The sequence below is a fragment of the Hymenobacter cellulosivorans genome (assembly GCF_022919135.1).
Taxonomy (GTDB): Bacteria; Bacteroidota; Bacteroidia; order Cytophagales; family Hymenobacteraceae; genus Hymenobacter; species Hymenobacter cellulosivorans.
The window spans coordinates 5,979,384-6,093,929 of record NZ_CP095049.1 but is presented as its reverse complement, the minus strand read 5'-3'; the positions used below and the strand labels follow the sequence as shown (position 1 = coordinate 6,093,929).

The following is a 114,546-nucleotide window of genomic DNA, read 5'->3' as shown; positions in this document are numbered from 1 at the left end:
TTTCTAACTACTGAACACAGCGGATTTCAATCGGTATCAGGCTGTTTTTCATGCCAAACCAGCCTGCTAAACCAGTTAAGCAGCCAAATCAATTTCCGTCTTGGGTAGACAGGCCTTAGTTCACGCAAAAGGGGCCTTTCCGCGTAAGAAAGGCCCCTTCTGTTAGTTCGAATGATAGGCGCTGCCGTTACTGAGCCGGCTTGAATCGGGCGCTGTTGTCGTGAGCAAACTGGGCGAAGGTGCGGGGCGGGCAGCCCGTGATTTCCTCCACCGTGTTGGTAGTACCAGCCCCGTAGCCCGCCTTCGACAGGCCGTAGAGCTCGAGCATGGCGTCGCGCATCCAGGCCGGGGCCTCGGCCATGCCCTGGCGGACGGCTTCCTCGGGCACATTGACGTACTGCACGGGCCGGCCGGTAGCCTCGCTGATGGCAGCGGCTACTTCGGCCGTGCTCAAAGCGGCCGGGCCGGTCAGCTCGTAGGCCTGGCCCTGGTAGGGAGCCGTGTCGGTGCTGAGGATGTGGGCGGCGGTGGCGGCAATGTCGCGCACGTCGATGTAGCTCACCTGGCCTTCGCCCAGCGGCATGTAGATTTTGCCTTCCTGGCAGATAGTATCGGCGTTGTAGTTGCAGAAGTTCTGCATAAAGCTGCCCGGCCGCAAAATGGTGTAGGCAATACCACTTTGCTCCAAGTACCGCTCAATTTCGCGGTGCCAGCGCCCCAGCTGAATACCGGGCTCAGCATCGGCGCCAGCGGCCGAAAGCCGGATGATGTACTGCACGCCCGCCTGCTTGGCGGCATCAATCGTACGCTTGGCTACTTCTACCTGGTCCTCGCTGAAGGGCGTAATCAGGCACAGGCGCTCCACGCCGGTCAGGGCCACGTGCAGAGTTTCGGGCTTGCTGTAGTCAATTTCGACCAACTGCACTTCGGGGTTCAGGTGCTTGAGCCGGTCCCCCTTAATAATAGAGTGCACGCCGGCGCGCACGGTCAGGCCGCGGTTGGCCAGGGCTTTGATGAGTTCCGAGCCTACGTTGCCCGTGGCGCCGGTAACCAGAATAGTGTGAGGCATGATGCAGGAAATTTAGAAAGAACAGAAGGCCCGGAGTAGGGCGAAATGCCGCCGGCTTACCGGCGGTAGGCAGCGCGGAAAATCTTGCCTTTCTCGTTGCTGAACACAAAGTCGTGGTTGTTGACAAAGACCAGCGCTTCGGCCTGTCCACTCGAAGGAATCGGCAAACAGCTCTTGGCGCCGTCGAAAAGCTTGCGGCCGGCGACTACGTCAATCAGGTATACTTTCCCATAGCCGAGCAAGGCCACCTTGCGGCCATCAGGGCTGATATCGGCGCTGGTTATCCAGGTATTGATCTGGATACTGTCGACGAGGCGGGCGGCGTGGTTGCCGGGGCGAGCCGGAACCACGTATTGTTTGACCCACTTGCCTTCCCCGCGGTTTTTGGTGAACAGATAAAGACTGTCTTGGCGGTAGTAGAAGGCTTCGCAGTCGAAGTTGCGCCGGGGCTTTTTCGGGGGAAACTTGCGCTGATCGGGATAATGGAAGCGGATGGTGTCGATATCCTGCAGCGTGGGGCCGCTGAGACGGTAAATGGCCAGGTTGCGGCGCTTGTTCTGGTTGTTGCCAAAGTCGCCGATGTAGATACGGTCGGCCTCGTCGCGGGCCAGGTCTTCCCAATCGTTGTTGGCCAGCGGGTCCAGGCTTAAGGTCTGGAGCAAGTCGCCCTGCTGGGTGATGCGGTAGAGCTTGGCCGTGTTGCCGCCGTCGCCGTGGGTCCACAGGTCGCCGGTGGCGTTGGCAATTTCCAGGCCCGAGCTTTCCACCACCTCATCCTTGGCCACGCGGCCAATCTGCTTAACATCGTAGGCCTGGCTTACTTTTTCGAAGTTGCCCCGGTCCTGGTCGTTTGCGCAGCCGCACAGTACGGACTGGATAAATACCAAAATTGGGAACAGCTTGTCACGCAGTAAAAACAGCATTTTGAGGAAGGATTAACCAAAAATAAGGCCCCAGCACGGCTGTCAGGGCTTGTGGTCCATACGCAGGCCAGTAGGAAAATGGCCAGCTTAACAGTAAAAAATATCGATCAAGTACAAGTAAATTATTTTTCAAGCCGCAGATTAACAGTATATTGCTACGATAAACACACCCCAATTCAGCTTCCTTAATGGGTTTTCGTTACGTTTTGCTGCTGGTCGGCAGCCTGATCAGCCTACGCTCGGTGGCCCAGGTCCCGGCTCCTTTGTCCTCACCTGATTCCAGTGCAACTATTGTGGCCCCCGCGCCACTGGTGCTGCGGCCCATGGCACCAGCCTCGCCCTTGCGGCGGCTGGTCCGGCCCGCCACGCTACGGGTGGCTGTACCTCTGTCACTGATTGGCGTGGCTTGGCTGAGCAGTAAGGACAACGCGCTAAGGCGGGCTAAAATGGAAATTCAGGAAGAAACCCGCGAAGCTTTTCCCACCTTCGATACCCGCCTCGACGACTACACGCGCCACGTGCCCATCGTGGCGGCCTACGCGCTGCAAGTGGCCGGCGTGAAAGGAGAACGGGGCGTGGTGCCCTTCACCCTGATCTATCTGCTGGCCCACCAGGTCAATATGGGCGTGACCAGTAACCTGAAGCGCCTGTGCCGGGAGCAGCGCCCCGATATCCCCACCGACTACAGCTCATTCCCTTCCTCGCACACCAGTGAGGCCTTCATGACGGCTACGCTGCTGCACGAGCAATACGGGAAAACCAGCCCCTGGATCAGCGTGGGCGGCTATGCCGTAGCTACGGCCACCGGCACGATGCGGGTGCTGCACAACCGGCACTGGGTAACCGATGTGGTAGCCGGAGCCGGTATCGGGTTTTTGTCGGCGGAGGCGGTGTGGCGCCTGTACCCGGCCATGACGCGGCTGCTGCCGGCCAAGCTAGCCCAGAAATGCCTGCTGGTCCCGACGTATGTGCCCGGCGGTGGTATGGGTTTGTCGGTGGCCATCAAGCACTAGCCGGGTTTAAAAGCGCAGGTAAGGCCGGAGCTTATCCAGGGTTTCGGCGTCTAGAATCCGGATCTGGCGCAGGTCGTCGGGCTGCTTAAAGGGCGGATGCTGCTGGCGAAAGGCCACGATGACCCGCGCCAGGCGCTTGCCTACGTACGGGTGGGCCTGCAGCACTTCGAACGGAGCCGAGTTGATTTCCAGCAGTGCCGGCGCAAAGCCGGGCGCGACAAAGGAGTACTTCTGCAGGCTATCCACCAGGTCGGGGGCGTCGCGCAGGCTGTAGATTTCGGTGAGCTGATCTTCGCGCAAAAATCCGCCCAGCTGCTGCCGGTACTCCACCACCCGCCGGGAAAGGCCCCGCCCGATACCTCGAATTTGCATGAGCTGGGTGGTATCGGCCGTGTTCAAATCAAAGGGGGCCAGGTGCGTGGGCTTGCGCGCAAACTTGCCGGCGGGCCGGTCGGCAAAAGCCGACGCCCCATCCTTCGTATAGGAGGTAGCAAATTGCTTCTTTTCGCGCGGTGGCAGCTGGTCGGGCAGCAGGATGTAGGGCGCCAGGCGGGCATACACGGAATCGGGCAGCCCGTAGGTGCGCCGGATTTGCTCCTTGGCTTTGAACCCACCGATGACGTCCCGGAAATGCACTACCCGCTGGGCTAGGTAGTGCGACAGGCCACGGGCTTCCCAGTCGGAGGCCGTCAGGACATTGGGGTCGAAAGGAGCCAGCCGGACCTGGGCCACGGGCTGGTAGCGGGGGTAGTTGCGCCGGGCGTACCGGGGCTTAAAGGTGCGGGGCTGGTGGCGGCTTGCCAGCTCGGCCGCCAACTGGTTGAGTTGCTGCTGGTCGGGAGCCGGATCATAGCGGGGCAAAGCTGGCAACAGCAGCCAGGGCAGCGCCAGAAAAAGCAAAATCAGCAACAGCAGGCCGACAAAGCCCGACGTTTCGCGGCGCGAAAATTTGAAATAGCGGCGAATTCCGCGCAGCCAGCCGGCGGCGGAAGGTGGGGTAGAGGTATGTTTCACAAACAATAGCGGAATAACGACGCATAATAGAAAAATAACCGCAGAGCAGATACGGGTAAAGGTGGCTATTTTTAGGAAGTTACCCTCCGTTTTACGGCTCGTAAACTCGACAACTGACCCAGTGGCAGCAAGCGGCGGGAAAAGCAGTATCTGAAACCCGCTGCCGTGCGTAAGTGCCAATAAATCGGCGTTCGGGCGTAATATTACGTTCCCTTGCCTGCTACCCGTATTTCGACCCCGCCTGCCATGAGTAAGTCTGCCCCGCGTACCACCGAGTTCCTTGACCAACTTGCTGCTGACCTGCAAACGTTACGGGAAACGACCGTTCGGCGCTTTCGGCCCCTGACCGACGACCAGCTCAACCGGCGGCCTGCCCCCGACAAGTGGAGCGTAGGGCAGTGCCTGGAGCACCTCAACATTGTGGGGGGGCATTATCTACCCACCATCAACCGCAAGCTCAAGCAGGCCCAGGAACGTGGCAGCCGCCCCTCCGATGCCGTAAAATCAGGCTTTTTCGGCCGTAAGCTGATTGAAGCCATGCGCCAGCCCGCCAGTGAGAAGCCCCTGAAGTCGCCGCAGCAGTACGCGCCCAGCGGCAGCCGGCTGCCGCGCACAGTGGTGGAAGTATTCGGCCGGCAGCTCGACGAGCTCATCAACATCGTGCAGCAGGCCCGGGGTATCAATGCCAACGCCGTGCGCATTCCCAACCCGATTATCCCGCTGCTCTATCTGCGCCTCACCGACCAGCTGGAGTTTATCGTTACCCATTTGCAGCGCCATGTAGCCCAGGCCGAGCGGGTGCTCGACAACAGTCAGAAGTAGCAAAAGCCAGTACAAGCACAGGCCGCTTTTCAGGGTGAGAACCCCGGAAAGCGGCCTGTTTTATTCACGCCCGATGCTTAATGATGGTGGTCGTGCTCGGGCGGTGGGGGCAGCTCGGCGGCGGCGCGGTAGAGCAGCGCCGTCGGTACGCGTGGGTAGTGATGGTGCAGGTGGTGGAAGGCAAAAGAGGCAACCACCGGCGTCCAGATCTGGGCCAGGGCCGCAGCCGTGCGGGCAGCGGGGTGGCGCGAGGCCATGCGGTGCGGAATGTAAGACGCCCAAATCGGCATGGTCGCACTCATAAAGAAGGCTACGCCCCAGTAGACCAGCCCTACCAAGGAGCCGGTAAGCAGGTACAGGCCCACGAAAACCGCCAGCAGCACCGCCGTTAGGGCCGTTTCCAGCAGTTGAATCCGGCGGGTGTGGGGCGCGATGCGCAGGGATTCGCGCCGCAGCATCAGAATGTGCCAGGGGCCTTGCCAGAGTACCCGCGAAAACGACCAAGTGGCCGGGGCACCTTCCGGGTCATCCTCGGTGAGGCAGCGGCCGTGGTGGCGCAGGTGAGTAACCTGCAGGGCGTGGCCGCTTTTGAGAATCAGCAGGCCGCTCAAAGTCAGAACCCGCTCATTCGTCGGCTTGGACAAACCCAGGGCATTATGCATGGCGTCGTGCATCTGCACGAAGGCGGCCAGGCACACGGCTACCGCCACGGGTACGGCCAGCCACCACCAGCCGGTCAGGGCTAGTCCCCCGTACAACGCGGCCAGCAACCAGGGCCGGGCCAGCTCGATGCGCCGTTGGCCGGCGGTAAGCTGTAGATAAGCCGAGTTCTTTTTCATGAGTACACGCTATACTATAAAGCGGAAATACGTTGCGACTACTCCCGGCCTTCGTGGCGGCGGGGTAGGGCGTAGGCCGGAATCTGGTGCGGGGCAACGTTCTGCCAGCGGGGCTGAAACGAGCCGTGGTAGCCAAAGAGGCGGCCGAAGAGTTTATTGCGGACCTCGACCTGAATCCGGTAGCAGCCGGCCGCGTCGTCGTACCATTCCTCCACGTCGGCCAGGCCCGAAAACAGCATCGGGAACCGGAAGCTCAAGGGGCCTTCGTAGAAGCGCTGCTCGCCCGAGCGCAGCCGCAGCCCGCCCCGCTCGGTGACGGCCAGCTCGATGTCCACGGCCAGGTGCTGGTGAGTGCCCAGGTAATCGACAATGCAGCCGCGCTGCTGGCTGCGAATCATGGTGGCGTCGAAGCAGCGGGTGCGGCGCCCAAACTCGAAGCGCCGAATCCAACTCACCGTTTCGCGGCCTAGTGGGTCGAGGTAGGCGTAGTTTTCGATGCGGAAGGGGATGTTGTGGCCGGCCTCGGGAAACATAATGTTGCGCAGCAACCCCACCCGCAAAAACGGCTGGGTGTAAAGCGGCCCGTGCCACACCCGCTCCATGGTACCCTCCCCAATAAAAGCCCGTTGGTGCTCACTGGCAAAGGCTAGCCGCTCCTGAATGCGGGGGTGAAGCTTCTGAAAATCGGAACCGAGCTGCTGCTGATAGATGGAGGCCATAGAACGACGAATAAAGAGCGAGAACCGGGCTTACTGGGGCGGACGGCGCAGGCAGCGGCTGGCGCTGGGCAGCTCGTCGGTGAGGGTGAGCAGGCCTACGGCGGCCAGCGTCATCATCGTCAGGTTAAGGGTCACTGGGTTGAAGGGCGCCACAAATACGGCCGGCTGACTAACCAGCGCCCCGGTCCCGAGCACCAGCAAACCCACCGTGTTGAGCCAGTAGAGCAGCCGTAGCTGGCGGCGGGGCAAAAGCCAGAACAGCAGCCCAAACAGGATTTCGCCCACCCCTACGGCCGTGGCCACGCGGTGAGCGGCAGCCTCGGAAAAGCCCGCACCCTGCAGAATCCGCAGCTCCCCGGTGTCGGGAAAGAGCAGCTTGGGCACCACGCCCTGGTAAATCCAGCTTAGGCCCAGCACCAGGCGCACCAGCCACTGCGTCAGGGCTAAGCGCAGGGACACGGCCGGCCGGATGCCCTTTTCCAGCCACAGCCGCAAACAATCGAAGCTCCAGGCCGTGGCCCAGCCAATGAGGGGCCGAAACGCCAGCCGGTCGACTACGGCGCCGGGCAGGCCGAAGCGGGTCTGGTAGTCGTAACCGGTCAGAAAGCGCAGGCCGGTGGGCGTCGGAATGTATTTCCAGTAGCCCGCCCCGGTCTGAATCAAGGACAGCCACTCGTCGGACCAAAACTTGAGCACCGAGGTCCGTTCACCGTTTTTCTCCTTGGTGCCCACACTCTCGCCCTTGCCGGCCACGCCCAGTCCGAAACCGATGCGGGTGGCGTAGAGAAACTGTTGGGGCTCGGTTTCGGTGGCCCGGGGCAGGTACTGAATTTCGCTGAAGCGCAAATCCCACTGCTGGTGTAGCTCCGGCTGCTGGGTGTGGGCCCAGAGTTCGTCCATGGGACAGTCGATGCGGGTTTCGACGTAAATAGGGGAATTCTTCAACGGCTAAAACCCTGCAACCCGGGCGGCTAAGTAGATAAGAAAGATACTACAGCGCCGCCGTAAGCCAAGCCAACCCCGGTAGTTTTTGGTGGGTTTGCCAGAGGCTGGCAATATTTTCTGGGCGCGGGCGTGTGGAATAAAGCTCAAGCAGGCATCAAAACTTTGCCAACTTGCCCCTCCTTGTCCTATGTCTATGCGTCGTCCATTCCTGTTAAGCCTCCTGGCCCTGCTAATGTTGTTTTCCACCGGTTCTTCCCGCTCTCTGCCGCCCGGCAGCGGCGGCCCCGACGCCAAAAAGTGGCAGCAGGTAGACCAGCTGCTGAAAAAAGACCAGACGGCTTCGGCCGCCAAGCTCGTGGATGAGCTCTACCGCGCTGCCCGGCAGCGCCAGGATACCCCGAGTACCTGCGGGCCCTGCTCTATAAGCTACGCCTGCTGGAGGCCAAAGAGGAAAATGCCGATGTAAAAGCCATTAGCTTGGTAGAAGCTGATTTGAAAACGGCCAAGTTTCCGGCCCGGCCCATTCTGCACAGCCTGCTGGCTCAGCTCTACGCCCAGTATTACCAGGAGCACCGCTACCAGCTCTACAACCGCACGGCTACGACCCCCAATGCTGCCGACGCCAGCGCCGCTGATATCCAGACCTGGGATGCCGCCCGCCTGGGCAGCGCCGTGGTGCAGCACTACCGCGCCTCGCTCACCGACGAGCCCACGCGCCAGCAGAAACTGCAACTGGCGGCTTTGGGGTACGCCGTGCGGGGCGGTGATGCCGAAAGCCGAGAGCTGCGGCCCACGCTCTACGATTTGCTGGCCCACCGCGCCGTTGAAGGGTTGGGCAACGACGAGTACTACATTACCACTCCCGCCGCCCAGTTTGAGCTCCAGAACCCGGCCTTGTTCGGGCCCGCCGCCGACTTTGCCCGGCTGCCGCTCAGCGCCCCACCGGCCGACTCCCTCAACGGGCAGTTCCACGCCTTGCGGGCATTGCAGCAGCTTACTGCTTTCCGCCTGACCGAGGCTGCCAACCCCGCGGCCCTGGCCGATGTGACGCTCAAGCGGCTGCGCTTCGTGTACCAGCACACTCCGATGGCCGCCAAAGATGACCTGTACCGTGCAGCCTTGGCCCGGGAGGCCGAAGCGCTGCAACAGCTGCCCATTTCCGCCGAGTTCTTGGCCGAGCAGGCCCAAACCCTGGAAGAAACCGATCCGGCCAAAGCCCATGAGCTGGCCCGGTTGGCCGAGCAGCGCTTTCCCAAGTCGGTGGGCGGGCGGCGGGCGGCGGCGCTGCGGCAGCGCCTGGAAGCCGTCGACCTGAGCTTCACTGCCGAAGAAGTGGTGCTGCCCGGCCAGCCTTGGCTGTTGCGGCTCAACGTGCGGAATGTGTCGCGCCTGTACGCCAAGGCCTACCGGGTCAGCACGGCCCAGGCCGTGCGGGTGCGCTTTTCTGACAACAATGGGGAGGAAAATGACTTCCGCAAAACCTACGCCCGGGCCTTGGCCGCCAAGCCGGCGGCCGCCTGGACCCTGGACGTGGCTGGTCCCCAGGATTACCGCCGCCACTCGCTACAGCACGCCGGACCAGCACTGCCAGTTGGCCAGTACGTAGTGGTCATTAGTACCAAAGCCGAAAATGCCACCAAGGAGCAGGCCGGCACTATTACCGCCTACGCTGAGCTTACGGCCAGCTTGCTAAGCCAGGTGCGCCGGGGCGGCGCAGAGGTGGCAGGCCCCGAAGTACTGGTCCTGCACCGGCAAAATGGCCAGCCACAAAGCGCCGTGACGGTAGTGCCCTTCTTCCAGTACTACGACCAGAAAGCCCGTACCCACAAGCAGCGGCGCGGCCCGGCCCAGACCACCACCGCGGAAGGACTGACGCAGATCAAGCCCGCGCCGAGTATCGGCGAATACACGACGCTGCGGGCTCTGCTGCTCACCAAAGGCCCCGACTCGCTGCTGATAGGGGAGGAGAGCAGCTTTAGTCCGCGCACCAGCCGCCAGCGCGGGGAAACGGTCCAGCGCCAGGCTTTTTTGTACACCGACCGCGCCATCTACCGTCCCGGCCAGACCCTGTATTTCAAAGGCATTGCTACCGAAACCCGGGCCGACAAGTCCCGCTTGCTGACGAAGCTGCCCGTGACGGTGCGCCTCCAGGATGTGAATGGGCAAACGGTGCAGACGCTCTCTTTTACCAGCTCCGACTTTGGCTCCTTCCACGGCTCGATGGTGTTGCCCACCGGCTTGCTCAATGGGGTAATGAGTCTGCAAACCGACTTTGGCAGTACCAGCTTTGCCGTGGAAGACTACAAGCGCCCCTCGTTCCAAGTCACGTTTGAACCTGTGGCGGGCACGCCCGTGCTGGGGCAGCCGGTGGTAGTGCGCGGCAAAGCCACCGCCTATGCCGGGCAGGCCGTCGATGGGGCGCAGGTGAGCTACCGCGTGGTGCGCCGCACCCTTTGGCCAATGTTTGGCCGTGGCTTCGGAATTCCCCGCGGACCGGGGCAGGTTGAAATCCTGAACGGTACGACCCAAACCGATTCGGCGGGCGGCTTTACGGTGCAGTTTGTGGCCAAAGGTGAGGCTTTGCCCGCCGGTAAGCGTGGCCCCTGGCAGCCTGGCTACCTCTTCGAAGTGACGGCTGACGTAACCGATGCCGCCGGCGAAACCCGCACCGGTGAGCAGAGCGTGAGCATCGGGGCCGAGGCCCTGAGCCTGCGTCTGGACATGCCGGGACTGATAAACCGCGAAAAGCAGCCAGCCCTGCATTTGTTCAGCACCAACGCGGCCGGTACTCCGTTGCCAGCTCGTGGGCAACTGCGCCTCTACCGTCTTAGGCCACCCGCCAGCGCCTTCCGCCCGCGCGCCTGGGAACGGCCGGAGCGGGAAGTGTTGAGCCGGGAGGAGTTTAAACGCCAGTTTCCGCTCGATGCCTACGAGCTGGAAGACAATGACAGTACCTGGGTTCGTACCCTGGTGCTCACCCAGGAATTTGACACCGGGAAAAGCCCCCTGCTGGCTGAGCTGCCCGCCGCGCTGGCTACCCAGCAGCCCGGCCGCTACGTACTCGAAGCCACGGCCAGCACGAGTAAGGAGCCGGTGAAAGCCGAGCACTATTTCACGCTGTATTCGGCCACCACCGCCACGCTGCCGCTGCCGACGCCCAACTGGTTTGTGGCCCTGCAGGACAGTGTGGCACCGGGCCAAACGGCCCGCTTTCTGGTGGGCAGCTCCGAGGCCGGAGCGCGCGTGTTGCTGGAAGCTGAAGTCCAGGGCGAAACCCTGCGCCGCGAGTGGCTGACCCTGGCCGCCAATGAGCAGCGCGTCGTGGAGGTTCCGGTGGCCACCGCCCTGGAGGGCGAACAGCTCTACGTGCATATTACCCAGGTGCGCGACAATCGTCTCTATCTGTATACGGCTCACGTGCAAGTAGCTACGCCGCCCGCACCTCTGGTGCTGAGCGTGGCCACATTCCGCGACAAATTACAGCCGGGTCAGAAAGAAACCTGGCGCGTAACTATTCACCAAACCGACGGTAAGCCCGCCGCGGCTGAGCTGCTGGCCACGCTCTACGACAAATCGTTGGATGTCTTCCAGCCCCATTCTTTTCCCCCGCTGGATTTTCCGCGCCCGTATTATCCGGCCAGCCTGGCTTGGAATGGACATTTCGGCACGCTGGAGTCTACTTCTCTGCTTAGCGACAATCCGAATTATGATGCCGGGGCCGGACGACGGTACCCGGGTATCAACTGGTGGGGCTACCTGTACGAGCCGGAAAGTGGCGTCAGCGAACTGGCTGATCAGGAAGAGTTAGAGGATAAGGTGATTTCCACCCAGACAGTACGAGGCAATACGGCTGCGCCGGCTATGGTTCGCTCCATGAAGTTTAGGGCACCGGTAGTTAAGAGAGATGAGGAAATGGGGATGGCCGACTCCCAGGCCATGGCCGGTAACAGTGCCCCCGCGCCAGCCTCTCCGCCGCCCGCTGGCGCTGCTACGCCTCAGCCTGACCTCTCGGCCGTGCAGGCCCGTAAGGATTTCCGCGAAACAGCCTTCTGGCTGCCCGACCTGCGCACCAATGCCCAAGGCGAAACCGTGCTGGAATTTCAGATGCCCGAAGCCGTGACGCGCTGGCAACTGCTGGCCCTGGCCCACGATCAGCAGCTGCACAGCGGCCTGCTCCAGCGGGAACTCGTAACCCAAAAGCAGCTGCAGGTGACGCCCAACGCCCCGCGCTTTTTCCGGGAAGGCGACCAGCTGCGGCTGTCGGCCAAGCTCAGCAACCTCACCGACCAGCCGCTGAGCGGCACGGCCCAACTCTTTCTCTTCGATGCCCGCACCCAACAGCCGGTGGAAAACGTGGTGCTGAAAAGCGCCGCCCAGGTGCCTTTCTCGGTTAGTGCCAACCAGAGCGCGGCCGTGAGCTGGGACCTGACTATTCCCAAAACCGCCGAAGGTCAGCTGCCGCTGGAGGCCCTGACCTACCGCGTGGTAGCGCAAGGACAAGCCGACCACAAGCAGCCAACCACCGGCAAGAAGCCCAAGCGGACCAAAAAGGCCCACTCAAAAGCTACAAACGACCAGCCTACTTTCTCCGACGGGGAGGAAAACACCCTGCCGGTGCTGCCCAACCGTCTGCTCATCACCGAAAGCCTGCCCTTGCCCATTGTAGGCCCGGCCACGCGCGAGTTTGAGCTCAAGAAGCTGACCAGCACCACCTCGGCCACCCGCCGCAACTACTCCCTGACGCTGGAAATGACCCATAACCCGGCTTGGTACGCCGTGCAGGCTTTGCCGTACCTGACGGAGTATCCCTACGAATGCTCCGAGCAGGTCTTTAGTCGCCTGTACGCCAACCTGCTGGCAGCAAATATTCTACAGAGTAACCCCCGCATTCGGCCTATGCTGGATGAGTGGAAGCGGGCTGCGCTGAATGGCAACTCCGCCGCCCTGGCCAGTAAGCTGGAGCAGAACCAGGAGCTGAAAGCCTTGCTGCTGCAGGAAACGCCCTGGGTGCGCGACGCGCAGTCGGAAACGGAGCGGATGCGCCGCCTCGCCGAGTTGTTCGACGAAACCCGCCTCAAAGCCGAAACCAGCCGGGCCCTGACCAAGCTGGCCAAAATGCAAAGCCCAACCGGGGCCTTTCCCTGGTTTGAGCGAATGCCTGATGACCGCTATATCACCCAGCTCATCGTGGCCGGCTTTGGCAAACTACAGCGCCTGGGCGCCTTCCCGGTCACGCAAGACGCGCAAGCGGCCCGGATTCTGAGCCAAGCCCTAAACTACCTCGACGGACAGCTGCAGAAGGATTATACCGAGCTACGGCGCCAGAAAGGCGTAGACCTGAAGCAAAATCACCTCCACGACCTGCAGATTCAGGCCCTGTACGCCCGCAGTTTCTGGCCTAGCCCGGCCGTAGCCAAAGCCGACCAGCCTGCCCACGCTTACTACCAGCAGCAGGCTGCCTCGTTCTGGACCAGCCAGACCCGCTACCTGCAAGCCCAGACTGCTCTGGCGTTGCACCGCGGCAAAACCCAGCCCGCCGCCGTGAAAGATATCATGACGGCCCTGACGCAAAATGCCCTGCATTCCGAGGAGCTGGGCATGTACTGGAAGGAAGTGCGCGGCGGCTACTACTGGCGCGAGGCCCCCACCGAAACCCAGGCCACGCTCATCGAGGCTTTCGACGAAGTACAGAACAACCAGCGGGCTGTGGACGAAATGAAGCTCTGGCTGCTCAAGCAAAAGCAGACCCAGAACTGGGCCAGCACCCGCGCCACCGCCGATGCCTGCTACGCCCTGCTGCTGCGCGGCTCCGATTGGCTGCAGCCCGCCCAACCCCTGCAAATCACGCTGGGCGGTGTGGCAGCACCGGCGCCCAAAACGCAGCAAGCCGGCACCGGCTACTTCAAAACTACCTTCGATGCGGCCAGTATCCGGCCCGAGCAAGGCAAAGTCACGGTGCGCAAAACTGATGCAGGCGTGGCTTGGGGGGCATTGTACTGGCAGTATTTCGAGCAAATTGACCAAGTAGCGGCCGCCACTACTGGCCTGCAACTGGAGCGCCAGCTCTACCGGGAGCAGCGCACTGCCGGCGGCCCGGTGCTGGAGCCGCTCACGGCCGCCACGCCCTTGCAGGTAGGCGACGTGCTGGTGGTGCGCTTGGTGCTGCGCGCCGACCGGAACCTGGAATACGTGCACTTGAAGGATCAGCGGGCGGCAGGCCTGGAGCTTATTGGCCAGACTTCGGGCTACCGCTACCAGGGCGGGCTGGGCTACTACGAGAGTCCGCGGGATGCTGCCACCAACTTTTTCATCAGCTATTTTCCCAAGGGCACCCACACATTCGAATACCGGCTGCGGGCCGCCCAAAGCGGCAATTTTTCGGGTGGCCTGAGCCAGCTGCAATGCCTCTACGCCCCGGAGTTTGCGGCCCACTCAGCCGGTACCCGGGTGCGGGTGGAGTCACTTGAGTATAAGTTGAAGAAATAGGATTTTTTGGGATGAAATGCTGCCTCAAGTCTTTGAATAGGCCTTTGGCTGAGTGCAAAAGAAGCTGACGTTTGGTAGTAAAAAATGCCAATAGTAATTTTGCCATTTCCAAGCCCTTTGACCTAATAGCAATGCGGATACTATATGTTGTGGCGGGCCTGCTGTTTTTCAGCGCGCCGGCTTTTGCACAAGGAGGAAAAAAAACGCTTTCGACCGACCATAAGGGCCAGGCAGTACTGCCCGTAACGGCCACGCTGCCCGGTGAGGAAAAGCTTTCGGCCCAGGAGCGCGCCGAGCGGGACTTTCTGATGCCGGTGCGACGCAAGCAGGCCGCCGCCCTCAAAGCAGCGGCCCAGGAAGAAGCCGCCAGCCAGCAGGCCGCTACTGCTGAGGAAATGACGGCCCGCAACTTTATCGGCCCGGAAGAAGCCAAGCCTGAAGAAGCTGCCGCCCCGGCCGCGAAGCCCACTGCCCGGCCTCACACCACGCACCGGCGTCGCTCCTCCCACCACTCATCCAGGTCCTCGTCGCGCCGGCATTCTTCCTCGAAAAAGAAGAGCAGCTCCACCAAGAAAAAGAGCTCTACAAAAAAGAAAAGCTCCAGCAAGAAGAGTAGCAGCTCAAAGAAGCGTCGGCGCTAAGCCTATTTCGCCCCTGTAGGCAACAAAAAAGGAGAACCAAACTGGTTCTCCTTTTTTGTTGGTATCAACATCTGCGGGGCCTAAGTGCCCTGCGGCATCAGACGCACCACGAGGCCGTCGAGACGGTTGGTAATACGAATCTGGCAGGAGAGGCGGCTGCCTTGGGTCATCACGGGCAGGCTTTCGAGCATGGCCAGCTCGTCGTCACTGGGCTCATCAAGGGCGGGGCCGGCCAGCACTTCCACGTGGCAGGTGCCACATAAGGCCATACCGCCGCAGGTAGCCTGAATGTCGTAGCCGCTGGCCTTGAGCACTTCCATCAGGCTCAGGGCCATGTCGGTGGGGGCCACTACTTCGCGCCGCTGGCTGGGCGCTTCTTCTACATATACGCGTACTTCGTCGGTCATCTTGGTTGGGTATTAGTTGTCAGTTGCTGGTTGTTAGTTGCTGGACAAGGCAGTAAAAGCAGTGCCCAACAGCTGACAATCAGCAACTAACAACTAGCAGTTACAGCGTGGGTACTCCGTTTACGGTGGTGTATTTGAGCACGTAGCGCTTATCGGGGAACATATATTTGTAGGCCCCCTGGGCCATGAGGGCCGCTTCGTGGAAGCCGCACAGGATAAGCTTGAGCTTGCCGGGGTAGGTGTTGATGTCACCGATGGCAAAAATGCCGGGCACCGAAGTGGAGTAGTCCAGGGTGTTGACCTTCACCGCGTCGTCTTCGAGCTCCAGGCCCCACTCGCCAATCGGGCCGAGCTTGGGCGTAAGGCCGAACAGCGGGATGAAGGCATCGACGTGCAGGGTTTCGGCCGTACCGTCGTTGGCGGTGATGGTCACAGCTTCCAGGCTGTCCTGTCCGTGTACGTGCGTCACGTTGGACGAGAGTACCAGACGGGCCCGGCCGGCTTCGTGCAGATTCTGCACTTTCTCGGCCGAGTCAGCGGCGCCGCGGAAAGTGGTGCCGCGGTGCACCAGGGTCACCTCCTTGGCCACGTCGGCTAGGAAAATAGTCCAGTCCAGGGCTGAGTCGCCGCCGCCGGCAATGACAATGCGTTTGTCGCGGAAGGTTTCCGGGTCGCGCACCATGTAGTACACGCCGCGGCCGCCTTCGTAGCTTTCCAGGCTTTCGACGGCGGGCTTGCGGGGCTCAAATGAGCCCAGGCCACCGGCAATGGCAATGGCTTTGCAGAAGATTTCGGTGCCGTCGGTGGTGAAAAGCTGGAACGAGCCGTCTTCGAGCTTGGCCAGGCGCTCTACCCGCTCACCCAACGTGAAGGTGGGGTGGAAGGGCTCAATCTGGCGCATCAGGTTCTGAACCAGGTCACCGGCCAGGATGTCGGGGAAGCCGGGAATGTCGTAAATCGGCTTCTTGGGATAGATTTCGGAGAGCTGCCCACCCACCTGGGGCAGGGCATCCACCACGTGGCAGCGCAGCTTCAGCAAGCCCGCTTCGAATACCGCAAATAAGCCCACTGGGCCCGCCCCGATAATGCAGATATCGGTAGAAATGGAATTGGTCATGAACTAAGCAATAAGATGAGCAGCCGGCACGGCCAGAAGCTTAACAACTAAGCCCCCAGAAACGTTGGCTGAAACGTCGATTTGGCGCAGTAAAACCACGCAAAACACCACAACTTGTGGCGACTTTATTCGGTTGGGTAAAAGCCTGACGGGGCGCAAAGATACAAACAAGCGGAGCGTTTTGGTAGCCTGCCCTACGCTTTGCTCAGCCAGGCACTTGCCTCTTCCAGCGTACTGAAATAGCGGAAATCCAACGGCAGGGTAACCGCGTCGCCTACGGCCCGGGCCGCCAACCGGCCCAGCGGCGTCTGGTTTTCCAGAATGGCGCAGTGGCTGTAGCCCACCTCCTGCATGGCCTTCGGAATCCAGTGCTGGGCTATCCACTGCTGGGCCGAGAGCGGCAGGGGCTGGCGCTGGCGGTGGTCGGTGAGCAGCTTGCCGGTACGGTGGTGGCGTAGGGCCTGGAGCGTGTGCTCATAAATGGCGTGCAGCTCCTGTTCCTGGCAAACAACATCGGCCCACACCAGCAGCACGTAGCCCTGGCTGTCGTAGGAAATGGTACAAAGCGCGTTGCGGAAGTAAATCGACGAAACGGAAGATGGCAATGACATGCCACAAAGAAAAGCGCTTTGGTGAACATGCCACGCGGAATGTTACCAAAGCGCTATATAATAGGGACCAACGCGGCGTTTAGGCAAACATTCCCACCGCGTCCTTGCTCGGCAAAGTCGTTTTGCCGGTTAGCAGGGAATCCACCCGGCGGGCTACTTCCCGGCCTTCGGATATAGCCCAGACCACCAAGGACTGGCCCCGGCGCATGTCGCCGGCCACGAAGACTTTGGGCCGGCTGGTAGAAAAGTCACCTTCGGCGGCTTGCACGTTGCCCCGGTCATCCAGGGCTACGCCGAGCTGCTGGAGCAGGCCTTCGTACTGCGGGGCGGCAAAGCCCAGGGCCAGCATGACCATGGTGCAGGGTATTTCGCGGGCTGAGTTCTCAATTTCGGTGAAGTGCAGGCGGCGGCCCAGCACGTCGGTTTCCCAGGTGATATCAGTGACCAGCAAGGCCCGGAGCCGGCCGTTTTCGTCGCTCAGAAACGCCTTGGTATTGACGCCCCAGTAGCGCTGGCAGCCTTCTTCGTGGGAGGTACTGGTCCGGAAAATAGCTGGTTCCTGGGGCCAGGGCGTGTGGGCGGGCCGCTCGGTACCAGGCTGGTGCATGAGGGCAAACTGGGTGATGGAGCGGGCCCGCTGCCGGTTGGCCGTGCCCACGCAGTCGGAGCCCGTGTCGCCGCTGCCGATGACTACTACGTCGTGGCCCTCGGCCCAGATGGCCTCGCCGGTCACCTCCAGGTTGCTCACGCGGCGGTTGTGCTGGGTGAGGTAGTCCATGGCGAAGTGAATGCCCGGCAGCTCCCGGCCCGGAATGGCTAGGTCGCGCGGGACGGTGGCCCCGCCGGCCAGCACCACCGCGTCGAAAGTCCGGGTCAGCTCCTCGGCCCGGAGGTCTTTACCGATTTCAGTGTTGCAGCGGAACACCACGCCGTCATCTTCCAGCAGTTGAATCCGGCGGTCAATTACCCACTTATCGAGCTTGAAATCGGGAATGCCGTAGCGCAGCAAACCACCAGGCCGGTCGTCGCGCTCAAACACGGTGACGGTGTGCCCGGCCTTGGCCAATTGAGCCGCCGCGGCCAGTCCGGCCGGACCCGAGCCTACCACGGCCACCGTTTTGCCTGACTTGAGTACCGGGGCTGTGGGCTGCACATAACCTTTGCTGAAGGCAATTTCGATAATGTGCTTCTCGATTTCCTCAATGGCCACCGGCGCCGAGTGGATGCTCAGCACGCAGGCCGACTCGCAGGGCGCGGGACAGATGCGGCCGGTAAATTCGGGGAAATTGTTAGTCGAGGACAAAATCTGGTAAGCCTCGTGCCAGTCCTGCTGGTGCACCGCATCGTTGAACTCGGGAATGATGTTGCCCAGCGGGCAGCCCGCGTGGCAGAACGGAATGCCGCAGTCCATGCAGCGGGCGGCTTGCTCCTGGAGCTGGGGCTCGGAGTACATGCCCACAAACTCGTTGTTGTGCTGCACGCGCTCCTGCGGTGCGGCCTTAGACGGCAACTGGCGGCTGAATTCCTTGAAACCGGTGACGTGACCCATAATCTATTCGTTGGTAGTCATGTGAGGGCAGGGAAACATTCCTTTTCTGGCCGTTGCAGCGCCCAGAACTTCAGTTTCGCCCGAAAGAGGTTTCCGCTGCCCTCCACATGACGTTCGTTACTATTGAATGCGTAAGGCTAGCCGGCCGTAGCGTAGCGGGCCTGTTGCAGTACTTTCTTGTATTCGGAAGGAAAAACTTTCACAAAGCGCCCGGCTTCCTCGGGCCAGTTGCCCAGCAGGTAGGCCGCCAGCTGGCTGCCCGTGAGCTGCTGGTGCTTGCGCAATAGGCTCTGAATCTGGGCTTCGTCGTCGGCGTCGAGCGGGTCGAGCTCCACCATTTCCTGGTTGCAGTTGTCGGGAAAGGTGCCGTCGGGGTCGTAGACCCAGGCAATGCCCCCGCTCATGCCGGCGGCGAAGTTGCGGCCCGTACGACCCAGAATCAGGGCCCGGCCGCCGGTCATGTACTCGCAGCCATGGTCCCCGACGCCCTCCACGACGGCCGTGGCCCCGGAATTGCGCACCGCAAACCGCTCCCCGGCCTGCCCGCGCACAAACAGCTCCCCGGAAGTAGCGCCGTACAGGGCCACGTTGCCGATAATAATGTTGTGCTCTGGTACAAACTTGCCGTCACTAGCCGGAAAAATAGCCAGCTGAGCCCCCGAAAGGCCTTTGCCCACGTAGTCGTTGGCTTCGCCTTGCAAAGCAAACGACAAGCCTTTCACGCTGAAAGCCCCGAAGCTTTGCCCGGCCGAGCCCTGGAAACGGTAGTTGATGGTGTTCTCGGGCAGGCCGGCGGCGTGGTAGCGCTTGGCAATTTCGTTGGAGAGCAGCGTGCCAATGGTCCGGTCGGTATTGCGCACCGGAAACTCGGCAAACACCGGAATCCGCTCATTCAGGGCCGGTTCGGCATGGGCCAGCAGCTGCCAGTCGAGGATGTTGTCGAGGCCGTGGTCCTGGTTTTCGCTGTGGTAGAGCGTGCCACCAGACGGATTAGCCGCTGGCTGCAACACTCCGGACAGGTCGAGGTGGCGGGCTTTCCAGTGGGTAATTCCCTCGCGCACTTTCAGAAACTGCGCGCGGCCCACCATTTCGTGAATCGTGCGGAAGCCCAGCTCGGCCATGATTTCACGCAGCTCCTCGGCCAAAAAGCGGAACAGATTCACGATATGCTCGGGCTGCCCGCTGAAGAGCTTGCGTAGCTCGGGGTCCTGGGTAGCTACGCCCACGGGGCAGGTGTTGAGGTGGCATTTGCGCATCATCACGCAGCCCCCCGCCACCAGGGCCGCCGTGGCCACACCCCATTCCTCGGCGCCCAGCAGGGCGGCCACGGCCAGGTCGCGGCCGGTTTTGAGTTGCCCGTCGGCCTGCAGCACCACGCGGCTGCGGAGCTGGTTGCGCAAAAGCGTCTGGTGAGCCTCGGCCAAACCCAGCTCCCAGGGCAACCCGGCATGCTTGATAGAACTGATGGGCGAAGCGCCGGTGCCGCCATCGTAGCCGGCAATGAGAATCACGTCGGCATGGGCCTTGGCCACACCCGCCGCTATGGTGCCCACGCCGGCCTTGCTGACCAGCTTCACGTTGATGCGGGCAGCGCGGTTGGCGTTTTTCAGGTCAAAAATGAGCTGAGCCAGGTCCTCAATGGAGTAAATGTCGTGGTGGGGCGGGGGCGAAATCAACCCCACGCCGGGCGTGGCGTGGCGCACCTTGGCAATCCAGCTGTCCACCTTATGGCCTGGTAGCTGCCCGCCTTCGCCTGGCTTGGCGCCCTGGGCCATCTTGATTTGGAGCTCGTCGGCGTTGGTCAGGTAGTGGGCCGTGACGCCGAAGCGGGCCGAGGCAATCTGCTTGATGGCCGAGCGCATGGAGTCGCCGTTGGGCAGGTGCTCGTAGCGCATCGGGTCCTCGCCGCCTTCCCCGGTGTTGCTCTTGCCCCCGATGCGGTTCATGGCAATGGCCAGGGTGCTGTGGGCCTCATGCGAAATCGAGCCGAACGACATGGCGCCGGTGGCAAACCGCTTCATGATGCTCTCGGCCGGTTCTACTTCGTCGATGGAAATGGCCGGCCGGTGGCGGGCAAAATCCAGCAGGCCGCGCAGGGTGAACATCCGCTCGGGCTGCTCGTTCACCAGCTTGGCGTAGCGGCGGTAGGTTTCGTAGTTGCCGGTGCGGGTGGCCAGCTGCAGCAGGTGTACCGTTTCGGGGTTAAACATGTGGGCCTCGCCGCGGCGGCGCCACTGGTACACGCCGCCGTCGGGCAAGAGCTGCTGCTCCTCGGGCGTACTACTCTTAAAGCCCTGAAAGTGCTTGTAGAGGGTTTCGCGGGCAATTTCGTCGAGGCCCAGCCCGCCGATGCGGGTGACGGCCCCGGTGAAATAGTTATCCACCACGTGCTGGTTCAGTCCCAGAATTTCGAACACCTGGGCCCCGTGGTAAGACTGTAGGGTGCTGATGCCCATCTTGGAGAAGATCTTCAGCAGCCCGTCGCACACAGCCTTCACGTAGTTTTTGACCAGCTGCGGATGGTCCTGGCTGGTGTTGAAGTCGCCTCCCTGCTGCATGGTCTGGATAGTAGCCAGAGCCAGATAGGGGTTGATAGCCGTGGCCCCAAAAGACAGCAGACAGGCAAAGTGATGCACTTCCCACACGTCGCCGGCTTCTACTACCAGGCCCACCGAGCCCCGGTACCCCTTGCGGATCAGGTGGTGGTGCACCGCCGACACAGCCAGTAACGACGGAATCGGGGCGTGTTTGGAATCCAGGCCCCGGTCGGAGAGAATCAGTACTTCGAAGCCGTCCTTCACCGCGTCTTCGGCGTAGCGGCACAGGCGTGCGAGGCCGTCCTGCAACGAGCCGGGCTTGCCATCGGCCTTGAAGTAAGACAGCAGCGTCTTGGCGTTAAACAAGCCGGTGTCGATGCTGCGCAGCTTTTCCAGCTCGTGGTTGGTCAAAATGGGCTGACGCAGGGCTACGCAGTGGCAGTGCATCTTGTCTTCGTCGAGGATGTTGCCGTTGTTGCCGATGAAGGTGGCCAGGCTCATCACCAGCCGCTCCCGTATCGGGTCAATCGGCGGGTTAGTGACCTGAGCAAAGAACTGTTTGAAGTAGCTGCTCAGGTGCTGGGGCTGGTCCGACAGCACGGCCAGGGGCACGTCCACGCCCATCGAGCCGATAGGCTCCTTGCCTTCCAGGGCCATGGGCGTAATAATCGTGTCGATATCCTCCCGGGTATAGCCAAACACCTGGTGGTACTTGAAGACCGAGTCGGCGGCTAGGTCGGTAAAGACCTGGCGGGGTTCGGGCAGTTCTTCCAGCCGAATCTGGTAGTCATTCAGCCACTGGCCGTAGGGCTGCTGGGCCGCGGCCTGGGCCTTAATGCCCTGGTCGGTGATAATCTGGCCGGCCACGGTGTCAATTAGCAGCATTTTGCCCGGCTGCAAACGACCCTTTTGAATCACCGTCGACTCGGGAATACCTAGCACCCCGGCTTCGGAAGCTACCATCACGCGGCCATCGTCCGTCACGACGTAGCGCAGAGGGCGCAGGCCGTTGCGGTCCAGCATGGCCCCGATTTGTTGGCCGTCGGTGAAAATAAGCGCGGCCGGGCCGTCCCAGGGGGCCATAAACGTGGCGTGAAACTCGTAGAAAGCCTTTTTCCACGGGTCCATCTGGGTGTTGCCATCCCAGGCCTCGGGCACCAGCATCATCATCACGTGGGGCAAGGAGCGGCCCGAGTGCAGCAGGATTTCTACAATGTTGTCGAGGCAGGCCGAATCCGACTGGCCTTCGTCGATAACGGGCAGCAGCATGTCCATTTCCTCCGCGGAGAAGTAAGGTGACACGTAGCTGCGCATGCCGGCGTAAAACCAGTTCAGATTGCCCCGTAGGGTGTTGATTTCGCCATTATGCGCCAAGAGCCGAAACGGCTGGGCCAGCTTCCACGAGGGAAAGGTGTTGGTGGAGAAGCGCGAGTGCACCATGCCAAAGGCCGACGTAACCCGCTCATCGGACAAGTCGGGGAAGTAGCCCCGCACCTGATAGGTGGTGAGCTGGCCTTTGTAAACAATGGTTTTGCAGGAGAGGGAGGCGAAGTAAAAGTCGCCGCCGGCCTTGAGGTTGGCTTCCAGCACCAGCTTGCTGATGTAGCGGCGCAGCACGTACAGCTTCCGCTCAAAGTCCTCTGGATTTGAAACGCCTTCGGGCCGGCCAATGAAGACCTGCTCCATATCGGGCTCGGCGGCCAAGGCCGTGGGGCCAATACCAGCCGGATTGACGGGTACCGGCCGGAAGCCCAGCACGGGCATGCCCAGCTTGGCGGCCGCCTCGTGCATCAGCTGGCGGCAGGCATCCTTTGTCGAGTGCTTTTTGGGCAGAAACACCATCCCCACACCGTAGCTACCCGGCTCGGGCAAGCGGATGCTCAGGGCGGTACATTCTTCCAGGAAAAACCAGTGGGGCACCTGCAGCAGAATACCGGCCCCGTCGCCGGAGTCGGAGTCGCAGCCACAGGCACCGCGGTGCTCCATGTTTTCGAGCATGGTCAGCGCGTCGGCAATAATCTGGTGCGACTTCTGACCGTTCAGATAGGTAATAAAGCCGGTGCCACAGGCATCGTGCTCAAACTCGGGACGATACAGACCCTGCGCGCTATTTTCGGGATTCATCGTAAATCGGTGTCGTGGGGAGTCCGTCGGCCGAATAGAAGTAGGCCGAAATGGCAAGATATTCCCCTCCGCGAGGCGGGCACGTCAGACTTGGCCTCCGCTACGATTTCCAACCCGGCTTTACGCGTAGTTTAGGTCCTCAAAATAGCCCGGTAACGATGCAAAAAGCGGGTTTTGCTATACTCTTCTCTTACAATAGCCGATGCCCGCTGCCAGTTGGTAGAGGCGGGTATTCGGGCTCAATGGCGGCCATTTCTACCTGCTAAATAGCCCCATGGCCAAGGCGGGCTTGCCGAGTGCCAGTCTGCAAGCCCGCCAAAGCAGCAGCCCGTAGCCCACGCGTTGCGGACGCCGGGTTTGCAGCCCCGGGGTGGGCAACGACGTAGGCTACGGGCTGGAACCCACGGTACAGTTCACTAACTATCGACTCTATAAATGCAAGGTCAGGCGGCGCGGTCTTCGAGAATGTAGCCGATGCCATTGAGCGTATGAATCAGCTTGGGACTGAAGTTCTTGTCAACTTTTTTGCGCAGGTAGTTCACGTACACGTCCACCACGTTGGTGCCGGTATCGAAGGCCAAATCCCAGACTTTTTGCACGATTTCCTGGCGGGTGACGGCCCGGCCCTGGTTGTGCATGAAGTATTCCAGCAACGCCAGCTCCCGGCCCGTCAGGTCGATGCGCTTGTCGCCGCGCTTCACGATGCGGCTGCGGCCGTAGAGCTCCAGGTCGGCTACTTTCAGCACATTTTCGGCCGGGGCTGCCGCGGGGTAGCGCCGGTGCAGGGCCCGCAGCCGGGCCAGTAGTTCCCCGAATTCGAAGGGCTGAACCAGGTAATCATCGGTGCCCGCCTCAAAGCCCTGCAGCTTGTAGTCGGTAGACGTATTGGCTGTAAGCATGAGCACCGAAAGCTTGTCGTAGTGCTGCCGGATAAAGCGGCACAGCTCGAAGCCACTGGAATCGGGCAGGTCGGCCTTGAGCAGCACCGCAGTGTAGGTAGCCGAGGCCAGCATCTGGCGGGCGGAGGGCGCATTAAGCGCCACTGCTACGTTCAGGTCATGTTCTTCCAGGTTGCGCTTCAGCAAAGCAGCAGCCATCAGGTCGTCTTCTACCAGTAAAATATTCATCCGCGCGCAAGTAGGGTTCGGCAAGGCTTCCGGCCGCCGCGGGTGGCAGCCGGAAGCTATGACTGGGTTAGGAAAAGGTACTTCGGGTGGGATGGGAAGGCGGGTGGGGCAAAAAACGGGGCTATGGCACGCCCAGGGCAGCATCGCCGTCGAAAGGCGGAATGGCAATGATGGGACCCGTGCCGGTGCTGACCGAGTAGATGGAAGGGGCCTGGGTCAGGCTGCCAGACAACCGGCGCAGTCCTTCGGGAGCTACCTGGTAGCGGAAAATGGTGTCGTATTCGGCAAAGTCGCGGCGCACGTCCACTTCCAGGTCGCGGATAACGCCGCCGTGGATGTCGTACACCCAGCCGTGCAAGTGCAGTGGCGCCGCGGCATTCTGTACGGTCGAGCTTTGCTGTAGGTTATACACCTGTTCGATGACGTTGAGCTCAACCAGGCGGCGGTAACGCTCATCCTCGGTTTCCAGCTCGCCCAGCTCGTGGTTGTGCTTGTGCATTACCTCGCGCACGGCGCTCAGCCAGCTGTGCACCGCGCCTGCGTCCTCGTTCTGCATGGCCGTTTTCACGCCCCGGCAGCCGTAGTGCCCGCACACGATGATGTGCTGAATCTGCAGCTCGTTGACGGCGTAGTCGAGCACCGAGGCCAGGTTCAAATCGGTGCTGACCACCAGGTTGGCCACGTTGCGGTGCACGAAAACCTCCCCGGGCGCGGTGCCGGTCATCTCGCTCACCGATACGTGGTTGTCGGAGCAGCCGATGAACAGGAATTTGGGCGTCTGCTGGGCCGCGGCCTCGAAGTAGTGGGGGTTGCGGCGCAGCTTTTCGGCTACCCAGTTGCGGTTGTTGTCGAAGAGCTTGTAGTAAGCCTCGAAGTCGGCTTCCTTACTGCTCACGTGGGGCTGGGCGGCTATGTTTTGGGCGTAATCCTCGCCTTTGCGCAGGAAAATGAGCTGAATATTGCGCTGCCGGGCCGTTTCGCGGAAGTTCTCAATGGCGCTGAGCACGTCCCGGTCGATGTAAGCCGAGTTGGTGCCGTCAATTTCTACGGTGGTGTTCACCGGAATATCCTTGAGCACGGTCATGATGCTGGCCTTGTTCAGGAACGAGACATGCTCGCCCAGGCTGATGCGCAGGTGTTCTTCGCCCTGCACGGTGTAGCTCTGGAAGAAATGGGCATTCTTGTAGGTTTCACGCAGCACGAAGAACAGACCCACCGCTGCGCCAATGCCGATACCGATAAGCAAATCGGTTAGCAGAATGGCTACGATGGTCACGATGAAGGGCAGAAACTCGGTGAGGCCGGCCTGGAAATGCTGTTTGAAGATGCTGATGCGGCCCAGCTTGTAGCCCGTCACGAGCAGAATAGCGGCCAGCGCGGCCCAGGGAATTAGGTTCAGCAGGCCCGGAAACAGCACCACGCTTATTACCAGCAGGCTGCCGTGCACCAGAGCGGCTATTTTAGTGCGGCCCCCGGCGTTGATGCTCACCGAGCTGCGCACAATCACCGACGTAAGCGGCAGGCCACCAATCAGACCACTGATGAAATTGCCGACGCCCTGGGCCTTGAGTTCGTGGTTGGTGGGCGTTTTGCGCTTGAGTGGGTCCAGCTCGTCGGTAGCTTCCACGGCCAGCAAGGCCTCCAGGCTGGCTACCAGGGCAATGGAAAAGGCGGCGGAGTAGATTTTGAGATTAGTAATCTGCGAGAAGTCGGGCAGGGTAAACAGGTCGACAAACTCCGCCGCATTCTTGGGCACCGGCAACTGCACCAAGTGGGTGCCGCCCAGCATATAGGCCGGGTTGAGTAGACCAGCCAGGGTATTGAGCGTAATACCGACAATGATGACCACCAGCGCCGCTGGCACCGCCGACAGCACCTTGTTATTCTTAAAGAGCGGCTGTTCCCAGGCAATGAGAATGCACAAACTCACCAGGGCGATAACCAGAGCCGTGGCGTTGAACTCGCGCACGGCGTGCTCCAGCAGACCTTCCAGGTTGCCGCCGTTCCAGGAAAACAAGGCCAGGGATTCTACCGCGTCGGCATCGTAGCCCAGGATGTGGGGTAGCTGCTTCAGAATCAGGATGATGCCGATGGCAGCCAGCATGCCCTTGATAACCGACGACGGAAAAAAGTTGCTGATGATGCCGGCCCGCAGCACGCCCATCAGTAGCTGCAAGCCGCCCGCTACGCACAAGGCTAGCTGCAGAGCCCGAAACGAACCCAGTGCTTCCAAACTGCTCACCACGACCAGAATCAGGCCGGCTTCGGGGCCGGAAATACTAACGGCCGAGCGGCTCAGGGCACCCACTACCAAGCCCCCGACAATACCGGCAATGATGCCCGAAAACAGCGGGGCGCCCGAGGCCAGGGCAATACCCAGGCACAAGGGCACAGCTACCAGAAACGAGACCAAGCCACCTTGCAGGTCGCTCTTGAAGTAGGAAAAATCCCAGGTTTTGGGACTAGCAGATACACTTGACATAGGCGCAGTAAAAGACATGAGAATTCCGGCGCGGCCCGAAAGCCGCGAAATGGAAAGGAATAGCAGGAAGGCAGAAAGCAGAACCGGCTACCTAGAGCCCGATGCAATTGGCCCGGGATTAAAGAGGTTTCTAATCTGGCGGGTCAACAAAAAGAACTTCGTAATCAGAAAGTTAAAATTGGTATTGCAAATGTATAGCCTTAATACGGGGGTAGAATTAAAGGAGTATTATAAGGTTATTAGATTCTTGTTAAAAAGATATTAGAAAACGGTGAAAGAAAATTGTTATAAAAAATTGATAAATACTGGCAAAAAACAACTTTAACCAACCTTTAATTTTAATTAAATAGCGTGTTTAAAGGCATGAATAACAATAATATATATTTTAATATATGTCTTTATGGCTACCTATTTTAAGGTGAAAAATTGTTATTATATTCCAGTATGAAAGCCTTTTAATGCGGCCTTAAATCTTTCTAATTAGTAATTATAAGCTCGTTGCAGGCTTTCTGTAATAAGTAAGACTTAGTATAAACTACTTGCCGGAATCAACCAGGAGGATGCAGTAATTAGCCATAAAAAAGCCCGTCAACCATTCGGAAATGGCTGACGGGGTGAGTGTCAAAATGAGTCGGACGCTTTACTCTTTTTGCCGCCGGCCCTCCAGGATGCGGAAGAAGGAGCGGGTATGGATTTCTTCCAGCGTCAGGCCCGTAGCCAGCACTTCTTCTTCCGTGATGGCGCCGCAGTTCATTGCTTTGAGGAAGAAGTTGAGCAGGCCCTGGCCGGTGGCAGCATCGTCGAAGATGTCGCCGGTGAGGGTGGAAATGGCGGCCCGCTCTACGAAGGTTTTCAGGCGGTGCACCGCGTCGTCGTAGGAGCTCAGGAAGAAGTTATAGGTAGCCGCGTAGCGCATCGGCAGTTGGGCCGGGTTCAGGTCCCAGCCCTGGTAGAGGCCATTGATGAGGGAGTGGGTGGTATGGTGGAAGCCCTGGCGCCAGGCGTTGTGCACCGAGTCGCGGTTTTCCTTGAGCTGCTCGAAGCTCAGGTTGTCGCCGCGGTGGGGACCGATGGGCATCACGTTGGTAGCCCCGTCGGAGAGGAAGATGCCGGTGCCGCCCAAAGCCACCTTGGTCATGTGGTGGGCAAAGTCGCAGACGGGGTGGGCCATGGTCTGGTACTTGGCCGTAATGCCGGCCGAGGCAGTGTAGTCGTAAGTGCCGAAGTGGGCCGCTATGCAGCGGCCCTCACTGGCCCGGATGATGCGCATCAAGGGGTTGCGGCCTTCCTCGTCCATGATGATTTGGGTGGCCTCCACCATGGTTTCCATCTTCAGGGTGCCGGGCGCGAGGTTGTTGGCCTTTTCCAGCAGCTCAAACAGGCGCACCATCGTGGTCATCTGCTCCGGAATGGTCACCTTGGGCAGCATTACCACAAAGTTGTCGGGCAACTGGCCGCCGGTGGCTTCGAGCAGGGTGGTCAGGAAGATGTCGAGCGTACGGACGCCGCGGGTCTTCAAATCCTCGGTAAAGGGCTTAATGCGGATGCCGATGAAGGGCGACAATGTGCCGTTTTGCATGCCCTTAGCCACCTCCTGGGCGGCGCGCACGGCGGTTTCGTCTTCTTCCGCGTCGGGGCGGTTGCCGAAGCCGTCCTCGAAGTCGACCCGGAAGTCTTCCACGGCTTCGCGCTGCAGCTTCTTGATAATCTTGTTATACACCGAGTACGAAAGCCAGGCGTGCTCCTGCTTGCGCTCCTGCTCGCTCATGGCATCAAGGCGCTGGGTCAAAGCCTGAATGTCTTTCTCAAGCGTAGGCAGGTGCTCATAGCCCTTGAGCTGGAGCACGCGGGCCAGCTCGGCGAAGTTGGGTGCGTAGGTACGCAGGTTGTTCAGGGCAATGTCGCCCATGCGCACGCAGGTGTCCGATTTAAACAGGTTGGCCCCACCGTACACAGTGTGCACCGGCTGCCGGTCGGGTTTGTCGCCGGGGTAAGTTTGCTGAAAGTGACGGTTGGCCACGCCCAGCTGGTCGAGCAGCTGGGTTTTGTCGGTGTCTTGTAAGCTGAGTTTCATACGGGAGAAAAAGGCGGGAATTGCAGGTTTGAAAAGGCTTAGAGCGTCATGTCTCGCTCAGGCTCGACATGACTACAATATATTGCCGGGATGCTCAGCTGCCGCGGTAGGTGCTGTAACCAAAAGGATTGAGCAACAGTGGAATGTGGTAGTGCTCGGCGGCCAGCACGTTGAAGACGATTTCGACGAAGGGGTAGAAGATGGTGGTGCCCTGCTGCTCGAAGTATTCCTGGGTGAAAAACTTCATTTTGTAAGTGCCTAGCGGCAACTGCTGGTCTTTGGGCAACAAATCGGGGATGCGGCCATCGGGGTTGGTGCGGCCCCGGGCCAGCTCCTGCCAGGTATCAGTTTCCAGCAGGCCCGATAGGGCGATGGTAACGCCCTGCGCCGGGCGGCCCAGGGTAGTGTCCAGGATGTGGGTGGTAATCTGGCTCATGCGGCTAAGAGTTTTTTGAGGCGGAGGCGGGTGATTTTGTCCTGCTCGGCCATGGCCACGCGGATTTCCTGCTCGGGCGAATTGGGCAGCCGAGCCTGCAGCAAAGCCAGCATTTCCTCAGCCGACTTCCCCGTGGCGCACACAATAAAGATGTAACCGAACTTCTGCTCGTACGCGTTGTTGCCGGCCGCCAAAGCTTCCAGCGTTTCCTGGGAAGCCTGCTTGACAGCACCCTGCTCGCCCTCGGCCCACTGGCTGGTGCTGGCAAATTTCTCCTTGAGCGAGTTGACATCCCCGATTTTGGGGTGGTGGGTAAAAGCCTCGCGCCAGTCGGCTTCGCAGAGGCGGTGCCAGATATCCTGGGCCTGCTGAAACAGCGTGTCGGAGTCGACTATGGGAAAGGCGACGTTTAGTTGCTGCACCCAGGCCGTGGCCCCGCAGCACTTGGCCAGGGCCTCAGCGCGGGCTGGGGCGGGGAGGGAATTGAGTTCGGAAAGAGTCATGGGGTGTAGCTCAATAGCAGAACCGGTTTGCCAAAGTCAGTAGACCGTCCTGTCGACCTGTATAAAATAGCCGAAACTATGACTACAGCACCGTCGGGAAGCGGTTCACGTTCTTGTAGTAGATGTATACTGAAGGTTCCTTGCCCATGGTGGTGGCCCACTGCTGGCAGTAGGGCGCCATCCAGATAGAGTCGCCTTTCTTGACCGGGTACCACTGCTGGTCGAGCACATAGATGGCCTGGCCTTCCAGATACAGCAGCCCGTGCTCCATGATGTGGGTTTCGACCATGGGCAGGTGGCCGCCCATGTCGTAGGTGAAGATGTTGACGGCCATGTCGAAGCCCAGCTCGTTGGGCAGCAGCTCCTGAATCCGCAGGGCCTCGTCGTTCATGTAGATGGGCGCTTTGGCAAGGTCGCGGGCCCCAAACAGCACGCCGGGTGTTTCGTAGCCCGGCAGCGGCTCGTACACTTTGTGGAACGTCAGCACCTGGGTGCCTTCCGAAGGATGCTGAAACAGGTAGGTCTTCTCCACCGGCACGTACACGTACACGCCCTTCGTGAGCGTCTTTTCCTGGCCGTCGACGGTGGCTTGCAGCTGGCCTTCCACTACATAGAAGAAAATCTGGGCGGCCTGGGTTTGGCCTTTCAGCTCCCCGCCTTCGCGCAGGGTAATCAGCGTCTGGGCCAGGCGGGCACCCATCTGCTCATTGATGATGACGTTGACCGTGCAGCCAGTCCAGCCGGGTACGTTGCTGTTGATGTAGCCGTCGGGGGCAATAATGGCGTGGTTGTGCTTGACCACGGAGCGGGTCAGGGCGGAAATTTCCATCGGTTCTATTCGGAGAGGGTGGTTTGGTAATGGGAGAAAAGCAGCTGCAAAAACCGCTCGGACACCTGCACGGCCGCGGCCACGTCAGCTAATTCCACGTTTTCCAGCGGGTTGTGGCTGATGCCCTTAAAGCAGCGGATAAAGAGCATGGTAGCCGGCGACACGGCCGAAATCGGTACCGCGTCGTGCCCGGCGCCGCTGACGAGTTGCACGGTTTCGTAGCCCGAATCGGCAATGGCCTGGCTGAGCAAGGTATTCATTTCCGGCGCGCAGCTCACCGGGGCCGTGTGCTGAATCAGGTTCCAATTAAGCGTCAGGCTGCGTTTTTGGGCAATGGCTTGGGCTTTCTGCTCCAGCTCGGCATAGGCCGAGGCCAGGCGGGCCGCGTCGGCACTGCGCAAATCCAGGCTGCAGACCACCTCGCCGGGAATGACGTTGCTGGCCGCGTAGCGTACGTCGAGCTTGCCCACGGTGGCTACCAGCTCGTGCTTATTCACTACGCCAAACTGCTCGGCGGCCAGCACGAATTCGGCGGCTCCGGCCAGGGCGTCTTGGCGCATGTGCATGGGCACGGTGCCGGCGTGCCCGGCCATGCCCTGCCAGGTCAGCTCCACGCGCTGCTGCCCGGCAATGGCCGTCACCAGGGCCACCGGAATCTTGTTTTCCCAGAGCACCGGGCCCTGCTCAATGTGGGTTTCGAAGTAGCCCAGCCATTGGTCGGCCGGAATGGCTTCGGCCGGCAGCAGCTGGGTCGTGCCGCCCATCGTTTCGATGGCCTGGGCCAGGGAAATGCCGTGGGCGTCGGTTGTGGTCAACAGCTGCGGGTCAAAAGAGCCGGCCACGACTTTGCTGCCCAGATAGGTTGTGTGGTACCGCACGCCTTCCTCGTCGCTGAAGGCAATCAGCTCGACGTGAAACGGCAGCTCGGTCTGGGTCTGCACCAGTTGCTCCAGCAAATCCAGACCCATGAGCACGCCCAGCGGCCCGTCGTACTTGCCGGCATTGACCACGGTATCGATATGGGAGGCCATGACGAAGGTTTTGGCCCCGGCATTGCGGCTCACCAGTCGCCCCCGCACGTTGCCGATACTGTCGACGCGAGTGGCTAGTCCGGCCGCGTCCATCCAGGACTTGACCAAGGCGCTGCCCTGCAAAAAGGCCGGCGTGCCAAAGGTGCGCGTCACGCCCTGCGGGTCTTCGCTGATGGCGGCCAAGGCCTCAATGCGGCGCAGGATTTTCTCGGCCCGGGAAGTGTAGTTGTCGTCCACTCAGTAGTGGGTTAAAGGGTTGTAATTGAAGGTCGAGCCAGCTGTAGCGCGAACTACAAAGTTCGCGCTACAGCTTTACCGGCCCGTCAGCAACTGGCCTTGGTTTAAAGCCAGGAAGTTTGGCCGCTGGTACACCGGCTGCCCAGCCAGCCACGTCTGCTCCACCACGCCCCGCAGCTGCCGTCCCACGTAAGGCGACACTTTGTGCTTGTGCTGAATCAGCTCGGCGGTGACTTCAAACGTCTGCTCGGGGTCCAGAATCAGCAAATCCGCGTCGTAGCCTTTGGCAATTTGTCCTTTCCGCTGGCTTTGCCCAATAAGCTTAGCCGGATTGGTGCTGAGCCAGGTGGCTAGGTCCCGGAGTGAGGCGCCGCGCTGCTGGGCCGCCGTCCAGAGCACCGGCAAGGCTACTTGCAAGGAGGCAATGCCGCCCCAGGCCGTGGTGAAGTCACCAGTTGCAATTTGCTTGAGGTCGGGTGGGGCAGGGGAGTGGTCGGTGGCGACAAAGTCGATGATGCCCTGCTGCAAAGCCTGCCAGAGAAGGTCGTTGTTGGCTTTTTCCCGAATCGGCGGGGCGCACTTAAACTGGGTCTGCCCGTCAGCAATGTCCTCGGCGTTGAAAAAGAGGTAGTGCTGCCCGGTTTCCACCGTCAGCGGCAACCCCTGGGCCTTGGCCGCGGCAAGGGGCCCGATAGAGTTAGCCGACGACAGATGCACGATATGCACGGGGCAGCGAAACTCCGCGCAGAGCCGAATCATCAGGGCTACCGCGTCGTCTTCCCAGTGTTTGGGCCGCGAAGCCAGGTAGTTCTGGTAGGAGCGAGGGTCGTGCTGCTTCCACTCCGCGTCGTCGGTGGTCAGCTCGCAGTGCACCAGCAAAGGCAGGCCGTGCCGGGCCAGAACGGGCATTACCTGCCGCAAGTCATCCTCGGTAGCGTTGGGGAAATCATCGATGCCGGAATGGGTCAGAAAGGCTTTGAAGCCCAGCACGCCCCGCTCAATGAGGCCTGTAACTTCTGCCGCGTTGCCAGGCACGATACCGCCCCAGAAGCCTACGTTGGTGTGCAGCTGGCCCTGGGTAGCGGCCAGCTTAAGCTCAAAGTTGGCTACCGACGTCGTGACCGGGGCCGAGTTCAGGGGCATGTCCACGAGCGTGGTCAGGCCACCGGCCAGTGCGGCGCGGGTGGCCGTGTTGAAGCCTTCCCACTCGGTGCGGCCTGGCTCGTTGATGTGCACGTGCGGGTCGATGACGCCGGGCAGCACGGCGTGGTTGCCTACATCTACCACGGGGCAGCTCACCGGGGCGTCAATGGGCAGAATCTCGGCAATCCGGCCGTTGTCGATGAGCACCACGGCGGGCTGCTCGCCGGCGGGCACTACCACGCGCTGGCTTTTTATGGCTACCTCTGGCATACGGAAGAGACTTTCTCTTTAAATTGAAGGCTTTTCCAAGCCAGTTTTCCACGACTTTTCCCTCGCGGCACGGGTATTCACTCGGTAATCCTGCGACCAAAAACTCCGCCTAGCAGGCTGCTACGGCGGATTCTTTGCCGGAAAGCGGCGTTCTGGACTGAAAAATCCTATTTCTCCCACCCTTTCCAAGGACCCCGCGCCGGGGTCCGGTTTCTACCTGCATGACTCAAGTTTTACTGGTTTCTGCCTTCCTGCTGGGCCTCGTGCTGCTGCTGGGAGCAACGTACGCACTGCAACGCTTCGCCAAAGTCGACAAAAGGGGCGGTAAGCTAGGGGAAAATGGCCTGACTATGCAAGGCTTCTCCTATCTTCTTATTCTACTGACGGTTATTTATGTGCTGGCCGTGTTTTACATTCTCATCAAAGGCTCCCCTTGGGAAGGCCATTTGATGGAATGGCTCAACATTGTGGTGCGCCTAATGCATATCACCTTCGGCATTGCCTGGATTGGGGCCTCGTTCTACTTCGTGTTCCTGGAAAATGCCCTCAACCGCACTGACAACGTGCGCGAGGAGCTGGCCGGCAACCTATGGGCCGTGCACGGCGGAGGCTTCTACTACCTCGAAAAATACAAGCTGGCCCCCAAGGAAATACCCCGCGACCTGCACTGGTTTAAGTACGAGGCCTATTTTACCTGGCTTTCGGGCTTCAGCCTGCTGTTTGTGGTGTACTACTTCAACGCCGGCTCCATGCTCATCGACCCCCAGGTACTTGATGTGGCTCCGCTCACGGGCGTGGCCATTGGCGTGGGTTCCTTTATTGTGGCCTGGCTGATGTACGACGTGCTCTGCAAGTCGCCGCTGGTGAAGCAGGGAATGTGGTTTGCCCTGCTCGGCTTTCTGGTAATTGTTGGGTTTGCCTTTTTCTACTGCCAGGTGTTCAGCGCCCGGGCGGCCTACATTCACTTCGGGGCTATGCTGGGCACACTCATGGTCGGCAACGTGTTCTTTACCATCATTCCGGCCCAAAAGGCTATGGTGAAGGCCGCCACGCTGGGTCAGCCCCTGGACCCCACGCTGGGTAAAAACGCCCTGACCCGCTCGTTGCACAACAACTACTTCACTTTGCCGGTGCTGTTTGTGATGGTCAGCAACCACTTCCCCAGCACCTTCGGCCACAGTCAGCCCTGGCTGATTCTGGCTGCCATTTCCCTGGGCGTGGCGGGTGTCAAGCATTGGCTGAACCTGCGCGAAAAGAAGCAGGCCACCGTCTGGATTCTGCCCGCCTCGGTGGTGTTTCTGTTGGCGGTGGCCTTTGTGTCGGCCCCGCCGAGAGAAGCGGCAGGCGGCGGTGCTGCCGCCTGCACGCCCAACGTGAGCATGGCCCAGGTCAATGCCATTGTGCAAAACCGCTGTGTGCGCTGCCACTCCTCCAACCCCACCGACGAAGTATTCAAATCGGCCCCCAATGGGGTAAAATATGACACGCCTGAAGACATTATCCGTCTGCAAGACAAGATCATGCAGCGCGTGGTGGTGACCAAAACGATGCCCCAGAACAACAAAACCAATATGACCCAGGAAGAGCGGGACCTGATTCGGTGCTGGATTGAGCAGGGCGCGCAGAATAAGTAGGGCCTGGGCCGCGGAGAGCTTTTTCTTACCCCAAATCCAGCAGCCAGCGCGGCGGGTCGGCTTCCAGCGCCAAAGCGGCTAGGTTGAGCCAGACCCCGGCACGGTCGAGTACGGCTGAGTCGGAGGTTACCACGATATCCGTGGTTTCGACCAGGTTTCGGTCGGGGTTCATCACTACTTCGGCCGTCCAGGGGAGACCCAGCTCCGGTCCCAGCTCGCGCAGGCGCGCCGCCAGCCGGCCACTGTTGGACACGGGCTGGTCGAGCAGCCACCGCACCGGGCCGGGCGAAAGACGCAGCAGGGCTGCGGCGGCCAGCCGAATGGCCCGGTCGGTTTCCTGCACCGCCCGATACGTGCCGTGAATGCTGGATAAGTCGCGCAAGGCACTATCGCGGCCCCGCAGTACCACGCCGCCGCTCAGGGCCGTTTCGAGGGTGATAAGCAGGTTGAAACCGTCGATGGACACGGGCCGGCCGCCTAGGTCAGCGGCTGATAGGTGCGTGGCCGCGCGCCCGGCGTACTGCTCTTCGGTACAGGCGGCGCGGCCCACGGCCCAGCGTTGGCGCTCAGTCAGCGCATACCGGTCGCCGACCAGCTTCAGGGTGGCGGCTGGTGGGTAGCCGCGGGTCAGCAGCCAGGATAATTCGTCGACGGCCTTTCGCAGCACTGGTACCCATTCGGGCGCAAAGAGCCGGGTATCGTTGGGGTGGGGGCCACGGTGGCGGGTATCGGCTGGGCGCATGAAGAAACGGAAAGGAGTAGCGGGGCAAGTTGAGCAATAAGCAGCGGGCAACGTCAGCCCACGTTGCTTTATCCCGTCTACTGGATATAAGGCGCCAGCTCCCGCGCCGCCGAATCAGGCCCGTTGGCTAAGTGCGCGGCAATAGCGGTTCGCTCGGCCGCAGATTTGTTCTGACTTAGCTTCTGCTGGCCTTGCAGCGCCGTTACCTCCACTTCGAAAGCCACGATACCGCGCATCATGCTCGTTTTAAAGGTTTCGGGCAGGCTCTCCCACTGCGCCTGGTAGCTCGGCTCATAGGTGGCAATAAGCTGCTCCAGAGCCCGGGCTGTATCGGCTTCGCTGTCGAGGAGACGCACCCGTCCGTAGGCGTGCACGGCAATATAATCCCAGGTGGGCACGCTTTCCCGCTTCTCGTAGAGCGTGGGCGAAATGTAGGCGTGCGGCTCGGTGAAGATGACCAGCACGTCTTGCCCGGCCCAGGATTTCCACTGCGGATTGGCGCGGGCCAGGTGGGAGGTGAGGCGCACACCCGAGTCATCGGCCCTGACGCTGAACGGCAGATGGGAAGCCACGGGCCGCTGCTGGTCGACGCTGACCAGGGTGGCAAAGCTGTAGCGTTGCATAAAGGCTACGGCTTCAGCCTGGTCGGTGAGCTGGAAGTTTGCGGGGATATACATGAGCAGCAGGCAAAGGATGAGGGGATACCCAAGGGGCGTAACGGCCTAGTTAGGGCCATAAGGCGTCGGCACTGATCTGGCAGGTAGCGCCGCCGAAAGATACTGGCTTGCTTTGGCAACCCAGTAAACCAGCCCCCGCACGGGCTTCAAATGGTTCTATCCGAAGCCCTTGTAAAACCAGCGTTGTGAACCGCTTCGCAGATGTAGCTTTGCGCCTGTCGGGCCATCAAGGAAATAATGTAGTTGATAGTACCGGTCCGCAGGTGGAGCGGGCCTCGCGCAAAACAAGGAAGGTATGAACTGGAGCACCGTGGAGGTAGCGCAGGTGCGGGGCCAGAGCCGGCTTATCACCTGCCACAACCTGCAACCCCTGAAGCTACTGAACCCGAAGTCGCCGACGCCGGCCTGCCACGTGGTGCTCAGCAGCTACGGCGGAGGCATGGTCGCCGGCGACGCTATCCGGCTGCGCATCGGGGTGGAAGCCGGGGCCCGGCTCTTCGTCAGCACCCAGGCCAATACCAAGATATTCAAATCCACGAATGGGGCGGTGGCCGAGCAGCACGTGGCCGGCACTGTGGCCGCCGAAGCCCTGGCCGTCGTCTTTCCCGACCCGGTGGTGCTACAGGCCGAGAGCCGCTACCGGCAGGTACAGCACTGGCAGCTGCACCCCACGGCCACCCTGCTGCTCATCGACTGGTTTCACTCGGGCCGCATGGACCAGGGCGAGCAGTTTGCCTTTACCAGCCTGCACTCCGAGCTGCGGGTAAGCCGGGGCTCAAGGCTGGTGCTGCTCGACCGGCTCACCTTCGAGCCCGAGCACCACATTGCCGCCTCGCCCGCCAACTTCGCCGGCTACCAGACCTTTTTTTCGCTCTACCTGGTCGGCCACCCGGAAAGCACGCTTTTCCAGCGCCTCGTCGCGCGGCTGGAGCAGCAAAAGATGCCCGGCAGCACCGGCCCGCACTTCCGGATCAGTAGCCAAAACTATTTGGTGGCCGTGTCCAGGGCCAAGGACGACGTCTACATTCTGCGTGCCGCTGCCCACAGCCGCGCCGCCCTGCAGCCGCTCTGTAAGCAGCTATTGCAGGAGTTGGCTTCGGCCGAAATGCTGGGTTACAATCCGTTGCTGCGCAAATATTAGCTTGGGCGTAGCGACACGTATTCGCTTCTCCCCGTGAGACATCTGCTCGTCTGCTGTTTTCCCGGCCTGCTATAGTAGCGGAGCGCGAAAACAAGTGTTTCTATGCTCCGCTACTGCCCCGGAGCTTAGAAATATTTATTTGTAAGCTCCGCTACTCCCCCGGAGCTCAAAACCATTTGTTTGTAAGCTCCGGGGGAGTAGCGGAGCATGAAACCATTTGTTTGTAAGCTCCGCTACTTCCTCTGTGGTCAAAAACAATTGTTTCCAGGCACAGGGGAGTTACCGCCGGTCTTCGCGCACCGAGGCCAGGGCCCGGACTTTGGCTTCCTTGATGTGGTTGATAATCTCGTCCAGGCCGTGCCCGTCGATGGCGCGGGCAAAGAGAAAGGGACCCTCGCCGCGCATTTTCAGCGAGTCGCGCTCCATCACGCCCAGGTCGGCGCGCACTAGGTCTTTCAGGTCGATTTTGTTGATGACCAGTAAATCCGACTGGGTGATGCCGGGGCCGCCCTTGCGCGGAATTTTGTCGCCGCCCGACACGTCGATGACGTAAATCGAGTAGTCGACCAGTTCCCGGCTGAAGTGGGCGGCCAGGTTGTCGCCGCCGCTTTCCACAAACAGGAAGTCCAGCTTATTCTCGAAGCGGGTCATAAGGCCTTCGAGGGCGTCCATGTTCAGGGAAATATCCTCCCGGATGGCCGCGTGGGGGCAGCCCCCGGTTTCGACGCCCACAATCCGGTCTTCGCTCAGGGCACTGTGGCGGATAAGAAAATCGGCGTCTTCGCGGGTAAAGATGTCGTTGGTGACGACGCCCAGTTCCTGCTCGTGGCGCATTCGTTCGCACAGCGCTTTAAGCAGGGCCGTTTTGCCGGTGCCCACCGGCCCGCCAATGCCCACGGTGAAGGCCCGCTGCCTAAAGTTGCGGTAGGAAGGCAGGCGGCGGGTTTCGCGCTGCGCGAAGTCGCCCGGCGACTCGTAGGCTTCGTGGGTGTGCCCGTGCAGCAGCAGGGCTAGCTTATCGACAAAGGCCATGGGGGGAGGTGGTGAACTAGTGAAATAGTGAGTTGTCGTTCTTTTTCTTTTGTCATCCTGAGCTGATGGATAAGCTTGCAGGCGAAGCTAATTTTGAAACAGCTTGGAGTAAATATCGTCGTGCAGAACCTGGGCGGCGTCGAGGACGAAGGCGGAGCGGGTAGCCTGGGTGTAAGTTTTGCCGGCTTGAGCGGCCAGGATATGCTCGAAGACGGCGTAGAAATCGTGCTGAAGCTGGTGGCCTTCCAGCGGGCCGAGGAAGCCCAGACGAATGGCGGCGCTGAGCTGGTCGCGCAGGAGCATGTGCAGAAACATGGTCTGGACCTGCTCCAGGGCAAAACCCACTTGCTGCAAACCCAGGGCAAATACCAGCGTGAAGTGCAACGGGACTTGCTGCTCAGCAAACCACGCCTGGATTTCCGGCAGGTCGGCGTCGGGATAAAAGGAGATGAGCAGCTTAAGCCAGTTGCGGCCCTGCACCACGCTGGCCTTGTGCAGGGCCGGCACCAGCATCAGGGCCTCATATTCCTGGGCTACGGGCTGCAATTCGGGACCCAAGCCTAACTGAAAGCAGGCCTGCATAAACGGTAATTCCAGGCTGCCAATCTGCTGCAAATGGGAGTAGAGAAAGTTGCGCATCCCACCCTGAGACTGAATCAGCCCGAACGTAATGCTACTTTCGAGCCCGTAGGAATACGCAAAGGACCCCGTCGGAATGGACGAGTCGACCAGGTGAAGCAGGCGGGCAAATTGCATTTGGGTTGGTCGTAGAGACGCATACTTCCGTCTCAATCATTGCTGAGGTTGCTTATAAAGTAATGCCGGCCGTTCAACGACGAGACGCAAGTATGCGTCTCTACATCGTTCTAAAACAGGCTGTAGAGCTGCGCCAGGGGCAATTTCGTGGCTGGCTCGCAGGTCAGGTGCACCCCGTCCACCGTTACGCGGTAGGTTTCAGGGTCCACTTCGATGTTGGGCAGGTAGTCATTCAGGGCCATGTCCTTCTTGCCAATGCTGCGGCAGTTTTTCACCGCCACCACTTGCTTTTGCAGGCCGTAGGTGCTTTGCACTTTTTCTACCGACGCCTGGGACACAAACACCATCGACGCCTTGCCGATGGCCGTGCCCAGGGAGCCAAACATGGGCCGGGAAAACGAGGGCTGGGGCGTGGGAATGGAGGCGTTGGCGTCGCCCATCTGGCTTTGCACGATGATGCCGCCCTTGAGAATCATTTCGGCCCGGGCCCCAAAAAACTGCGGCTTCCAGAGCACCAAATCAGCCAGCTTGCCCTGTTCTACGGAACCAACTTCGTGGGCAATGCCGTGGGCCCGGGCGGGATTGATGGTGTACTTGGCCACGTAGCGCCGGGCCCGGAAGTTGTCGGCAGTACCAGCCGCGTCTTCGGGCAGCAGGCCGCGCTGCTGCTTCATCTTGTGGGCCGTTTGCCAGGTGCGGGTAATGACTTCGCCGACCCGACCCATGGCCTGGGAGTCGGAAGAAATAATGCTCAGTGCGCCCATATCGTGCAGGATGTCCTCGGCAGCAATGGTTTCCTGCCGGATGCGGCTTTCGGCGAAGGCCACGTCCTCGGGAATGTTCTTATCGAGGTGGTGGCACACCATGAGCATGTCCAGGTGCTCGTCGATGGTATTGACCGTGAAGGGCCGCGTGGGGTTGGTGGAGGAGGGAATAACGTTGGGCTCTCCGCAGATTTTGATGATGTCGGGAGCGTGGCCGCCGCCGGCGCCTTCAGTGTGGTAGGAGTGAATGGTGCGGCCCTTAAACGCCGCCGTGGAGGTTTCCACGAAGCCGCTTTCGTTGAGCGTGTCGGTATGAATGCAGACCTGCACGTCGTATTCCTCGGCGATGGTCAGGCACTGGTCGATGGCCGCGGGCGTGGTGCCCCAGTCTTCGTGCAGCTTAAAGCCCAACGCCCCGGCCTCGACTTGTTCCCGCAACCCCTCGGGCTTGGACGTGTTGCCCTTGCCCAGAAAGCCGAAGTTGAGCGGGTAGGCCTCGGTGGCCTTGAGCATTGTTTCCAGGTAAAAGGCGCCGGGCGTGCAGGTGGTGGCCGTGGTGCCAGCCGCCGGACCCGTGCCGCCGCCTATCATCGTGGTCAGGCCCGAGGCCAGGGCTTCAGGAATCTGCTGGGGGCTGATGAAGTGAATGTGGCAGTCGATGCCGCCGGCGGTGAGAATCTGGCCTTCTCCGGCAATGACTTCGGTGGTCACGCCCACGGTCATGCCGGGCGTCACGCCGGGCATAATGTGGGGGTTGCCGGCCTTGCCGATGCCGCTGATTCGCCCGTTCTTGATGCCGATGTCAGCCTTGTAGATGCCGGTGTAGTCGAGCACCAGGGCGTTGGTAATGACCAAATCCAGGGCCTCGTCCTGGCTGATGCCGGCGGCCTGACCCATCCCGTCGCGCAAGACCTTGCCGCCCCCGAACTTGCATTCCTCCCCGTACACGGTGTAGTCTCGTTCGACCTGGATTAGCAGGTCAGTATCGCCCAGGCGGACTTTGTCGCCGGTGGTGGGGCCGTACATATCGGCGTAGGCGCGGCGGGAGATGGGTAATGACATGGTGGTTGATTTAGTCTTGGCCCAGATAGAAGAAGATGCCGGTTTCCTTGCTGATAAGACCGAATACCGTGTTGTTGTAGCCTACGCTGGTTACTTCGTCACCTTTGCGAAATGCAGGGCTCTCATTGTGTTGCGCTTTGCTGAGCGAGAAGTACACGATTTCTGGCCTTTTCACTCGATAAGCTTCCACTTTGGCAGCGGTGTAAGGATCGGTACGCCAGAGCTTCTTTCCGTTTTTATCAATTGCGGTGATAAACACTCTAGATGAGTCCAGTAAGAATCGGGTACCACTTTCTTCATCAACGAGCGTGTAGCTCTTAGGGCGACTTTTTAGTGTGTAATGGCCCACGTATTGGGCCTGCGCTCGGCAAGCACCGACGCTCAAAGCGAAAATGATGAGTATTAGAGCTGATAGGTGCTGCATGAGGTTGCGCTTAAAAAATAGGGAGCAATTGGACCCTAGGTTAGGGCCGAAACCCTGCCGTCTTCTCTATAGCAGCACTTCGCTTACCATCCTCATCCAACCGCCCATCAATCCACCCATTGCCGCCATACACGATTCTCTCGCCGCCCAGGGCTACTAGCGTTACGCGCTTCCGCTCCCCGGGCTCGAAGCGCACCGCCGTGCCGGCCGGAATGTTGAGCCGGAAGCCGTAGGCGGCGGCCCGGTCGAACTGTAGGGCCGCGTTGGTTTCGAAGAAGGGGTAGTGGGAGCCCACCTGCACCGGCCGGTCGCCCAGGTTCACAACGTCGATTTCCACCGTCTCGCGGTTTTCGTTCAGGATCAGCTCACCTTCAGTTAGCTGGTACTCGCCGGGCGTGTCGTTGATCAGGTTGTCGGGCTGGGTTACGGCGGCCGTGCGGGTCAGGCCCGAGCCGTAGAGGGCCAGGGCCGGGTCGCCGGTTTCGCGGCAGATGGGGTGGTGCACCGTCACCAGCTTGGTGCCATCGGGAAAGGTGCCTTCTACCTGCACCTCCTGAATCATTTCGGCCACGCCGGGCATCACGTCCTGCAAGCCGAGTAGCAGCTTGCCCTTGTTCATTAGCGTAGTGACAGCCTCCCCGTCGCGAATAAACTCCAGCAGCTGCGTGGCTAGTAGGGCCAGGGCTTCGGGATAATTTAGCAGCAGGCCGCGGGCGTAGCGCTTCTGGGCCACAAAGCCGGCTTGGTGCAGCACCAGTTTGTCGAGGTCTTTGGGAGTCAGGTGCATTCTTGGTTGTTAGTTGCTCGTTGTCAGTTGTCAGGCCGTTTTGGTGGTTAGCAGAGCAGTGCTGAGCGTTGATTTGCTGAAGCAGCCATCACCAACCTACATTCTGAAAGACCATCCAAGCCCCGTAGCCCACGCACAGCACCGACGAGAGCAGGATGCTGCCGAACTTCAGCACCCGGTTGATGCGCATGCGCCGGGTAAAGGGAATACTGCACAGGCCGGCTACTACGAACATGCCCAGAATCGAGCCCAGCCCGAACACCAGCATATACAGAATACCCGGCAGGGGCCGGCGGATTTCGCTCATCACCAGTAGCACCAGCGCCCCGCTACCGGCCAGGCCGTGCAGCAGCCCCACGGTGTAGGCTAGGCGGTGCTGGTAGCGGGCCGGGCGTACGTTTACCGGCTTGTTCCAGCCTATTAGTCGGCTTACGCCCATGGCGATGAGCAGCACGCCCACGGCCGCTTCAAAGTAGCCCGAGGTCAGAAACGTCACCCGGCTCAGCAGAATAACGGAGCCTACCAGCACCAGCATCGTGGTGTGGCCCAGGCCCCAGTAGATACCGTCGCGCAGGGCCTCAGCCGTTGTTTCCCGCCGCGACACCATGTTGCCCACGGCCAGCAGATGATCCGGCTCGAAGGCATGGCCCAAACCGGCCACCGACGCAAACATAATCGGCACTAAAGCTTCCATTCTCAGCGGCGCATACCAAAGGCTTGAGCGCTCAATATAGAACCTAAGTGAGCTTGGCAGCGCGTGGGCTGAATATTTTCCTGAAAATACCTGCTTCGCTACAGCCCTGAGCAACCCGCTGCCCCCGGGAAAGGGCCCACTGCGTCGACATGGATTTATTCGTTAGGCGGTATGTGTTTAACCAGTCGGGGCTGCCGTTGACATGGTCACAGAACCCATTCGACCAAAAAATTCCTGTGCTTCCCGACTTCTCTATTTCTTGCATAGTTGCTTGTCATCGTAGTGTCCAGTATGTCTGAATTGCCCTCTTCCGCTGCTACTCCTTCCCTTGCTGATTTCGCCCAGGCTCAGGCCCGAATTGAGCAGTTGGAGCAGGCCTTGCAGCTAGCCCATCAAGCTAAAAAAGTAGCCGATGAGCGTATGGCGTACTATGCCAATTACCTCACCGAAGGCGTAGTGCTGTTGAATGCGGAAGGAAAAGTGTTGTTGCTGAACAAGCCTTTCTGCGAGTTTTTCGGCGTTTCGGACTCGGCCGGGCAGTGGCTGCAGCGCCCGGTGGCTGAGCTCAGCGCTGCCATTGGCTTGTGCTGTGACCAGTCCCAGCAGCTGGTCCGCGAGTTTGAGGCTGTGGTGCAGAGCGGGCAACCTTCGTACGGCAAGCAGGTACACCTGACCAACGGCCGGATTCTGGACCGCGACGTAGTGCCACTGCAGGCCCTGGAAGTAGGCTCGACCAACGTGCTGCTGCGTTACCGCGACATCACCAGCCAGCACCAGGCCGCCGCCGAGCTGCAGGCCATGTCGCGCATTCCGGAACAAAACCCCAACCCGGTGCTGCGCTTCCGCAAAAATGGAGAATTGCTGTTCGCCAACGCGGCCCTGCGTGGGCTGCGCGACAGTCTCGATGCCGACTCCCTGGCCCTCGTCTGGCAATCCTTGCTGGACGCGGCAACTCAGGCCCTGGCTACCAATGCGCCCCAAACCCTGGAAATAGCCTTCGGCCCGCGCCTGTTCCGGGTTAAAGTTATGCCCTTTGCGGCCGAAGAGTACACCAACCTGTACCTGCAGGAAATCACGGAGCAGCGCGAAGTGGAGCTGCAAATGGCCAACCAGCGCCAGTTCTACGAAACGATTCTGGATGAGCTGCCGGTGGAAGTCGTGATGCTCGACGCTGAGCAGCGCTACCTCTACGCCAACCCCTACGCCGTGCCCAACGCGGAAGCGCGCACCTGGCTGCTGGGTCATACCATCACTGAGTTTTGCCAGCGTTACCAGTATCCGCTAACCCTGGCCGAGCAGCGCGTCCGGATGTTTGAAGAGGCCCAGCAGGATGAGCAACTGGTAATCTGGGACGATATTACGCCTCACCCCGACGGCGTACGCTGCCACCAGCGCCACTACAAAGCCATTGCGGGCCCCGATGGTGCCCTGCAGTTCATGCTCGGCTACGGCCTCGACATCACCGACCGGGTAAAAGCCCAGCAGCAGCTGCTCGACGAGCAGAAGTTTACCCAGCAGGTGCTTGACACCATTCCCAGCCTGATCTACGTGCGCGACGCGGCCGGCAACCTTGTGTTTCGCAACCACGCTATGCGCCAGCTCCAGGAGTTCCGGCCCTACCGCGCCAAAGCCGCCCAGGACGCCAACAGTATTGTGGCCCGGGAAGAGCGCGAGTACACCGCCGCCGATGCCCACGTGCTGGCCACCGGCGAGGAAATCAAGAAGGAAGATCCTTACACGCTGCCTTCCGGGGAGGTGCTGTGGTTCCAGACCATCAAGCGGCCCCTGCGCCGCCCCGATGGCGCCATGGAAGTGCTGGGCGTCAGCACCGACATTACCGACCTGAAAGCCGCCACCGAAGCGGCTGAAGCGGCCGCTAAAGCCCGGGAAAACTTCCTGGCCAACATGAGCCACGAGATTCGCACCCCGCTCAACGGAGTGCTGGGCATGGCCGGGCAGCTGGCCAAAACCAACCTCAACGAGCGGCAGCAGGAACTACTGAAGGTGATTCGCTCCTCGGGCCAGCACCTGCTGGGCATTCTCAACGACGTGCTCGACATGGCCAAGATTACCTCGGGCAAGCTGGAGTTTGAGCAAACTGCCTTCAACCTCTGCGACTCGATGGGGCAGGCCGTGGAGCCTCTGGCGCTGCTGGCCACCGAGAAAGGCCTAGAGTTCAAAGGTACCCCACTGCGCGAAAGCTGCCCCAACTCCTGGGTTGTGGGTGACCCCTTCCGCCTCAATCAGATCCTGATAAACCTCGTGTCCAACGCCGTGAAGTTTACCGAGCGGGGCACTATCTCGGTGGGCGGCTACTACGTGGGCGAAACCGAAACCCACCTGACCACCGAGTTCCGCGTCACGGATACTGGTATCGGTATTGCCCCCGACAAGATTGACCGTATTTTCGAAGGCTTCACCCAGGCCTACGCCGACACCACCCGCCGGTTTGGCGGTACGGGGCTGGGCCTGAGCATCAGCCGGGTGCTAGTCGAGAAGCTGGGCGGCCTGCTTAAGGTGGAAAGTGAAGTTGGGCGTGGTAGTACCTTCTCCTTTACCCTCACCCTGCCCAAGGCCGAAGCGCCCCGGGCCAAAAAGGAAGACGTAGTGGACAACGGTTCCCTGGCCGGCCGCCGCATTCTGCTGGCCGAAGACAATGAAATCAACCGCGACGTGGCCCGCCTCATGCTGGAAGAATGGCAGGTGCAGGTTGATGAGGCTCCCGACGGCCTGGTAGCCGTAGAAATGCATGCCGCCAACGCCTACGACGTGATTCTGATGGACATTCAGATGCCGAACATGAACGGCCTGGAAGCCACGGCCCGCATCCGCCAGCACCCCAATGCCGTTCGGGCCCAGGTACCCATCCTGGCCCTGACGGCCAATGCCTTCCGGGCCGACAACGAACTGTACCTGGCCGCGGGCATGAACGACTGCCTGGCCAAGCCCTTCGAAGAAGATGCCCTCTACCAGAAGCTGGTCGACCTAGTAGCCTCGGCGGCCCAAACTGCCCGCAGCTACGACCTGACCAGCCTGCGCGAGCTGGCCCGCGGTAAGCAGACCTTTGTCGACAAAATCATTCGTTCCTTCCTGCGCAACATTCCCGAAACCGTGCAGGAGCTGCGTTTGGCGGCCGGCGACAGTAACTGGACCCGGGTAGCCGAGCTGGTGCATCACATCAAGCCCAACTTGGTGCAACTGGGCGTGGAAGGCGTGGATGAAGCCGTAAAACAGCTGGAGCAGGCCCGCCACCCCGGCAGCTCGGAAACTCGTCTGGCCGCCATTGCTCACCTTACTACCCGCCTCGACCGGGTGGTACAGGAGCTGCCCTCCGAGCTTAGCTCCGAAGAGGCCTAAGCCCTAATGGGTAAGGGCTAGAGGCTGCGCAGCTTGCGGAAAAACTCTTCCTGGTAAGATTTGCCCACCGGAATTTCGTGCTCCCCAAGCAGCAGCTGGTTGTCTTCCACGGCCTCAATACGCTTGGTATTTACGATGAAAGAGCGGTGTACCCGCACAAAATGGCTGAACGGCAACCGTTCTTCCAGGGCTTTGAGTGTGATGTACACAATGTGCTTGTGCTTGGGCGTCACGAACACCGAATAGGTCGACATGGCCTCGATGTATAGTACATCATTGAAATCGAGCTTCACGAGCTTGTTGTTGACCTTGACAAACAGTTCGGAGCCTTCGGTGACGGTGGTAGCTGCGGGCAGAGTAGGCGAGGCAGCCGCGCGCAAAGCCAGAACCCGATCCACGGCTTTACTGAAGCGGGCGTAGTCGACAGGCTTCACCAGGTAGTCGGCCACGGCCAGCTCGAAGGCGGCCACGGCAAAATCGGCGTGGGTAGTGACCAGAATTACCTGGGGCTGCGGCTCGGACAGGGCCCGCACCAAATCCAGTCCACTGAGGTGAGGCATTTCAATGTCCAGAAACAGCAGGTCGATGGGCGTGCCGCTGCGCAGCATATTCAGAGCCTGCACGGCGTCGGGCAGGGAAGCTACCAGGTCCAGGGCATCCGTCATTTCCACGAAATGCTCGAGCGTGAGACGGTTGATTTCGTTATCGTCGACAACCAGGCAGCGCAGACGAGCAGGGGAAGTAGGCATGAGGAGCGGGATAGGGGACAACAAGAGGCGGTCAGCATTTTTGCCGTGGGCAGCAGAAGCAATAACCTTTAGAAAGCCAAAAGTACTATTGGGCTAAAAAGGTCAGCTTTGAAACAAAGTCCAATCTACGGTTGCATTGCTCAGTTGCAAAACAACTTCTCGCTAACCTGTTTCTGCTGCCCGATGAAGAACGTACTGCACCTGTTAAGTGGATTTGATTGAATTTACTTTCGCTGCATTTAACCCCGGACCGACCCAGACTACTCCCGGCGCTATGGCTGAGCATAAGTCAGGCCGCGGACGTGAAGCAAGCTACCCGGCAGGAACTGCAGCAGCTCCGTGAAATAAAGGCTAGGCAGGACGCCAAACCGGTAAAGGACGGCGCCTTCACTACCAAACAGATGCTGCAGTCCGACACGGCTACGCTGTGCATCCTGGCTCCTGACTAGTATACTACTTCGCTCTTTTGCAAGAACGGCAAGTGGCTTAGCAGCAGTAATTAACCGCGTGCGTTGCCCAGCAATAAAGCCTTGCAACTGTTGGCCATGGAGTTGGCTGGCTGGTTTGGGCGCGCACTGACCTGATAGGTGCGCGCTTTTTTATGTCGGTGGCGGAAACCAGGGCCCCGGCTTGTGAGTTGAGTAGCAGGGACTAAGAATAGAAAAAGTAGTTTTTATTAATCTTTTTCAGTAATCTTAGGGGCTGTTTTTATCAACCCGAGCCCATGAAATACCTGGCTGCATTCTCGCTCATGCTGGCCCTTGCTGGCCCCGTAGTAGCACAGTCGGGCAAGGCTGGGCACGTTCTGGAACAACGGCGGGCCGCTTTGGGCACCGACGTCCGCAAGTTTCGCCACTTAGTGCCCGAGCGGGTAGAGGCCAGTACCCAAACCGTATACTATACCAGCAAGCGGGAAAACCTGCAAGTGGGGGGCTACACCGTCACCGGGATTAGCTACGGTTTTTACAAGGACAAGCTTTGTTCGATAGAGTTGCGCGTGATGGGTGATGCAAACTGCAAAGGCATTCATAACCTGTTGCTCTCCGAGTACGGGCCCAGCCAGCGCGTAGCGGCCAAAAGTGAAAATTGGACCGACCCCCAGGTAACGCTGCGCTACACCGAAGTGCCGCAGGGCTTCGCCACCATCGTACTGGCCAGCAAAACCCTGATGGAGCAGCGCCTGGCCGAAAGCAAAGTACCAGCTTACCACAGCGCCTAGCGTTTTTCTCGGTTTACTCTCGCCTCCTGACGTCATGTCGGCCTTTCTGCTTCGTCCGCAGAAAGGCCGACATGCTCGTTTTAGGCTCCGCTTGTTTTACTTCAGGTGCCGGAATTTACGCTGCATGATTTCCTGAACCGAAACACCTTCAATCTTGCTTTCCAGCCAGGAAACGATGTCCAGATAGAGGAAGGGGCGGCGCTCGAAGGGCTGGGCCGCAATGCGGATGAGCTGTTCCTTAAGCTGAATAAAGGCATCCTTGAGCTCGTCCGGGGCGACGTCGCCGACGCTGCGCAGGAACTGGAAAATAGCCACCTGCATCTGCTGCTGGTCGTTCATCTTGCCCAAAAAGCGGTACACCGACTTAATCTGGTACTCCAGGGCTTCATCCCGGCCGGCCTCGTAGTGGGCAATCAGGTTGAGAATCCGGGCAAAGCACTGAATGTCCTCGCGCAGGCTGACGTCGCGGAACTGGATGATTTTGGTGAGGTACTCAATGGCCTTATCGTTGTTGCCGCTGCCGAAGTAGAGACTGGCAATCTTGTAGTAGAATACCAAGCGGCGGTGCGAATCGAGCTGCACCTGAAACCGGTCGAGGTTGTCGAGCAGGCCCGGAATAAGCGTCAGGCCCGCTGTGAAGCGCCCTTGCAGGAAGTAGGCGTTGATGCGGTTGGTATAAATGTAGAGGAACAGCAGCATCTCCGTGTTGGGGTTGGTGCGGCGGTCCGGGTCGGCGGCAAAGGCCTCCAGGGTTTCTAGTACTTCGATGAACTTGCTGAAGTATAGCAAGTTATATAGTGAAATCAGCAGGTTGTGCAGGCCTTTGATGTAGAGCATAGTTTGCTGCTCTTTCATCGAGGGGGTGTGTTCAAACAAATCCACCCATTTCTGGGCATAGCGGAAACAGGCCGGGAAATTCTGGGTGATGGTATGGTACCAGACGTGGGCCTGGTAATAGTACAGCCGTTCGTAAAAGCCAGCCTGAGCCAGATCGACGGTTGGCAGGGCTTCGTGGAAGTAGGCCGTGATGTTGTCGTAGTCTTCCTGGTTGCGCACGTGCCCGATCTTGAGGTAGAGCCCATACATGCGCAGCGCTACGTTCGACAGCTCGTGCATCTGGGCTACGTGGCCGGCCGTGTCGGAGGCTTCGGCCGAGAGCACCTCGGCCCGGCCGCGCAGGCTGCGCGTGATATACTGCGACTCGATGAGCTTCTCAAAATCCAGGGCCAGCAGGGCAATATGGGGCATTTCGGCCTGTTGGGCCGTTTGCTTTACTTTTTCCAGCATTTTAAGGCTCTGCTGGTACAGGCCGCGGTTGTAGAGCACCCGGGCATAGTCGAGCTGCTCGTGGAGCTGAATGTCGAGGTTCTGCCCCGAATGATACATGCGCAGACTCGCCAGCAGCTGTTTGTAGAGGTTGGCCTTGAGGTTAGCTACTTGCACTTTTTTAATGGCCGGTACCTGGGTCAGCACCCGTTCTTCGTCGTAGGCAGCCTGCCCGTCGAGGGCATCGAAGAGCTGCAGAAACTTCAGGCCCTCGTTGGAGCCCTGGCGGTTGGTAAACAGGCGGAAGTGCCGCTTCTCCGAGCGGGTCAGCGACTTTATTAACTGAAAAACGGGGTCAATGCTTTCGTTAGGCATTGTAATGGCTTGTTTGGTAAGTGGTTGTATTGTAGATGGTTATGGTTGATAATGGCGTAATTGGAAATAGTGACTATCCTAAATATTGTTTTCCGTGGGCTAGAACGGAATTGCTACTTGCCTGCGGCTTTGGGCATTAGCCGCCTTCTTCCGGGCAAGTTACAACCGCTTCCGACTTTGGCTAACCGCCACTGGAAAGATCTGGAATCGGGACGCTCCTCAAACCGGAAACGACCCGCCGTTATTGCCCCAGGCCAGGAATTGCCGACCGCCAATTTAAACGAAACCAAGTGGATTGTTGGGCTACGCATTGCACGCATCACCTTCACCACCAACCAGCCTCTTGCTATGCTCTTCACCGTGCTGCTCGTCACAAAGGTCATTATTCCGCCGCCGCTGGGCTGAGGGAATTGCTGCTGTTTGCCACAAACGAGCCTTTCTAAGCCCCGCGCTCAGGAAGGCTTTTTACTGCCTGCTACTTCTAACCGCTTCCACTTAACGCCACCGTTTTATGTATTTCAACAGTAACACCGTCGCCTTCCTGGATGGTGAATTCGTGCCGGCCTCGGAGGCCACTTGCGGCGCTTATGCGCAGTCTTTGCACTACGGATACGCCGTTTTCGAAGGCATTCGGGCCTACAACACGCCCCAAGGCTGCCAGATCTTCAAGGCCCGGGAGCATTACGAGCGGTTTCACTACTCCTGCCAGGCTATCGGGCTGCCGCTGAACTACTCAGTGGAGGAACTGACCCAGATCAGCTACCAGTTGCTGGAAAAAAACGGGCTGACCGACGCCTACATCCGGCCGCTGGCCTACGCCGCCACACCCAATATGAGCCTCAAGCACGCCACGACCGGCAACCTGCTGATGGCCGTCTGGGAGTGGGGCAAGTACCTCGGCGACCAAAGCCTGCGCCTTACCATTTCGCCCTACGAGCGGCCCAACCCCAAGGCCGTGCCGATTGAGGCCAAGGTCTCAGGCCACTACGTTAACTCCATCATTGCCAGCTCCGAAGCCAAGAGCCGGGGCTACGACGAAGCCCTACTGCTGGACATGAACGGCTACGTGGCCGAAGGGCCCGGCGCCAACTTCTTTTTCGAGAAAAACGGGGAACTGTACACGGCTCCGGCCGGCAGCATCCTGCGCGGCATCACCCGCAATACCATCATCGACCTGGCCCGTGAAGCCGGTATTACCGTGCACGAGCAGTTCTTCACGCCGGCCGCACTGCAAGAGGCCGAAGGCGCCTTTATGACGGGCACCGCAGCCGAGGTTATCGGCGTCTCGTCGGTTGATGAGGTAGTATTTGCCAAGCCGTACGCCGAAACCATTGGGGCCCAGCTGGCTAGCCGCTACCAGGCTCTGGTAACCGGGCAGGAGGTTGGAGCTGAGAAGTTAGAGCTTAGATCTTAGACAGTCTAAGCCACGGCAGAGTAGCTCCGGCATCCCCCAATACTTCCACTTCTAAGCTCTGAGTTCTTAGCTCTAAGCCCACTTAACACATGGCCCTTAATACCTACAGCCGCATTTACACCCAGGACGACAGCCTCCCGGCCTCCCAAGCCATGCTCATTGGCTCGGGCTTGTCGGAAGCCGATTTGCGCAAGCCCTTCGTGGGTATTTGCTCTACGGGCTTCGATGGCAACACCTGCAACATGCACCTCAACGGCCTAGCCGACCATGTGAAGGAAGGGGTGCTGGCGGCGGGTTTGGTAGGGTTACGGTTTAATACCATCGGGGTGTCGGACGGTATTACCAACGGCACGCCAGGCATGCGCTACTCCCTGGTTTCCAGAGAAATCATTGCCGACTCCATCGAGGCCATGGCCGGGGCGCACAACTACGATGCCCTGGCTTGCGTGGTGGGCTGCGATAAAAACATGCCCGGCTCCCTGATGGCTCTGGCCCGCCTCAACCGGCCCGGGCTGATGGTGTACGGCGGCACGATTAAAGGCGGTTCTTTCAAAGGCCAGCAGCTCAACATTGTTTCGTGCTTCGAGGCTTACGGCAAAAAGCTGCAAAACAACATTTCCGAGGAAGACTACCGCGGTATTATCAACCACGCCTGCCCGGGCCCCGGGGCCTGTGGGGGCATGTACACGGCCAATACTATGGCCTCGGCGGCCGAAGTACTGGGTATGTCGGTGCCGTTTTCGTCCTCAGCTCCGGCCGTGAGTGACCAGAAACGCGAAGAGTGCCTGCGGACCGGCGAATACCTGCTGAATCTGCTGGAAAAGGACCTCAAGCCCCGCGACATTATGGTGCGGGAAGCCTTCGAAAATGCCATGGTGCTCATTACGGTACTGGGTGGCTCTACCAACGCCGTCATTCACCTGATGGCCATTGCCGATGCGGCCGGGGTCAAGCTCACGCTCCAGGACTTCCAGAACGTGAGCAACCGAGTGCCCATGCTGGCCGACCTCAAGCCCAGTGGCAAGTACCTGATGGAGGATTTGTCGGCCCTGGGCGGGGTGCCGGCGGTGATGAAGACGTTGCTTAACGAAGGGTTGCTGACTGGCAATTTACCCACTGTGACGGGCAAGACCCTGGCCGAAAACCTGGCGAATACCGCTGCCCTGGGTGAAGAGCAGGACTTGCTGCGGCCGTTTGCTAACCCAATTAAAGCCGACGGTCACATTCAGATTCTCTACGGCAACCTCGCCCCCGAAGGCGCGGTGGCCAAGATTACCGGCAAGGAAGGTACCCGGTTCGAAGGCCCGGCCAGCGTGTTCGACTCCGAGGAAGAGCTGAACGAAGGCCTGAACCAGGTGCAGCCTGGGCAAGTGGTTATCATCCGCTACGTGGGGCCCAAGGGCGGGCCGGGCATGCCTGAAATGCTCAAGCCCACCTCGGCCATCATCGGGGCCGGGCTCGGCGACAAAGTGGCGCTGGTCACCGACGGGCGCTTTTCGGGCGGTACCCACGGCTTCGTTATCGGTCATGTGAGCCCCGAAGCCTACGACGGCGGGCCCATTGCCATGGTCCGCAACGGCGACCAGGTGGTTCTCGACGCGGCCAACAACACGATGAGCGTGCTGGTGGACGAGGCCGAACTGGCCGCCCGCCGAGCCCAGTGGACGCCGCCCGCCGTGAATGCGCCCCGGGGCGTGCTGCGCAAATACATCCGCACCGTGGGCTCAGCCAGTGAAGGGTGCATCACCGATTCTTGAGGCAAGTCAAACGCAAGCCTATGTTGACCCAGGAAAAAACAACCCAGTTGGCCCCGGAAACGGCACTGCAAACTATGTCGGGGGCGGAAATGACCCTGCGCGCCCTGCTGGCCGAAGGCGTAGACACCGTTTTCGGCTACCCCGGTGGTGCCATTATCCCAATTTACGATGCCCTGTACGACTTCCAGCAGGAACTCAACCACGTGCTGGTGCGCCACGAGCAAGGCGGCATTCACGCGGCCCAGGGCTACGCCCGAGCATCGGGCAAAGTGGGGGTGGTGTTTGCTACCAGCGGCCCGGGCGCTACCAACCTGGTGACTGGCTTGGCCGACGCCCAGATTGACAGCACTCCGTTGGTGTGCATCACGGGGCAGGTTTTCGCTCATTTGCTCGGCACCGATGCCTTCCAGGAAACCGACATCATCAACATCACTACGCCGGTTACCAAGTGGAATTTCCAGGTAACAGAAGCTAGTCAGCTGCCTGAGGCGCTGGCCAAGGCCTTTTATATTGCCCGCAGCGGCCGGCCGGGTCCGGTGTTGATTGACATTACCAAGAATGCCCAGCTGCAGAAGCACGATTTTGCTGAGTACAAACCCTGTAACCACATCCGCAGCTACCGGCCCGCGCCTATCGTGCGGCCCGAGTATGTAGCGCAAGCCGCCGAGCTGATCAACCAGGCCCGGCGCCCTTTTGTGCTCTGGGGGCAGGGCGTAACGCTGGGCAAGGCCGAAGCTGAGTTTCGGGCCTTTGTCGAGAAAAGCGGCATTCCGGCGGCCTGGACCATCCTCGGCGCCGGCGCTTTACCGACCGAGCACCCCCTGAACGTGGGTATGCTGGGCATGCACGGCAACTATGGTCCCAACGTGCTGACCAATGAGTGCGACGTGCTTATTGCCATTGGTATGCGCTTCGACGACCGGGTAACCGGCCGCCTCGATAAGTACGCCAAACAGGCCCAGGTGATTCACCTCGACATTGACCCCACCGAAATCGACAAGAACGTGGCGGCTACCGTGCCGGTGTGGGGCGACTGTAAGGAAACACTGCCCATGCTGACTGAGCTTATTGAGGCGAAAACCCACCCAGAGTGGCGGCAGCGCTTCGAGCAGTATCAGGCCGAGGAAGTAGCTGCCGTTATCCAGGACGAACTGTTTCCGACCTCGGATGAGCTGACCATGGGCGAAGTAATTCAGCAGCTCAACGAGCTAACCCATGGCGAGGCCATTGTGGTAACCGACGTGGGCCAGCACCAGATGGTCGCCTGCCGCTACGCAAAGTTTAACCACGCACGCAGCAACATTACCAGTGGCGGGCTGGGTACCATGGGCTTTGCCTTGCCGGCTGCCATTGGGGCCAAGTTCGGCCGCCCCGACCGGCCCGTGGTGGCCATTATCGGCGACGGGGGCATCCAGATGACGATTCAGGAGCTGGGTACTATCATGCAAACCGGGGTCGAGGTGAAAATCATCATTCTCAACAACCAGTTTCTGGGCATGGTGCGCCAGTGGCAGGAGCTGTTTCACGAGCGGCGCTACTCCTTCGTCAACATCGCCAGCCCCGATTACGTGACCGTAGCCAGCGGCTACAGCATTGCCGGCAAGCGGGTGTCGGAACGCGGAGAACTTAAAAGCAGCCTGCAGGAAATGTTGCAGCATCCAGGCTCTTTCCTGCTCGAAGTCATGGTGACCCGGGAAAATAACATCTTCCCCATGGTGCCCCAGGGCTGCAGTGTGAGCGAAATCCGGCTGCGCTAAGCGGTGAACTAGTGAGATGGTGAAATGGTGAGTTGCCGTGCCAAACGTGCTACCAGAACATCAAACTTACTAGTTCACCACCTCACCATCTCACCCTTTCCCAATGACCCGGCAGGAATACAACATCACGGCCTACACCGAGAACCAGATTGGCTTGCTCAACCGCATTGCCATCATCTTCTCGCGCCGCAAAATCAACATTGAAAGCCTGAATACCTCGCCCTCCGAAATTGAGGGAATTCACCGCTTCAACATCGTGATTCACGAAACCGAGGACGTGGTGCGCAAGATTGCCAAGCAGATCGAAAAGCAGGTGGAAGTGCTCAAGGTCTACTTTAATACCAATCAGGAGGTGATCTGGCAGGAAATGGCGCTTTACAAAGTGCCCACCGACGTCATTGCCGAAAAAGCCTCCGTGGAGCGCCTGCTGCGGGAACATGGGGCCCGGGCCGTGGTCATTCGCAAAGATTATACGGTGTTTGAAACCACGGGCCACCGCGAGGAAACCGATACCCTCATCAAGGTGCTGCAGCCCTACGGCCTCATCGAGTTTGTGCGCTCGGCCCGCATTGCCATCATCAAACACAGCGACGGGTTCAACCGCAAGCTGCGCGAGTTTGAGCGCACCGAGCCCGGCTCGGAAGTCGTGGAAAACGAGTTCCTCAACAACCGCGACGAGGTCTTCTCGATGTAGTACTACAGCAGCGCGTCCTGTCGACCAGCGGGCGGCATCTCGCGTGCAGGGCTAATCAAAAGCTGTCACAACGAAGCGGTAGAGATGCTTCGACTCTGCTCAGCAGGACAGCTCGTTTCCTAACAACGTCAGCACGCGGAATTCTTCGCGGAGCTCGGAACGACGGCCTGCGGAGACCGGCTTCCAAACCCAAAAAGCATTCAACACTCACTATTCACCCTTTACCACTTTCCATCATGGCAACCATCAACTTTGGCGGCGTAGAAGAAACTGTAATTACCCGCGACGAGTATCCGCTGTTTAAGGCCCAGGCCTACCTGAAGGACGAAGTCATTGCCGTGATTGGGTACGGGGTGCAGGGGCCGGGCCAGGCCCTGAATCTGCGCGACAACGGCTTCAACGTCATCATCGGCCAGCGCCAGGATTCGCCCTCCTGGGAAAAAGCCCTGCAGGATGGCTGGGTCGAGGGCGAAACCCTGTTTTCCATTGAGGAAGCCGCTGCCCGGGGCACCATTATTGCCAACCTGCTCTCGGATGCCGGCCAGATTGCCCTGTGGCCCACCTTGAAGCAGCACCTCACGCCGGGCAAAACGCTGTACTTCTCCCACGGCTTCGGCATCACCTTCAACGACCAAACCAACATCATTCCACCCGCCGACGTGGACGTGATTCTGGTGGCGCCCAAGGGCAGCGGCACCAGCCTGCGCCGACTCTATCTGCAGGGCGGCGGGCTGAACTCGTCGTATGCCGTGTTTCAGGATGCTACCGGTGAGGCCCTGGAAAAGGCCATTGCCCTGGGCATCGGGGTAGGCTCGGGCTACCTGTTCGAAACCGACTTTAAGCGCGAAGTATACTCCGACCTGACCGGGGAGCGGGGCGTGCTGATGGGTGCTTTGGCTGGTATCATCGAGGCTCAGTACCAAGTGCTGCGCCAGCGCGGCCACTCGCCTTCCGAGGCCTTCAATGAAACCGTAGAAGAGCTGACCCAGAGCCTGGTACCGCTGGTAGGCGAAAACGGCATGGACTGGATGTTCAGCAACTGCTCCGTAACGGCCCAGCGTGGCGCCCTCGACTGGAAAGGCCGCTTCCGGGAAGCTACGCTGCCCGTGCTCAATGAGCTCTACGACAGCGTGGCCTCGGGCAAGGAAGCCGAGCGTACCATCCAGCGCGGCTCCACGCCGAACTATCGGAAAGAACTGGAAGCCGAACTCAAGGAAGTTCGGGAATCGGAGCTGTGGCAAACCGGCGCAACCGTGCGCCAGCTCCGCTCCCTGAAGAAAACTGCCGAAGCCGATGCATAGCGAAACTATAGCCCTTTCAGCCCCCACAGTACTGCTCGAAAGCGTGGAGCAGGCTGCCCGCAATCTGCAGGGCGTGATTTACGAAACCCTGCTTCAGCAAAACCTGGGCCTCTCGGCCGCTTATGGCGCGTCGATTTACCTGAAACGGGAAGACTTGCAGGTGGTGCGCTCCTACAAAATCAGGGGCGCCTACAACAAGATTTCCCAACTGGCCCGGGAGCAGGACACGCCGGAAGTAGTGTGCGCCAGTGCCGGCAACCACGCCCAAGGCGTGGCCTACGCCTGCCAACTGCTGGGGCTGAAGGGCTATATTTTCATGCCGGCCAACACGCCGGCCCAGAAGGTGAGCAAAGTGCGCCTGTTCGGCAAAGAGCAGGTTGAGGTCGTCCTGACCGGTAACACCTTCGACGACACGTTTCAAGCCGCCAAGCTGTTCTGCGACGAACGAGGCAGCGCCTTTGTGCACCCCTTCGATGACCTGGCCATTGTTGAAGGCCAGGCGACGGTAGGTTTGGAAATCCTCAAAGCCGCGCCCCAGCCCATCGACTACGTTTTTATGCCCATCGGGGGCGGCGGTTTGGCTTCGGGCGTGGGCAGCGTATTCCGGCAGCTTAGCCCGCACACTAAGCTGATAGGAGTGCAGCCCCTGGGCGCGCCTTCCATGCAGCAGGCTATCCAAACCGGCCGGCGGCAGGCCTTGGAGCACATTGAAAGCTTCGTGGACGGTGCGGCCGTGAAGTGCCCCGGCGCCCTGACTTTCGAGCTGTGCCGGGCGCTACTCGACGACGTGGTGTTGGTTCCCGAAGGCCAGGTGTGCGAGGATCTGCTGCGCATGTACAACGAGGAAGGTATCGTGCTGGAGCCGGCCGGCACGCTCAGCATCTCGGCTTTGCGCCAGTTTGCCGACGAAATCCGGGGCAAAACGGTGGTGTGCGTACTTAGCGGTAGCAACAACGACATTACCCGCATGGAGGATATCAAGGAGCGGGCCATGCGTCATAAGGGCCTGAAGCACTACTTCATGGTGACCTTTAACCAGCGGCCCGGGGCTCTGCGCCGCTTCGTGAACAATGTTTTGCACCCCGACGACGACATCATTCACTTCCAGTACATCAAGAAAAACAACAAGGAAAAAGGCCCTGTTTTCGTCGGCATTGAAGTCCGGAAGCCCCACGAAATTGAAGGAATTCAGCAGCGGATGCGGGAGGAAGGCTTTGCCTACGAATACCTGAACGGCAAGCAGGACTTCTTGAGCTTGTTGGTATAGAGACCATACAAGTAGTGGAACCTCATTCCGAGGAGCCTGACGTGTTGAGGATGTTGGGAAAAGAACGTCATGCTGAGCCCCGCGAAGCATGACGTTCTTTTTTCTCCAGTTAGGTGGTAGCACAGTTGCGCCAGGGCTTCATGCACCGGGCTTTATGTTGGCCTAAACACCGCAATTTTCCCGTTGGCCGTTGTAGTTGGCTAAATAATATATTTCTGATAAACAGACACTTGTAAATTGAAAGGCCATTATTGGAAATAGTAGGCGTGCCGAGAGTTTGTTTTCCTGGCCACGTTTTACCGGTGTACTTGCGGGCAGCAATTCGCTGAAAGTACTCCGATAATATGGCTGCTCAGAAAATTCAGATCTTCGATACGACCCTGCGCGACGGGGAACAAGTGCCCGGCTGCAAGCTCAACCAAGACGAAAAACTCGTCATTGCCCGGCAGCTGGAGCTACTCGGTGTCGACGTGATTGAAGCGGGCTTCCCCGTATCGAGTCCGGGCGACTTTGCCGCCGTGGCTGCCATTGCGGCCCAAACCCGGGAGGCTACCGTCTGTGGCCTCTCCCGGGCTGTGGAAAACGATATCCGCGTCGCCGCCGAATCGTTGCGGCACGCCCGCTACCCGCGGATTCATACCGGTATCGGTACTTCTGAGTCTCATATCAAGTTTAAGCTCAACTCCACGCCCGAGCAGGTCATTGAGCGGGCCGTGGCCGCTGTGAAGCTGGCTAAGTCCTTCGTAGAAGACGTGGAGTTCTACGCCGAAGATGCCGGCCGCACCGACAACGAGTACCTGGCCCGCGTCTGTGAGGCTGCCATTCGGGCCGGGGCCACGGTGCTCAACATCCCGGACACAACGGGCTACTGCCTGCCCGAAGAGTACGGAGCTAAAATCAAATACCTGTACGAAAATGTGCGGGGCGTGCAGAACGTGACGCTTTCCACGCATTGCCATAACGATTTAGGATTGGCTACGGCCAACTCCATTGCCGGCGTCATGAACGGGGCCCGGCAGATTGAATGCACCATAAATGGGGTAGGGGAGCGGGCCGGCAACACGGCGTTAGAGGAGGTCGTGATGATTCTGCGCCAGCACCCTTACCTCAATTTGGGTACCAACATCACCACGCAGCTGCTGGCCGAAACCTCGGCCATGGTATCACAGCTGATGTGCATGGTGGTGCAGCCTAACAAAGCTATTGTGGGAGCGAATGCCTTTTCGCATTCGAGTGGGATACACCAGGACGGCGTTATCAAGCACCGCGAGACGTACGAAATCATTGATCCGCGCGAGGTGGGCGTGGCGGATTCGTCGATTGTACTAACCGCTCGTTCGGGGCGCGCCGCCCTGGCGTACCGCCTGCAAAAAATTGGCTACGATTTCGACAAGCACGCCCTGAACAAGGCCTACGCCTCCTTCCTGCAGCTAGCCGACCGTCAGAAGGAAGTAGTCGATACGGATTTGCACATTCTGGTGGAACAGGAAAACCTGGTAGCCGCCTCCTAACACGCTTCCCGCTTATGAACATGCCCCTGCAACACAGCCAGGTCGAGCCCCGCGCTGCAGTTCGTTCGTCCCGCTGCCCCGACTGGATAACCTACGCCGCCGAGCAGGCCCGCCTAAGCAGCCGCCCGGCCGACAGCACCCCTCCCAAGGTTTCAAAGTAAGCATCATGGCCAAGTCCTTATTCGATAAAATCTGGGATGCCCACGTGGTGAAAACCATTCCGGGCGGGCTGGAGGTGTTTTACATCGACCGGCACCTGATTCACGAAGTCACCAGCCCGCAGGCCTTCGATGAGCTGCAGGAACGGGGCCTACCGCTGAGCCGGCCGGAGCAGATTCTGGCCACCGCCGACCACAACGTACCGACCCGCAACCAGCACCTGCCGATTCAGGACCCGCTGAGCCGGTCCCAGGTGGATAAGCTCACCGAAAACTGCGCGAAGTTCGGCGTGGAGCTGTTTGGGCTGGGCCACCAGTACCAGGGCATTGTGCACGTCATCGGACCAGAGCTGGGCGTGACCCAGCCGGGCATGACCATCGTGTGCGGCGACAGCCACACCTCGACCCACGGCGCCTTCGGGGCCATTGCCTTCGGGATTGGCACCAGCCAGGTTGCGCAGGTAATGGCCTCGCAGTGCCTGCTTATCAGCCGGCCCAAGCGCATGCGCATCACCGTGGATGGCGAGCTGCGGCCCGGCGTGACGGCCAAGGACATAATTCTCTACATCATTTCGAAGCTCGGCACGGGCGGGGCCACCGGCTACTTCGTGGAGTACGCCGGCAGCGCCATTCGCAGCCTAAGCATGGAAGGCCGCATGACGGTCTGCAACATGAGCATCGAAATGGGAGCCCGCGGCGGCCTCATTGCCCCCGATGCTACCACATTTGACTACCTCCAAGGCCGGCCCTACGCCCCTCAGGGTGAGCGGTGGGAGCAGGCCGTAGCGTACTGGCAGACGCTGTATTCGGAAGAAGGTGCCGAGTTTGAGTCGGAGCTGAGCTTCGATGCGCAGGCCATTACTCCGATGATAACCTACGGCACCAACCCCGGTATGGGCATAGCGCTCAGCAGCTCGATTCCGGTGCTCGGCACCGATGGGGAAGCTGCCAGTTTCGACAAATCATTGGCTTACATGGGTTTCACGCCGGGAGAATCGTTGCTCGGCAAGGAAATCAATTACGTCTTTATCGGTAGCTGCACCAACTCCCGCATCGAGGACCTTAGGGCCGTGGCAGCCTACGTGAAGGGCAAGCACAAGGCCCGGCACGTGGAGGCCATCATCGTGCCCGGCTCCAAGCTGGTTGAAAAGCAGGCCATTGCCGAAGGCCTCGACCAGGTGCTGGCCGAAGCCGGCTTTGAGCTGCGGGAACCGGGCTGCTCGGCCTGTCTGGCCATGAACGACGACAAGATTCCGGCCGGCGCCTACTGCGTCTCGACCTCTAACCGCAACTTCGAAGGCCGCCAGGGCCCGGGAGCCCGCACCCTGCTGGCCAGCCCGCTCGTGGCCGCCATCACGGCCGTAGAAGGCCGCATCGTCGACATCACCCAGTATTTGAATTAACTGCCACTTTGCCGCGACCCTAACGTCGCAAGGCACGCAAGCGAGAGGAGGAATCGGCTAGGGAGCCAGCCTCGGGCCCGCCGGACCAGCCAGCTACCGGAAACTGGTTTCTCCTTTCACTTGACGCAGGCTTCACAACCTTCTTCCAGCACGTCCCACCACCCATGGAAAAATTCCAAACGCTTCGCTCGGGCGTTGTCCCGCTGCCCATCGAAAACGTCGATACGGACCAGATCATCCCGGCCCGTTTCCTGAAGGCCACGACCCGTGAGGGGTTTGGCCAAAACCTGTTTGCCGACTGGCGTTACCAGGCTGACGGACAGCCTAAGACCGATTTCGTGCTCAACAACCCCCGTTATCAGGGTCAGATTCTGCTGGCGGGCAAGAACTTCGGGTGCGGTTCTAGTCGGGAGCACGCCGCCTGGGCTTTGTATGATGCGGGCTTCAGGGTGGTTATTTCGAGCTATTTCGCCGACATCTTCCGCGGCAACGCGCTAAACACAGGCTTGCTGCCCCTGCAGGTTTCCGAAGAGGTATTACAAGGCTTGTTCCGGCAGGTAGAGCTAGAGCCCGAAACGCAGCTAGTAGTGGATTTACCCAGCCAGACGCTGTCCATTCCGGTCTGGGAAACTAGTGTCGGCTTTGAGCTCGACGCTTACAAGAAGGAGTGCCTGATCAATGGCTACGACGATATCGACTACTTGGTGAGTCAGCGGGACGCCATTAAAACCTACGAACAGCTGCGCAAATGGGTATTTTAAGCAAACGAATCGTGGTGCTATCGGGAGATGGTATCGGGCCGGAAGTGTGTCAGGAAGCGGTGCGGGCCCTAAAGGCCGTGGCCGACAAGTTCGGCCACGAGTTCATCTTCGACTATCAGCTCATGGGCGCCTGTGCCATCGACGCTACCGGTGACCCGCTCCCGGAGGCTACGCTCGATGCCTGCCGCGCGGCCGACGCCGTGCTGCTTGGGGCCATCGGTGACCCGAAATATGACAATAACCCCAGCGCCAAGGTGCGCCCCGAGCAAGGGCTGCTGCGCCTGCGCAAGTCGCTGGGGCTGTACGCCAACATCCGGCCCGTAACGGCTTACGACCGGCTGTTGGAACACTCGCCGCTGAAGAAAGACCGGATTCAGGGTGCCGACATGCTCATCTTCCGCGAGCTGACCGGGGGCATTTACTTCGGCGAAAAAGGCCGCCGCGAGGATGGCTCGGCCTACGACAACTGCACCTACAGCCGCTACGAAATCGAGCGGGTGGCCCACCGCGCTTTCCAGGCCGCCGAGGCCCGTCGCGGCAAGCTGACCCTAGTGGACAAGGCCAACGTGCTGGAAACCTCTCGACTGTGGCGCGAAGTAGTGCAGGACCTGGCTTTGCAATATCCCAAGGTGCTGGTCGACTACCTGTTCGTGGACAACGCGGCCATGCAGATGATTCTGAGCCCGAAGCAGTTCGACGTGATTCTGACCGAGAATATGTTCGGCGACATCATCAGCGACGAAGCCTCGGTTATTGCCGGCTCGTTGGGCTTGCTGCCCTCGGCCTCCGTCGGCGACGAAGCGGCGCTATTCGAGCCTATTCACGGCTCGTATCCGCAAGCCAAGGGTAAGGGCATCGCCAATCCTATTGCTACGATTCTGTCGGCGGCCATGCTGCTGGAGCACTTCGGGTTGCAGGAAGAAGCCAATTCGGTGAAGAAAGCCGTGGACAATGCCCTGGAGCAAGGCGTATTGACGCCGGAGCTCAACGCCAAGTCGCCTTACACCACCGAGCAGGTAGGCAGCTTTGTGGCCTATGGCATCCTGGATATTCTGGACTGCCAGCTCCACAAGAACAATATTGCCTTGGGCTTAAGTACGATTATTTAAGGTTGGTTTTTTACGCAAAAAAGTCCGCTACCAGTCTGGTAGCGGACTTTTTGTGTTTTCTGAGTAGATCATAACACGCCGTCCTGTTGAGCATTCTGCGCCTCAAGCAGAGACGGGGCACCTCGCCAGATCAAGCAGGACATCGTAGTTACTCCATTTCCTTGACGAAGCGGCGTGTTACGCTGCCCTGACCTTCGGCAGAGAGACGCAGCGTGTACACCCCAGCCTTCAGCGTCGAAACATCCAGGTCGGCGGCTGACAGCTGCCCGCTGAGCACGGTGCGCCCGGTTACGTCAAAGACTTGATACTGACTGCCGATCAGACTGGCGTCGGCACGGAAATGCAGGGCGCGGCCGGCCGGGTTGGGATACACTTCTAGGTTCCGGTCGAGGGTGCTGACGGAAGTAGTTAGGGCAGTGCCGGCCGGCCGGGCAGCCCCAGCTTTGGTGATGCGCAGCCAGTTGAAGTTCCAGCCTCCGGCTTGGGCGTACACGCCAAAGCTGTAGGTGCCCGCGTTGATATTTACGGTCTGCGACACGGTGGTCCAGTTCTGCCAGCCGCCGGTAGCCGGAATAGCCACGTTGCCGAGCTGGGTGGAGCCAGCGTTGAGGTCCGATGACAACGTGCTGCCACTGGGGCTGGCTACGCGGTACTCAATGGTGTACGTGCCCGAGGTCGGGAAATTGACGTTGGCGTAGGCCATCCAGTCGGTAGCATCGATGTAGCCCACGTTCTGGCCGCCGCCGGTGTCGGTAGTGGTTTCTACCTGCACGCCCTGCATGCTGGTAAAGGCTTCGGCCTGAATGGTGGTCGAGGACGTTGGGGGCGGCGTGGTGCTGGCAAAGGTTAGCCAGTTCACGTTGCAGCCCGTGGAAGCCGAGGCGTACAGGCGCAGAGTCTGGCGGCCGGCGGGCAGGGTCACGGTGGCGTTGATGGTTTGCCAGTTCTGCCAGCCGCCGGTGTTGCCCACATTGATGCTACCCAGCACGGCGCCGGCGCTGTTACGCAACTGCAGCGTAGCGCCACCGTAGGCCGAGGCCACCCGGAAACCTACCGTGTAGGAGCCGGCCGCAGCCACGTTCACGGAGTAGTCGAGCCAGTCGCCGGTTTCGTACCAGGCCACGTTCAGTCCGCCGCCGGTGTCGGTTGTGGTTTCGGTTTGGGTGCCCGATTGTGCCGAAGAGCTTTCGGCTTCAATTCGCCCCGGGACGGCCTGGGCTGGAGGCGGGTTCGTGCCATTGCGCTGCACGACGACCTGGTTGATAGCCGTAAGCAAAGAGTTGGCACCGGTTACATCCTGCGACAGTTCCCAGATCATGATGCCGCTGCCCTGGTCGAAGGCCAGGTTGGTTTTGCTTTTGATGGTCGGGATGCCGTTGTAGCCCACGCCGTCGAATACGTCGGCGTTGGGGCTGGCGCCGCGGGCCAGCAGCTGGGCATACGATTCCCACGTGGGCCGGCCGTAGAAGGGCACGCCCAGCACGGTTTTATTGGCGGGCAGGCCGCGGCCCTTCCAGTAATTGATGGACTGCACCGCGTAGTCGTAGGTGGAGTGGTCGAAGTTGTTGAAGTCGTAGGCCATCAGGTTCAGAAAGTCTACGGAAGTAAACACGCTGTTGAGGATGCTGGCCCCACCCGTGCCCACCACGGCGGCCGTGAGCAGCTTGCCCCGGCTGTGCATTTCGGTGGAAAGCTGCTGCATCAGCAGGGCATGGTTGTTGGCCGAAGCCCCGGCGTCCGGGTATTCCCAGTCGATGTCCACCCCGTCGAGGTTGTACTGATTGGCGAAGTTGACCAGGTTCGTGACGAAGGTGTTGCGGTACGCAGCATTGGCGCCGATACTTTCGAAGCCACTGTCGTTGCCATCATTCCAGCCACCCACCGAAATCAGCACTTTTACGCCGTTGGCGTGGGCCAACGAAACCAGGCTTTGCAGCTTGCTGGGGTTTTCAATGGGTTGCAGGCCACCCGTGGCCGTGGGCAGCAGGAAGGCGTAGTTGATGTGGGTCAGCTTGCTGTACTGCACGCTGTTCACGTCGCCGGCCCAGGAGGGCACGTAGCCGATTACCCGAAACTGAGCGAAGGTCGACGCGGAGCTCAGCAGCAGCAAGAGCAGCAACAGGACCTGCTTTAGGGAAAAGGTAATTTTCATAGCATTGGTTTTGGAGTGGAAAAATGGTGCGGATAGGTAAGGCGCTCAGCCGTGGCGTAGCGGGCAGAAAAGCTGGGGTGCCTCAGCGCTTCACCAGCCGCTGGGTGAGCTGTTGGGCATCAGTGGTAGTGGCCCGCACGACGTAGAGGCCAGCGGGCAGGGAGGCAATAGTCAGCTCGGCGGCCGGCCCTGCGCTGGTAAGCACGGTTTGGCCTAGGGCATTGGTAATGGTTAGGCTGCGCAGGCGGGCTCCACCGCTGAGCGCCACGTGCAGCTGGGTTTCGGCGGGATTGGGGTAGAGATCCAGAGTCGTGGCAGAATTGGAAGCGGATACCGATGCGGTTCGTAAAGCAGTGGTGGCCGGTCCAAAAACCTCGATTTCATAGAGCGAGTAGCCGTAGGTCGTGGCGCGCCGGGTGCCCAGCAAACGCAGATAGCGGCCCCGGCCGCTGAGCCCGGTCAGGTTGTCCACGCCCCCGTCGCCGTTGACCACTGTTTGAATCGTAGTCCAGTTGACACCATCGGAGGAGGTCTGGAGCTGATAGTCCCGGGCAAAAGCCGCCTCCCAGCTGAGCTGTACGCGGGTAAAAGTCTGAATGCTCCCGAAGTCGAGCTGCAAGGACTGCGGGTCGGCAAAGGCACTGGCCCAGCGCGTGTTGATGTTGTTGTCGGTAGCGTTGGCCGCCCCGGTGGCGTTGCTTTCCTGGGAAGAGGCGCGTGTGGCTACCGGGATAAGTCGGCCTGGCTCCCCGTTCACGGGTAGGCTCACGTACTCCTGTCCCAGGGCCGTCAGTTGACCCGAGGCCCCCAGCAGGTTGATGTTGGGAATCTCATTGTTGCGGCCCGAAAACCAGGCATAGCGGAAAATAGCTGGCTCTTTTTCCAGGTAGTTCACCGCGTCCATGAGGTATTTCTGCTGCACGGCCAACGTAATCTGGCTGGCGGGCATGTCGCCGCAGGCAAACTCGGTCAGCCAGATGGGCTTGTTGTACTTTTTGAGCTCGGCAATCTTGTCGCGCAGCCAGCGTTCCTCGCACACGTAGGTATGCACGGCAATGTAATCGACCTGACACGTCGGGCAGGCGGCAAAAAAGGCGTCCAGGTACTGTGTGGGCGAATAGTAGGTGGTGCCATTTTCCGTTACACAGTCGCCGCAATAATTCACGGCCGGCGACACCAGCTTGAGGTTTTTACGCCGCGCCACTTCCTGCAGAACCGGCCACAGCGCCGCTGCCTGAGTTGGCGTCAAGTTGGCCTGAGACCGGAAATTAGGCTCGTTGAAGCCCAGCAGGTACTTGGCCCCCGCCGGAATATTGGTCGCCAGCCGGTCGGCCGTAACGGCGCTGCCGTCCAGGTCGCGGCCCCACTGCATGGGCACGTAGTCCACGTTGAGGCCGGGGTAGATGGTGGCCGCCCCCGCGTCGGGGCGGGAGTACCAATTGTACCACCAACTGATGCCTGGGGCCAGCGCCTGCATGTCGGCGGCCGAGTGGTAGCCGTAGGCCAGGCCCCGCTTCGGGCTTTTGGTTTGAGCCTGCCCCACTTCCCCCAAGGCCAGCAGAAGCACCAGTGCTCCGACGCAAGTCTGGATGAATTTGCCTGATATGCTGTGGTTCCGTACCATAAGTAGACGAATAAAGGGTGGCTGGGGCCATCGGGTAGAGAGGCCCCAGCCACCGGGGTTATTTCAGGAAACGTTTGGCGGGTTGTACCTGGCCATCAATAACCAGGCGCAGGGTGTAGGAGCCGGGCTGCAAACCCGAAACGTTCAGCCGTCCCGTTGCGGCCGAGCCTTGGGCCACTACCTTGCCCCAGGCATCCAGAATCTGATACTCACTGGAGGCCAAGCTCCGGTCGGAGTGAATCTGCAGCTGGTCGGTAACCGGGTTGGGGTAGAGGTCTAGCACCGCTGCCGCCTGAGCCACGCTGCCCTGGTTGGCTGCCCGTGCGCTACCCACGCGGCTGATACGGACCCAGTTGACGTTCCAGCCACCCGACTGCGCATAGATGCCGAAGTTGTAAGTGCCCGCATTGACGGTCACAGTGCGCGACACAGTGGTCCAGTTCTGCCAGCCGCCGGTACCGGGAATGGGGGTATTGCCGAATTGGATGGTGCCGGCGTTGAGGTCGGAAGAAATGGTGCCACCGCTGCCGCCGCTGGCTACGCGGTACTCAATCAGGTACTGGCCCGTAGTGGGGAAGTTGATGCCATTCCAAACCAGGTAATCACCGGCGTCCACGTAGCCCATGTTCTGCCCGCCGCCTGCGTCGGTGCAGGCCTCTGCTGTCATACCGTTGTTTACGCTGGCCGCCTCAGCCTGCAACGTCACGCTGAATGAGGAAGCTGCCGGCTGCACCCGCAGAGAAGTTGCTTTGTCATTCCAGTTGCCGGTGCCCAGCGGGTTATTGACCAGGCAGCTGTTGCTGGCCGTCAGGGTCAGAGCCGCGCCGCCGAAGTTGTCATTTTCATACACCACCACCTGATAGCCGCTATTCACCGTGAGCGAGGAAATATCGTCGTTCAAGATACCGCGGCTTTGCAAGGCGGCCAGATTGTAGTCGCCAGCGGGCAAGTTTACCGCCGTGCCGGTGTAGTTGCAGTCCTTATACATAGTGGCCACGCCGGCCACTGTGCCGCCGGCGGGGGCGGTGCCCGAAATGCTGAACGTACCCAGGGAGCCGTAGTCGGAATAGCCCTCCGTGACGGGGTTGCCGTAGCTGGTGCCGTCAATCTGCAGGTAATACGTGCCGGCAGTCAGGTTGGCGCTGAGCGTAGTGCTGAGGCTGCCCTGGGTGTCGAAAGTGCCAATCTGGGCCCCGCTACCGTCAAATAGGCGGCCCACGATGTCCAGGTCGCCGTGACGGCCCACGGTGTTCAGGTTCAGATTAACAGTGCCCGTCCCGCAGGTAAAGGTGAAATAATCCTGGTCACTGGTCCGCTCGATAATACCCGAGCCCGACACGCTGGTACCGTTGCGGGCCAGCGCCGTAGCCCCGCTGATGCTGTTGCTGTGGTCGTCGTTGCGGTAGCCCACGTTGTAAGTGGCGCTGGCCATAATGGCCAAATCGTCCTGGGTCTGACTGGCCGAGGCGTATTCCCCGCGGCTCCAGTGCGTGACGGGCTTGTAGTAGCCGGCGCCCATAATCGGGGCCCAGTTGCCGGCCGAAGTGCGGGCGTCGTAGTACTCTTCCTTGGGGTTGAGGCGGCCGTCGTGGCTCAGGCCCAGCGTGTGGCCTACTTCGTGCGAAGCCGCTTCGCCGCCGGCCTTGGGCGAGGTCATAAACACCCAGCAGGGCGTATCGTCGTTCCAGTTGAATGAGGTCAAATACGCCACGCCGCCTGCGCCCGGCGCTGCCGTGTTGGTCGGCGTCACGATGCAGCGCATGCGCATGGTTTTGGGGTAGGAATTGAACACGGCCTCGTCGGTGGTCACGTTCATGTTGAAGGGCCGGAAATCCTCACTGACCAATTCCCAGAACTCCTGAATGGCCGCGTCGGTCATGCCGGCCGGAGCCGCGTTAATCGGGTTGCCGTTGTTCCAAGGCGTGCCCGATACGTACTGCCCGTCGAAATCGAGCATGATGCAGCCCCGGGCGCCGGGGAAGCTTTGCAGGGAAATGACCGAAACCTTGCTGGCCGTGTTATCGGTTTGGGGTGCCGGGTTGCGGTAGCCCACGGGCTGGTTATAATCCACGCAGAGCAGCTTGTCGATGTCGATGGGCTGCACCCGCACGGTGCCCCGCTCGTCGGCCGAGTACTGGTAGGCTTGGCGGGTTTGGCGCAGAATGATGTTGCCCTGCACCACGTTGCCTTCAATGCGCAGCAAAAAAGAGGAGCCCGGCACGTTCTGAATTTCGCCCACCACATACTCCCCACTAGCGTCCAGGGCTTCGCGGTGGTTTACTTTGCCCACCAAAGTCTGATTGCCCGACACGCGCAGGGTTACCGTCGGGGCAGCCCGCCGGCTCTGTGCCGTGGCTACCTGGCTTTCTAGTTGCCGCACCAGTTCTTGGCTCGACCCAACCGTGTAAGATGGCCGCGCTTGGTTTTGGGCGTTGGCCGGGCTGCTGAGCCCACCACCGAGCAGCAGGGCACCCAAGCCATACAGATACTTGTTTTTCATAATGTGGAAAGAAGTTGAATTATAGAAAGAGCAGAAACGAGGGAGTGCAGAAATCAAAAGGCAGCGGAATAGCAGGCTGCCCGCCGGGGCAGCCTGCTACAGGCTAACTAGAAGAGGTTATTTGCTGAAGCGGCGAGTCAGCTTCTGCTGGTCTTTAGTGACGATAACCAGGGTATAGAGCCCGTTTTTGAGGCTGGCCACGTCTAGGCGTCCATTGCTCAGGGCGCCACTGGCTACTACTTTGCCCCGGTCATCCACAATCTGGTACTGGCTGCCACTCAAATCCTGCTCCGATTGGATATTCAGCTGTTTGGTAGCCGGGTTGGGGTACACATTGAGCTCGGCTGCCAGCGTCGCAGCAGTGGCCGGGGCCGCCGTCCGGGCTGCACCCGACTTGGTAATCCGGATCCAGTTCAGATTCCAGCCCCCGGCTTGGGCAAACACGCCGAAGTTGTAAGTGCCCGCATTGACATTTACGGTCTGGGAAACAGTAGTCCAGTTCTGCCAGCCGCCGGTAGCCGGAATGGCCACGCTGCCGAGCTGAATGGCGCCGGCGTTCAAATCGGCCGAAACCCGGCCGCCGCTGGCCCCGCTGGCCACGCGGTACTCAATGGTATACGTACCCGAAGTCGGGAAATTAATGCTGTTGTAGGCCATCCAGTCGTTGGTGTCAATCCAGCCCACGTCCTGCCCGCCACCCGTATCCGAGCAGCCTTCCAGCTGCACGCCGCTCATGGCGCTGTAGTTTTCGGCCTGAATAGTGAGGGATGAGGTAGTTGGCGGGGGCGTGCTGGTTTTCTGGTACACCCGCACGTAGTCCACAAACATGGTAGCCGGCAGCTTGCTTTCGTCCACGGTCTGCCCGGGCCAGTTGCCAGCTACGGCTAGGTTCAGGAGTAGGAAGAACGGCCGGTGAAACTCCTCGGTGCTGCCGGTGTTGTTCTGAATGCTCATGACGTGGTACTGCACCCCATCCAAAAACCAGCGGATGGAGCTGGCGTCCCACTCCACAGAGTACACGTGAAAGTCAGCGGGCGTAGTGGCTACGCTGCCGCCATACTCGGCGTGGCCGTTGCTGTCCCAGTGCGGCGTGCCGTAGATTTTGTTTTCGGCATTAATGTGCTCCATAATGTCGATTTCGCCGCAGGCGGGCCAGCTAACCTGGTTGATGTTGCCCCCCAGCATCCAGAAAGCCGGCCACAGGCCCTGGCCCATCGGCATCTTGATGCGGGCCTCCATCTTGCCGTAGGTAAACTCCTTGAGGCCTTTGGTAATCATGCGCGAAGAGGTATAGGGCATACCACCCACGGTTTCCTTCTTGGCCGTAATCTGGAGCACGCCATTGACAACGGTGGCGTTGGCCCGCTGGTAATATTGCTTTTCGTTGTTGCCCCAGCCGCCGCCGCCGGTTTCAAACACCCAGCTGGAGCTGATGCTGCCATTGAACTCATCGGCCCAGACTTGCTGATAAGTTTGGGCTTTAGCCGGAACGTGGCACAATGCCAGGAAAGCCGCGGCGCGCCACAGCGTAGTAAAGGTCTTTTTCATGATTGGTGGGATTGGAAGTGAAAGGGAACAGACGTGCGGAACCTGGCCAAGCATTAAGGCCAGGCGGCGGAGTAAACTCAGAAACTGAAGGGGGAGTGCTTAGCGACGGCGCGAGCAATAGGTGAAGCTGCGCGAAAGAGAAAAACGGTCGGTAGCAATAGGGGCGGGGTAGTCAAATATACCTTTTTCGGCCGGCTAAAAGCAAGCTGCTAAATAGGTTTAGCAACCGGCAACGAGTCTGCCAAAGGCCATTTACACGCTTAGAGCACACCTTCTTTTTAGGCTTTCACTGGGAAATCAAGCTGGATTCCCACTTTTAACGCACACGGCACTGCGGTTAAAAAACACGCAAAAAAAATTGTGCAGCGAGTATTATTATTGATATAATTTTAAAATATGCGTTACAATAGTATAAATACAGCAATAATATCCTCTTTCAGTACTTAGTCTAATACGGGCTGAGGATGGAGTACCACCAACGACAAACGAGGCCGGACCACTCTCGGTCCGGCCTCGTTTGTCGTTGGCCTATGACGGCCTTATTGGGCCGCTTGGAATACTACGCCTGGTCCTGGTACTTGGACTTGATGAAGTCCAGCATTTCCTGAATTTGCTCGTCGGTTTTCTGGGCCTGAATCTTCCACAGCGCGTCGATGAGCAGCAGCAGTAGGCTCACTTCCTTGTCGGGCTCCTGGTAGCGGAGCTTCACGAAGGCGCGGTGCAACAGGGCCGGCACCGGCTGCAAAAACCGCTCGTGTTGCTTCTGAGCTACTTCACTGTTGGTCAGCCGCGACTGAAGCTTCCAAAAATAGGGCTCTTCCTTTACCAGCTTGTAGGGCAGTTCAATCACGCTGTGAATCAACCCCAGCGGGTCGCGCTCCTCAAGCCAGCCCCGGTTGGCTTCGATGATGCGCTTGTAGCCGTTCTTGATAATAAACTCCAGGAGCTGTTCCTTGGAGCCGAAATACTTGAAGATCAGGGCTTCCGAAACACCAGCCTCTTTGGCAATGAGCTGCGTGGGTGTGTGCTCGAAGCCCTTGTCGCCGAATAGCTGCAATGCTACCTGGGCAATATGCTGCTTACGGTTGGTCATGGGCGGTTCTGTTTGGACGGGAAAATCCCGACGGGGCTGCGGGGGCAGGTGAGGTAAGGGGGCTGAGTATCAAAACGCCACTGGTCCTTGACAACCAGCTACTGGCAGAGCGGAGCCGGCAAGGGGCCGAATAACTCCACAAATCTATTAATCTGTGACTAGCTAATCACAACCATAGATGGGCAAAAATGGAATTGTTTTCCCAGCAACCCCCTCTGTATAGATAGCACTAGTACAAAAAAAGCCCCCGCAAGGTTTTGCAGGGGCTTTTCCAGAAGGGGTATTGACGCTAAACAGGCAATAAACTAGGGACGGCGGTTTACGGCATTCAGATCTTCGAAAGCCTGCTTGAGGCGCGCTACGAAGGTTTCTTCGCCTTTACGCAGCCACACGCGCGGGTCGTAGTACTTCTTGTTGGGCGAGTCGGCCCCGTTGGGGCTGCCGATCTGGCCTTGCAGGAAGGCTTCGTTCTGCACGTAGTAATCTTTGATGCCTTCCCACAGGGCCCACTGCAGGTCGGTGTCGATGTTCATCTTGATGGCACCGTAGCTGATGGCCTCGCGGATTTCCTCCTGCGACGAGCCCGAGCCGCCGTGGAATACGAAGTCGATAGGCAGGGCTTCCTCGATGTTGTGCTTCTGGCGCAGAAACTCCTGGGAGTTGTGCAGAATTTTGGGCTGCAGCTTCACGTTGCCGGGCTTGTACACGCCGTGTACGTTTCCGAAAGCGGCGGCAATGGTAAAGCGGTTGCTCACTTCGCTCAGTTGCTCGTAGGCGTAAGCCACTTCCTCGGGCTGGGTGTAGAGCTTGCTGGAGTCTACGTCGGAGTTGTCGACGCCGTCTTCCTCGCCGCCGGTTACGCCCAGCTCGATTTCCAGCGTCATGCCCATTTTGCTCATGCGCTCCAGGTAGCGCTTGCAGATTTCGATGTTCTCCTCAATCGGCTCCTCCGACAAGTCCAGCATGTGGGAGCTGTAGAGCGGCTGACCGTACTGGGCGAAGTGCTTTTCGCCGGCCGTGAGCAGGCCATCAATCCAGGGCAGGAGCTTTTTGGCGGCGTGGTCGGTGTGCAGAATCACGGGCACGTCGTAAAGCTCGGCCATTTGGTGCACATGCTGAGCCCCCGAAATGGCGCCGGCAATGCTGGCGCGCTGGTCGCCGTTGGGCACCGATTTGCCGGCGAAGAACTGGGCTCCACCGTTCGAAAACTGGATGATAACCGGCGAGTTAAGCGCCTTGGCCGTTTCCAGCACTGCATTAACCGTATTGCTGCCCGTCACATTGACGGCGGGCAGGGCAAAGCCCTGGGCCTTGGCTACCTTAAACAGGGATTGAACTTCGTCGCCGTGGAGCACGCCGGCGCGCAAGCCGGTAAGCGTTGATTCTGCCATTGAGGGAGAGAAATTAGGGTACGAAAGGAGAATGGGAATGGGGAAGAGCGAGGTAAGCAGCGGGGCCTGGCGCGGGGCAGGTGCCGGGGCCGAAGCGAGCTTCGCCGCCGGAGCACCCCGCACCGGGACCATCGGGTTCGGCAGCTAGGCTACTTGGCAAACCAGGTAAAAACGGCCGAAAGCTTCGGGGCCGCTGAGCCCCGGAACTGGGCTAAAGATAAGGCAGAATTCATACACGCGTGGGTTTTGCTGTGAAATTGGCTCTATCTTGAGCCGCGGTATCTGTCCAACCAATTCTTTCCACCTGCATGGCAAACCGTCGGGCCTCCATAACTGATTTAGCTAAAGCCCTGAACCTGTCGGCTTCCACCGTGTCGCGGGCCCTGGCCGACCACAACGACGTGAGTGAGGCCACCAAGGAACGGGTGCGGCAGGCGGCCCAGGAACTCAACTACCGGCCCAACCAGCTGGCCGCTGCCCTGCGCCGCGGCCACAGCAAAACCCTGGGCGTGCTGGTGCCCCATATTACCGGCAACTTTTTCCCCCACGTCGTCCACGGCATTGCCACCGAAGCCAGTAAGTCGGGCTACAACGTGCTGATCTGCCAGTCGGACGAGGATGTGCAGCAGGAAAAAAAGAACATCGACCTGTTTATGAACGCCCAGGTCGAAGGTATTCTGGTGTCGTTGGCCAATACCACCCAGGACTTCACCCACTTCGACGAGGTCAAGAACCAGCGCCTCCCGCTCGTGTTTTTCGACCGGATCATCGAAGGTTTCCAGGGACCCAACGTAAGTGCCGTCGTGCTCAACGACTACCTGGGGGCCTACCAGGCCGTGTCCCACCTGATTGAGCAGGGCTGCACCCGCATTGCCATTTTCAGCGGCCCGCTGCACGTCAATATTAACAAGAACCGCTACCAGGGCTACCTCGACGCGCTTCAGGCCCACGGCCTGCCCCTGCGCCGCGAGTACGTCTCGCACCACGCCGACATCAACCTGAAAAGCGGTACCCAGGCCATGCGCAAGCTGCTCAAGCTGAGTGAGCGGCCCGACGCCGTATTTGCCTCTAACGACCTGGCCATTGTGGGGGCCATGCAGGTAGCCAAGGAACAGGGCCTGCGCGTGCCCAAAGACATGGCCCTGATTGGCTTCAGCAACGAGGCCTTCACCGAACTGACCGAGCCCCGGCTGACTTCCGTCGACCAGCGCAGTGAGCAAATGGGCCGTACTGCCGTGCGCCTGCTACTCAAGCTGCTCAAGCGCCCGGCTACGGCTACCCCCCTGAAGCCCGTGGTACTGGAGCCCAAGCTGATTATCCGCGAATCGTCGGTGCGGCTGGCGCGGAAGGCAGGCTAATGCATGCCCTAGTGGTATGTCACAGTTGGAAGTAGGTTGACCTTGCTGGTCAAAGCATTGGGAAATAGGTTTGGGCATCCATCTACCATCTTATTTCCCGGTTTCTATGAAAACAATAGGTCGGTTACTGCCCTTGGCAGCTCTGCTCGTGTGCAATGCTCCCGTGGCCGTGGAGGCAGCAGCTCCAGTGTCTACTTCTGCGGCCTCGGTGGCGGCTCGTGGAAACTTCATTGATACCTACGTCAAGATTGCCGTGCGCAATTACGCCGCCGCCAACAATCTGCCCCAGGTGACTTACGTCTACGATAGTCAGACTGACTTCCGAGTGTACAGCGCCGGGGTGTTGGTCGACTATGGCTATGCCGACCTTCAGAGCGACGGTACCTACGATGTCTATATCGGCGGGGTGCTCTACTAAAGCGTCTGCGCTAAGGCTCCCGCAAAGCAGCTCTGACCTTCTTGGTCGGAGCTGCTTTTTTTCTGGTGCTACTAGGGGGTAGCCGGTATTCGGCTGGAATTAGGTTAGAGCGAAAGGCGTAAGTCCTCGGAGGTAGCACAAAAAGTCGGGGAAGATGTCGCCGCAGCGCCCGGGTTTGCCGTAGAGTTAGTTGCGGAATAACTGTATTATTAGGGCCATTTTTCCGGCTGGCAGCTATTGCGTATACCCTCGTTGGTTTTCCGCTTCGGTGTACTTGCGCCTTTTACGATATGAAGCACTTTTTACGACGTTTCCCGTTCATAGCCATAGCGTTGGTTCTGCTGGCCTGCCCGCCCGCGGCCCAGGCCCAAACCGCCGAGCGCCGCACCGGCCTGGGGCTGGTGGCCAACGGCCTGCAGTACCAGGGCGACTTTGGCTCCGACTACTGGAAGTTGGACAATACCCGTATTGCGCCCGGCCTGATGATTAATCAGTATCTGGGCAAGGGCCTGGACTTGAACAGCCAGCTTTTTTACGGTGAGCTGACCGGCCGCCGTAGTCCTGATACCCATTTTACGACCACGCTGATTAACGTAAATCTGGGGTTCAAGCTTAAGCTCAACAACGGTTGGGCACTCAAGGAAAATAGCTTTATCCAGCCTTACCTGCTGGCTGCGCCGGGCTTCACTTACGCCAGCCGGGCCGGGCAGTTTGGCGGCTCCCGCATCGACTTAGATAAAGGCTACCTCGATTTGTTTGCCGCCGCCGGTATCAGCCTGCGCCTTGGGCCCGGTGTGAGCTTGTTCGTGCAAAGCGGGCAGCACCTGCCGCTCAACGCCAACCTGGATGGCACGGTAGAGCAGGCCACGCCCCGCTGGGCCGACCGGTTTTTGCAGCACAGCGTCGGTTTAACATTTAACCTGGGCCAGGCCCTGGATATGGATGAGGACGGCGTGTCCGACCGTCTCGATAAATGCCCCAATACCCCGGCCGGCGTGACCGTGGACGAAAAAGGCTGCCCCGCGACGGTGACGAGGATGGCGTGCCCGATTACCTCGACGCCTGCGCTACCGAGGTCGGCGTGGCCGAACTGCGCGGCTGCCCCGATAAAGACAGCGACGGCGTAACCGATTCGGAAGACAACTGCCCCGACATTGCCGGCTCCATCGACCGGCAGGGCTGCCCCGACGCCGACAGTGACGGCATCATCGACCCCGACGATAAGTGCCCCGACACGCCCGCCGGGGCCACCGTGGATGTCTCGGGCTGCCCGGTAGCCGGCGCTACCGACAGTACCGCCGTGACGCCAGCTGCCCCGGCCTCGGCCAGCAATGATAACGACGGCGACGGAGTACTCAACGCCCGCGACCGGTGTCCCAATAGCGCTGGCCCCGCCAGTAACGGCGGCTGCCCCGTAATCAAGGCGGAGGTGCGCCGGAGCCTACAGGCCGCCACTCGCTCCATTCGTTTCGAATCCAACAAAGCCGTGCTGCTGCCATCCTCATATCCCACACTGGATGCCTTAGTGCCGGTTTTGAGCCAATACCCCGACTACTCCCTCAGCATTGCCGGCCACACCGACAACAAAGGTCCAGCTGCCTTCAACCTGACGCTTTCGCGGGAGCGGGCCGCCGCCGCCCGGCGTTATCTGGTAGAAAAAGGAGTAGCTGAAAGCCGAATTGACACGCGCGGCTACGGTACCCGTTACCCCATAGTCAGCAATGCCACCGAAGCGGGTCGGGCCCGCAACCGCCGCGTAGAATTCGACCTGTTCGTGAGCTCCGGTACGAATTCGGCCCAGCTCAAATACGGCGCGGCGCCGACTAAAGCACCAGCCAAACCTGCCAAAGCCACGCCGGCTCGGAAAAAGCCGGCCACTAAACAGTTGGTGCGGCCTCGGAAAGTAGCTCCCAAAGCGGGTACCCGTAAAGTGACGCGGTCCGCAAGTGCCCCTCAAAAGCCAGCGGCTCCCAAACCTGCCGTTCGCCGCGCTGCTCCGCCGCGTAGCTGACCGCTTGAGCTGTTTGTTATTACGAAAAAGTCCCTCGGCTGCCAGCCAGGGACTTTTTTCGTGCAGTTTTGTGTCGCTGCCAATTACAGCGGCACGATGTACTTGGTCAACAGCTTCCGGCAAGGCACTGGTTTTAAAGAAAGCTGGAACTGTGGAGCGGGTCACTACCATTGCTACAAAACAACCGTCGGCGGTAGGCGTGTACCACCGGGGCACTTGCCACGTAGTACTGCCCACTTGGCCTAGCCACCCTACTTTCCGTTATGACTTCTGCTGCTTCTGTTCACTTTCACGCGCCGGCCGGACACATTATCGGGCGGCACGATGGGGCCGTCCTACGGGCTACCGGTATTCGCTACGCCCGCGCCGTGCGGTTCCAGCTGCCGGTAGCCGAGCTTCCCGCTACTGCCCCGATTCAGGCTACTTCGCCCGCTCCGGCCTGTCCGCAAGTAGCCGATTCTTTGCTGGCTCCGGCCCTGGGTAGCCTTTTTGCGGGCATGACCTACGACGAGGACTGCCTGCGCCTTTCGGTAACGCGTCCGGCCGAGCAGTACCCGGATGAGCAGCTACCGGTCATCGTGTGGGTACACGGCGGTTCCTACGTGACTGGTGCTGGCGACTTGGCCGTGTATGATCCAGGCACTCTGGTAGCGGAACAGCGCGTCGTGTTTGTGGCCGTAACGTACCGGCTGGGACTGTTGGGCTTTTTGGGGCAGGAAGGAGGCACGCCGCCCAATCTGGGCTTGCTGGATTTACTGGAAGCCCTACGTTGGGTGCAACGCAACATCTCGGCCTTTGGAGGCCATCCGGAGATGGTAACGATGTTCGGGCAGTCGGCCGGCGCCGACGCCATTGCTCACCTGATGGTAGCCGAAGGCGCCCAGGGCTTGTTTAAGCGCGTGATTCTGCACAGTGCCCCGTTGGGGTTGTCGCGCAACCGCCGCGCCATGAGCCAGGCCATGGCCCAGGCGGCGGGTACCTTCGGGCCCACTGCGACTATCGACGAAGTCTTGGCCCGCGAAAGCACCGTAACGCAGGCTGCCCGGCGGTTTGGCCTGAAAAGCGGTATGCCCTTCGGGACCCAGTACGGTGCCCATCCGCTGCCACACGAGGCCGATATGGATACGTCCTGGCGGGCCGCGGCTTCCCGCGTGGATGTGCTGATTGGGGCAACTGCCGAAGAAACCCGGTTTTTCGCGGTACTCGACCCCAAGTACCGCCGCTTGCTGAGTTTGCCCCTGGTGGGAAGGCTGCTGTCCCGGCCATTGGTAGCCATCAGTTCGCGCTTGGTTTATTTGAAAGCTACCAAAGCGTTTGCACGGCGACATGCCCAAGCCGGAGGCCGCGCCTACCACTTTTCGGTGTTATTCCGGCCGCCCGGCAGCGAGTTTGGTGCTGCTCATACCATCGACTTACCTCTGCTGCTGGGTACTCAGGCCAGTTGGTCGTTTGCGCCAATCCTGGGCCGGGCTACCTGGGAGCAGGTGCAAGAAGCTGGCCGGCAGGTTCGCCAGCTCTGGGCCGATTTTGCTCGCACCGGGGTGCTGCCTTCCCAAGTAGAAATTCCCGGTGTGCTGCGGCTGCGGCAGGTAAAGGAATAGTTTCGTTGGCTTTATGGCCGAAGGGCAACCGGCTGTGCAGAGGGTAACATAAGGCCAGTGGCGGTAACCATAGGTTCCTCACGAATATGCTGCAAGCTTGTGCTTAGGGGGTAGCTGTTATTATCACTCAGGCTATCAGTAGGATCAATCCGCACTCTTTAGCTCATCCTCAGTATTATCGTCAAACTCATGCCAGTCGTTGAGCGGATACGGTGGGCCTGGGTCATCGGCCTCCGTAAACCAACGCTTTAATTGGTTGAGCCAATATATAAATTTTTGCATATAATAGAAAGCACCAGAATAGTAATTCTAACCGGTTAAAGATAGTATACCTATCTGTATGGTGCAGTTTGTTTGCTGTATTATCCTAAGCTCAATACTTTGTTTATGACCCACTAGCTAGGTTATACAGGCTGATATTTTGTTTAATTCAGCTAAAAACGCCGGTTTGCCTTCTACTCCAACGTCAACGCTTGCCATACGGTTATCTAGAGCGCGCTGATAAAGGCTGGTTTGCACTTTTTGCTGTGCAGTTTGAGCTGGTATTTCCTGTACAGCCTGCTACGAACCTTGTTAGCTAGAAGACCCTGATGTTGCAAGGTGCTGACTCGGCAGGTGAACTTGCTGTGGTGCGGAGCACTATCCGCCTGAACGCTAAATCTGGTATGATGCATCAGGTGCAACAAGGCTTCGCAGCATCGGCCCGGCTGGTAGCTAACCTTAGAGTTTCCGGGCGTGGCAGGCGGAGCAGTCCGCTGCGGTGGGCAGCAAATAGGCATGCTGGTCAATAGCATTATCCATTGCCTGGCGGAAAGCAGCAAGTAACTTTTCACGCTCGGCTGTTGGCATGTTTTGCAGTATCTGCTCAATGGCGGCCCGGTAGACGTGCGCCATGAAGTTTGGCCGGTAGGCAGCAAAAAAACCGTTATGTAACGCATCAAACGTCGCTTTCTCCGACGTGGAAATAGCGTCGCCCCCACGCCGTGGCGCGCAAGCAGGTAGTCTACGACGAAGGCGACGAGGCCGCACGGCTCTACTTCGTGCAGGCGGGCCAAGTGAAAACCAGTAAAAGCACCGCCGCCAGCAAAGCGCTGATTACGGGGTTGTACCAGGCCGGCGAGTTTTTTGGCTACAAAGCTCTGCTCGAAGGCACCGTTCACTCCAACTCGGCCGTGGCCGTGGAAGAGTCCGTGTTGCTCTACATCCCAGCCGACGACTTTACCCAACTGGTGCTGCACAATCCGCAGGTAAGCCAGCAGTTTGTGCGCCTGCTGGCGGGCTGGGTGCGAGAGCAGGAAGTACTGCTGCTGGATATGGCCTATAACTCCCTGCGTAAGCGCGTGGCCGACATGCTGCTGCGCCTGCACCAGAAAGAATGTGAGCTGGTGGCTTTAGCTCCGCATATCCATATTTCCCGCGACGATATGGCCGCGCTGGTCGCCACCGCGCCGGAGTCACTGAGCCGTACCCTAAGCGAATTTCGTCAGGCCGGAATCGTAGAGCTGAGCAGTAAATTTATCCAGGTCCTACAGCCCGAGAAGCTGCGTAGTGCTACCTGATAACGCAAGCAGCCACAGCCTGACGAGCATCTATCAACTCTGCTGTTGGCGGGAGCGGTAAAAGGATAATAGAACGCTGATATAAGAGGCTGTCCTAGTCAACTCCAGAAGTTGGAGATTTCCTAATCGGCAGATAACTGAAAGATAGTTGCTGTACCCCAGTAAATCAAAAAGGCCTCTAGCGTGCTGCTAGAGGCCTTTTCTGTGGTCGTATAAGAAGCCAGAACCCCCGGTAAGCTATGGCAAGTGGCGGTATAAAACGGCAAACTATGGCAAGTAGAGCCGGTTTTGTGCGCGGCGCTTTTGCCACACTTTACCGCACTGTATCATGCGTTGCCGCCAACCGTCACACACCAGAGGCATCGGTGTGCGTCGCGCGTAGATTCTGGAAAGCGGTCTTGGTGGCCGCGTGTCGCTTGGGCTCCCGGCTCTTGGCATAGCGTCGCGTGGTCTGGATGGCCGAGTGGCCCATGCTGTTCTGCACCTGACCCAGGTCGGCATTGCCGTCAAGCAGCAGCGTGCCGAAGGTATGGCGCGCCACGTGGCAGGTGATGAACTCCCAGTAGGGGCCGCGCCGCTCGATGCGGTGGGGCCCGCGCATGCGCACCTGCAGGATGGGCCGGTCCAGGCCTGCGGCTTTGGCCGCCAACTTGATCGAGGTGTTAATTTCCGTATTGGCCGGCACGCGCAGGTTGCCCTCGTAGCGCTGCCAGATTTCCAGGGCTACTTCGTCGAGGGCCACGCGGACCTTGGTTTTCTTGCGCCGGCCTTTGTGCTGCACGTACTCCAGGATATAGTCGCCATGGTCAAATACCACGTCGCTGGGCTGCATCGAGCGCAGGTTGCCGTAGCGCGGGCCCGTAAAGCACCCAAAGACGAAGATGTCGCGGATATGGGCCAGGTGCTCGGTGGGCATAGGTGCCTCGTAGAGCTGCATCACCTCCTCGAAGCGCAGCGGCTCAATCTCGACCTCGTAGGTGTACTCGTCGGTAAGCCAGGCGTAGGGGTGGCCGGCAAACTTGAGCAGTTGGCGTAGTGCCTGCACGTAGCGGCCCACCGTGTTGCTCTCTAGGCCAATGCCACCGTCCCGCCGGGGCGCTTCCTCGATCAGGTATTCGCACCATTCTTCCACGAAGGCTGAACGGCGCGTTTTGGGGTCAGGCAGAATGTCTTCCAGGGTGGCGCCGGGCCGGAAGGTTTCCCAGTGCGTCACGATGGGGTCCACCTTGCGTAAGTAGTTGTCCGAGTGCTTGGCTTTGTAGAACTGTTTCCACTCGGCGGCCACAGCCTCAATCGTGGGTGGGCCCACGGCCGCAACCGGAACAGGGGCAGGAGTGGGGCGGGCATCGTCCCGGGCCAGCATCCGCTCCCAGAGCAGCTCGGGCGTGAGCTGGTCCTTATGGAGCTTGGCCTGGTCCACGACTTCGCCGGCCCACTGCTCCAGCTTGTTGAGGTGGCTGTTGATGTCGTGGGCCTTTGGGTCCTTCTTAACGCGCTGCTTGTCGGTAAAATGGGCCGGGTCGCACTTCTTACCGGTACTCTTGCGCAGCACCAGGGTTTCTGAGCGGAAGGCGGCCGGGTGCTCTGGGAAGCGAATTTCTAGGTAAATAGCCCGCTTCGAACTATTCGCATAGACCTTGCTGTGGAGATAGAAGCGGATGGTCATTTTAGAAGTTCTATATATTTTCTTCAGGGGGCAAATTCATATTCACGCGTATTTCACTTATAAACAACTTAGCTATATTATCTATGTAATCTGTGAATGTATGGTCGCGTAAATACTTATCTGTCCAATTAAATCTACTAATAACATGTTGGTATATTATTGGTCTTACATTAGTGTATTGTGCCCAGCTTAATATGGCTCTTTGAGACACAAGATTTCTTACGAAATTTTTTACCTCTATTGGGGTGCCAATTATATTATCGGAATTTGGTATAGAGGTCGCTGCCTTTATTGATGAATTGTTTTGAGTAAGTGCAATGCTATTGTTAACCTGCTTGGTGAGCAATTCAATAGCTTCCGTAAGTCCTACTGTTTGTCGATTTATATCTGCAGGCTCAATTTGAATATCTGAAAAGTAGTCCAAATAAGGCTTGTACTTCGTTGGGCTTTCAGGCAAAGTGCTTAGGTAAGTATTTGTTATTCTCTTGCTTAATCTATTGATAAAGTCTTCTGTGTCGTAATATCTTAAGCCTTTGTCATACTTTTCATAAAATAGTTGATTCATATCAAAGGGGTAGTTGCCCTCGCCATCATAAATGATAATTAGTGGTTTCTTTGACGCTAAACGCAAGCCTAGTTCTAGCATTACGTTCGAGTTGAAGCTACTTACATCACATATTACTATGTCGTTACTGAAGATGTTTGTAATAATGTTTGCATGCATTACATTGCTAAATGAATTATCACTTACTATCTCGCAAGTAAAATTAGATTCGTTCGCTGCTTTTTTTACAAGATTAAGCACTTGTTGCCAATGTCCAGAAACATAGCCGGCTGTATCGCTTATCGGGATTATTACACCACAATGCCCTAGCTTTTCAGTCTTAGGCTCTGCTTCCTGATTTTCTGAAGAGGTATTTGCTTTCTTGCTTGTCATTTTGATTGGGTATTGAAATTATAATAAGTGATTGTTACCGTATCGGCACATCCACGCCCCGAATCACGCGCCACATCCCGTGAATGTCGTCGATGATGACTTCCTCGACGCCGCCCTCGGGATTGTCGGACTCCAGTAATACTTTGCCCGTGGACCGCAGGGTATTGTGCTTGATGCGCTTGATGACGAAGTGATGCTTGAAGATGACGATATACACGCCTGGCCGGGCGTCCTTCCAGTAGTCGGCGTTGGGCAACTCCTCTACCAGCACCTTCATACCCGAGCGCAACTGGGGCTCCATCGAATCGCCGTCGATGTCCACGACCAGGCCCTCATCGGGGTCGCCAGCCATGTGGATGACGGGGAATAAGGGTAAATCATTAAAGTTGAAGTCACTGGCATACGACTCCGCAATACCCGCCCGGGCGCCAAACTCTAACCTCCTGTAATACACAATCTCCTTCTTACTAAAGTGGCTGACGAACCGGGCATTGCTCTTGTCCGACATGAGAGGCCCTAAGGGATGATCCTGGGGATTCACATTCATAAGTGCAGCGCTGGGAACGGGATGCTTACCTGTCTCTATATACTCAGGACTAGTTTTATATATCTCTGCAAGCTTCGCAACTATAGAAGGCCGAATCTTGCTTGCATCGTCTGATTCGTAACGATGCACTGTTTGATGGCTCTTCCCTATTGCATCACCGACCTCCCTTAAAGTCAATTCCGCTAGTTCCCGGAGTTTCGTAAGGCGTTGAGCGCGTGAATTTGCCATGCTTTTTGTGTGATTTTGGAACAAACCAACACAAGATGGACCAATAAGGAAAGACATTTAACAACTTGTCCTTGTTTGGTCCGTTATAGTATCTATATTTGTCACACTGTATCACGTTTTACCGCCATGATAGACTCAGCACAAACCAAAAAGCACCCAGTTCGCGGCGAGGTAGATGCCGCAACCAAAGAAGCCATGAAGGACGAGCAGGATCGTCTTAGAAAGGAATTAGGTCGTCGGCCCTCGCTCAACGAAGTAGTAGCTATATGGCTAACTGAGCGGGCTAAACAGGCAGTTGCTGCTTAATTTTTTTTGTCTTTTTTGTAACGTCTTGTAACAATAATTAACATCATTTCACCATGAGCTTGCCCTCCACCAACCAACACCTCACCGCTCAGCCCGGCGGCACCCAGCCCGAACCCCACTGGGTGAAGATGCTCGAAATCAATGCCCGCGCTCAGGCCGATGCCGAAGTTCTGAACCGGCGCTATATCCAGAGCCCCAAGCAGACCCAGGGCCTCAACTACGATGACCGCCTGCACATCCGCCTGGGCTGCGGCAAGACCAAAGCCTACGAGCTGCTGAATGCCTACACCAATGGAGAGGAGGGAGGCTTGCGCCACGTGCGGGTCGGCAACAAGTACATCGTGACTGAGCAGGCGGTACGCGAGTGGTTCGGTGATTACGGGATGCAGGCATCCACCAGCAAGGCCGCCTAATGCACCTCACGGCTACCCCTGCCACCAACCGCGTCAACGGTGCCGAGCTGCGCTTCCTGCGCGAAGCTGTAGCCGCTACCACGACAGAGTGCCGCCGCGCTGCCATTCAGGCCATTGTGGTCTACGCGCACCTCCATTTCAACATGGACCTGACCGGCGAGGCCGCCTTTCTGCTGGCCGAAATGGACGCCGACACTTCCCAGCCCCGCCTCTCGGCCCTCAACTAGTCTTTCCCATGTCGCTCTCATCTGCTACCGCCTGCGCCCTGTGGTGCCCTGAGTACTTCAATAAGGCTGCTGTCATCGACTTCTGGTTGAACCACCCTGCAGTACCGGCTGAGGCTGCCGCAAAGACCCGCGCCGCGCTGCCCAAGTTCCTCTCTGCCCGCGTGGCCAAGTGCTGGCTCAACCTCTACTTCTTCTTAGAAGCCGCCCGCACCGCCGGCCCCCGCGCCGACCAGGCGCAGGTACTGGCCCTGCTGGAAGAACTGCGGGAGTCGGGAGTAGTGGAGAAAGAGGAACGGCTGGAGCTCAAGCCCAAGCTGCTGCGCAGCACCCAGGCCGAATTTGACTGGCACGCAGCCCGCATCCGCAAAGCTGTCGAGTACCGCCAACACGAACTACAGGCCCAGCACGAGGCCGCCGCTTAACTGAAATTTCACCCGCTCATTTCTTGCCAGATGATAACCCTGACTACTTCCACCAACCACGCCCGACGGGAAACCACCGTGACGGCCAAGACCGCCGCCGGCCACTTCCTCTGCGCTGAAACCTGGGTCGGTACCGGGGCGCGTGTGGCCGTTGCCCTGGCCCAGCACGTGCGCCGCTCGGCCGAGAACCTGGAGCGCCGCCTCAACATCGCCCAGGCCACTTCCTCCACCCAGGCCCGCCTGCTAGCCGAGCGCCTGTAATGGGAACCACCGCCATCCGCGCCGCTGCTATCCGCGCCAACCGCATTACGCTCGTGGTCATGTGCAGCCTGCTGCTGGCCCAGGCCTGCCACCGCGGGGCCTACACCCAGGACACAGGTACGAAGCACACCCGCCCGGCCTATAACAGGCCTGCTAAGCTGCGCACCAGCCTGAACGTGACGGACCCAGAGCAGGCCAACCCCACCCGACTGTAACAAACGAGGGCCGCCCTCTTGCCAGGGCGGCCCTCAAAACCCTACGAAGTAAGGCCGTTAGTGGCCACAAATTTACATGAACGAAGCGATTAAAACCAGCGCCGCTGTAACCCGCACCCCTGGCAAAGCCCTAGCGCCAAACCTGAAAACGCCCGACTCCTCATTGACTGTTGCCGCCGACTTAGCACGCTTCATCCAGGAGAATAAGCTTAGCTCCAATATTCAGGGCAAGGAGTACGTCAACGTAGAGGGCTGGCAGTTCGCCGGCTCTCGCCTAGGCATTATTCCCCGCATGGGCCTGGTAGAGGACCTGAGCAATGGAACCGAAATCCGCTTCCGGGCTACTGTGTCGCTCTACGACCTGCATAATAAAATCGAGCTGGGTGGTGGCGTAGCCGAGTGCTCGAATAAGGAGCGCACCAAGAAGTTTTACGAGAGCTATGCTATCTGCTCGATGGCCCAGACCCGTGCCGTGGGCAAGGCTTACCGCAACGTGCTGGCCTGGCTGATTAAGGCCGCCGGCTTCGAAGCGACTCCTTACGAGGAAATGACGGATGTAGTAGACGCTGGCACCAGCGCTGAAGTGGTAGAGGCCGCGCCCGCTGCGCGCCCTACCCAGCCGGCCGCCGCACCCGTGGCCACGCCGCCGGCTTCAACAACCGTCGTAGCACCCGCTGCCCCGGCCCCAAGTGGTGAACCCGAGCTGGTCGTGCGGGCCTCAGAAGAAGATATTCAGAAGCTGGAGCAGCTCATTGCCAGCCCACTGCTGGATGCCGAGGAGCGCACCAAATTGCTGAGCAAGCCCATCGACCAGCGGTCTGCCAAATGGGTTGCTGATACGCTTTCTAAGCTCATTGTCGAGATAGGACTGCGTGCTGACCCGAAGAAAGCCCTGGAAGCAGCCCGCAAGCAGTTGCGCACGGCTGCGGCCAAATACAGCAAGGAGATGGGTGAGCACGAGTACAATCGGCTGATGCAGCGCGCCCAGGCCCTGACGGCTAAGCCGGAAGAGTTGCGCGCTGAAGCCCGCCAGTGCCAGACCCAGTTTCAGGTAGCCGCCTAAATCCACATGCCCCGCTGCCGCTGGTGGCGGGGCTTTCTCGTGCCTATTCCAACGCATTGTACTCATGGAAGATACTAGCAAATCTTTTGGCCCAGCTTTCGAGGTGCCCGCTGTAATTCTAGCGGCACTGCAGGCGGGTGCCGACATGGTCTGGAGCCTTTCCGGTGGCAAGGATTCACAAGCACTAGTTATTGTCGGCGCTGCCTGGTTTCGCTTGATGGGCTTTCCCGGCCGGCAGTACATTGTGCATGCTGACCTGGGCCGTGCTGAATGGCCCCAGACTGCCGCCTTTGTCGAGAAGCTGGCCCAGCAAGTGGGCTTGCCTCTGGTCATAGTACAGCGAAAGAAAGGAGACTTGGTTGCCCGCTTTGAAGAGCGGATAGAGGCGACTCGCGCCACGGGTGCCCCATTCTGGCCCTCGGCCGAGTCTCGCTACTGCACCAGCCATTTGAAGGGTGGGCCTATTGACCAGGTACTGCGCAATCCAGCCCCGTTCTGGCCTTCCTCCGATAGCCGGTATTGCACCTCCGACCTGAAGCGCGGTCCGATTGATGGAGCGCTACGCTCGGCGGAGGTGGTTATTTCGGCCGAAGGTGTGCGGGCTGATGAAAGCCGGGAGCGAGCAAAGAAGCCTGTCGTAGAAATCCGGGCCAGCATCACAGCCAAGAGCACGGTCAAGCCCGAAGAGAACCTGGCCAGCATGAGCCCAGAGGATGCCCTGGCAGCACGTAACCCCGGTAAGCGGGTAGCCCTGAACTGGCGGCCTCTGCTCAACTGGAGCACCGAGGATATTTGGCGGGCCTGCGGTACCAGCTCGGCTGAGTTGGAAAAGCGGCAAGCCCTGTACCGGAATGGCCACCACCACCTGGCCCTTGATGGGTGGGTGGGGCATCCTGCCTACGTATTCGGCAACCAGCGCCTTAGCTGTGCTTTCTGTGTGTTGGGTAGCAAGAGCGACCTACTGAACGGGGCCCAACATAACCCGGAGTTGTACGCTCACTTGATTCAGTTGGAAATCATCGGTGATGCCACCTTTAAAAACAACTGGAGCCTAGCGGAGCTGCCCGTAACGGGCCGTGCGGCGCAGCTCCGGGATGAGGTGTTAGCGGGAAAGGAGCAGGCTAATGGCTAGCTACTTCAAACTGCGCACCGGCCTGGCCCGCGGCATCGACAACCCCACCGGCAACAAGAAGGTGTGCACCGAGAAGGTGGAATACTTCTGCCAGGATGCTACCGGCGTGTACTCGGTGAATGTCTACGAGGATGGCTTCGTCTACATGAGCCCGGTACCCAGCAAGCAACTATTGGCCAAGTACCCCAACGCCGTGCTGCAGGTGCCGGCCGAGGCCGTGCCCTGCTCGGCGGCCGAGTACGAGGCGGCCCACGCCCTGTTCGTGGTGGCCGAGGCCAAGCGCAAAGCCGAGGAGGAAGCCCTCAAGGCCCTGCGCAAGGGCATGAGCCGCAACCAGCACGCGGCCGAGGAAGCGCAGGTGGCCGAGCCCATCATTGCGGACATCGCGCGGATGGCGCCCATGCCGCACTTCCTCGACGACTTCACCGTCATCGACCTGGAATTTCAGATTAACGACTTGTTGGAGCTGGCCGCCATCCGCTACCAGAACTGGCAGCCGGTGGGCCAGGTGCAAAGCCTCGTGCGGTTTCGCGGCTCCATTCTTCCGCAAGTACACCGCATTACGGGCATTCGGGAGGCGGACGTGTGGAATGCTCCCGAGGAAAAGGCCGTGCTGCAACGCTTCAAGCAGCTGGCCGGCGACTCACTGCTGGTGTGCCACAACCTGAGCGCCGACCGCCGCATCCTCGAAGCCGCCCGCACCCGCTGTGGTGCCCAGCAGGCCCTGCCCAACGAATGGTTCTGCACGCTGGCCCTGGCCCGGCAGCGGCTGCCCGACGCCAAGAGCCATAAGCTGGGCGACCTGTGCACCCGCTTTGGCATTGCTGCACATGGTGCCCACCGCGCGCTGCGCGACGTGGAGATGTGCGCCGGCCTGCTCCAGCGCTTGCACCAAATGGAACCCGTCAACGGGCCGCTGCTGGCCAAAGCCAAAGGCAAGAAAGCCGCGGCTCACCCTTCACTTCCTTTTGCTGCTTAAGATGAAATCACTCCTTGGATACTATGGCGGTAAGGCCGGCCCCGTTGGCGCCTGGATTACGTCCCAGTTGCCGCCTCACGACATCTACGTGGAGCCCTTCGGTGGTATGTGCGGCATCCTGATGCAGAAGCGCCCGAGTCGGGTGGAGGTGTATAACGACCTGTCTGGAGACCTGGTAAACCTCTTCCGGGTGGTTCGTGAGCAGCCCGAAGCATTGCGCGAGGCACTAGCCTTGACACCTTACGCCCGCAAGGAGCACGCAGCGGCTGTGCGCAACTGGCAGCCCGAGCGGGTAGATCACATCGAGCGGGCCCGCCGCACCTACACCCATTTGGCCCAGAGCCGAGATGGGGCATTGGTAAGCAAGTCGTTCAGCTTCGGCGGGGCGGCCTATAAAGGCTCGGTAGCGGATACGTTCGTCAATGGGCAGTGCCGAATTCCAGAGGTATGCGGCCGGCTGCGCACGGTGCTGCTGGAGTGCTGCGACTGGCAAAGCATCTGCCGGCAACACGACGGGCCCGACACGCTCTTCTACCTGGACCCGCCTTACGTGCGCTCCACCCGCACGGCCAACGACGGCTACGCCCACGAGATGACCGATGCCCAGCACCAGGAGTTGATTGGCTGGTGCCTGCGGGCAACGGGTAGCATCCTGCTATCGGGCTATGATAGTGACCTCTACGAGCCCCTGCTGGCTGCGGGCTGGCATCGTCGGCGCATGAAAGTCGCCTCCCATGCCAGCGCCGCTCGGCAACGCAAGTCCGGTAACGCTGGGCGGACGGAATGCCTCTGGCTGAACGCTCGAGCTGCGGCTGCTACCCCCACGCTTTTCTGCCCAACCGCATGAACCACGCCCAGCGCTTCCTGCACGCCGACAGCGCCGGCACCCCGGCCGTGCCCAGTATCACCACCCGCCCCATGACCTATATCGACTTCCTCAACCGCTTCGAGCAGCTAGACTCCGAACAGTCGTTTTCGGCCTCGGCCACGCGGCTCTATGTGAAGCTGCTGGGCGAGTGCAACCGGCAACGGGAAGGCAGCCAGTGGCCCGCCGTCTTCGTGCTGTCGGACCGTCGCCTGACGCTGCTGTTTGGCGGCGTGCTCAACACGATGAAGAAGGCCCGCACCGAGCTGGAAACGCGCGGTCTGCTGGCCTACCAATCGGGTGGCAACGGTGCCGGTGATTCCTGTGTGTACGCCCTGAAAACCGGCACCAATAAGGTGTCAAATTCTGACACCTTCCGGCCCAATAAGGTGTCAGCTATGGTGTCAAAAACTGACACCTTATCGGCCAATAAGGTGTCAGGTAAGGTGTCAAATTTTGACACCATTAATAATAAGGAACAGAATACAGATAGTTCTAGAGTAAGAGAAGAAGAGGAAGAAGCTGCGCCCTCGCCTTCGTCGGTCCAGGTGTTGGAGGAAAGAAATACTCCTCACCCTGCCAGCCAACCCCTGGTACCGCAGAACACAGGGGGGCGGGCCGCCGCGCCGGCTGAGCCGCGCAAGCTGCCCTTCCGCGAATCGAAGTACGCCACGGCCGAGGGCCTGGCTGAATTGGCCCGCAACCTCTCCTTCGGCAAGGCCTGCATTCCCTACTACCTGCGCCAAATCACCAGCAAGGCCGAGGACTTGCCCGACCGGGTAGAGGTCGGCCAGATGAGCTGGAAGGTATTTGCCCAGAACTACCTGACCAACGATGCCCATGACCAAAAGCGCGGCCTGGTAACCCGGGACCCGATGGGCAGTGAGGCCAACCAGAAATCCAGCGGTGGCCGTGACTACGCCACCCAGCAACAGCAACAACTCCAAAAAGACTACCTGTAATGGAAACTCCCAAGCATTTCAACCACGTTCCCCCACACGCTGACGACTTGGAGTTGGCCGTTCTGGGTGCCATGCTCGTCGATGCCGACGGCCTGCGCACGGCCATGGGCCTGCTGGGCACCACCGAGGACGTGTTTTACCAGGCTCCCCACCGCCTGCTCTTCCGCAGCATGGTGCGCCTGTTCATCGCTGGCCGCGCCGTGGATGCCGTGAGCCTGCACCTGCGCCTTGGGCAGGACGGGGCCCTGCCCAAGCACGGCGTACTGGATGCCTACGAGGCCATCGTGCAAAGCGTCAACTCCTCGGCCCACGTCGAAACGCATGTGCTGCAACTGCTCGAGCTCTACACCAAGCGGCGCATGGGCGAGATTGGCCGGCTGCTGGTGGCCAAGTCCTACGACGCCATGCAGGACTCTTTCGAGCTGCTGACCGAGGCCCAGAAGCTGCTCAACTCGGCCCACGCTGCCCTGCAGCTCAAGCGGCCCCGCGCCGTGGCTGAGCTCTACGATTCCATCATCGACGACATCGTGCATGCCACTGAGCAAACCGGTGGCCTGACTGGGGTGCCGGCGGGCCTGAGCCTGCTAGACCGGCTGACCGGTGGCTGGCAGGACTCCGACCTGGTCATCATTGCGGCCCGGCCCGGGATGGGCAAAACCAGCCTGGTGCTGAGCAACGGCGTGTATGCCGCCAAGGCCGGCTACCCGGGGGCCATCTTCTCGCTGGAGATGGGGGAGCGGCAACTGGTGCGCAAGATGGTAGCCACCGAAGCCGGCTATACCACCCAGCAGCTCCTGAAGGGCAAGCTCGATGGCGGCCGAGAGGAAGCCGAGGCTATCCGGGAGCGGGCCAGTAAGCTCAAATCCATCGGGCTCTACATCGACGACACGGCGTCGCTGAGCCTGGGCGAGCTGCGCGCCAAGGCGACCAAGCTCAAGGCCGAGTACGGCATCCGCTGGATTGTCGTCGACTACCTGCAGCTGATGACGGCCCCGGAGGTGAAGGGCAACCGGGAGCAGGAAATCAGTGCCATCAGCCGCGGCCTGAAGAAGCTGGCCAAGGAACTGGACCTGCCGGTGATGGCTCTCTCCCAGCTCTCCCGCTCCGTCGAGCAGCGCGGCGGCGACAAGCGGCCCATGCTCAGCGACCTGCGCGAATCGGGGGCCATTGAGCAGGACGCCGACATGGTGGTGTTCCTCTACCGGGCCGAGTACTACAAAATCATGGAGGACGAAATGGGCAACTCCACGAAGGACACCACGGAGCTGATTGTGGCCAAGCACCGCAACGGTAGCACGGCCACCGGTGATGACGCGCTAATCGTGAGTTCGAAAATGGCTTTTGGTCGCTACTCAGATATCGACACGAGCCCCGCGCCGGCGGGGGAGCGGGCCTTCTACGACAAGGACACCCGCACCACGGTGCAGCTGGGTAAGCTGCCTGAAAGCCGCTTCGAGGAGGAGGAAATGCCCTTTTAGCCATGAGTGACGAGGAATATTCTCCCGAAATGGAGCGCTTCGTGGCCGGCGTGCTGCGCAAGGCCAGCCCCAAGGACTTCGAAAACCTGCGCAAATACTACCAGCAGCGTAGCGGCCCCGGCCTGGAGCTGGCCGAGGCCGAAGCCCAATACCGTCAACTTTCTACCCAGTCAACTTCTCAACGATGAAAGCCTTATCTCTCATTCAACCCTATGCCACGCTCATCATGCTGGGCTATAAGCAATACGAAACCCGCTCTTGGGATACGAAGCACCGTGGCCCGCTGGCTATCCATGCAAGTGTTGGAAAGCCTGCCTGGGCCCGTCAAGTAGCGGCCACCTGCCCCGAAATCTCCGCTATCCTACAGCGGCATGGTTTGGACTTCGACACCTTGCCCCGCGGCGTCGTGCTGGGTACCTGCGAAGTGGTCAGTACGCACACAACGCTGAGTATGTCGCACCTGAGCATTACCGAGCTGGCTTGTGGCGACTACACGCCCGGCCGCTATGCGTGGCGTCTGATTGCTCCTCTTTGTTGCAACACGCCCGTACCCTGCAAAGGGGCCCTGAGCCTCTGGAGTCTGCCAGCTGAAGTAGAGCAGCAGGTGCATGCTACGAGCTTGCCCTTCTGATGAACCGCCACCAGACACGGCGCCGGCTGGCCAGCCTGACCCTGGCCGAGCTGCACCAGCTGCGGCGTGTCTACCGCCGCGGCAAGATGCTGGAGCGCATCGAGGCCGAGGCCATGCTCCGGGAGATGATTGCCCGGCCCACTGGAAATACTGCCATTGTCATTATACCCTCAAAACTTAATTACTTATGATTCACGAAGAAAAAAATATCCCCGCCCGCCCCGAACTTCCTCTAGTAGGGAACAACCAAGCTGAACTCTACAACAAGGTCAAGTGCCTGCTATTTGAGTGGGATATCTTCCAAAAGGTGAAAAATGCCTACGGGTCGGCCCGCCGTGTTACCCAGCACCACCGCAACAACTACTCCGATGCAGAGCGGAGCTTGGCAAAGGCAATTGAAGCTTTCCGCTCCGTCGCCGCCCCCGTTGAGCCCACCCCTGTAGCTACTAGCCACCCCCAGAACGGGGATATGGTGCTATTCTTTGGCAACAACCGCGGGCTAAAGCCCCAATGGGTGAAGCGTGGGCAAGGAGTACCCGATACATGCCCTGATTGTGGTGCGTGGCGCGACCAGTACGAAAACGGGCTTGAATGCAATACACCAGAATGTCCAGCAAAGGGCTTGCGTCGGCCATCGGAGGTATTGCGACCCGCCCCACTACAGAACACCCAGCCCACCGCCATCTGCTCGGCCACCATGGTATTCCGCCGGCGCCACGAGAAGATTCACTGCCGCCTCTTCCACTGGCACGGCACCAAGCCCGCCGATGCCCTGCGCCGCATCATCGAGCAGAACGGCATGGAGGGCAAGCAGGTGCGCGTCACCATTGAAGTGGTGGACGTAGCGCCCACCTGCCAGTTTCCGACCGCCCCCGACCAGCCAGCCGCCGAGGTGCGCCGCGGTAGTGCTGTACTCGGTACCATTACCTGCATCCAAGGTGCTGGCCGCCTGCTCTGGTTCGGCCGGCCTGCTGTCGGTACCGCCACCGGCAACGGCTGGGACTCTCCGGAGCGGGCCCTGCAGGATGTCGTGGACTGGGCCGAGGACCGGGAGCCGCAGTACGTGAAGCATGGGCAGGAAGGAGGTGAGAGCAAATGAACCGGATTCATATCACTACTCCGCTCGACGACAACCAGCAGCCCACTGGCCCACACCCGGTTGAAATGACGCTGAGCACCGTGGCCCAGCAGTCGGCGTGGGGTGAATCTCTGCTAGCTGCCTTTGAAGTTGAAATCCTGCAAGGCTTCTCGTTCGCCCAGGACGAGGACAGTACTACTTACTGCTTTGAGGTGAATGATGAAAAGGCGGCGCAGTTGAAGCAGGTCCTCACGCTGGCGTTTTTCCCTCCTCCAATCAATTGATGGCGAAGCAACCCACCAAACCTTCTCCTACAGCCCCGCCCGGGTACGCCGTCGCCACCGGTGTGCCCGGGCGTGTGGTGTTTACCAATGTCCCACCCGAGGTGATTGCCGACCTGCACCGTCTGGCCAAACACCACGGCATCCGCTGCCTGAACCTGACCATCACCGCCCAGGACTTAGACGAATAAACTCCAAGAAACTTAGCTACCTACAACGACCTGATTCCATGTCTCCAACCCGTACTGTGCAATCCCGGCGGGCCTACCGTACTGCCGACTACAATTACCTGCTCATCCACTATACCTCCAGCACGAAGAAGGCGAAGGCCTGCGCCTCAGAACTGGGCCGTTCGGTGGGCAGCCTCAAGTCCTTCATCAGCGCCCACCCAGAGTTGAAGAAGCGGGGGAGGGTATAAAAAAAGCTCCGACATCTGCCGGAGCTTTTCTCTATGCACAAGCAGGAGCCTTGCTAGCTGCTAGCCTTGGTGGTCTTTATCGCGCGTTTTAGGGGTGCTTAGAAATTTACGTATCACCAAAAATGCGAGAATAGCACCTCCGATAAAGATGCCCCACCCAACCAAAAAGATAAAATCGCCGCTCATACTATCAATGTTTCAAAAAGTGAGACACTACCGCATACGGCGTAAAGTATATTTATTTGTGCGCAAGTAGACAACGCCAACTAGGCTTTCTATTCTGCCATTTTGTGTAATCCCTTCAGTAGAGATTTGGTAAAAAACTTCGAATCGGTAGGCGTTATTGGCTTTATCATAAGATCCTGTTTCTCCTATCTGCTCAAACTTCATGAATGGAGTAAGGCCGTTAAGTCTCATTACTATCTTATCAATTGTATGCGTACTTGACGTGGCTAATACAAGTACAGTTGCATCGTACCCACTGAGGTTTACTTTGCATACCTTGCTATAATCTGACGGGGCTTCAGTTGGAGCATCTTCAGCATCACCATTCGTAATACTTACTAAGGACATCCCACTACCACCGGGGATCCATGACCACCATACCCGCCAGAACCAGTTGGAGAACCACCTGGTCCGCCGCCGCCTGTGTATGTTCCGGCACCGCCTCCGCCGCCACTGCCACAATCCCCAGTAGTGGTAATATAGTCTCCGTTTCTATCATACCAGTCTGTGCAACGGTTTCCGCCTTGGACGAGGTTAGCTATGATACCATCATCAGTAGTACTCTCTGCTCTAGTTGATTCAGCGTTATTTGAGCGTGACATAACGACAAGCTCGTTTTCTTGCTTGTCCCATATACCGCCTCGAAACCGTTTTCCTACCAGATACTCGTAATCAGCAGTATAGACCGATACTAAGCCATCCCCCTGAATAGAGGCATTCCAAATACCACTGCGATAGTTTTGGTAGAGTTGCGTGAAAAGAGCCGTAGTATCCACCGGCGCATCTCTACGACGCGCCAAGAGCTCTACTAGGTTACCTTCTAGGGTATTATCAGCCTTCCGCGTTACAACCACGTAGCGGGCTCCCGTGTAATCACTGTTTGCGAACAAAGCAGCGTCACTGGCCAGCGGCACGAGCATTAGTTGCTCACTCCCTTGTCCGACAAGGACAGCACGCTGCCAAGCCAAATGGTCGACAATGGAGAAAGAAGGCTCTTCCTCGCCTACTAGTTGATTACCAGTGTGCTCAGCTAAACTGTTTCGTAAAAAGAGCCCTTGGGCTTCACTCGTGGTAATGTTGGTACTTGCATTCTGGGCTGTTGGCTTAGGGTCCTCAAGCTTCGTGCATGATTGGCTAAGAACAGCTAGTAAACCGAGTGCTGCTACTTGGAGGTTAACGCGATGGAATTGCATCATATATAATGTGTTGAACTTGGTGACATTACACTCAATCTGACGATTATAGACAGATAGAAGAGGCGCTAAGTGGTTGTGAGCCACAGAGCAAATAGACCAGAAGTTGCAACAGGGATAACTAGAGCAGTTCCATGCCTGATAGGCTGGATTGGTACAAATGTAGGTGGTTTTTCTATTTAGTGTTGATTTAATTCTGTTTAATCATGCTTTGTTACACCCATACACATTGAGATAATTGGGGACTTGTTGCCTTGTACATGTTTTAACTATCCTTTTCTAGCTCTGCATACTGAATAGAGCCAGTTTTGATACCTGCGCAACTCGGTTGTATAGGTAAGAACATGCCCCTGATCCAAGACCTACCCCTGCTCACCGTCTACCGTTCCGGCATCATCAACCTCAATGGCGAAGCTACCCGGCTGATGCACGATGCCCACCTGCAGGTGGATCTACTGCCGCCCGCCAGCCGGCGCATGCCGTGGCAGCTGGACCGCCGCGCCGGAGCGTGTTGTAACCTGGTCGCTGGTGGGCGTAACGGGAGCCACCTACGCTTTCGAGCACCCTACCGGGCCGAAGCACTCTTTGCCGACTACCCGGCCGAGGTCACGCGCATTATCTTCCGTATCACCCCCAATACCCAGTATCTGGACCTCTATACCCTGGCGGCGGAGTTGCCTGTTTCCAATGTTCCGGCTACTGTGCAACAAAAGTCCCGGCGAAAAGCGGCGTAAGGCTACCCTCGGGAGCAACTTTGAGCTATGCTCAACCCCGAAAATCAGCCAACCCCGCCACCCGTCCAACTCACGACGAAGCAGCAGCGCTTTGTGGAGGAGTATTGCGTTGATTGGAATTGTACTCAGGCAGCAATTCGAGCTGGTTACGCGAAGAAGAATGCGGGGCAGGAAGGGTCACGTTTGTATAAGAAAGTAGAAATAAAGTCGGCTATTGATGCGCGGCTGAAGGAGTTGAGTCTATCCGCTGGGCAGGTGACGAAACTCATCAGTGACATTGCAGAAACCCGCCTGAATGACTTTCTAACGGTAAAAGAGGTAGAGAAGAAGACCAAGATTCCGCAACCACTGGCCGAGACGATCCGGTTATTGGAGGCGCAAATTGCATTTGATGAAGAATACGCCGCCCGCTCGGTGGAGGTGCTTGGTCTGTTGGATGAAGCGAAGGAAACCTACTTGGCTAGCAAGCAGCAGGCCATCAAGCACAAGCGCTTAGAAGTACTTCGGCACCAGATGACGCTGGAGCGGGACCCCGAGGCGTTTATCATGGTTGCTGGCCCTCCGGAGCTGGTAAAGCGCGTCGACCTGGACTTGGTGAAGATTGCCGAGGCCAAGGAAGGCAACCGCATTAAGTCGTGGCAGCCTTCAGAATTCGGCATTAAGGTGGAGATGTACGACGCGGCGGCGGCCCTGCGCGACATGGGCCGCGTGCACGGCATCTTCGAGAAGGACAACAGCCAGGCCAATGCCATTCCAGTAATTAACGCTAAGGTGGAAGTAATCACCAGTGGCGTGCCTATTGCAAGAAGCGAGAAGGAGGCCGCAGCTGATGTTTAAGACCGGCGACCTATTTGCGCCAAACATGGAAAGTACCGCTGAGGTGGTGGTGAATCAAGGCGGCACCTGGTCAGCGAAGACCTACACTATCCTGCAAACGCTTTTTGCCAAGCTGGCTGATGATAAGCGCGCCGTGGCCACGGTATGCGGGCAGGACATTCCGAACCTCAAAGCCGGCGCCATTCGGGACGCCAACGAAATCTACCATAACAGCCCTGAGCTGCAGCGGCTCATCAAAACGTACAACAAGTCGGACCACACCTTCACCTTCCACAATGGGTGCGTGATGGAGTTTAAAAGCTACGACAGCCCGCAGGATGCGAAGAGTGGCAAGCGCAAGTACCTGTTCGTCAATGAGGCCAACGGCATTCCTTATGGCGTGTTCGAGGAACTGTACATGCGTACCGAGCAGAGCTTTATCGACTACAACCCCAACGGCGAATTCTGGGTGCATGATAATCTTATCGGGCGGCCCAATGTCGAAACACTGATTTCCTACCACATTCATAATCCATTCGTGAAGCCCAAGCAGCGGGCTAAAATCGAAGCGCTGAAGGAGAAGGACCTTGAATTGTGGAAGGTATATGCCCGTGGCCTCACGGGTAAAATTGAAGGCTTGGTGCTCCGCAACTGGACAGTGGTTGAAGAAGTGCCGCCTGGTTACCGTTTCCTAGGTCGTGGACTGGACTTCGGCTTTACCAATGATCCGACCACGGCCGTTGACTTATACCTCGGGGGCGGGCAGCTATGGGCTGATGAAGTACTCTACAAAGAAGGACTAACCAACCCCGACATTCATCGGGAGTTGCTGGTAGCGGACCCATCTGCCACGCTGAAGGTAGTGGTTGCTGATTCGGCCGAGCAAAAGAGCATCGAAGAACTACGCCGTCTCGGCTTCCGGTTGATTGAGCCCGCCACCAAAGGGCCGGGCTCGGTGAATGCAGGCTTGGACTTGCTGCGGAGCTATCATCTCAATGTGACCCGCCGCAGCGTGATGCTGCGCAAGGAACTCAGCAACTACAAATGGAAGGTAGACCGGCTCACTGGGCGCCCGACCAATGAGCCGGTGGACGCCTTTAACCACTGTATTGATGCCATGCGCTACGTGGCCCTGAATAAACTCCCAGCGGCGTTGGCCCCCCGCCGTCGTTCCGCACCTTCTTCCATTGTCCGCTAATGCGCCACGAACTTACCCTGACCACCACCGACGGTGCCGAAACCGTCATTCTGAGCGTGCCCACGTCCTGGATGGACGTGAGCCTACAGCAGTTCATCGACTGGCAGTGCTCTACCGACTCGGCCGCGTGCTGCCTGGCTGGCATCACCCAGGAACAACTGGACCGGCTGCCATGGCAGGATGCGGGCTACCTGATGAACCTGCTGCACTTCGCCGCTACGCTGCCCGAGTCGGAGCCCAGCCCTGACCTGATGGATCCAGGTAGTGCCAGCTATGGCCAGATGATGCTGGTGCAAGCCCGCTTCGAGGAGTACCCCGACAAACCCGACATCTGGCACGCGCCCTACCTGTATGCCCTCTACCGTAGTCAGCAGATTTTCAAGCGCTACGATGAGCAGAAGCTGCAGGCCATGCACGAAGCCATCCTACAGGAGCCCGTAACCAATTGCCTGGGCGACGTGCTTTTTTTCTCAGCGGCGTGGTGGATTTCTTCGAACGCCACGCCGCCGACCCCAAAGACATTGCCGAGCCCGACGATGACGAGCTCGACGCCGGCCTGGAAGAAATGGGCAGCCGGTTTGGGCCGCTTCTTACCGTCGATGCGCTGGCCGAGGCCTTCCGCTGCAGCTGGGCCCAGCTCTACGAACTCGACGCCGACACCGTCTTCCGCAAGCTCAGGCTAGAACAAGCCAAAAGCGCCTACCAGAAACGCCTACACAAGATTCACGCTGAAAAGCACAAGTAGCATGACCCACGCCGATATCGTTGCTCTGCTCGACGCACTAGCCACTGAAGCCGGGGCCAAATCCTTCTGGCACGGCAAGCAGGCCCAGGCCGACATCAACTACAATACGCCTTTCCCGCAGGCGCATTTGTTCCTGATGCCCAGCCGCATTCGGGGCGGGCGCATCACCACGCAGGTAGCCATGTGCTTCTACGGCCTGGACAAGCACGAAAACGGCTCGGCCGACAGCATGCACATCCAGAACGAGATGGACTTGCTTACCCAGAAGTTCTACGGCCTGTTTGCCGAGGCCGCCAGCGTGGAGCTAGTCGACGACGTGATGGACCGCGTGCCTGTGTTGCGCAAAGGCGCCAGCATCGGTACCGGTTACCTGGTCAACTTCACCCTCTCCAGCCTGGTCGAATGCTAGCCTCCGCCAAAGCCGCCTTTGCCAAAGCCGGCCCCGAGCTGGTGGCCGCTACCATCGAGGCGCTCAAACAGCATCCACAGCCGCCCCGTAATCGCCCGGCCTACACCAGCGGGCGTACAGCGCAGGCGGTGCATGCTGAGGCCACCGATGAGAGCCTGACGCTCTTTGGTCCTGCCCACCTGCAGGCCCTCATCACCGGCCGCGGCCCCACCCAACAACAGGGTGGGGGCACCGGTGAGCCGCTGCACACGATTCTGGAGCAGTGGGCCCAGGACAAGGGCATCATCCTGAGTGGGGGAATGACCTATCGACAATTTGGGTTTGCCGCCGCTCAGAAAATTCACGCCTCCGGAACCGAGCTCTACCGCCACACCCAGGTGTCGGGCCTACTGGATGACGTGCTCAGCCCTACGATTCTCAACACGCTGCTGGCCAGCATTGCCGCCGGCGAGCAAGTAGCCATTGCCTCCGCCTTGCGGGGCGTCTCAACGCTGTAACCATGGCCCTGGAAACCCTCGATACCCTCACCTTCGACAATTCGACTTGGGAGAGCATCTACGATACCACCGCGCGTACCGTCAGCGCCCGGCAGATTGAGCCCATCGGCCCAGAGCTGGCCCCGCTGGGCACGCCCTTCCGCAGCTACGACGTGGGCTTTGTCCTTCAGCAGTACCGGGCCGATCAGGACCGCATTACTCTCACCTCCATCGGTAACAAGCCCTGGGTGGAGGTGACGGTGGACGCCAACTACTACCAGACCGTGTGCGACCTGGCTGGGCAAGCCGATGTCGTCGGCGACACAGTGACGCTAACGGCTACGAGCAGCCACCCACCTATTCAGTACATGGCCAACGGGGGCAACTATTCGGCTCAGACCGTCTACCCGGGCCAGCTTCCTGGCAACCACGTGGCCCGCTTCAAGGATGCGGCTGGCTGCGAAATTACGCGCAACTACACCATTGCCAACCCCGAGCCGGTGGAGAATCCTGATGGGCTACTCATCGATGAATTCGGCCCGGTCAACGGCGAGACCTACAAGCTTTATTACAAGGTGACGCCCGCCGGGCGCATCATTGTGGTACGACACAGCCCAAACCGGCAGGGGGAGCTGGCCACGGTTACGGTGGCCGAGCGTGGCCGTGAGAATGGGGAGCTGGTCGGTGAGGGCTTCTGCGAAGGCACGACCCGGGTAGAGTTTCGCAGCACCACCGGTAGTCCGTTTCTGGTCATTTCCACCATTGCCAACAGTCCGAGCTGTGGCTTTGAAGTGGTGCCGTTGCTTAGCATCGACAGCGTAGACCCGTTTGCCCCGACCGGGCCCGCCCCAGCCAACGGCTCAGTGGATGTATGGACCAGCGGAGGCAAGCCGCCCATCAAAGCCTATGTGGCCGGGGTAACCGCGGCCGACCTGACGTTGACCGACGGCATGGGGACGATTGCGGCCCCGCCTGGCCTGTACACGGTGCAGGTAGCCGATAGTAGCACCCCAGCCCTACGGGCCTTCCGAGAGTTCCGGATTCCGCCCTACGTGGCCCCCATCATCGGCTGCGACGATGAGGAGGCCAGCAATTACAACCCGCTCGCCACGCAGCGGGACAATAGCTTGTGCGTGTATACATCTCGCTGGCGTAGCCTGTGGCCGTCGCTGCCGATTGATGTCGTGGTCCAGGATGAGGTGGCAACGACGTACGTGACGGCCGAACTCTACGCCGGCTTGATTCCAGGCCACCCGCACGAAGCAGACCGACCACTGGTTTTCGTTACCACCCTTCGCGCCACGATTTCGCCGCGTACCGCCGTAGCCCGCTTCGATGTGGCGCCCTACCTGCGCCCGTTGATGGGCGCACTGGGCAGCGATGGTGTCCGCCGGCTGGATATCAATAGCCCAACGGCCTTTTCCGACGACCTCTACACCTATTACCGCCTGAAGGTAGGGGCCAAAACCATCGAGAGCGGCTACGTGCTTAATGCAGCCCTGGCGGATTTGTCGCTGCACACTACTTCACCGGTGCCCCTCACGCCCTTTGGTAAGATGCTGCCCTTCTGGCCGGGGTATAGCTTTCCGCTCTCGGTGCTCAACTTTACCGGTCTGGGCCGCTATGCCTTCGTGACGGAAGTTGACCCGGGCGAATACGAGGAGCTGGGCGTACACGGCGTGTTCATGCCTTGCCCCACGCATGGGCTACCCGTACGCTGGGTGTCGCCCGAGGGCGGGTATGGGTACTGGGTGTTTGCCGGCAAGCACCAGTATGGCGACGACATCAGCGACGGTGCCACCTACACCGAGGCCGGTACCGGGGAGCAGCGCTACAGCAGCCCCGGCGTAGCCCGGCGCACGGTGCAGGTCAGCACGGGGCCGTTTCGGGGGCGGGAGTTGGTGGAGGGGCTGCGGACACTGCGCCGTTCGCCCCAGGTGTGGTACCAGCCAGGTGGAGTGGGCAGTGAGTGGGTGCCCGTAGTGGTGAACCGTGGGGCCTTTCCTGCCTACCGGGAGGGGCAGACCCGCTATGAGTTCAGTGTATCCTTCACCGAGGCCGCGCCTCAGTATACCCAAGGGCAGTAATGGCAACCGAAATACTAATTCTGGGCCAGGCTCTGGATCTAGATGAGCAGACCGGCAGCATCCTGCCCAGCTTCCAAGCCAACAACCTGACCGAGCCGGATAAAATCAATAGCGACGTAACCCACGAGGTTTCAGCCCCCGGCACCCAACGCAACCACCAGCTGCTAGGCCTGGCCGCCTACGGTACTTCGGAGCTGACTAAAGCCTACGGACGCACCGAGGCCACGCTGCGCAGCAACGGGGTGGAAATCATGCCGCGGGCCCTGCTCATCGTGAAAGGCTTCGAGGGTGGTCGGTATCAGTTGCAGCTCGTGGCGGGCAATAAGCGCTTCGTCGAGGCCCTGGGCGAGAAGAAACTGCGCGAGCTGGACTTTTCCCGCTTCGACCACACGTGGAGCTGGGAAGCTGTATCGCAGCGCATCAGCAAGGCATATTACGACCAGTACGGCTGGAGCTATGAGGTATTCGATAGGGGCAAGCCCCTGGCCTGGGATGCGGTACCATTCACTGACTGCTACCCCAGCCTGAGCGCCCGGCTCATTTGGCAGCAGATGCTGGCCGAGGCCGGCTTCTCCGCCTCGGATTGGAACAGTGAGCTGCTGGACCGGCTCAAGCTGCCGGCTGTGACGGTGGCCCAGTACAGCGAAGAGTACCGGGAAGCCCGCCGGCTGGTAGTCAGCACCGGCCCCGGCTACCAGGACGGCAGTAGCCAGCCCGCTACCAACCGCGATACGGTGATTGCTACGGTGCCCTACACCGATGGTACGCGCCGACCCAACTACCACCTGCCCCCTGTGGCGGGCGTCTACGAGCTGCCTGCGGGCCCACCCGACCGGCCCTACTACCAGCCCGATGAGCCGGTGTACCTGTCGGTGGCGGCCTCGCTTGTGGTAAAGCTGTTCTTTTCCGACGTGCGCATCGGCAAGGCCGCGGCGCGGCTGTACGTGTGCGTGAATGGGCAGGCTGTCATTGAGGGGGAGGAAATCACCGTGGACAACGAAACGCCATTTGTCGTCAGAGTAGCCGCCGACCGGTTGCTGATGGGGCCGCAGGACCGAGTTACCATCCAGGTGCGGCTACGCGGGGTGCCCAACACCTTCGGCAACTACAAATTCGGCTACCAGCTATTCCAAGATGCTTTTTATGTTGTCGATGGCAACACGCTGACGCCCGACAAATTGGAAATTACGGTGCTCCCGGAGGTTCCGCCCGGCGGGCCGGTGCGCCTGAGCGAGTGGCTGCCGGAGATGAGCCAACTGGATTTCTTCAAAACCCTGGTGCAGCTCGCGGGCTTGACGGTCCAGACCGACGACTATGCCGACCTGCTGGAGCTCAGCCCCTCTGCCACGGTGCTGGCCAATGCCCCGCACGCAGTGGACTGGACGGCCAAGCGCGACCAGCCGGCCCCGAGCCCCGCAGAGCCCCGTAGTGTGCTCTACCGCTTCGGCTCCTACGGGCAGCGCAACTACTTCAAGTGGGCGCCCGAGCCGACGCATACGGTGGGCTACCAGGGCGGGCCAGTCAATAAAACGGCCACGCTCGGCTATGGCGATGGGGTGCTGGTGGTAGACGATGCGGTACTGCCCCGTGAATACACACTCACGACGCTGCTGTTTGCCGCCACTGAGGATAGTGCGAAGATCCCTGGTGTGCTGAGCTTGCCCAACTTCAAGCTGCGCATCGTCGAGGACCCCTTTGCGCCGGCCGAGTACGACCTGCAGCAGCTTAAGCCGCGACTCGTGCTGCACGCTGACACCAGCCGGCAGCTGACCGTACGGGGTGGGGTGCTGCCGGCCCCGGTAGGTGGATACGCTTCGGAGCAGGCTAAGGCGCAGTACGCCCAGGCACTGGCCGCCTATAACCTGGCGGCCCCCGTGGGCGCGGCTACCAGCTACTTTGCCCAGCCTCAGGGCGTGGAGCTGGATGCCCAGCGCTACGTGCTGCCTGTATGCTGGCGCGGGCTGCAGTCCATGCTCACCCAGACGCGCTACCACCGCGAGCAGTACCAGCTCACCGAGCAGGATATTGCCGGGTTGGATTACACCGTGCCCATTTGGGATGGGGCCCTAGGCGAATATTTCGCCCTGAGCAAAGTGGAGGAGTTCGAGCCTGGGCGGCCGACAGTGGTCGAAATGGCCCGCCTGCATGCGTCCTTCCTGCCGGCCCCGGTACTGGCCGAGCAGCAGGGGAGGGAGTTTTATGGCGGGGAGTTTTACACGTCTCAGGAAGCGTATTAGATGTCACAAATTTGTCCCTAGTGTCCTTTAAACCTCGCCCGTAGGCTGGCACTTTTGATATAAGAATATAGCAATAGAACTCTTTTAATCCTTTTTTCACATGAGACACTTGTTTACCTATTACGCCGCAGCGGCATTAGCCTGTACAGCCATTAGTCAACCGGTAACCGCTCAAATTCAGAATGGTAATTTCGAAGCTCGGAATCAGGATCCGCGCGGCCCTGATAACGTAAAGGGCCCCAAGTTTGCAGCCTATGATGACTTACCAGGCTGGACTGGTATCTCCCAAAAATTTGGGAGCCCGAACTACTTGGCTACGCCGGCCGCCTTCTACGCGCCAAATATGGACCCGCGTCTTACAAATGACTTTGGTGGCGCTTTTCCCCCGCACAACGACAGTAAGGGTTGTGTCGCACTTTCAAAAGAACAGTTTATACCGGAGAGCTTCCAGTTCATTACTCAGCAAGTCACGCTTCTAAAAGGCCATCGATATCAAGCAAAATTCTACGCGCTGCGGCGTCCTGGCTATACGTGTAGCGATAAACTTGCCTTGTATGTAACAGAGGGAGGAAAGCCGGACTATGTATATGACAGACCCAATAGTAGCTATTCCTTCAGTGCCTATAAATTCTCCCCTGAGCCCTATGCCAAAGTGGTTTCGCCGGTAATTAGCGATACGCAAAACTGGACAGAAGTTACCGGAACATTTATAGCTGATGGTGTCGCTTCGGGTTCAAGCGTGACAGCATCTGTCACGCTTGGGTATGCCGATACGCAAGTGCCCCAATCCCCAGGGCTTTGTTCCGGCACGGGTCCTACGTATTACATCATTGACGATGTGTCGTTGACGGACTTAGGACCATGCCCGATGCCCACGACTCCCAGCGGCTTTCAGCTGGTGTATGTACCGAATTCGGCTAACTCCTCCCTCGTGTATGATATTGCCATCCCCAACGGCGAGCATACCACGACCTACATGCTTACGCTGACGGATCCGGCGCCTCCTTATTCTCCCATAACAGCGCCTTACACCCAATATATGTACACCGGCTCAGGATGGTCCTATACTCCTGGGAATGAGCAACAGCCGGGGTATACAAGATTTCATTTAGGCCTTGTTGGTCCGCAACCTAACACAGGGCCTGGCAACACGTTTCGCGTAGTAGTGACGGCAACTGGTCCCTGCGGCAGTGTTACGGGTGTACAAAACGTAACATTGCCGGCTGTCGGCGGAGGCGGTGGTGCGGAGGACACGCGCGCTGCGCAGGGTGACAGCGAGCCGTATAGCATTGCCTATCCCAATCCTACCAACCGTGAAATACAACTGCCTAACGGCACTACGCAAATCCAACTTGTCAATAGCCGAGGAAGGATTGTCGTTGAGCAAAAGGCTAAGGACCTTCGGCTGATGAGTGTTGATCAGCTTCCTGCTGGCTTATATCACTTGCGCATGGTGGTACACGGGAAAAGCACGAGTCAGCGCATTCAGATTCAGCATTAATCGACAGAAATATAAAAAGCCCCGCGCCCACCCGGCCGGGGCTTTTTGCTGCTCTAAACTTTTGTTGCACAGCAGAGCCCAAAAGCGAAAGCCCCAACCGGTGAGCTGAGGCTTTGTATTATCCATGCATTTCAGGTTTTACTCAATAAGGAGGGTGCGCACTGCCCGCGCCTCACCGGCCTGTACTATAACAATATAGTATCCAGCCGGCAGGCCTGCTAACGGCAATTGCTGGCGTAAGCCGTTGGATCCAAAAGCAGTTGAGCCAGTGCGAACGATCCGCCCTACCGCATCCGCTAACGTAACTGTGGCCTGCGTCAGGCCCGTCTGGCTTGGTAGGATTACCAAGGCGCTGGTGCGCGCCGGATTGGGATACACGCTCAACCCGGCCAGCAACGAAGCATTTCGAGAAGCCAACGGTCCTATCGAAAGAGAAGCTAAAAAGCCTTGTTGAGCTCCCGATGGGTTAGCCATAGATTGACTCCCGAAGGTCATAAGGGAACTAGTGGTAGATCCGACCATATACAAGGTCGTTCCCTGCAGCTGCAGTCCGGTGGCACTCTCATTCCTTGTTCCACTGGCATGTTGTACCCAGCTGAAGCTGCCGCTGGCCCCGGCGTCCAAGAGTTGGGTCACGAACAAATCATCGCCCCCGGTATTGGTAAGCGCCAGGCTTCCAAAGCGCATTGTAGGACTTGAAAAGTACCCGGCCACGTACACCGCGTTTCCACTGGCAACTATGCTCATCGGACGGTCAGCTGATGATCCACCGGCCTGCTGTGCCCAGATAAAATTGGCGCTGGACCCGGCATCGGCAAGCTTGGCAATCAGGGTATTAACCCGCCCAGTGGCTACCAGAGGAATAGGGCCAAAGCCAGTCGTCACGCCCACGAACTCGCCGATGAGATACACGCTGGTACCGTTAACAGCGATGTCGTAAATATATTCTCTTTCTTGTCCTCCAGCACGTTGCGCCCACACAACGCTGCAGTTGGTGCCCGCATCCGTCAGCTTGGCCACGAAAATATCCGGGGTGCTTCCCGTCGGATCACTATTAGTCAGCTGGAGAGGGCCTAATTGCAGGGTTTGGCCCTCGAAGTCGCCGGCCACGTAGATGCTGGTACCACTGACAGCTATAGCAGACGGGCTGTCCTCACTGGGGCTTACAAAGGGTTGTGCCCATTCTACGCGGCCACTTATCCCTATATCCGTAAATTTAACCAACACGCCATCGCTGAAGCCTGCTGGGACCAAGGTTGTACTGCCCAGTGCGAGGGTAGCAGTAAATTCAACCAGGATATAGATACTGGGTCCGTTTGAGGCGAGGGCGAAAAGATAGTCATTGGCCGTACTGCCGACCTTCTGCGCCCACGTAAAGCTGGCTGTGGCGCCGGCATCCGTAAGTTTGGCCACAAATATATCGTCGGTTACGCCACTCGCATCAGTATTGGCTAGCGTAGTGGGGCCGAAGCTAATGACATTACTGGCGAATTGGCCCGTTACATACACACTGCTACCACTTACGGTAACTCTATAGCCACTATCCTCCCCGGTGCCACCGGCGCGTTGTGCCCAAACGAATGAGTTGCTTGTTGGGCTCCATTTAGCGACGAACATGTCGCGCTTGCCGGTGCTGGTCAGGCTGGTCGAGCCGAAGACGACAGTGCCGGTGAAGGAGCCGATGAGGTACAAGTTGCCAGTCGCATCCATATCCGTGTACGTCACGGTAGAGGATCCCGAGCCGCTTACCTGTCCGGCCACGACGGCTATTTGCCAAGTGGGTGCCTGCGCATAGAGTTGTGAGCTGGCAAGCAATAAGGCGGTAATGCAAAGCAGCAAGCAGCGCTTTACTGCCTGTAGAAATGGAGTAGTGGATAATAGCATAGACAACAGCTAGACAGAAGAAAAAACACCGATGGTGTTTATCAAAGGTAGCAAAATCCAGTGCTGGCAAACCGGGCTTAACAACGAGAATTAGAACGATTCCTTCCCATGTTGGGAAACAGTGGTTTGCGTTTTCTGAAAGGATGCCCGTACTATTAACAAAGCGCTCCGACCATAAGCCGGAGCGCTTTGTTGGGTAAGGGCAAGCGGGTATTTTTTCTTTAGGCCGCTTGGCTCTCGGGGAAGTAGAAGACGGTGCCGAAGGGCAGGGCGGCTAGGATAGGTGGTGGAATGTAGCTGGCTGATGCGAGTACTGGACATAAAAAGCCCCGGTAGGCGTTGTATTAGTTCTTCTAATGTTTAGCTTGCTCTATATTCAGTTCTACCCCTCTTTCCCATAAAAATGTCCCAGACTGTTTTTGTTGACCGAAATAAAAAGGTAGTAATCACTGTAGAGCGGGGAGCGAAAGACAAACACGAAATCAAAATTTCGAGAAAAGTTGATACCCTCCCCGTAGAGGTTCTGCAGGCTAGTACAGCAGTTCAAAATGGACCTAATAAAAAACTGACGTTCAGCTACAATGCCATCTCGGAACCTGCCACCTTCATTCTGGAGCCTATCTATGAAAATGACGGATGGAAGCCTTCCGATCTGAAAACCAAGGAGAGCTATGACGGCGGCAACCACCTGGTGTTCAACTTTTCAGATCATAATGGGAGTGATGACATGTTTGATTTGCGCGTTGAGTTTTTCATGAGCTGATTCTCTGCTGAGCAGAAGCCTGCACCACTATACTGACAAAAGCCCCGCGCTGCCCGGCCGGGGCTTTTTGCTGCCCCAAACTTTTGTTGCACCGGAGTTGGCTCCTTTGTAAAGGTGGGGTACGCTCAGCGGCGGCGACCCGGTCAAGTACCGGCAGTTGCTGGAAGTTGATGCCGATACCATCATGCGTAAAATTCGACTGGAGCAGGCCCGACAGCAGGTTACGAGGCGGCTATAGGCGATGCGGGAGGCTCGGCAGGGGTAGGGGGGTGGGGTGTTCCTCGCGCTTGGCAAGCTCAACCGGCCAGACTGTCAGTTGTCTACGCTAGCTCAACACGGCCAAATCCTGACAGATCAGCTTACTTTTCTGCCATTGGAAACAATCTTCAAGCGATAAAGTTATATAAACTTGGAATGATATAATATAATTTATAGTGGCACATCGTGTGTAACGGTGGAAGTGTGGCCGGTTCACTTCCCCTGTCACATTACAGATTATGAGCATGGAGCTCTCTATTACGAACGTTGACAACATTTCAAAACCAGAGATTATTTATTTCTATGCGTCAGAAGCATTGAACCTTAAGGACTACCTTCTTTATGATGCCACTTTTTCTGACGAAGACCACCCTTCTAATAAAGGACGCCATGTGTTCCGGTTTCCAACTCACGCATTAAAAAAAGGTGATAGAATTGCCTTGGAAATAGGAGAAGGACCAAGGAAGGGCGAACCAGCAACAATAACTGTAGGTGGAACAAAAGGAGTCAAAACCCATGTATTCTACTGGGACAGGAAAGCACCTATTATCAATAATACTGGCGACAAGCTTACGCTGGTAAAAATCGCTGATGATCATGTATTCACTGTACCAGCAGTTAAGAAATAAATAGAAAGGTTTGTACAGAAAAGCTCCGGCCTCACTAGGTCGGAGCTTTTTGCTTTTCCAGCGTTGCAACAAAGCCCATCGGCTCGTACCCGTACCCCGACACCCCGTCGGTAGCTTTGGCTAAGTTACTTGCCTGACACCCACCTTTCCCGCTGCTGTGCAACAAAAGTGCAGATCAGAGAGAAAGGCTAGCCCACCGGGTCGGTAGCTTTACAATACACCCACTTAGCTACCGGATGTATGGATGCAAATAAGACTGTCTTGCTGCGGGTGCAGTTGGACGAAGGCAAGACCGAGCAGCGCCTGCAATCCTTGGTGCTCGACATTGAGAAGACACGTACGGCTCAGACTGCCCTCAATGCCGCCCGAAAGCAGGGCATGGTAACCGATGAGGAATTTGCCAAGGCCTCGGTCAACCTGAAAAATCAGTTGCGGGCCCAGCAGCAGGAGCAAACTGCTTTAACGAAGAATCTGGAGCTTTTTCGCACGGCTGTCAACGGTGTGGATGGTAGCTACAAGCAAAGTCAGGCCCAGCTCAGCTTGGCTCAAAAGCAGTACCAGGAGTTGAGCGGTTCAGCCAAAAATAGCACTCAGGAAACCCTGGCTTTGTCTAAGGTCATTGATGAGCTGCGCGGCACGCTTAAGGTTACCGATGCGGGCATGGGTCTGTTTGTGCGCGGAATAGGTCAGTATCCTAAGTTATCAGCCGACGCGCAAATGGCGCTGTCGGCTATGTCGGACGAACTCCAAAGCCTGAAAGGCTACATGAGTGAAACCGCGAAGGCAGGCGGCCCAATTTCATCAGAAACCATCCAGCGTGTTCAGCAGCTTGAATCTGAATTAGCCGATGCTAAGTTGGCAAACACCGAGTATGGAGATTCTGTAGTTGACTTGAAGCAAAAGCTCTCTGACTTAACCGCGGCCCGTGACTTATCCCAGGAAAAGGAGCGAGTTCAAGAACTCAATGCGGCTATTCTGGAAACTAGGGGTGCTTTACAGGAAGCCACCGGCAAAGTAGATGAGTTCGGGGACAAGATTGAGAAGAATGCCAAGAAGGAAGATTTGGCTACTCTTTCGGATGCCTTCGGCGGCGTAACAGCCGCTATTCAGCTCAGCACGCTGGCGGCTTTGGATGAAGAAGATGCAGCCGAAGCTACGGCTAAGGCAACGCAGTTCTTGGCTCAAGCCGAAGCTGCCCGTAATTTTCAAATAGGGTTGGCCTCGGCGCGGGATGCTGCCCACATCGTGTTTCTAAAGGCTAAGAATTTGCTGTTTACGGAGGGTGCAGCCCTCACAATGACAACCACAGCGGCCACCGTGGCAGGCACCGCCGCCACCACTGCCCAGGCCGCAGCCACGGGCGGGGCCACGGTGGCCCAGCGAGCGTTGAACTTGGCTATGACAGCCAATCCACTCGGGCTGCTAGTGGTAGCTGTTGGCTTGGTAGTTGGGGCGCTGTTCGCCTTTGCCAACGCCAGCGAAACCACCCAGCGAAAGGTGCAAAACTTCTTCACGTTGTTGCTTCGTTTCGGTACGCCCGTGGGCTTGGTGGTGACCGGCGTAGAAGCCCTATACAAGCGCTTTCAAGCAGTGCGGGATATTCTCGACCCGGTCGGGCGCAAGCTCGATTCATTGGCAACAAAGTTGCAGCCGGTCAAGGAATTCTTTGTCAGCATTGCCGACCGCGCCGCTGAGAGCGGGCGCAGCATCGGGGAGTATATTGGCCTGCTGGATACCGCCGCCGAAAAGGCAGCTAAGAACTCGGCTCGTGCCTTGGAGCAGGCCGAGAAGGAAGCGGAATCCTACAAGCTGCGGGCGCGGCAGGTAGAGTTGGCCGGTGGTGCTATTGAGCAATTCCGGAGCACTGAGCGTGAGGGGCTACTGAAAAGCTTGGCAGCGATAGAGGAAAATAATAAGCGGCAGGAGGAAGCTCTAAAACAGGAATTAAAGCGGATAGACCAGAAGGTTATAGCCAATGAAGCTCTAACCAGCAGCGAGCAAAAGATAGCCGACGAACGACGGGAGCGAGAAGATAAATTGAAGGCTGCTCAAATTGCGCTAACCGAATTTGACCTAACTACACAAGCCCAAATCGAGGCCCGTACTAAGGCTACAGCGGCGGCCCGCAAAAAGGAGTTGGACGAAGCCAAGTCGGCGGCTGAGCGTGCCAAGAAACTAGCCGAGCAGGAGCTAAAAGACCAATTTGTGGCTCGTAAACTTTTGTTGCAAAACCGGCAGGAGCAGATTGCCCGATTGTTGGACGTAGTAGAGAAAGGCAGTGAGCAGGAGCAACACTTACTGCGCGAGCAGGCCCGTAATGCCACCAACATTCAACTAGCTGACAACAGCGCCGCCCAAGTTGGGGTGCTCAAGAAGCAAGAATCGGCTTTACTGGCGGCTCGTAAGGAAATCATTGCCAACGGGCAGGCCGAATTGCGCAAGTTGGAAGAGCAGCACCTAACCGACCGCATCAATCGGGCCTTCGACATTGCCGCCACTGGCAATGCTACGCTACTGGCCCAGGCCCGTGAGGGCAGCAGCGAGGAATTGCGCCTCAAGCAGGAAGCCATTGCCTTGCAGCTCGATCAGGATATCCAAGCCATTGATAAGCGTAAAAGTCAAAAGGAGCAGGAAGCCGAGAAGGACCGGCTGCGCGCCGTGGCGGCCCGCGAAACGGCCAACAATGAGTACGCATTCGCCCAGCAGCGGCTAGAAGATTTCTTCACCGACCGAGAGCAGGCCGTGGAGCGCGATTTCGCCCAGGGGCAGCTTACGGAAAAGCAGTACCAACAACGCCTGTACGAGGTGCAAAAGGCGCGTGTTGAGGCCAGCAAGCTGCTCAACCAGGACTACCACCGCGACAACGCCGAATTGCTGCAGAAGGAAAACCAGCTCAACACCGAGCAGACCGCCCGCTATAAGGCCGAGATTCAGCAGCGCATCCAAGCAGGGCAGGCGTTCGGGGAACAGGTTGGGGAAATCTTTGCTGAGTCGCTGACTCAGCAAGGGGACGCACTGGCCGCCTTTACTACGCAAGTACTACTCTTGGTATTAGACATGCTGGAATCGCAGTTGAAAGCCCAGGTGGCTAGCGCCGTAGGCATTGCCACGGTAGGCTCTCTGTCTTCTCAGCAGAGTATTGCTACGGCCGGTATTGCTGGCTTTGCCCAGGCAGCACTGCTGACTGCTGCAATTTCGGCGGCCTTTGGCGTAGCAAAGGGACTGATTCGAAGCAGTCTTACCCCGTCTTCCTCCGCGAAATTTGCTGGGGGCACCGTGCTCGGTGGGGCCCCGCATGAGCAGGGTGGAACACAACTATTTGCGCCGAATGGACAGCATTGGGGTGAAGCCGAGCAAAATGAAATGGTGCTCACTAAGGGCGTGTACTTGAATCCGACCCTGCGCACGATGGCTAACCAGTTGAATATGCTCGGCGGGGGTCGGAACCTACTGAATAGGCCCGAGTACTCAATGCCAAAAATGGCGCTTGGTAGTACGTTGACAAGTTTACCTAGCACCATAGCCTCCCCCCTCGTCCGCGAGTCGTTACGCGGCAACACCCCACCCATCGACTACGACAAGCTAGCTGCCTCTATGGCTAAGGTAAATATCTATACCAAGACCCAGGAAATGATGTCCAGCATGGAAAAGATCAAGTATACCAAGAACATCGGTTCTGACTAAAGGCGGACTACCTTCCCCGGTTTATACACCACAAAGTGGGCGCTGTCGAGCACGAGGGCGCCCACTTTGTTTTTCCCTCGGTAGGCGTGGGTTAGCTGTGTGCCGATGCGGGTTGTATCCGTGATATTCTCAAGCCGTATTGCCTCTTTGATGAGTTTGGCTCGTCCTTCAATATCAGGACTGTTGGCGGTGGCGGAATACCGAGCAGAAAGCACCGCCGCTGCCGTGGCCGCCGAATCCCGCCGCGTATACGCCGCCGCCTTCCCCCACCGGACTGCCTCATAACTAGACGGATCATTCGCGCTGGCCTTCACATAGGCCTCTATGGTCTGTTGCTCAATCGTTAGGCTGGGTGACGTGGAGCAGGAAAGTAGGGCAAGGAGCAGGACGGGCAGGAGGGGCTTCATGCTGGGAAAGATAGGGTCCAGGGGCTGCTGTGCAATATGACTAGATAGCTCACTAATCGCGCTCAAACTCCTCTCGATTTAATTCATGATGATAAAGATAGCCTGATAAGGCATCTAGGCTTTCTTTAATTGATTCGAACCGGATTACAAAGTTTTCTAGGTCTATCTCTACATTGCCGATAGCATTGACGTAGAAGTGACTATCATATTTTGTGCTAAATGGATATCGGGAAAAATCCATTTTGTCATCTTTGTCTGTTGCTTCAATCTTGGCAAATAGCTCGTTAATATATGCTTCTAACTCCTCTGTTCCCGCTTGAAATTCCTCTAAGCTGAGCGCCCCTCCATAAGTTTTAACTTTTGATTTCAGAGTGTGAAAAATCTGCCGGATATTATGTTTTCCCTCAATTCTTGCATCGGACTTATTTATTTTATTGATGGTCCATATCATAGCTTTGAGATACAACTCTATCCCATGATTTGTATTCATCAGTATAGGAAAGATTAGAATATCTGCCTTTTTCCATTGGTTGTCAAGTAAGCAGTTTTGTGCTAACTCAAGTGCTGCCATCATAAAGCCATCGGCTATATTTAGCATATTCAAGATGTCCGCCTGCTTGGAAATACGCCAGTTTAAGAAAGCTGTATTATCTATAGATGCTTTATTCTTAGAGAAAATGGGCTGCATAATAGTGACCTGTTGTTGACGTTTGAAAGAAAAAACCTTGAAGCAGGCTAGCTACCGCAAGACAAACTGCAACTGCTCCCGGCGAACGTGCGGCCCACCCGTTTTGGCTAGGTGCAGGTCGAGCTTCTGGTAGGTTTCCTCCCGCAGCTGGTGCAAGTCTTTGCCTCTGGCCCGTAGCGGGTGCTGGGCGCCGTGGGCTAGGTAGCCGGCGGCGGTGCGCTCGACCTGGAAGGTGTAGTGGGGCCCTGGCACGGACTCAGTTATTCCCTGCTCAGCCAGGCGTAGCTCGGCTTCCAACTCTTCTGCGGTAAAGAGGTTGCCCACCCAAGAACAATATTTGCCCCGGTCTTTGGTCAGGCAGTCGGCAATGCGGTAGGCTTGGTCGGGAAAGGAATGAATCGTGGACTGCTTCAGTGCTTTGTTATAGCGCACGTAGCAGCGCACCGTCCGCAGGCTTTCGCCCGAGGTCCAGGTACGGTGCTGGCCCCA

At 58.9% G+C, this 114,546-nt stretch carries 102 protein-coding genes (1 of these 102 cut by a window edge); 58 read left to right on the top strand and 44 right to left on the bottom strand.

The features are described 5' to 3' along the window. Nucleotides 1–187 precede the first annotated feature (187 nt). Both MUN80_RS25885 and MUN80_RS25880 read right to left on the bottom strand, forming a co-directional pair. Complete coding sequence (locus MUN80_RS25885; RefSeq protein ID WP_244718013.1) at nucleotides 188–1,069, bottom strand: SDR family oxidoreductase; 882 nt, start codon at nucleotides 1,067–1,069, stop codon at nucleotides 188–190. Between the two features lie 56 nt (nucleotides 1,070–1,125). Then, the gene (locus MUN80_RS25880; protein ID WP_244718011.1) at nucleotides 1,126–1,992 is read right to left on the bottom strand and encodes a YjiK family protein; all 867 of its coding nucleotides are present in this window, start codon (nucleotides 1,990–1,992) and stop codon (nucleotides 1,126–1,128) included. Between the two features lie 188 nt (nucleotides 1,993–2,180). On the opposite strand from MUN80_RS25880, the gene MUN80_RS25875 reads away from it, so the two are divergent. Beyond that, on the top strand, nucleotides 2,181–3,005 hold the full coding sequence (locus MUN80_RS25875) for a phosphatase PAP2 family protein (RefSeq protein WP_244718009.1): 825 nt from the start codon (nucleotides 2,181–2,183) through the stop codon (nucleotides 3,003–3,005). Between the two features lie 6 nt (nucleotides 3,006–3,011). Here the strand turns inward: MUN80_RS25875 and MUN80_RS25870 are convergent, their stop codons facing one another. Continuing rightward, a complete protein-coding gene (locus MUN80_RS25870; protein WP_244718007.1) occupies nucleotides 3,012–4,019 on the bottom strand; it encodes a ComEA family DNA-binding protein in 1,008 nt (335 codons plus the stop codon). 246 nt (nucleotides 4,020–4,265) lie between these two features. Here MUN80_RS25870 and MUN80_RS25865 point away from each other — a divergent pair, with 246 nt between their 5' ends. Further along, nucleotides 4,266–4,841, top strand: a complete 576-nt coding sequence (locus MUN80_RS25865) for a DinB family protein (protein WP_244718005.1) — start codon at nucleotides 4,266–4,268, stop codon at nucleotides 4,839–4,841. 77 nt (nucleotides 4,842–4,918) lie between these two features. On the opposite strand, the gene MUN80_RS25860 is transcribed toward MUN80_RS25865, so the two are convergent. The 3 genes from MUN80_RS25860 to MUN80_RS25850 are packed head-to-tail and all read right to left on the bottom strand — an operon-like array spanning nucleotide 4,919 to nucleotide 7,344. Next, nucleotides 4,919–5,680, bottom strand: a complete 762-nt coding sequence (locus MUN80_RS25860) for a fatty acid desaturase (protein ID WP_244718003.1) — start codon at nucleotides 5,678–5,680, stop codon at nucleotides 4,919–4,921. Between the two features lie 38 nt (nucleotides 5,681–5,718). After that, a complete protein-coding gene (locus MUN80_RS25855) occupies nucleotides 5,719–6,399 on the bottom strand; it encodes a DUF4166 domain-containing protein (protein ID WP_244718000.1) in 681 nt (226 codons plus the stop codon). Nucleotides 6,400–6,429: 30 nt separating this feature from the next. Then, on the bottom strand, nucleotides 6,430–7,344 hold the full coding sequence (locus MUN80_RS25850) for a DoxX-like family protein (protein WP_244717997.1): 915 nt from the start codon (nucleotides 7,342–7,344) through the stop codon (nucleotides 6,430–6,432). Between the two features lie 193 nt (nucleotides 7,345–7,537). Between MUN80_RS25850 and MUN80_RS25845 the strand changes: the two genes are divergently transcribed. The 3 genes from MUN80_RS25845 (at nucleotide 7,538) to MUN80_RS25835 (ending at nucleotide 14,471) form a co-directional block, all read left to right on the top strand. Beyond that, on the top strand, nucleotides 7,538–7,810 hold the full coding sequence (locus tag MUN80_RS25845; RefSeq protein ID WP_244717994.1) for a hypothetical protein: 273 nt from the start codon (nucleotides 7,538–7,540) through the stop codon (nucleotides 7,808–7,810). Between the two features lie 26 nt (nucleotides 7,811–7,836). Beyond that, nucleotides 7,837–13,830, top strand: a complete 5,994-nt coding sequence (locus MUN80_RS25840; protein ID WP_244717990.1) for an alpha-2-macroglobulin family protein — start codon at nucleotides 7,837–7,839, stop codon at nucleotides 13,828–13,830. A gap of 131 nt (nucleotides 13,831–13,961) precedes the next feature. Beyond that, nucleotides 13,962–14,471, top strand: a complete 510-nt coding sequence (locus MUN80_RS25835; protein ID WP_244717988.1) for a hypothetical protein — start codon at nucleotides 13,962–13,964, stop codon at nucleotides 14,469–14,471. Nucleotides 14,472–14,551: 80 nt separating this feature from the next. Here the strand turns inward: MUN80_RS25835 and MUN80_RS25830 are convergent, their stop codons facing one another. The 13 genes from MUN80_RS25830 to allB form a co-directional block, all read right to left on the bottom strand. Then, complete coding sequence (locus tag MUN80_RS25830; RefSeq protein ID WP_244717986.1) at nucleotides 14,552–14,878, bottom strand: 2Fe-2S iron-sulfur cluster-binding protein; 327 nt, start codon at nucleotides 14,876–14,878, stop codon at nucleotides 14,552–14,554. 100 nt (nucleotides 14,879–14,978) lie between these two features. Beyond that, nucleotides 14,979–15,995 carry an NAD(P)/FAD-dependent oxidoreductase gene (locus MUN80_RS25825; protein ID WP_244717984.1) on the bottom strand — a complete coding sequence of 339 codons (1,017 nt, stop codon included), beginning with the start codon at nucleotides 15,993–15,995 and terminating at the stop codon, nucleotides 14,979–14,981. A gap of 194 nt (nucleotides 15,996–16,189) precedes the next feature. Then, complete coding sequence (locus tag MUN80_RS25820) at nucleotides 16,190–16,606, bottom strand: STAS/SEC14 domain-containing protein (protein ID WP_244717982.1); 417 nt, start codon at nucleotides 16,604–16,606, stop codon at nucleotides 16,190–16,192. A gap of 79 nt (nucleotides 16,607–16,685) precedes the next feature. Beyond that, nucleotides 16,686–18,155 (bottom strand): glutamate synthase subunit beta, encoded by a 1,470-nt coding sequence (locus MUN80_RS25815; RefSeq protein ID WP_244717980.1) that lies wholly within the window; start codon nucleotides 18,153–18,155, stop codon nucleotides 16,686–16,688. A gap of 137 nt (nucleotides 18,156–18,292) precedes the next feature. Further along, a complete protein-coding gene (gltB, locus tag MUN80_RS25810; protein ID WP_244717978.1) occupies nucleotides 18,293–22,816 on the bottom strand; it encodes a glutamate synthase large subunit in 4,524 nt (1,507 codons plus the stop codon). 443 nt (nucleotides 22,817–23,259) lie between these two features. After that, complete coding sequence (locus MUN80_RS25805; RefSeq protein WP_244717976.1) at nucleotides 23,260–23,943, bottom strand: response regulator transcription factor; 684 nt, start codon at nucleotides 23,941–23,943, stop codon at nucleotides 23,260–23,262. A 121-nt stretch (nucleotides 23,944–24,064) separates the two neighbouring features. Continuing rightward, nucleotides 24,065–26,425: a SulP family inorganic anion transporter gene (locus tag MUN80_RS25800; protein WP_244717974.1), complete on the bottom strand. Its 2,361-nt coding sequence runs from the start codon at nucleotides 26,423–26,425 to the stop codon at nucleotides 24,065–24,067. A 640-nt stretch (nucleotides 26,426–27,065) separates the two neighbouring features. Beyond that, complete coding sequence (locus tag MUN80_RS25795) at nucleotides 27,066–28,499, bottom strand: DUF6986 family protein (RefSeq protein WP_244717971.1); 1,434 nt, start codon at nucleotides 28,497–28,499, stop codon at nucleotides 27,066–27,068. Between the two features lie 94 nt (nucleotides 28,500–28,593). Continuing rightward, nucleotides 28,594–28,935 carry a hydroxyisourate hydrolase gene (gene uraH, locus MUN80_RS25790; protein ID WP_244717968.1) on the bottom strand — a complete coding sequence of 114 codons (342 nt, stop codon included), beginning with the start codon at nucleotides 28,933–28,935 and terminating at the stop codon, nucleotides 28,594–28,596. Continuing rightward, nucleotides 28,932–29,438 carry a 2-oxo-4-hydroxy-4-carboxy-5-ureidoimidazoline decarboxylase gene (uraD, locus tag MUN80_RS25785; RefSeq protein ID WP_244717965.1) on the bottom strand — a complete coding sequence of 169 codons (507 nt, stop codon included), beginning with the start codon at nucleotides 29,436–29,438 and terminating at the stop codon, nucleotides 28,932–28,934. The genes uraH and uraD overlap by 4 nt, the downstream gene beginning before the upstream one ends. Nucleotides 29,439–29,520: 82 nt before the next feature. Then, entirely contained in the window at nucleotides 29,521–30,267 is a 747-nt protein-coding gene (gene allE / locus MUN80_RS25780) for a (S)-ureidoglycine aminohydrolase (RefSeq protein ID WP_244717962.1), read from the bottom strand. A 5-nt stretch (nucleotides 30,268–30,272) separates the two neighbouring features. Further along, nucleotides 30,273–31,535 (bottom strand): allantoate amidohydrolase, encoded by a 1,263-nt coding sequence (locus MUN80_RS25775; protein WP_244717959.1) that lies wholly within the window; start codon nucleotides 31,533–31,535, stop codon nucleotides 30,273–30,275. Between the two features lie 75 nt (nucleotides 31,536–31,610). Continuing rightward, nucleotides 31,611–32,948 (bottom strand): allantoinase AllB, encoded by a 1,338-nt coding sequence (gene allB / locus MUN80_RS25770; RefSeq protein ID WP_244717955.1) that lies wholly within the window; start codon nucleotides 32,946–32,948, stop codon nucleotides 31,611–31,613. A 221-nt stretch (nucleotides 32,949–33,169) separates the two neighbouring features. On the opposite strand from allB, the gene MUN80_RS25765 reads away from it, so the two are divergent. Beyond that, nucleotides 33,170–34,582, top strand: a complete 1,413-nt coding sequence (locus MUN80_RS25765; RefSeq protein WP_244717952.1) for a urate hydroxylase PuuD — start codon at nucleotides 33,170–33,172, stop codon at nucleotides 34,580–34,582. Between the two features lie 25 nt (nucleotides 34,583–34,607). Here MUN80_RS25765 and MUN80_RS25760 read toward each other — a convergent pair whose 3' ends face one another. Both MUN80_RS25760 and MUN80_RS25755 read right to left on the bottom strand, forming a co-directional pair. Next, nucleotides 34,608–35,324: a DUF434 domain-containing protein gene (locus MUN80_RS25760; RefSeq protein ID WP_244717948.1), complete on the bottom strand. Its 717-nt coding sequence runs from the start codon at nucleotides 35,322–35,324 to the stop codon at nucleotides 34,608–34,610. A gap of 77 nt (nucleotides 35,325–35,401) precedes the next feature. Beyond that, a complete protein-coding gene (locus MUN80_RS25755) occupies nucleotides 35,402–36,001 on the bottom strand; it encodes an FMN-binding negative transcriptional regulator (protein WP_244717945.1) in 600 nt (199 codons plus the stop codon). A gap of 295 nt (nucleotides 36,002–36,296) precedes the next feature. Between MUN80_RS25755 and MUN80_RS25750 the strand changes: the two genes are divergently transcribed. Further along, nucleotides 36,297–37,142, top strand: a complete 846-nt coding sequence (locus tag MUN80_RS25750; protein ID WP_244717942.1) for an urease accessory protein UreD — start codon at nucleotides 36,297–36,299, stop codon at nucleotides 37,140–37,142. Between the two features lie 279 nt (nucleotides 37,143–37,421). Here the strand turns inward: MUN80_RS25750 and ureG are convergent, their stop codons facing one another. The 6 genes from ureG to MUN80_RS25720 form a co-directional block, all read right to left on the bottom strand. Then, nucleotides 37,422–38,174, bottom strand: a complete 753-nt coding sequence (ureG, locus tag MUN80_RS25745) for an urease accessory protein UreG (RefSeq protein ID WP_244717939.1) — start codon at nucleotides 38,172–38,174, stop codon at nucleotides 37,422–37,424. Between the two features lie 87 nt (nucleotides 38,175–38,261). Continuing rightward, nucleotides 38,262–38,930: an urease accessory protein UreF gene (locus tag MUN80_RS25740; RefSeq protein ID WP_244717936.1), complete on the bottom strand. Its 669-nt coding sequence runs from the start codon at nucleotides 38,928–38,930 to the stop codon at nucleotides 38,262–38,264. 110 nt (nucleotides 38,931–39,040) lie between these two features. Beyond that, nucleotides 39,041–40,756, bottom strand: a complete 1,716-nt coding sequence (ureC, locus tag MUN80_RS25735) for an urease subunit alpha (RefSeq protein WP_244717933.1) — start codon at nucleotides 40,754–40,756, stop codon at nucleotides 39,041–39,043. A gap of 10 nt (nucleotides 40,757–40,766) precedes the next feature. Further along, nucleotides 40,767–41,180, bottom strand: a complete 414-nt coding sequence (locus MUN80_RS25730; RefSeq protein WP_244717930.1) for a hypothetical protein — start codon at nucleotides 41,178–41,180, stop codon at nucleotides 40,767–40,769. Between the two features lie 40 nt (nucleotides 41,181–41,220). Next, complete coding sequence (locus MUN80_RS25725; protein ID WP_244717927.1) at nucleotides 41,221–41,967, bottom strand: urease subunit beta; 747 nt, start codon at nucleotides 41,965–41,967, stop codon at nucleotides 41,221–41,223. Nucleotides 41,968–42,055: 88 nt separating this feature from the next. After that, nucleotides 42,056–42,661 (bottom strand): urease accessory protein, encoded by a 606-nt coding sequence (locus tag MUN80_RS25720; RefSeq protein WP_244717924.1) that lies wholly within the window; start codon nucleotides 42,659–42,661, stop codon nucleotides 42,056–42,058. 291 nt (nucleotides 42,662–42,952) lie between these two features. Between MUN80_RS25720 and MUN80_RS25715 the strand changes: the two genes are divergently transcribed. Further along, the gene (locus MUN80_RS25715; protein WP_244717922.1) at nucleotides 42,953–46,018 is read left to right on the top strand and encodes an ATP-binding protein; all 3,066 of its coding nucleotides are present in this window, start codon (nucleotides 42,953–42,955) and stop codon (nucleotides 46,016–46,018) included. 17 nt (nucleotides 46,019–46,035) lie between these two features. Here MUN80_RS25715 and MUN80_RS25710 read toward each other — a convergent pair whose 3' ends face one another. Next, on the bottom strand, nucleotides 46,036–46,767 hold the full coding sequence (locus MUN80_RS25710; protein ID WP_244717920.1) for a LytR/AlgR family response regulator transcription factor: 732 nt from the start codon (nucleotides 46,765–46,767) through the stop codon (nucleotides 46,036–46,038). 302 nt (nucleotides 46,768–47,069) lie between these two features. Here MUN80_RS25710 and MUN80_RS25705 point away from each other — a divergent pair, with 302 nt between their 5' ends. Continuing rightward, a complete protein-coding gene (locus MUN80_RS25705; RefSeq protein ID WP_244717918.1) occupies nucleotides 47,070–47,216 on the top strand; it encodes a hypothetical protein in 147 nt (48 codons plus the stop codon). Nucleotides 47,217–47,491: 275 nt separating this feature from the next. Beyond that, complete coding sequence (locus MUN80_RS25700) at nucleotides 47,492–47,986, top strand: hypothetical protein (protein ID WP_244717916.1); 495 nt, start codon at nucleotides 47,492–47,494, stop codon at nucleotides 47,984–47,986. Between the two features lie 96 nt (nucleotides 47,987–48,082). On the opposite strand, the gene MUN80_RS25695 is transcribed toward MUN80_RS25700, so the two are convergent. Further along, on the bottom strand, nucleotides 48,083–49,627 hold the full coding sequence (locus MUN80_RS25695; RefSeq protein WP_244717914.1) for a hypothetical protein: 1,545 nt from the start codon (nucleotides 49,625–49,627) through the stop codon (nucleotides 48,083–48,085). Nucleotides 49,628–49,804: 177 nt separating this feature from the next. Here MUN80_RS25695 and MUN80_RS25690 point away from each other — a divergent pair, with 177 nt between their 5' ends. The 12 genes from MUN80_RS25690 (at nucleotide 49,805) to leuB (ending at nucleotide 62,759) form a co-directional block, all read left to right on the top strand. Beyond that, entirely contained in the window at nucleotides 49,805–50,032 is a 228-nt protein-coding gene (locus MUN80_RS25690; RefSeq protein WP_244717912.1) for a hypothetical protein, read from the top strand. Between the two features lie 106 nt (nucleotides 50,033–50,138). Next, nucleotides 50,139–51,041 (top strand): branched-chain amino acid transaminase, encoded by a 903-nt coding sequence (locus MUN80_RS25685; protein ID WP_244717910.1) that lies wholly within the window; start codon nucleotides 50,139–50,141, stop codon nucleotides 51,039–51,041. A gap of 89 nt (nucleotides 51,042–51,130) precedes the next feature. Then, a complete protein-coding gene (gene ilvD, locus MUN80_RS25680) occupies nucleotides 51,131–52,798 on the top strand; it encodes a dihydroxy-acid dehydratase (RefSeq protein WP_244717907.1) in 1,668 nt (555 codons plus the stop codon). 20 nt (nucleotides 52,799–52,818) lie between these two features. Next, nucleotides 52,819–54,555, top strand: coding sequence for a biosynthetic-type acetolactate synthase large subunit (ilvB, locus tag MUN80_RS25675; RefSeq protein WP_244717904.1), 1,737 nt, complete (start codon nucleotides 52,819–52,821; stop codon nucleotides 54,553–54,555). A 103-nt stretch (nucleotides 54,556–54,658) separates the two neighbouring features. Next, nucleotides 54,659–55,249, top strand: a complete 591-nt coding sequence (gene ilvN, locus MUN80_RS25670) for an acetolactate synthase small subunit (RefSeq protein WP_244717902.1) — start codon at nucleotides 54,659–54,661, stop codon at nucleotides 55,247–55,249. 236 nt (nucleotides 55,250–55,485) lie between these two features. Beyond that, complete coding sequence (gene ilvC, locus MUN80_RS25665) at nucleotides 55,486–56,550, top strand: ketol-acid reductoisomerase (RefSeq protein ID WP_244717899.1); 1,065 nt, start codon at nucleotides 55,486–55,488, stop codon at nucleotides 56,548–56,550. Continuing rightward, nucleotides 56,543–57,817, top strand: coding sequence for a threonine ammonia-lyase IlvA (gene ilvA / locus MUN80_RS25660; protein ID WP_244717896.1), 1,275 nt, complete (start codon nucleotides 56,543–56,545; stop codon nucleotides 57,815–57,817). The genes ilvC and ilvA overlap by 8 nt, the downstream gene beginning before the upstream one ends. 344 nt (nucleotides 57,818–58,161) lie before the next feature. Beyond that, nucleotides 58,162–59,328 (top strand): 2-isopropylmalate synthase, encoded by a 1,167-nt coding sequence (locus MUN80_RS25655; RefSeq protein ID WP_244717893.1) that lies wholly within the window; start codon nucleotides 58,162–58,164, stop codon nucleotides 59,326–59,328. 20 nt (nucleotides 59,329–59,348) lie between these two features. Further along, nucleotides 59,349–59,489, top strand: coding sequence for a hypothetical protein (locus MUN80_RS25650; protein ID WP_244717891.1), 141 nt, complete (start codon nucleotides 59,349–59,351; stop codon nucleotides 59,487–59,489). A gap of 5 nt (nucleotides 59,490–59,494) precedes the next feature. Further along, the gene (leuC, locus tag MUN80_RS25645; protein WP_375373973.1) at nucleotides 59,495–60,889 is read left to right on the top strand and encodes a 3-isopropylmalate dehydratase large subunit; all 1,395 of its coding nucleotides are present in this window, start codon (nucleotides 59,495–59,497) and stop codon (nucleotides 60,887–60,889) included. A gap of 164 nt (nucleotides 60,890–61,053) precedes the next feature. Further along, complete coding sequence (gene leuD / locus MUN80_RS25640; protein WP_244717888.1) at nucleotides 61,054–61,650, top strand: 3-isopropylmalate dehydratase small subunit; 597 nt, start codon at nucleotides 61,054–61,056, stop codon at nucleotides 61,648–61,650. Next, nucleotides 61,638–62,759 carry a 3-isopropylmalate dehydrogenase gene (leuB, locus tag MUN80_RS25635; RefSeq protein ID WP_244717885.1) on the top strand — a complete coding sequence of 374 codons (1,122 nt, stop codon included), beginning with the start codon at nucleotides 61,638–61,640 and terminating at the stop codon, nucleotides 62,757–62,759. The genes leuD and leuB overlap by 13 nt, the downstream gene beginning before the upstream one ends. Nucleotides 62,760–62,907: 148 nt before the next feature. Here the strand turns inward: leuB and MUN80_RS25630 are convergent, their stop codons facing one another. From MUN80_RS25630 to fbaA, 6 genes are all read right to left on the bottom strand, one after another. Further along, entirely contained in the window at nucleotides 62,908–64,911 is a 2,004-nt protein-coding gene (locus tag MUN80_RS25630; protein ID WP_244717882.1) for a carbohydrate-binding protein, read from the bottom strand. An 82-nt stretch (nucleotides 64,912–64,993) separates the two neighbouring features. Further along, on the bottom strand, nucleotides 64,994–66,535 hold the full coding sequence (locus tag MUN80_RS25625) for a glycosyl hydrolase (protein WP_244717879.1): 1,542 nt from the start codon (nucleotides 66,533–66,535) through the stop codon (nucleotides 64,994–64,996). A 58-nt stretch (nucleotides 66,536–66,593) separates the two neighbouring features. Further along, complete coding sequence (locus tag MUN80_RS25620) at nucleotides 66,594–69,035, bottom strand: carbohydrate-binding protein (protein WP_244717876.1); 2,442 nt, start codon at nucleotides 69,033–69,035, stop codon at nucleotides 66,594–66,596. Nucleotides 69,036–69,152: 117 nt separating this feature from the next. Continuing rightward, entirely contained in the window at nucleotides 69,153–70,583 is a 1,431-nt protein-coding gene (locus MUN80_RS25615) for a carbohydrate-binding protein (RefSeq protein WP_244717874.1), read from the bottom strand. 559 nt (nucleotides 70,584–71,142) lie between these two features. Then, complete coding sequence (locus MUN80_RS25610) at nucleotides 71,143–71,676, bottom strand: TetR/AcrR family transcriptional regulator (RefSeq protein ID WP_244717872.1); 534 nt, start codon at nucleotides 71,674–71,676, stop codon at nucleotides 71,143–71,145. Between the two features lie 305 nt (nucleotides 71,677–71,981). Next, on the bottom strand, nucleotides 71,982–73,067 hold the full coding sequence (gene fbaA / locus MUN80_RS25605) for a class II fructose-bisphosphate aldolase (RefSeq protein WP_244717869.1): 1,086 nt from the start codon (nucleotides 73,065–73,067) through the stop codon (nucleotides 71,982–71,984). A 308-nt stretch (nucleotides 73,068–73,375) separates the two neighbouring features. Here fbaA and MUN80_RS25600 point away from each other — a divergent pair, with 308 nt between their 5' ends. From MUN80_RS25600 to MUN80_RS25570, 5 genes are all read left to right on the top strand, one after another. Further along, complete coding sequence (locus MUN80_RS25600) at nucleotides 73,376–74,425, top strand: LacI family DNA-binding transcriptional regulator (RefSeq protein ID WP_244717866.1); 1,050 nt, start codon at nucleotides 73,376–73,378, stop codon at nucleotides 74,423–74,425. A 106-nt stretch (nucleotides 74,426–74,531) separates the two neighbouring features. Beyond that, a complete protein-coding gene (locus MUN80_RS25595; RefSeq protein WP_244717864.1) occupies nucleotides 74,532–74,843 on the top strand; it encodes a hypothetical protein in 312 nt (103 codons plus the stop codon). Nucleotides 74,844–75,133: 290 nt separating this feature from the next. Then, a complete protein-coding gene (locus tag MUN80_RS26165; RefSeq protein WP_311136260.1) occupies nucleotides 75,134–75,970 on the top strand; it encodes an outer membrane beta-barrel protein in 837 nt (278 codons plus the stop codon). Further along, entirely contained in the window at nucleotides 75,886–76,854 is a 969-nt protein-coding gene (locus MUN80_RS25575; RefSeq protein WP_311136259.1) for an OmpA family protein, read from the top strand. Before MUN80_RS26165 ends, MUN80_RS25575 begins: the two co-directional genes overlap by 85 nt. Nucleotides 76,855–77,117: 263 nt before the next feature. Continuing rightward, complete coding sequence (locus MUN80_RS25570; protein WP_244717861.1) at nucleotides 77,118–78,455, top strand: carboxylesterase family protein; 1,338 nt, start codon at nucleotides 77,118–77,120, stop codon at nucleotides 78,453–78,455. Nucleotides 78,456–79,175: 720 nt separating this feature from the next. Here the strand turns inward: MUN80_RS25570 and MUN80_RS25565 are convergent. Continuing rightward, nucleotides 79,176–79,349: a hypothetical protein gene (locus tag MUN80_RS25565; protein WP_244717859.1), complete on the bottom strand. Its 174-nt coding sequence runs from the start codon at nucleotides 79,347–79,349 to the stop codon at nucleotides 79,176–79,178. Nucleotides 79,350–79,438: 89 nt separating this feature from the next. Here MUN80_RS25565 and MUN80_RS25560 point away from each other — a divergent pair, with 89 nt between their 5' ends. After that, nucleotides 79,439–80,014 carry a Crp/Fnr family transcriptional regulator gene (locus tag MUN80_RS25560; RefSeq protein ID WP_244717856.1) on the top strand — a complete coding sequence of 192 codons (576 nt, stop codon included), beginning with the start codon at nucleotides 79,439–79,441 and terminating at the stop codon, nucleotides 80,012–80,014. A 346-nt stretch (nucleotides 80,015–80,360) separates the two neighbouring features. On the opposite strand, the gene MUN80_RS25555 is transcribed toward MUN80_RS25560, so the two are convergent. From MUN80_RS25555 to MUN80_RS26300, 3 genes are read right to left on the bottom strand one after another with little or no spacing between them, the layout of a single operon-like run. After that, entirely contained in the window at nucleotides 80,361–81,680 is a 1,320-nt protein-coding gene (locus MUN80_RS25555) for a site-specific integrase (RefSeq protein WP_244717853.1), read from the bottom strand. Nucleotides 81,681–81,690: 10 nt separating this feature from the next. Beyond that, the gene (locus MUN80_RS25550; protein WP_244717850.1) at nucleotides 81,691–82,617 is read right to left on the bottom strand and encodes a hypothetical protein; all 927 of its coding nucleotides are present in this window, start codon (nucleotides 82,615–82,617) and stop codon (nucleotides 81,691–81,693) included. A 34-nt stretch (nucleotides 82,618–82,651) separates the two neighbouring features. Beyond that, the gene (locus tag MUN80_RS26300; RefSeq protein ID WP_511181486.1) at nucleotides 82,652–83,392 is read right to left on the bottom strand and encodes a LexA family transcriptional regulator; all 741 of its coding nucleotides are present in this window, start codon (nucleotides 83,390–83,392) and stop codon (nucleotides 82,652–82,654) included. 359 nt (nucleotides 83,393–83,751) lie between these two features. On the opposite strand from MUN80_RS26300, the gene MUN80_RS25540 reads away from it, so the two are divergent. From MUN80_RS25540 to MUN80_RS25455, 18 genes are all read left to right on the top strand, one after another. Then, the gene (locus MUN80_RS25540; protein WP_244717845.1) at nucleotides 83,752–84,111 is read left to right on the top strand and encodes a hypothetical protein; all 360 of its coding nucleotides are present in this window, start codon (nucleotides 83,752–83,754) and stop codon (nucleotides 84,109–84,111) included. Next, complete coding sequence (locus MUN80_RS25535; protein ID WP_244717842.1) at nucleotides 84,111–84,338, top strand: hypothetical protein; 228 nt, start codon at nucleotides 84,111–84,113, stop codon at nucleotides 84,336–84,338. The genes MUN80_RS25540 and MUN80_RS25535 overlap by 1 nt, the downstream gene beginning before the upstream one ends. Before the next feature lie 8 nt (nucleotides 84,339–84,346). Further along, complete coding sequence (locus tag MUN80_RS25530; RefSeq protein WP_244717839.1) at nucleotides 84,347–84,760, top strand: hypothetical protein; 414 nt, start codon at nucleotides 84,347–84,349, stop codon at nucleotides 84,758–84,760. 30 nt (nucleotides 84,761–84,790) lie between these two features. Beyond that, nucleotides 84,791–85,021 (top strand): hypothetical protein, encoded by a 231-nt coding sequence (locus tag MUN80_RS25525; protein WP_244717837.1) that lies wholly within the window; start codon nucleotides 84,791–84,793, stop codon nucleotides 85,019–85,021. Next, nucleotides 85,021–85,236, top strand: a complete 216-nt coding sequence (locus MUN80_RS25520; protein WP_244717834.1) for a hypothetical protein — start codon at nucleotides 85,021–85,023, stop codon at nucleotides 85,234–85,236. The genes MUN80_RS25525 and MUN80_RS25520 overlap by 1 nt, the downstream gene beginning before the upstream one ends. A gap of 76 nt (nucleotides 85,237–85,312) precedes the next feature. Further along, complete coding sequence (locus tag MUN80_RS25515; protein ID WP_244717831.1) at nucleotides 85,313–86,299, top strand: hypothetical protein; 987 nt, start codon at nucleotides 85,313–85,315, stop codon at nucleotides 86,297–86,299. Nucleotides 86,300–86,363: 64 nt separating this feature from the next. Continuing rightward, on the top strand, nucleotides 86,364–87,431 hold the full coding sequence (locus MUN80_RS25510; RefSeq protein WP_244717828.1) for a phosphoadenosine phosphosulfate reductase domain-containing protein: 1,068 nt from the start codon (nucleotides 86,364–86,366) through the stop codon (nucleotides 87,429–87,431). Continuing rightward, the gene (locus MUN80_RS25505) at nucleotides 87,424–88,410 is read left to right on the top strand and encodes a 3'-5' exonuclease (RefSeq protein WP_244717825.1); all 987 of its coding nucleotides are present in this window, start codon (nucleotides 87,424–87,426) and stop codon (nucleotides 88,408–88,410) included. The genes MUN80_RS25510 and MUN80_RS25505 overlap by 8 nt, the downstream gene beginning before the upstream one ends. A 1-nt stretch (nucleotide 88,411) precedes the next feature. Further along, nucleotides 88,412–89,257, top strand: coding sequence for a DNA adenine methylase (locus tag MUN80_RS25500; protein WP_244717823.1), 846 nt, complete (start codon nucleotides 88,412–88,414; stop codon nucleotides 89,255–89,257). Continuing rightward, the gene (locus MUN80_RS25495) at nucleotides 89,254–90,237 is read left to right on the top strand and encodes a hypothetical protein (protein WP_244717821.1); all 984 of its coding nucleotides are present in this window, start codon (nucleotides 89,254–89,256) and stop codon (nucleotides 90,235–90,237) included. The genes MUN80_RS25500 and MUN80_RS25495 overlap by 4 nt, the downstream gene beginning before the upstream one ends. Beyond that, nucleotides 90,237–91,715 (top strand): replicative DNA helicase, encoded by a 1,479-nt coding sequence (gene dnaB / locus MUN80_RS25490; RefSeq protein ID WP_244717819.1) that lies wholly within the window; start codon nucleotides 90,237–90,239, stop codon nucleotides 91,713–91,715. The genes MUN80_RS25495 and dnaB overlap by 1 nt, the downstream gene beginning before the upstream one ends. A gap of 2 nt (nucleotides 91,716–91,717) precedes the next feature. Next, on the top strand, nucleotides 91,718–91,903 hold the full coding sequence (locus MUN80_RS25485; RefSeq protein ID WP_244717817.1) for a hypothetical protein: 186 nt from the start codon (nucleotides 91,718–91,720) through the stop codon (nucleotides 91,901–91,903). Further along, the gene (locus MUN80_RS25480; protein ID WP_244717815.1) at nucleotides 91,900–92,346 is read left to right on the top strand and encodes an ASCH domain-containing protein; all 447 of its coding nucleotides are present in this window, start codon (nucleotides 91,900–91,902) and stop codon (nucleotides 92,344–92,346) included. Before MUN80_RS25485 ends, MUN80_RS25480 begins: the two co-directional genes overlap by 4 nt. Next, on the top strand, nucleotides 92,346–92,537 hold the full coding sequence (locus tag MUN80_RS25475; RefSeq protein WP_244717813.1) for a hypothetical protein: 192 nt from the start codon (nucleotides 92,346–92,348) through the stop codon (nucleotides 92,535–92,537). The genes MUN80_RS25480 and MUN80_RS25475 overlap by 1 nt, the downstream gene beginning before the upstream one ends. Before the next feature lie 431 nt (nucleotides 92,538–92,968). Then, entirely contained in the window at nucleotides 92,969–93,445 is a 477-nt protein-coding gene (locus MUN80_RS25470) for a hypothetical protein (RefSeq protein ID WP_244717811.1), read from the top strand. Further along, nucleotides 93,442–93,708: a hypothetical protein gene (locus MUN80_RS25465; protein WP_244717809.1), complete on the top strand. Its 267-nt coding sequence runs from the start codon at nucleotides 93,442–93,444 to the stop codon at nucleotides 93,706–93,708. The genes MUN80_RS25470 and MUN80_RS25465 overlap by 4 nt, the downstream gene beginning before the upstream one ends. Beyond that, nucleotides 93,708–93,896 (top strand): hypothetical protein, encoded by a 189-nt coding sequence (locus MUN80_RS25460; protein WP_244717807.1) that lies wholly within the window; start codon nucleotides 93,708–93,710, stop codon nucleotides 93,894–93,896. The genes MUN80_RS25465 and MUN80_RS25460 overlap by 1 nt, the downstream gene beginning before the upstream one ends. Nucleotides 93,897–93,934: 38 nt before the next feature. Continuing rightward, the gene (locus MUN80_RS25455) at nucleotides 93,935–94,123 is read left to right on the top strand and encodes a hypothetical protein (RefSeq protein WP_244717804.1); all 189 of its coding nucleotides are present in this window, start codon (nucleotides 93,935–93,937) and stop codon (nucleotides 94,121–94,123) included. Between the two features lie 563 nt (nucleotides 94,124–94,686). Here the strand turns inward: MUN80_RS25455 and MUN80_RS25450 are convergent. After that, nucleotides 94,687–95,628 (bottom strand): hypothetical protein, encoded by a 942-nt coding sequence (locus MUN80_RS25450; RefSeq protein ID WP_244717801.1) that lies wholly within the window; start codon nucleotides 95,626–95,628, stop codon nucleotides 94,687–94,689. A gap of 257 nt (nucleotides 95,629–95,885) precedes the next feature. Between MUN80_RS25450 and MUN80_RS25445 the strand changes: the two genes are divergently transcribed. From MUN80_RS25445 to MUN80_RS25405, 9 genes are all read left to right on the top strand, one after another. Then, nucleotides 95,886–96,275: a hypothetical protein gene (locus tag MUN80_RS25445; RefSeq protein ID WP_244717798.1), complete on the top strand. Its 390-nt coding sequence runs from the start codon at nucleotides 95,886–95,888 to the stop codon at nucleotides 96,273–96,275. Nucleotides 96,276–96,302: 27 nt separating this feature from the next. After that, nucleotides 96,303–97,112 (top strand): terminase small subunit, encoded by an 810-nt coding sequence (locus MUN80_RS25440; protein ID WP_244717795.1) that lies wholly within the window; start codon nucleotides 96,303–96,305, stop codon nucleotides 97,110–97,112. Nucleotides 97,113–97,137: 25 nt separating this feature from the next. Further along, nucleotides 97,138–98,289 (top strand): PBSX family phage terminase large subunit, encoded by a 1,152-nt coding sequence (locus MUN80_RS25435; protein WP_244717792.1) that lies wholly within the window; start codon nucleotides 97,138–97,140, stop codon nucleotides 98,287–98,289. Then, nucleotides 98,289–98,972, top strand: coding sequence for a hypothetical protein (locus MUN80_RS25430; RefSeq protein WP_244717789.1), 684 nt, complete (start codon nucleotides 98,289–98,291; stop codon nucleotides 98,970–98,972). Before MUN80_RS25435 ends, MUN80_RS25430 begins: the two co-directional genes overlap by 1 nt. A 63-nt stretch (nucleotides 98,973–99,035) precedes the next feature. Next, entirely contained in the window at nucleotides 99,036–99,443 is a 408-nt protein-coding gene (locus tag MUN80_RS25425) for a hypothetical protein (RefSeq protein WP_244717786.1), read from the top strand. Further along, nucleotides 99,437–99,940, top strand: a complete 504-nt coding sequence (locus MUN80_RS25420) for a hypothetical protein (protein ID WP_244717783.1) — start codon at nucleotides 99,437–99,439, stop codon at nucleotides 99,938–99,940. The genes MUN80_RS25425 and MUN80_RS25420 overlap by 7 nt, the downstream gene beginning before the upstream one ends. 2 nt (nucleotides 99,941–99,942) lie before the next feature. Beyond that, on the top strand, nucleotides 99,943–102,006 hold the full coding sequence (locus tag MUN80_RS25415; RefSeq protein ID WP_244717780.1) for a hypothetical protein: 2,064 nt from the start codon (nucleotides 99,943–99,945) through the stop codon (nucleotides 102,004–102,006). Next, nucleotides 102,006–104,243 carry a hypothetical protein gene (locus MUN80_RS25410; protein WP_244717777.1) on the top strand — a complete coding sequence of 746 codons (2,238 nt, stop codon included), beginning with the start codon at nucleotides 102,006–102,008 and terminating at the stop codon, nucleotides 104,241–104,243. The genes MUN80_RS25415 and MUN80_RS25410 overlap by 1 nt, the downstream gene beginning before the upstream one ends. Before the next feature lie 100 nt (nucleotides 104,244–104,343). Then, entirely contained in the window at nucleotides 104,344–105,744 is a 1,401-nt protein-coding gene (locus tag MUN80_RS25405) for a T9SS type A sorting domain-containing protein (RefSeq protein WP_244717774.1), read from the top strand. Nucleotides 105,745–105,882: 138 nt separating this feature from the next. On the opposite strand, the gene MUN80_RS25400 is transcribed toward MUN80_RS25405, so the two are convergent. Then, nucleotides 105,883–107,628, bottom strand: coding sequence for a T9SS type A sorting domain-containing protein (locus MUN80_RS25400; protein WP_244717771.1), 1,746 nt, complete (start codon nucleotides 107,626–107,628; stop codon nucleotides 105,883–105,885). A gap of 403 nt (nucleotides 107,629–108,031) precedes the next feature. Here MUN80_RS25400 and MUN80_RS25395 point away from each other — a divergent pair, with 403 nt between their 5' ends. The 3 genes from MUN80_RS25395 (at nucleotide 108,032) to MUN80_RS25385 (ending at nucleotide 112,962) form a co-directional block, all read left to right on the top strand. Continuing rightward, the gene (locus tag MUN80_RS25395) at nucleotides 108,032–108,391 is read left to right on the top strand and encodes a hypothetical protein (protein ID WP_244717768.1); all 360 of its coding nucleotides are present in this window, start codon (nucleotides 108,032–108,034) and stop codon (nucleotides 108,389–108,391) included. Between the two features lie 503 nt (nucleotides 108,392–108,894). Next, entirely contained in the window at nucleotides 108,895–109,278 is a 384-nt protein-coding gene (locus MUN80_RS25390; protein WP_244717765.1) for a hypothetical protein, read from the top strand. 240 nt (nucleotides 109,279–109,518) lie between these two features. Beyond that, nucleotides 109,519–112,962: a hypothetical protein gene (locus MUN80_RS25385; RefSeq protein ID WP_244717762.1), complete on the top strand. Its 3,444-nt coding sequence runs from the start codon at nucleotides 109,519–109,521 to the stop codon at nucleotides 112,960–112,962. On the opposite strand, the gene MUN80_RS25380 is transcribed toward MUN80_RS25385, so the two are convergent. The 3 genes in view from MUN80_RS25380 to MUN80_RS25370 are tightly spaced (at most 52 nt apart) and all read right to left on the bottom strand, a layout consistent with a single transcriptional unit that may run on beyond the window. Continuing rightward, nucleotides 112,959–113,369 carry a hypothetical protein gene (locus MUN80_RS25380; protein ID WP_244717759.1) on the bottom strand — a complete coding sequence of 137 codons (411 nt, stop codon included), beginning with the start codon at nucleotides 113,367–113,369 and terminating at the stop codon, nucleotides 112,959–112,961. The genes MUN80_RS25385 and MUN80_RS25380 overlap by 4 nt on opposite strands. A 52-nt stretch (nucleotides 113,370–113,421) precedes the next feature. After that, a complete protein-coding gene (locus MUN80_RS25375) occupies nucleotides 113,422–114,057 on the bottom strand; it encodes a hypothetical protein (protein ID WP_244717757.1) in 636 nt (211 codons plus the stop codon). A gap of 51 nt (nucleotides 114,058–114,108) precedes the next feature. Continuing rightward, nucleotides 114,109–114,546: the 3' portion of a hypothetical protein gene (locus tag MUN80_RS25370; protein ID WP_244717754.1), read on the bottom strand. 123 nt of this gene lie beyond the right edge of the window; 438 of the gene's 561 nt are visible here — the last part of the coding sequence; its start codon lies off the right edge, out of view — the gene reads right to left on this strand; its stop codon occupies nucleotides 114,109–114,111.

Bases quoted from the DNA above. Each gene is read 5' to 3' on its own strand.
- MUN80_RS25885 (WP_244718013.1), bottom strand. From the start codon at position 1,069: ATGCCTCACACTATTCTGGTTACCGGCGCCACGGGCAACGTAGGCTCG.
- MUN80_RS25880 (WP_244718011.1), bottom strand. From the start codon at position 1,992: ATGCTGTTTTTACTGCGTGACAAGCTGTTCCCAATTTTGGTATTTATC.
- MUN80_RS25875 (WP_244718009.1), top strand. From the start codon at position 2,181: ATGGGTTTTCGTTACGTTTTGCTGCTGGTCGGCAGCCTGATCAGCCTA.
- MUN80_RS25865 (WP_244718005.1), top strand. From the start codon at position 4,266: ATGAGTAAGTCTGCCCCGCGTACCACCGAGTTCCTTGACCAACTTGCT.
- MUN80_RS25860 (WP_244718003.1), bottom strand. From the start codon at position 5,680: ATGAAAAAGAACTCGGCTTATCTACAGCTTACCGCCGGCCAACGGCGC.
- MUN80_RS25855 (WP_244718000.1), bottom strand. From the start codon at position 6,399: ATGGCCTCCATCTATCAGCAGCAGCTCGGTTCCGATTTTCAGAAGCTT.
- MUN80_RS25845 (WP_244717994.1), top strand. From the start codon at position 7,538: ATGCGTCGTCCATTCCTGTTAAGCCTCCTGGCCCTGCTAATGTTGTTT.
- MUN80_RS25835 (WP_244717988.1), top strand. From the start codon at position 13,962: ATGCGGATACTATATGTTGTGGCGGGCCTGCTGTTTTTCAGCGCGCCG.
- MUN80_RS25830 (WP_244717986.1), bottom strand. From the start codon at position 14,878: ATGACCGACGAAGTACGCGTATATGTAGAAGAAGCGCCCAGCCAGCGG.
- MUN80_RS25825 (WP_244717984.1), bottom strand. From the start codon at position 15,995: ATGACCAATTCCATTTCTACCGATATCTGCATTATCGGGGCGGGCCCA.
- MUN80_RS25820 (WP_244717982.1), bottom strand. From the start codon at position 16,606: ATGTCATTGCCATCTTCCGTTTCGTCGATTTACTTCCGCAACGCGCTT.
- MUN80_RS25815 (WP_244717980.1), bottom strand. From the start codon at position 18,155: ATGGGTCACGTCACCGGTTTCAAGGAATTCAGCCGCCAGTTGCCGTCT.
- gltB (WP_244717978.1), bottom strand. From the start codon at position 22,816: ATGAATCCCGAAAATAGCGCGCAGGGTCTGTATCGTCCCGAGTTTGAG.
- MUN80_RS25805 (WP_244717976.1), bottom strand. From the start codon at position 23,943: ATGAATATTTTACTGGTAGAAGACGACCTGATGGCTGCTGCTTTGCTG.
- MUN80_RS25800 (WP_244717974.1), bottom strand. From the start codon at position 26,425: ATGTCAAGTGTATCTGCTAGTCCCAAAACCTGGGATTTTTCCTACTTC.
- MUN80_RS25795 (WP_244717971.1), bottom strand. From the start codon at position 28,499: ATGAAACTCAGCTTACAAGACACCGACAAAACCCAGCTGCTCGACCAG.
- uraH (WP_244717968.1), bottom strand. From the start codon at position 28,935: ATGAGCCAGATTACCACCCACATCCTGGACACTACCCTGGGCCGCCCG.
- uraD (WP_244717965.1), bottom strand. From the start codon at position 29,438: ATGACTCTTTCCGAACTCAATTCCCTCCCCGCCCCAGCCCGCGCTGAG.
- allE (WP_244717962.1), bottom strand. From the start codon at position 30,267: ATGGAAATTTCCGCCCTGACCCGCTCCGTGGTCAAGCACAACCACGCC.
- allB (WP_244717955.1), bottom strand. From the start codon at position 32,948: ATGCCAGAGGTAGCCATAAAAAGCCAGCGCGTGGTAGTGCCCGCCGGC.
- MUN80_RS25765 (WP_244717952.1), top strand. From the start codon at position 33,170: ATGACTCAAGTTTTACTGGTTTCTGCCTTCCTGCTGGGCCTCGTGCTG.
- MUN80_RS25760 (WP_244717948.1), bottom strand. From the start codon at position 35,324: ATGCGCCCAGCCGATACCCGCCACCGTGGCCCCCACCCCAACGATACC.
- MUN80_RS25755 (WP_244717945.1), bottom strand. From the start codon at position 36,001: ATGTATATCCCCGCAAACTTCCAGCTCACCGACCAGGCTGAAGCCGTA.
- MUN80_RS25750 (WP_244717942.1), top strand. From the start codon at position 36,297: ATGAACTGGAGCACCGTGGAGGTAGCGCAGGTGCGGGGCCAGAGCCGG.
- ureG (WP_244717939.1), bottom strand. From the start codon at position 38,174: ATGGCCTTTGTCGATAAGCTAGCCCTGCTGCTGCACGGGCACACCCAC.
- MUN80_RS25740 (WP_244717936.1), bottom strand. From the start codon at position 38,930: ATGCAATTTGCCCGCCTGCTTCACCTGGTCGACTCGTCCATTCCGACG.
- ureC (WP_244717933.1), bottom strand. From the start codon at position 40,756: ATGTCATTACCCATCTCCCGCCGCGCCTACGCCGATATGTACGGCCCC.
- MUN80_RS25730 (WP_244717930.1), bottom strand. From the start codon at position 41,180: ATGCAGCACCTATCAGCTCTAATACTCATCATTTTCGCTTTGAGCGTC.
- MUN80_RS25725 (WP_244717927.1), bottom strand. From the start codon at position 41,967: ATGCACCTGACTCCCAAAGACCTCGACAAACTGGTGCTGCACCAAGCC.
- MUN80_RS25720 (WP_244717924.1), bottom strand. From the start codon at position 42,661: ATGGAAGCTTTAGTGCCGATTATGTTTGCGTCGGTGGCCGGTTTGGGC.
- MUN80_RS25715 (WP_244717922.1), top strand. From the start codon at position 42,953: ATGTCTGAATTGCCCTCTTCCGCTGCTACTCCTTCCCTTGCTGATTTC.
- MUN80_RS25710 (WP_244717920.1), bottom strand. From the start codon at position 46,767: ATGCCTACTTCCCCTGCTCGTCTGCGCTGCCTGGTTGTCGACGATAAC.
- MUN80_RS25700 (WP_244717916.1), top strand. From the start codon at position 47,492: ATGAAATACCTGGCTGCATTCTCGCTCATGCTGGCCCTTGCTGGCCCC.
- MUN80_RS25695 (WP_244717914.1), bottom strand. From the start codon at position 49,627: ATGCCTAACGAAAGCATTGACCCCGTTTTTCAGTTAATAAAGTCGCTG.
- MUN80_RS25685 (WP_244717910.1), top strand. From the start codon at position 50,139: ATGTATTTCAACAGTAACACCGTCGCCTTCCTGGATGGTGAATTCGTG.
- ilvD (WP_244717907.1), top strand. From the start codon at position 51,131: ATGGCCCTTAATACCTACAGCCGCATTTACACCCAGGACGACAGCCTC.
- ilvB (WP_244717904.1), top strand. From the start codon at position 52,819: ATGTTGACCCAGGAAAAAACAACCCAGTTGGCCCCGGAAACGGCACTG.
- ilvN (WP_244717902.1), top strand. From the start codon at position 54,659: ATGACCCGGCAGGAATACAACATCACGGCCTACACCGAGAACCAGATT.
- ilvC (WP_244717899.1), top strand. From the start codon at position 55,486: ATGGCAACCATCAACTTTGGCGGCGTAGAAGAAACTGTAATTACCCGC.
- ilvA (WP_244717896.1), top strand. From the start codon at position 56,543: ATGCATAGCGAAACTATAGCCCTTTCAGCCCCCACAGTACTGCTCGAA.
- MUN80_RS25655 (WP_244717893.1), top strand. From the start codon at position 58,162: ATGGCTGCTCAGAAAATTCAGATCTTCGATACGACCCTGCGCGACGGG.
- MUN80_RS25650 (WP_244717891.1), top strand. From the start codon at position 59,349: ATGCCCCTGCAACACAGCCAGGTCGAGCCCCGCGCTGCAGTTCGTTCG.
- leuC (WP_375373973.1), top strand. From the start codon at position 59,495: ATGGCCAAGTCCTTATTCGATAAAATCTGGGATGCCCACGTGGTGAAA.
- leuD (WP_244717888.1), top strand. From the start codon at position 61,054: ATGGAAAAATTCCAAACGCTTCGCTCGGGCGTTGTCCCGCTGCCCATC.
- leuB (WP_244717885.1), top strand. From the start codon at position 61,638: ATGGGTATTTTAAGCAAACGAATCGTGGTGCTATCGGGAGATGGTATC.
- MUN80_RS25630 (WP_244717882.1), bottom strand. From the start codon at position 64,911: ATGAAAATTACCTTTTCCCTAAAGCAGGTCCTGTTGCTGCTCTTGCTG.
- MUN80_RS25625 (WP_244717879.1), bottom strand. From the start codon at position 66,535: ATGGTACGGAACCACAGCATATCAGGCAAATTCATCCAGACTTGCGTC.
- MUN80_RS25620 (WP_244717876.1), bottom strand. From the start codon at position 69,035: ATGAAAAACAAGTATCTGTATGGCTTGGGTGCCCTGCTGCTCGGTGGT.
- MUN80_RS25615 (WP_244717874.1), bottom strand. From the start codon at position 70,583: ATGAAAAAGACCTTTACTACGCTGTGGCGCGCCGCGGCTTTCCTGGCA.
- MUN80_RS25610 (WP_244717872.1), bottom strand. From the start codon at position 71,676: ATGACCAACCGTAAGCAGCATATTGCCCAGGTAGCATTGCAGCTATTC.
- fbaA (WP_244717869.1), bottom strand. From the start codon at position 73,067: ATGGCAGAATCAACGCTTACCGGCTTGCGCGCCGGCGTGCTCCACGGC.
- MUN80_RS25600 (WP_244717866.1), top strand. From the start codon at position 73,376: ATGGCAAACCGTCGGGCCTCCATAACTGATTTAGCTAAAGCCCTGAAC.
- MUN80_RS25595 (WP_244717864.1), top strand. From the start codon at position 74,532: ATGAAAACAATAGGTCGGTTACTGCCCTTGGCAGCTCTGCTCGTGTGC.
- MUN80_RS26165 (WP_311136260.1), top strand. From the start codon at position 75,134: ATGAAGCACTTTTTACGACGTTTCCCGTTCATAGCCATAGCGTTGGTT.
- MUN80_RS25570 (WP_244717861.1), top strand. From the start codon at position 77,118: ATGACTTCTGCTGCTTCTGTTCACTTTCACGCGCCGGCCGGACACATT.
- MUN80_RS25565 (WP_244717859.1), bottom strand. From the start codon at position 79,349: ATGGCGCACGTCTACCGGGCCGCCATTGAGCAGATACTGCAAAACATG.
- MUN80_RS25555 (WP_244717853.1), bottom strand. From the start codon at position 81,680: ATGACCATCCGCTTCTATCTCCACAGCAAGGTCTATGCGAATAGTTCG.
- MUN80_RS25550 (WP_244717850.1), bottom strand. From the start codon at position 82,617: ATGACAAGCAAGAAAGCAAATACCTCTTCAGAAAATCAGGAAGCAGAG.
- MUN80_RS26300 (WP_511181486.1), bottom strand. From the start codon at position 83,392: ATGGCAAATTCACGCGCTCAACGCCTTACGAAACTCCGGGAACTAGCG.
- MUN80_RS25540 (WP_244717845.1), top strand. From the start codon at position 83,752: ATGAGCTTGCCCTCCACCAACCAACACCTCACCGCTCAGCCCGGCGGC.
- MUN80_RS25535 (WP_244717842.1), top strand. From the start codon at position 84,111: ATGCACCTCACGGCTACCCCTGCCACCAACCGCGTCAACGGTGCCGAG.
- MUN80_RS25530 (WP_244717839.1), top strand. From the start codon at position 84,347: ATGTCGCTCTCATCTGCTACCGCCTGCGCCCTGTGGTGCCCTGAGTAC.
- MUN80_RS25525 (WP_244717837.1), top strand. From the start codon at position 84,791: ATGATAACCCTGACTACTTCCACCAACCACGCCCGACGGGAAACCACC.
- MUN80_RS25520 (WP_244717834.1), top strand. From the start codon at position 85,021: ATGGGAACCACCGCCATCCGCGCCGCTGCTATCCGCGCCAACCGCATT.
- MUN80_RS25515 (WP_244717831.1), top strand. From the start codon at position 85,313: ATGAACGAAGCGATTAAAACCAGCGCCGCTGTAACCCGCACCCCTGGC.
- MUN80_RS25510 (WP_244717828.1), top strand. From the start codon at position 86,364: ATGGAAGATACTAGCAAATCTTTTGGCCCAGCTTTCGAGGTGCCCGCT.
- MUN80_RS25505 (WP_244717825.1), top strand. From the start codon at position 87,424: ATGGCTAGCTACTTCAAACTGCGCACCGGCCTGGCCCGCGGCATCGAC.
- MUN80_RS25500 (WP_244717823.1), top strand. From the start codon at position 88,412: ATGAAATCACTCCTTGGATACTATGGCGGTAAGGCCGGCCCCGTTGGC.
- MUN80_RS25495 (WP_244717821.1), top strand. From the start codon at position 89,254: ATGAACCACGCCCAGCGCTTCCTGCACGCCGACAGCGCCGGCACCCCG.
- dnaB (WP_244717819.1), top strand. From the start codon at position 90,237: ATGGAAACTCCCAAGCATTTCAACCACGTTCCCCCACACGCTGACGAC.
- MUN80_RS25485 (WP_244717817.1), top strand. From the start codon at position 91,718: ATGAGTGACGAGGAATATTCTCCCGAAATGGAGCGCTTCGTGGCCGGC.
- MUN80_RS25480 (WP_244717815.1), top strand. From the start codon at position 91,900: ATGAAAGCCTTATCTCTCATTCAACCCTATGCCACGCTCATCATGCTG.
- MUN80_RS25475 (WP_244717813.1), top strand. From the start codon at position 92,346: ATGAACCGCCACCAGACACGGCGCCGGCTGGCCAGCCTGACCCTGGCC.
- MUN80_RS25465 (WP_244717809.1), top strand. From the start codon at position 93,442: ATGAACCGGATTCATATCACTACTCCGCTCGACGACAACCAGCAGCCC.
- MUN80_RS25460 (WP_244717807.1), top strand. From the start codon at position 93,708: ATGGCGAAGCAACCCACCAAACCTTCTCCTACAGCCCCGCCCGGGTAC.
- MUN80_RS25455 (WP_244717804.1), top strand. From the start codon at position 93,935: ATGTCTCCAACCCGTACTGTGCAATCCCGGCGGGCCTACCGTACTGCC.
- MUN80_RS25445 (WP_244717798.1), top strand. From the start codon at position 95,886: ATGCCCCTGATCCAAGACCTACCCCTGCTCACCGTCTACCGTTCCGGC.
- MUN80_RS25440 (WP_244717795.1), top strand. From the start codon at position 96,303: ATGCTCAACCCCGAAAATCAGCCAACCCCGCCACCCGTCCAACTCACG.
- MUN80_RS25435 (WP_244717792.1), top strand. From the start codon at position 97,138: ATGGAAAGTACCGCTGAGGTGGTGGTGAATCAAGGCGGCACCTGGTCA.
- MUN80_RS25430 (WP_244717789.1), top strand. From the start codon at position 98,289: ATGCGCCACGAACTTACCCTGACCACCACCGACGGTGCCGAAACCGTC.
- MUN80_RS25425 (WP_244717786.1), top strand. From the start codon at position 99,036: ATGACCCACGCCGATATCGTTGCTCTGCTCGACGCACTAGCCACTGAA.
- MUN80_RS25420 (WP_244717783.1), top strand. From the start codon at position 99,437: ATGCTAGCCTCCGCCAAAGCCGCCTTTGCCAAAGCCGGCCCCGAGCTG.
- MUN80_RS25415 (WP_244717780.1), top strand. From the start codon at position 99,943: ATGGCCCTGGAAACCCTCGATACCCTCACCTTCGACAATTCGACTTGG.
- MUN80_RS25410 (WP_244717777.1), top strand. From the start codon at position 102,006: ATGGCAACCGAAATACTAATTCTGGGCCAGGCTCTGGATCTAGATGAG.
- MUN80_RS25405 (WP_244717774.1), top strand. From the start codon at position 104,344: ATGAGACACTTGTTTACCTATTACGCCGCAGCGGCATTAGCCTGTACA.
- MUN80_RS25400 (WP_244717771.1), bottom strand. From the start codon at position 107,628: ATGCTATTATCCACTACTCCATTTCTACAGGCAGTAAAGCGCTGCTTG.
- MUN80_RS25395 (WP_244717768.1), top strand. From the start codon at position 108,032: ATGTCCCAGACTGTTTTTGTTGACCGAAATAAAAAGGTAGTAATCACT.
- MUN80_RS25390 (WP_244717765.1), top strand. From the start codon at position 108,895: ATGGAGCTCTCTATTACGAACGTTGACAACATTTCAAAACCAGAGATT.
- MUN80_RS25385 (WP_244717762.1), top strand. From the start codon at position 109,519: ATGGATGCAAATAAGACTGTCTTGCTGCGGGTGCAGTTGGACGAAGGC.
- MUN80_RS25380 (WP_244717759.1), bottom strand. From the start codon at position 113,369: ATGAAGCCCCTCCTGCCCGTCCTGCTCCTTGCCCTACTTTCCTGCTCC.
- MUN80_RS25375 (WP_244717757.1), bottom strand. From the start codon at position 114,057: ATGCAGCCCATTTTCTCTAAGAATAAAGCATCTATAGATAATACAGCT.